This is a genomic window from Ammoniphilus soli (assembly GCF_040813775.1).
Genome location: NZ_JBEGDL010000001.1, coordinates 285,729 through 401,071, shown reverse-complemented (window position 1 = coordinate 401,071; position 115,343 = coordinate 285,729). Strand labels below are relative to the sequence as shown.

At 46.2% G+C, this 115,343-nt stretch carries 115 protein-coding genes and 1 pseudogene (2 of these 116 cut by a window edge); 17 read left to right on the top strand and 99 right to left on the bottom strand.

Translation table 11 applies throughout. The features are described from left to right. The 27 genes from fliP to sucC form a co-directional block, all read right to left on the bottom strand. Positions 1-492 carry the 5' portion of a flagellar type III secretion system pore protein FliP gene (gene fliP / locus ABLT31_RS02135; RefSeq protein WP_367748261.1) on the bottom strand. The gene continues 228 nt to the left of window position 1, outside the view, so only the first 492 of its 720 coding nucleotides appear in the window; it begins with the start codon at positions 490-492; the stop codon falls past the left edge of the window. Between the two features lie 25 nt (positions 493-517). Continuing rightward, positions 518-1,144, bottom strand: a complete 627-nt coding sequence (locus ABLT31_RS02130) for a flagellar biosynthetic protein FliO (protein WP_367748258.1) — start codon at positions 1,142-1,144, stop codon at positions 518-520. An 11-nt stretch (positions 1,145-1,155) separates the two neighbouring features. Further along, positions 1,156-1,518 carry a response regulator gene (locus ABLT31_RS02125; RefSeq protein WP_367748256.1) on the bottom strand — a complete coding sequence of 121 codons (363 nt, stop codon included), beginning with the start codon at positions 1,516-1,518 and terminating at the stop codon, positions 1,156-1,158. 24 nt (positions 1,519-1,542) lie between these two features. Next, entirely contained in the window at positions 1,543-2,853 is a 1,311-nt protein-coding gene (fliY, locus tag ABLT31_RS02120; RefSeq protein WP_367748253.1) for a flagellar motor switch phosphatase FliY, read from the bottom strand. Further along, complete coding sequence (gene fliM / locus ABLT31_RS02115) at positions 2,846-3,865, bottom strand: flagellar motor switch protein FliM (protein ID WP_367748250.1); 1,020 nt, start codon at positions 3,863-3,865, stop codon at positions 2,846-2,848. Before fliM ends, fliY begins: the two co-directional genes overlap by 8 nt. A gap of 11 nt (positions 3,866-3,876) precedes the next feature. After that, positions 3,877-4,320 (bottom strand): flagellar basal body-associated protein FliL, encoded by a 444-nt coding sequence (fliL, locus tag ABLT31_RS02110; protein ID WP_367748247.1) that lies wholly within the window; start codon positions 4,318-4,320, stop codon positions 3,877-3,879. Then, the gene (locus ABLT31_RS02105; protein WP_367748244.1) at positions 4,313-4,537 is read right to left on the bottom strand and encodes a flagellar FlbD family protein; all 225 of its coding nucleotides are present in this window, start codon (positions 4,535-4,537) and stop codon (positions 4,313-4,315) included. Before ABLT31_RS02105 ends, fliL begins: the two co-directional genes overlap by 8 nt. 73 nt (positions 4,538-4,610) lie before the next feature. After that, positions 4,611-5,429: a flagellar hook-basal body complex protein gene (locus tag ABLT31_RS02100; RefSeq protein ID WP_367748242.1), complete on the bottom strand. Its 819-nt coding sequence runs from the start codon at positions 5,427-5,429 to the stop codon at positions 4,611-4,613. 74 nt (positions 5,430-5,503) lie between these two features. After that, on the bottom strand, positions 5,504-5,890 hold the full coding sequence (locus ABLT31_RS02095; RefSeq protein ID WP_367748239.1) for a TIGR02530 family flagellar biosynthesis protein: 387 nt from the start codon (positions 5,888-5,890) through the stop codon (positions 5,504-5,506). An 18-nt stretch (positions 5,891-5,908) separates the two neighbouring features. Beyond that, a complete protein-coding gene (locus ABLT31_RS02090) occupies positions 5,909-7,081 on the bottom strand; it encodes a flagellar hook-length control protein FliK (protein ID WP_367749339.1) in 1,173 nt (390 codons plus the stop codon). A gap of 119 nt (positions 7,082-7,200) precedes the next feature. Next, positions 7,201-8,127, bottom strand: coding sequence for a MotE family protein (locus ABLT31_RS02085; RefSeq protein ID WP_367748237.1), 927 nt, complete (start codon positions 8,125-8,127; stop codon positions 7,201-7,203). After that, positions 8,111-8,578 carry a flagellar export protein FliJ gene (fliJ, locus tag ABLT31_RS02080; protein ID WP_367748234.1) on the bottom strand — a complete coding sequence of 156 codons (468 nt, stop codon included), beginning with the start codon at positions 8,576-8,578 and terminating at the stop codon, positions 8,111-8,113. The genes ABLT31_RS02085 and fliJ overlap by 17 nt, the downstream gene beginning before the upstream one ends. A gap of 6 nt (positions 8,579-8,584) precedes the next feature. Further along, positions 8,585-9,907 carry a flagellar protein export ATPase FliI gene (gene fliI / locus ABLT31_RS02075; protein WP_367748231.1) on the bottom strand — a complete coding sequence of 441 codons (1,323 nt, stop codon included), beginning with the start codon at positions 9,905-9,907 and terminating at the stop codon, positions 8,585-8,587. After that, positions 9,894-10,778 (bottom strand): FliH/SctL family protein, encoded by an 885-nt coding sequence (locus ABLT31_RS02070; RefSeq protein ID WP_367748228.1) that lies wholly within the window; start codon positions 10,776-10,778, stop codon positions 9,894-9,896. The genes fliI and ABLT31_RS02070 overlap by 14 nt, the downstream gene beginning before the upstream one ends. After that, positions 10,771-11,778, bottom strand: a complete 1,008-nt coding sequence (gene fliG / locus ABLT31_RS02065) for a flagellar motor switch protein FliG (protein WP_367748225.1) — start codon at positions 11,776-11,778, stop codon at positions 10,771-10,773. Before fliG ends, ABLT31_RS02070 begins: the two co-directional genes overlap by 8 nt. Positions 11,779-11,790: 12 nt before the next feature. Further along, positions 11,791-13,362, bottom strand: coding sequence for a flagellar basal-body MS-ring/collar protein FliF (fliF, locus tag ABLT31_RS02060; protein WP_367748222.1), 1,572 nt, complete (start codon positions 13,360-13,362; stop codon positions 11,791-11,793). Positions 13,363-13,438: 76 nt separating this feature from the next. Then, a complete protein-coding gene (gene fliE, locus ABLT31_RS02055; protein WP_367748219.1) occupies positions 13,439-13,735 on the bottom strand; it encodes a flagellar hook-basal body complex protein FliE in 297 nt (98 codons plus the stop codon). An 8-nt stretch (positions 13,736-13,743) separates the two neighbouring features. Beyond that, a complete protein-coding gene (gene flgC / locus ABLT31_RS02050; RefSeq protein WP_367748216.1) occupies positions 13,744-14,205 on the bottom strand; it encodes a flagellar basal body rod protein FlgC in 462 nt (153 codons plus the stop codon). Between the two features lie 2 nt (positions 14,206-14,207). After that, positions 14,208-14,609 (bottom strand): flagellar basal body rod protein FlgB, encoded by a 402-nt coding sequence (flgB, locus tag ABLT31_RS02045; protein ID WP_367748213.1) that lies wholly within the window; start codon positions 14,607-14,609, stop codon positions 14,208-14,210. Positions 14,610-14,825: 216 nt separating this feature from the next. Further along, positions 14,826-15,605 carry a GTP-sensing pleiotropic transcriptional regulator CodY gene (gene codY / locus ABLT31_RS02040; RefSeq protein ID WP_367748210.1) on the bottom strand — a complete coding sequence of 260 codons (780 nt, stop codon included), beginning with the start codon at positions 15,603-15,605 and terminating at the stop codon, positions 14,826-14,828. Positions 15,606-15,638: 33 nt separating this feature from the next. Further along, positions 15,639-17,039, bottom strand: coding sequence for an ATP-dependent protease ATPase subunit HslU (hslU, locus tag ABLT31_RS02035; protein ID WP_367748208.1), 1,401 nt, complete (start codon positions 17,037-17,039; stop codon positions 15,639-15,641). Between the two features lie 13 nt (positions 17,040-17,052). After that, a complete protein-coding gene (hslV, locus tag ABLT31_RS02030) occupies positions 17,053-17,595 on the bottom strand; it encodes an ATP-dependent protease subunit HslV (RefSeq protein WP_462976459.1) in 543 nt (180 codons plus the stop codon). 184 nt (positions 17,596-17,779) lie between these two features. Beyond that, positions 17,780-19,078, bottom strand: coding sequence for an FADH(2)-oxidizing methylenetetrahydrofolate--tRNA-(uracil(54)-C(5))-methyltransferase TrmFO (gene trmFO, locus ABLT31_RS02025; protein ID WP_367748202.1), 1,299 nt, complete (start codon positions 19,076-19,078; stop codon positions 17,780-17,782). A 32-nt stretch (positions 19,079-19,110) separates the two neighbouring features. Continuing rightward, positions 19,111-21,186, bottom strand: coding sequence for a type I DNA topoisomerase (topA, locus tag ABLT31_RS02020; protein WP_367748200.1), 2,076 nt, complete (start codon positions 21,184-21,186; stop codon positions 19,111-19,113). Positions 21,187-21,309: 123 nt separating this feature from the next. Beyond that, entirely contained in the window at positions 21,310-22,389 is a 1,080-nt protein-coding gene (dprA, locus tag ABLT31_RS02015; RefSeq protein ID WP_367748197.1) for a DNA-processing protein DprA, read from the bottom strand. Positions 22,390-22,469: 80 nt separating this feature from the next. Continuing rightward, on the bottom strand, positions 22,470-23,375 hold the full coding sequence (gene sucD / locus ABLT31_RS02010) for a succinate--CoA ligase subunit alpha (RefSeq protein WP_367748194.1): 906 nt from the start codon (positions 23,373-23,375) through the stop codon (positions 22,470-22,472). Positions 23,376-23,389: 14 nt separating this feature from the next. Beyond that, positions 23,390-24,550 (bottom strand): ADP-forming succinate--CoA ligase subunit beta, encoded by a 1,161-nt coding sequence (gene sucC, locus ABLT31_RS02005; protein WP_367748192.1) that lies wholly within the window; start codon positions 24,548-24,550, stop codon positions 23,390-23,392. Positions 24,551-24,888: 338 nt separating this feature from the next. Between sucC and ABLT31_RS02000 the strand changes: the two genes are divergently transcribed. Together ABLT31_RS02000 and sda are read left to right on the top strand one after the other, a co-directional pair. Further along, complete coding sequence (locus tag ABLT31_RS02000) at positions 24,889-26,409, top strand: YifB family Mg chelatase-like AAA ATPase (RefSeq protein ID WP_367748189.1); 1,521 nt, start codon at positions 24,889-24,891, stop codon at positions 26,407-26,409. 183 nt (positions 26,410-26,592) lie between these two features. After that, positions 26,593-26,730, top strand: coding sequence for a sporulation histidine kinase inhibitor Sda (gene sda / locus ABLT31_RS01995; RefSeq protein WP_367748187.1), 138 nt, complete (start codon positions 26,593-26,595; stop codon positions 26,728-26,730). Positions 26,731-26,897: 167 nt separating this feature from the next. On the opposite strand, the gene ABLT31_RS01990 is transcribed toward sda, so the two are convergent. The 27 genes from ABLT31_RS01990 to ABLT31_RS01860 form a co-directional block, all read right to left on the bottom strand. After that, positions 26,898-27,269 (bottom strand): YraN family protein, encoded by a 372-nt coding sequence (locus ABLT31_RS01990; RefSeq protein WP_367748184.1) that lies wholly within the window; start codon positions 27,267-27,269, stop codon positions 26,898-26,900. After that, positions 27,266-27,550 (bottom strand): EscU/YscU/HrcU family type III secretion system export apparatus switch protein, encoded by a 285-nt coding sequence (locus tag ABLT31_RS01985; RefSeq protein WP_367748181.1) that lies wholly within the window; start codon positions 27,548-27,550, stop codon positions 27,266-27,268. The genes ABLT31_RS01990 and ABLT31_RS01985 overlap by 4 nt, the downstream gene beginning before the upstream one ends. Next, on the bottom strand, positions 27,547-28,803 hold the full coding sequence (locus ABLT31_RS01980; protein WP_367748178.1) for a hypothetical protein: 1,257 nt from the start codon (positions 28,801-28,803) through the stop codon (positions 27,547-27,549). The genes ABLT31_RS01985 and ABLT31_RS01980 overlap by 4 nt, the downstream gene beginning before the upstream one ends. Next, the gene (locus ABLT31_RS01975) at positions 28,791-29,609 is read right to left on the bottom strand and encodes a ribonuclease HII (RefSeq protein WP_367748175.1); all 819 of its coding nucleotides are present in this window, start codon (positions 29,607-29,609) and stop codon (positions 28,791-28,793) included. The genes ABLT31_RS01980 and ABLT31_RS01975 overlap by 13 nt, the downstream gene beginning before the upstream one ends. Positions 29,610-29,795: 186 nt before the next feature. Then, positions 29,796-30,686, bottom strand: coding sequence for a ribosome biogenesis GTPase YlqF (gene ylqF, locus ABLT31_RS01970; protein WP_367748172.1), 891 nt, complete (start codon positions 30,684-30,686; stop codon positions 29,796-29,798). A 14-nt stretch (positions 30,687-30,700) separates the two neighbouring features. Continuing rightward, positions 30,701-31,294, bottom strand: coding sequence for a signal peptidase I (gene lepB / locus ABLT31_RS01965; RefSeq protein WP_367748169.1), 594 nt, complete (start codon positions 31,292-31,294; stop codon positions 30,701-30,703). Positions 31,295-31,407: 113 nt separating this feature from the next. Further along, positions 31,408-31,758, bottom strand: a complete 351-nt coding sequence (rplS, locus tag ABLT31_RS01960) for a 50S ribosomal protein L19 (RefSeq protein ID WP_367748166.1) — start codon at positions 31,756-31,758, stop codon at positions 31,408-31,410. Positions 31,759-31,905: 147 nt separating this feature from the next. Next, a complete protein-coding gene (gene trmD / locus ABLT31_RS01955) occupies positions 31,906-32,649 on the bottom strand; it encodes a tRNA (guanosine(37)-N1)-methyltransferase TrmD (protein ID WP_367748163.1) in 744 nt (247 codons plus the stop codon). Continuing rightward, complete coding sequence (gene rimM / locus ABLT31_RS01950; RefSeq protein ID WP_367748161.1) at positions 32,650-33,168, bottom strand: ribosome maturation factor RimM; 519 nt, start codon at positions 33,166-33,168, stop codon at positions 32,650-32,652. Then, a complete protein-coding gene (locus ABLT31_RS01945; RefSeq protein ID WP_367748159.1) occupies positions 33,165-33,581 on the bottom strand; it encodes a YlqD family protein in 417 nt (138 codons plus the stop codon). The genes rimM and ABLT31_RS01945 overlap by 4 nt, the downstream gene beginning before the upstream one ends. Positions 33,582-33,647: 66 nt before the next feature. Beyond that, a complete protein-coding gene (locus ABLT31_RS01940; RefSeq protein ID WP_367748156.1) occupies positions 33,648-33,875 on the bottom strand; it encodes a KH domain-containing protein in 228 nt (75 codons plus the stop codon). A 28-nt stretch (positions 33,876-33,903) separates the two neighbouring features. Beyond that, positions 33,904-34,176: a 30S ribosomal protein S16 gene (gene rpsP, locus ABLT31_RS01935; protein ID WP_129197063.1), complete on the bottom strand. Its 273-nt coding sequence runs from the start codon at positions 34,174-34,176 to the stop codon at positions 33,904-33,906. 75 nt (positions 34,177-34,251) lie between these two features. Continuing rightward, positions 34,252-35,610: a signal recognition particle protein gene (ffh, locus tag ABLT31_RS01930; protein WP_367748153.1), complete on the bottom strand. Its 1,359-nt coding sequence runs from the start codon at positions 35,608-35,610 to the stop codon at positions 34,252-34,254. A 1-nt stretch (position 35,611) separates the two neighbouring features. After that, positions 35,612-35,965: a YlxM family DNA-binding protein gene (gene ylxM, locus ABLT31_RS01925; RefSeq protein ID WP_367748150.1), complete on the bottom strand. Its 354-nt coding sequence runs from the start codon at positions 35,963-35,965 to the stop codon at positions 35,612-35,614. Between the two features lie 95 nt (positions 35,966-36,060). Next, on the bottom strand, positions 36,061-37,059 hold the full coding sequence (ftsY, locus tag ABLT31_RS01920; protein WP_367748148.1) for a signal recognition particle-docking protein FtsY: 999 nt from the start codon (positions 37,057-37,059) through the stop codon (positions 36,061-36,063). 34 nt (positions 37,060-37,093) lie between these two features. Then, positions 37,094-40,666 carry a chromosome segregation protein SMC gene (gene smc, locus ABLT31_RS01915; RefSeq protein WP_367748145.1) on the bottom strand — a complete coding sequence of 1,191 codons (3,573 nt, stop codon included), beginning with the start codon at positions 40,664-40,666 and terminating at the stop codon, positions 37,094-37,096. 107 nt (positions 40,667-40,773) lie between these two features. Next, complete coding sequence (locus ABLT31_RS01910) at positions 40,774-41,835, bottom strand: elongator complex protein 3 (RefSeq protein WP_367748142.1); 1,062 nt, start codon at positions 41,833-41,835, stop codon at positions 40,774-40,776. A gap of 18 nt (positions 41,836-41,853) precedes the next feature. After that, on the bottom strand, positions 41,854-42,543 hold the full coding sequence (gene rnc / locus ABLT31_RS01905; RefSeq protein ID WP_367748139.1) for a ribonuclease III: 690 nt from the start codon (positions 42,541-42,543) through the stop codon (positions 41,854-41,856). A 17-nt stretch (positions 42,544-42,560) separates the two neighbouring features. After that, positions 42,561-43,802: a beta-ketoacyl-ACP synthase II gene (gene fabF, locus ABLT31_RS01900; protein ID WP_367748136.1), complete on the bottom strand. Its 1,242-nt coding sequence runs from the start codon at positions 43,800-43,802 to the stop codon at positions 42,561-42,563. A gap of 86 nt (positions 43,803-43,888) precedes the next feature. Continuing rightward, positions 43,889-44,125: an acyl carrier protein gene (gene acpP / locus ABLT31_RS01895; RefSeq protein ID WP_129197046.1), complete on the bottom strand. Its 237-nt coding sequence runs from the start codon at positions 44,123-44,125 to the stop codon at positions 43,889-43,891. 71 nt (positions 44,126-44,196) lie between these two features. Then, positions 44,197-44,940: a 3-oxoacyl-[acyl-carrier-protein] reductase gene (gene fabG / locus ABLT31_RS01890; protein ID WP_367748131.1), complete on the bottom strand. Its 744-nt coding sequence runs from the start codon at positions 44,938-44,940 to the stop codon at positions 44,197-44,199. Between the two features lie 11 nt (positions 44,941-44,951). Continuing rightward, the gene (fabD, locus tag ABLT31_RS01885; RefSeq protein ID WP_367748128.1) at positions 44,952-45,890 is read right to left on the bottom strand and encodes an ACP S-malonyltransferase; all 939 of its coding nucleotides are present in this window, start codon (positions 45,888-45,890) and stop codon (positions 44,952-44,954) included. A gap of 9 nt (positions 45,891-45,899) precedes the next feature. Next, on the bottom strand, positions 45,900-46,907 hold the full coding sequence (locus ABLT31_RS01880) for a beta-ketoacyl-ACP synthase III (protein WP_367748125.1): 1,008 nt from the start codon (positions 46,905-46,907) through the stop codon (positions 45,900-45,902). Further along, positions 46,894-47,910 (bottom strand): phosphate acyltransferase PlsX, encoded by a 1,017-nt coding sequence (plsX, locus tag ABLT31_RS01875; RefSeq protein WP_367748122.1) that lies wholly within the window; start codon positions 47,908-47,910, stop codon positions 46,894-46,896. The genes ABLT31_RS01880 and plsX overlap by 14 nt, the downstream gene beginning before the upstream one ends. Positions 47,911-47,921: 11 nt before the next feature. Then, a complete protein-coding gene (gene fapR / locus ABLT31_RS01870; RefSeq protein WP_367748119.1) occupies positions 47,922-48,497 on the bottom strand; it encodes a transcription factor FapR in 576 nt (191 codons plus the stop codon). Between the two features lie 160 nt (positions 48,498-48,657). Continuing rightward, positions 48,658-48,831 carry a 50S ribosomal protein L32 gene (gene rpmF / locus ABLT31_RS01865; protein ID WP_129197036.1) on the bottom strand — a complete coding sequence of 58 codons (174 nt, stop codon included), beginning with the start codon at positions 48,829-48,831 and terminating at the stop codon, positions 48,658-48,660. 151 nt (positions 48,832-48,982) lie between these two features. Then, positions 48,983-49,480 (bottom strand): YceD family protein, encoded by a 498-nt coding sequence (locus ABLT31_RS01860; protein ID WP_367748116.1) that lies wholly within the window; start codon positions 49,478-49,480, stop codon positions 48,983-48,985. A gap of 115 nt (positions 49,481-49,595) precedes the next feature. On the opposite strand from ABLT31_RS01860, the gene ABLT31_RS01855 reads away from it, so the two are divergent. Then, on the top strand, positions 49,596-50,801 hold the full coding sequence (locus ABLT31_RS01855) for a nucleotidyltransferase (RefSeq protein WP_367748115.1): 1,206 nt from the start codon (positions 49,596-49,598) through the stop codon (positions 50,799-50,801). A gap of 1 nt (position 50,802) precedes the next feature. On the opposite strand, the gene ABLT31_RS01850 is transcribed toward ABLT31_RS01855, so the two are convergent. Then, positions 50,803-51,849: a SepM family pheromone-processing serine protease gene (locus tag ABLT31_RS01850; RefSeq protein ID WP_367748113.1), complete on the bottom strand. Its 1,047-nt coding sequence runs from the start codon at positions 51,847-51,849 to the stop codon at positions 50,803-50,805. Further along, a complete protein-coding gene (locus ABLT31_RS01845) occupies positions 51,846-52,628 on the bottom strand; it encodes a patatin-like phospholipase family protein (protein ID WP_367748110.1) in 783 nt (260 codons plus the stop codon). The genes ABLT31_RS01850 and ABLT31_RS01845 overlap by 4 nt, the downstream gene beginning before the upstream one ends. A gap of 177 nt (positions 52,629-52,805) precedes the next feature. On the opposite strand from ABLT31_RS01845, the gene ylbJ reads away from it, so the two are divergent. After that, on the top strand, positions 52,806-54,038 hold the full coding sequence (ylbJ, locus tag ABLT31_RS01840) for a sporulation integral membrane protein YlbJ (RefSeq protein ID WP_367748108.1): 1,233 nt from the start codon (positions 52,806-52,808) through the stop codon (positions 54,036-54,038). A gap of 95 nt (positions 54,039-54,133) precedes the next feature. Here the strand turns inward: ylbJ and coaD are convergent, their stop codons facing one another. Continuing rightward, entirely contained in the window at positions 54,134-54,634 is a 501-nt protein-coding gene (gene coaD, locus ABLT31_RS01835; RefSeq protein ID WP_367748105.1) for a pantetheine-phosphate adenylyltransferase, read from the bottom strand. Beyond that, complete coding sequence (gene rsmD / locus ABLT31_RS01830) at positions 54,631-55,215, bottom strand: 16S rRNA (guanine(966)-N(2))-methyltransferase RsmD (protein ID WP_367748102.1); 585 nt, start codon at positions 55,213-55,215, stop codon at positions 54,631-54,633. Before rsmD ends, coaD begins: the two co-directional genes overlap by 4 nt. Positions 55,216-55,606: 391 nt before the next feature. Between rsmD and ABLT31_RS01825 the strand changes: the two genes are divergently transcribed. From ABLT31_RS01825 to lpdA, 5 genes are all read left to right on the top strand, one after another. Next, positions 55,607-55,915: a DUF5658 family protein gene (locus ABLT31_RS01825; RefSeq protein WP_367748099.1), complete on the top strand. Its 309-nt coding sequence runs from the start codon at positions 55,607-55,609 to the stop codon at positions 55,913-55,915. Between the two features lie 132 nt (positions 55,916-56,047). After that, complete coding sequence (gene pdhA / locus ABLT31_RS01820; RefSeq protein ID WP_367748096.1) at positions 56,048-57,130, top strand: pyruvate dehydrogenase (acetyl-transferring) E1 component subunit alpha; 1,083 nt, start codon at positions 56,048-56,050, stop codon at positions 57,128-57,130. Further along, positions 57,131-58,111, top strand: coding sequence for an alpha-ketoacid dehydrogenase subunit beta (locus tag ABLT31_RS01815; RefSeq protein WP_367748093.1), 981 nt, complete (start codon positions 57,131-57,133; stop codon positions 58,109-58,111). It abuts the gene before it with no gap. An 18-nt stretch (positions 58,112-58,129) separates the two neighbouring features. Next, complete coding sequence (locus ABLT31_RS01810; protein WP_367749338.1) at positions 58,130-59,464, top strand: dihydrolipoamide acetyltransferase family protein; 1,335 nt, start codon at positions 58,130-58,132, stop codon at positions 59,462-59,464. Positions 59,465-59,469: 5 nt separating this feature from the next. Beyond that, positions 59,470-60,882, top strand: coding sequence for a dihydrolipoyl dehydrogenase (gene lpdA, locus ABLT31_RS01805; RefSeq protein ID WP_367748091.1), 1,413 nt, complete (start codon positions 59,470-59,472; stop codon positions 60,880-60,882). Positions 60,883-60,990: 108 nt separating this feature from the next. Here lpdA and recG read toward each other — a convergent pair whose 3' ends face one another. The 6 genes from recG to ABLT31_RS01775 form a co-directional block, all read right to left on the bottom strand. Beyond that, entirely contained in the window at positions 60,991-63,057 is a 2,067-nt protein-coding gene (gene recG / locus ABLT31_RS01800) for an ATP-dependent DNA helicase RecG (RefSeq protein ID WP_367748089.1), read from the bottom strand. Position 63,058: 1 nt separating this feature from the next. After that, positions 63,059-63,943, bottom strand: a complete 885-nt coding sequence (gene sdaAA, locus ABLT31_RS01795) for an L-serine ammonia-lyase, iron-sulfur-dependent, subunit alpha (RefSeq protein ID WP_367748086.1) — start codon at positions 63,941-63,943, stop codon at positions 63,059-63,061. Positions 63,944-63,964: 21 nt separating this feature from the next. Then, positions 63,965-64,633, bottom strand: coding sequence for an L-serine ammonia-lyase, iron-sulfur-dependent subunit beta (gene sdaAB / locus ABLT31_RS01790; protein WP_367748084.1), 669 nt, complete (start codon positions 64,631-64,633; stop codon positions 63,965-63,967). Positions 64,634-64,744: 111 nt separating this feature from the next. Continuing rightward, the gene (locus tag ABLT31_RS01785; RefSeq protein WP_367748081.1) at positions 64,745-65,602 is read right to left on the bottom strand and encodes a DegV family protein; all 858 of its coding nucleotides are present in this window, start codon (positions 65,600-65,602) and stop codon (positions 64,745-64,747) included. 15 nt (positions 65,603-65,617) lie between these two features. Then, the gene (locus tag ABLT31_RS01780; RefSeq protein WP_462976456.1) at positions 65,618-67,309 is read right to left on the bottom strand and encodes a DAK2 domain-containing protein; all 1,692 of its coding nucleotides are present in this window, start codon (positions 67,307-67,309) and stop codon (positions 65,618-65,620) included. A gap of 16 nt (positions 67,310-67,325) precedes the next feature. After that, on the bottom strand, positions 67,326-67,688 hold the full coding sequence (locus ABLT31_RS01775; protein WP_367748079.1) for an Asp23/Gls24 family envelope stress response protein: 363 nt from the start codon (positions 67,686-67,688) through the stop codon (positions 67,326-67,328). 174 nt (positions 67,689-67,862) lie between these two features. Between ABLT31_RS01775 and rpmB the strand changes: the two genes are divergently transcribed. Continuing rightward, positions 67,863-68,051: a 50S ribosomal protein L28 gene (rpmB, locus tag ABLT31_RS01770; RefSeq protein ID WP_129196985.1), complete on the top strand. Its 189-nt coding sequence runs from the start codon at positions 67,863-67,865 to the stop codon at positions 68,049-68,051. 71 nt (positions 68,052-68,122) lie between these two features. Here rpmB and spoVM read toward each other — a convergent pair whose 3' ends face one another. Continuing rightward, positions 68,123-68,203 carry a stage V sporulation protein SpoVM gene (gene spoVM, locus ABLT31_RS01765; RefSeq protein ID WP_367749336.1) on the bottom strand — a complete coding sequence of 27 codons (81 nt, stop codon included), beginning with the start codon at positions 68,201-68,203 and terminating at the stop codon, positions 68,123-68,125. Between the two features lie 271 nt (positions 68,204-68,474). On the opposite strand from spoVM, the gene ABLT31_RS01760 reads away from it, so the two are divergent. Then, entirely contained in the window at positions 68,475-68,897 is a 423-nt protein-coding gene (locus ABLT31_RS01760; protein WP_367748077.1) for a hypothetical protein, read from the top strand. Between the two features lie 344 nt (positions 68,898-69,241). Here the strand turns inward: ABLT31_RS01760 and rpe are convergent, their stop codons facing one another. The 15 genes and pseudogenes from rpe to ABLT31_RS01685 all read right to left on the bottom strand — a co-directional run bounded on the left by rpe (position 69,242) and on the right by ABLT31_RS01685 (position 86,150). Next, positions 69,242-69,898 carry a ribulose-phosphate 3-epimerase gene (gene rpe, locus ABLT31_RS01755; protein ID WP_367748075.1) on the bottom strand — a complete coding sequence of 219 codons (657 nt, stop codon included), beginning with the start codon at positions 69,896-69,898 and terminating at the stop codon, positions 69,242-69,244. A 3-nt stretch (positions 69,899-69,901) separates the two neighbouring features. Beyond that, positions 69,902-70,774 (bottom strand): ribosome small subunit-dependent GTPase A, encoded by an 873-nt coding sequence (gene rsgA / locus ABLT31_RS01750; RefSeq protein ID WP_367748072.1) that lies wholly within the window; start codon positions 70,772-70,774, stop codon positions 69,902-69,904. A gap of 17 nt (positions 70,775-70,791) precedes the next feature. Next, the gene (gene pknB / locus ABLT31_RS01745; RefSeq protein WP_367748070.1) at positions 70,792-72,726 is read right to left on the bottom strand and encodes a Stk1 family PASTA domain-containing Ser/Thr kinase; all 1,935 of its coding nucleotides are present in this window, start codon (positions 72,724-72,726) and stop codon (positions 70,792-70,794) included. Then, positions 72,723-73,490 (bottom strand): Stp1/IreP family PP2C-type Ser/Thr phosphatase, encoded by a 768-nt coding sequence (locus tag ABLT31_RS01740; RefSeq protein WP_367748068.1) that lies wholly within the window; start codon positions 73,488-73,490, stop codon positions 72,723-72,725. Before ABLT31_RS01740 ends, pknB begins: the two co-directional genes overlap by 4 nt. 84 nt (positions 73,491-73,574) lie before the next feature. Next, a pseudogene (gene rlmN, locus ABLT31_RS01735) lies at positions 73,575-74,654 on the bottom strand (dual-specificity RNA methyltransferase RlmN); the annotation flags it as partial. A gap of 47 nt (positions 74,655-74,701) precedes the next feature. Beyond that, a complete protein-coding gene (gene rsmB / locus ABLT31_RS01730) occupies positions 74,702-76,075 on the bottom strand; it encodes a 16S rRNA (cytosine(967)-C(5))-methyltransferase RsmB (RefSeq protein WP_367748065.1) in 1,374 nt (457 codons plus the stop codon). Positions 76,076-76,094: 19 nt separating this feature from the next. Then, positions 76,095-77,039, bottom strand: coding sequence for a methionyl-tRNA formyltransferase (fmt, locus tag ABLT31_RS01725; RefSeq protein WP_367748063.1), 945 nt, complete (start codon positions 77,037-77,039; stop codon positions 76,095-76,097). A gap of 76 nt (positions 77,040-77,115) precedes the next feature. Next, complete coding sequence (gene def / locus ABLT31_RS01720; RefSeq protein WP_367748061.1) at positions 77,116-77,592, bottom strand: peptide deformylase; 477 nt, start codon at positions 77,590-77,592, stop codon at positions 77,116-77,118. Between the two features lie 28 nt (positions 77,593-77,620). Then, positions 77,621-80,050 carry a primosomal protein N' gene (gene priA, locus ABLT31_RS01715; protein WP_367748059.1) on the bottom strand — a complete coding sequence of 810 codons (2,430 nt, stop codon included), beginning with the start codon at positions 80,048-80,050 and terminating at the stop codon, positions 77,621-77,623. After that, positions 80,035-81,258, bottom strand: coding sequence for a bifunctional phosphopantothenoylcysteine decarboxylase/phosphopantothenate--cysteine ligase CoaBC (gene coaBC / locus ABLT31_RS01710; protein WP_367748055.1), 1,224 nt, complete (start codon positions 81,256-81,258; stop codon positions 80,035-80,037). The genes priA and coaBC overlap by 16 nt, the downstream gene beginning before the upstream one ends. Before the next feature lie 71 nt (positions 81,259-81,329). Further along, positions 81,330-81,542: a DNA-directed RNA polymerase subunit omega gene (gene rpoZ, locus ABLT31_RS01705; protein WP_367748053.1), complete on the bottom strand. Its 213-nt coding sequence runs from the start codon at positions 81,540-81,542 to the stop codon at positions 81,330-81,332. A 3-nt stretch (positions 81,543-81,545) separates the two neighbouring features. Further along, positions 81,546-82,181, bottom strand: coding sequence for a guanylate kinase (gene gmk, locus ABLT31_RS01700; RefSeq protein WP_367748051.1), 636 nt, complete (start codon positions 82,179-82,181; stop codon positions 81,546-81,548). Next, positions 82,174-82,434 carry an extracellular matrix/biofilm regulator RemA gene (gene remA, locus ABLT31_RS01695; protein ID WP_129196950.1) on the bottom strand — a complete coding sequence of 87 codons (261 nt, stop codon included), beginning with the start codon at positions 82,432-82,434 and terminating at the stop codon, positions 82,174-82,176. Before remA ends, gmk begins: the two co-directional genes overlap by 8 nt. A 14-nt stretch (positions 82,435-82,448) precedes the next feature. Beyond that, positions 82,449-83,333, bottom strand: coding sequence for a YicC/YloC family endoribonuclease (locus ABLT31_RS01690; protein ID WP_367748049.1), 885 nt, complete (start codon positions 83,331-83,333; stop codon positions 82,449-82,451). A gap of 81 nt (positions 83,334-83,414) precedes the next feature. After that, a complete protein-coding gene (locus ABLT31_RS01685; protein ID WP_367748046.1) occupies positions 83,415-86,150 on the bottom strand; it encodes a calcium-translocating P-type ATPase, SERCA-type in 2,736 nt (911 codons plus the stop codon). Positions 86,151-86,328: 178 nt separating this feature from the next. Between ABLT31_RS01685 and ABLT31_RS01680 the strand changes: the two genes are divergently transcribed. From ABLT31_RS01680 to ABLT31_RS01660, 5 genes are all read left to right on the top strand, one after another. Next, on the top strand, positions 86,329-88,038 hold the full coding sequence (locus ABLT31_RS01680; RefSeq protein WP_367749335.1) for an Rqc2 family fibronectin-binding protein: 1,710 nt from the start codon (positions 86,329-86,331) through the stop codon (positions 88,036-88,038). Positions 88,039-88,053: 15 nt separating this feature from the next. Continuing rightward, on the top strand, positions 88,054-88,563 hold the full coding sequence (locus ABLT31_RS01675; RefSeq protein WP_367748043.1) for a hypothetical protein: 510 nt from the start codon (positions 88,054-88,056) through the stop codon (positions 88,561-88,563). Positions 88,564-88,699: 136 nt separating this feature from the next. Continuing rightward, the gene (locus tag ABLT31_RS01670) at positions 88,700-89,485 is read left to right on the top strand and encodes an ABC transporter ATP-binding protein (RefSeq protein ID WP_367748041.1); all 786 of its coding nucleotides are present in this window, start codon (positions 88,700-88,702) and stop codon (positions 89,483-89,485) included. Continuing rightward, a complete protein-coding gene (locus tag ABLT31_RS01665; protein ID WP_367748038.1) occupies positions 89,469-90,230 on the top strand; it encodes an ABC transporter permease in 762 nt (253 codons plus the stop codon). The genes ABLT31_RS01670 and ABLT31_RS01665 overlap by 17 nt, the downstream gene beginning before the upstream one ends. A gap of 34 nt (positions 90,231-90,264) precedes the next feature. After that, on the top strand, positions 90,265-91,299 hold the full coding sequence (locus ABLT31_RS01660) for an aliphatic sulfonate ABC transporter substrate-binding protein (protein ID WP_367748036.1): 1,035 nt from the start codon (positions 90,265-90,267) through the stop codon (positions 91,297-91,299). A gap of 32 nt (positions 91,300-91,331) precedes the next feature. On the opposite strand, the gene ABLT31_RS01655 is transcribed toward ABLT31_RS01660, so the two are convergent. The 10 genes from ABLT31_RS01655 to lspA form a co-directional block, all read right to left on the bottom strand. After that, positions 91,332-91,478, bottom strand: a complete 147-nt coding sequence (locus tag ABLT31_RS01655) for a hypothetical protein (RefSeq protein WP_367748033.1) — start codon at positions 91,476-91,478, stop codon at positions 91,332-91,334. 54 nt (positions 91,479-91,532) lie between these two features. Continuing rightward, complete coding sequence (gene pyrE / locus ABLT31_RS01650) at positions 91,533-92,189, bottom strand: orotate phosphoribosyltransferase (RefSeq protein WP_367748030.1); 657 nt, start codon at positions 92,187-92,189, stop codon at positions 91,533-91,535. Beyond that, positions 92,176-92,904, bottom strand: coding sequence for an orotidine-5'-phosphate decarboxylase (gene pyrF, locus ABLT31_RS01645; RefSeq protein WP_367748028.1), 729 nt, complete (start codon positions 92,902-92,904; stop codon positions 92,176-92,178). The genes pyrE and pyrF overlap by 14 nt, the downstream gene beginning before the upstream one ends. After that, a complete protein-coding gene (locus tag ABLT31_RS01640) occupies positions 92,901-93,821 on the bottom strand; it encodes a dihydroorotate dehydrogenase (RefSeq protein ID WP_367748026.1) in 921 nt (306 codons plus the stop codon). The genes pyrF and ABLT31_RS01640 overlap by 4 nt, the downstream gene beginning before the upstream one ends. Next, positions 93,818-94,612: a dihydroorotate dehydrogenase electron transfer subunit gene (locus ABLT31_RS01635; protein ID WP_367748024.1), complete on the bottom strand. Its 795-nt coding sequence runs from the start codon at positions 94,610-94,612 to the stop codon at positions 93,818-93,820. Before ABLT31_RS01635 ends, ABLT31_RS01640 begins: the two co-directional genes overlap by 4 nt. After that, positions 94,605-97,823, bottom strand: coding sequence for a carbamoyl-phosphate synthase large subunit (gene carB / locus ABLT31_RS01630; RefSeq protein ID WP_367748022.1), 3,219 nt, complete (start codon positions 97,821-97,823; stop codon positions 94,605-94,607). Before carB ends, ABLT31_RS01635 begins: the two co-directional genes overlap by 8 nt. After that, positions 97,807-98,907 (bottom strand): carbamoyl phosphate synthase small subunit, encoded by a 1,101-nt coding sequence (locus ABLT31_RS01625; protein ID WP_367748019.1) that lies wholly within the window; start codon positions 98,905-98,907, stop codon positions 97,807-97,809. Before ABLT31_RS01625 ends, carB begins: the two co-directional genes overlap by 17 nt. 33 nt (positions 98,908-98,940) lie before the next feature. Continuing rightward, the gene (locus tag ABLT31_RS01620; RefSeq protein WP_367748016.1) at positions 98,941-100,230 is read right to left on the bottom strand and encodes a dihydroorotase; all 1,290 of its coding nucleotides are present in this window, start codon (positions 100,228-100,230) and stop codon (positions 98,941-98,943) included. A gap of 280 nt (positions 100,231-100,510) precedes the next feature. Further along, positions 100,511-101,437, bottom strand: a complete 927-nt coding sequence (locus tag ABLT31_RS01615; protein ID WP_367748014.1) for an RluA family pseudouridine synthase — start codon at positions 101,435-101,437, stop codon at positions 100,511-100,513. A 2-nt stretch (positions 101,438-101,439) separates the two neighbouring features. Continuing rightward, entirely contained in the window at positions 101,440-101,895 is a 456-nt protein-coding gene (lspA, locus tag ABLT31_RS01610; RefSeq protein WP_367748012.1) for a signal peptidase II, read from the bottom strand. A gap of 205 nt (positions 101,896-102,100) precedes the next feature. On the opposite strand from lspA, the gene ABLT31_RS01605 reads away from it, so the two are divergent. Then, positions 102,101-102,283 carry a hypothetical protein gene (locus ABLT31_RS01605; protein WP_367748009.1) on the top strand — a complete coding sequence of 61 codons (183 nt, stop codon included), beginning with the start codon at positions 102,101-102,103 and terminating at the stop codon, positions 102,281-102,283. Between the two features lie 6 nt (positions 102,284-102,289). Here ABLT31_RS01605 and ABLT31_RS01600 read toward each other — a convergent pair whose 3' ends face one another. The 9 genes from ABLT31_RS01600 to ABLT31_RS01560 form a co-directional block, all read right to left on the bottom strand. Continuing rightward, positions 102,290-104,284, bottom strand: a complete 1,995-nt coding sequence (locus tag ABLT31_RS01600; RefSeq protein WP_367748007.1) for a glycoside hydrolase family 15 protein — start codon at positions 104,282-104,284, stop codon at positions 102,290-102,292. 12 nt (positions 104,285-104,296) lie between these two features. After that, positions 104,297-106,711 carry a sugar phosphate nucleotidyltransferase gene (locus ABLT31_RS01595; RefSeq protein ID WP_367748005.1) on the bottom strand — a complete coding sequence of 805 codons (2,415 nt, stop codon included), beginning with the start codon at positions 106,709-106,711 and terminating at the stop codon, positions 104,297-104,299. A 22-nt stretch (positions 106,712-106,733) separates the two neighbouring features. Beyond that, positions 106,734-109,562 carry a 1,4-alpha-glucan branching protein domain-containing protein gene (locus tag ABLT31_RS01590; protein WP_367748003.1) on the bottom strand — a complete coding sequence of 943 codons (2,829 nt, stop codon included), beginning with the start codon at positions 109,560-109,562 and terminating at the stop codon, positions 106,734-106,736. Positions 109,563-109,581: 19 nt separating this feature from the next. Next, positions 109,582-110,211: a DUF4912 domain-containing protein gene (locus ABLT31_RS01585; RefSeq protein WP_367748000.1), complete on the bottom strand. Its 630-nt coding sequence runs from the start codon at positions 110,209-110,211 to the stop codon at positions 109,582-109,584. Between the two features lie 174 nt (positions 110,212-110,385). Beyond that, the gene (gene ileS / locus ABLT31_RS01580; protein WP_367747998.1) at positions 110,386-113,157 is read right to left on the bottom strand and encodes an isoleucine--tRNA ligase; all 2,772 of its coding nucleotides are present in this window, start codon (positions 113,155-113,157) and stop codon (positions 110,386-110,388) included. A 230-nt stretch (positions 113,158-113,387) separates the two neighbouring features. Next, positions 113,388-113,879, bottom strand: coding sequence for a DivIVA domain-containing protein (locus ABLT31_RS01575; RefSeq protein ID WP_367747996.1), 492 nt, complete (start codon positions 113,877-113,879; stop codon positions 113,388-113,390). A 21-nt stretch (positions 113,880-113,900) separates the two neighbouring features. After that, positions 113,901-114,680, bottom strand: coding sequence for a YlmH family RNA-binding protein (locus tag ABLT31_RS01570; protein WP_367747993.1), 780 nt, complete (start codon positions 114,678-114,680; stop codon positions 113,901-113,903). A 33-nt stretch (positions 114,681-114,713) separates the two neighbouring features. After that, on the bottom strand, positions 114,714-114,983 hold the full coding sequence (locus tag ABLT31_RS01565; protein ID WP_462976455.1) for a YggT family protein: 270 nt from the start codon (positions 114,981-114,983) through the stop codon (positions 114,714-114,716). A 46-nt stretch (positions 114,984-115,029) separates the two neighbouring features. After that, positions 115,030-115,343, bottom strand: the 3' portion of a protein-coding gene (locus ABLT31_RS01560; protein ID WP_367747991.1) for a cell division protein SepF. It continues 133 nt past the right edge of the window; the window shows 314 of its 447 coding nt (coding positions 134-447); the start codon falls outside the window, past its right edge; it ends in the stop codon at positions 115,030-115,032.

Genomic DNA, 115,343 nt, shown 5'->3' with positions numbered 1-115,343 from the left:
CGTAAACGGAATATCCTGAATCGTACTAGGTTTTTCCAATTGCAGATACTCCAGAAAAAGCAGAAGATCCTTTTCACGCGTATACTTGCCCATAAATTCCTTCATAGGAACAGAGGCTTGTTCAAACGCTTGCTGCTGGCTGATCTCTCCCGCCAAGTAGGGTTGTAAAGCAGCGTCATTCACGTCCGAAAACGTGGGAGCCATGACAAAGAAAGTTAGAAATAAAGCTAAGCCAATTAAGACCTGATTGGGAGGCATCTGTTGTGTAGCTAAGGACGTCCTCACAAATGAGAGCACAATCACAATTCTCGTAAATGAGGTCATGAGCACTAGCAAGGCAGGCGCTATGGAAAGCAAGGTAATCAGGAAGATAATTTGCAGCGTAGTTGATACATCCCCTGGATTATCACTCGTACCAATATTAAAATCGAAGCCTGGAATAACCGAACCTTCAGCAAACACGGGATTCCCCAGGCCCAAAACTAATGTCATTAGAAAAGGGATCAGCATTATCAGTCTAGATATCATGTTCTTTACCTTCTTTAGGATCCGAAGGATACTCGAAGTTTTGCTCGGCAAAGGACCGATTGGCCTTCAGCTGGTTTAGCTGCTCTTCAAAAACGTATTCAAATGAAGTGTCTTCTGCTTTTCTTTTCTTCCACTTGTTTAGAGCATCCAATAGTCGAGGCGTTTCTCCCTGTTTAGCCAACCACTCAGCTACTTCCTCTTCATCCTCCATCATGTGCAGCAAGTGAACATCTTGTCCTACTCCCAAAAGATAGACTTTCCCTCCAACTTGGACTACTTGCACGGATCGATTATGTCCCAGGGCAATCCCCCCTAGCAAACGTAAAGGCAGCCCGCCCATAGACTGCCTTGATTGATTGGAAAGGAACCTTATGAGGAAGTAGATAAGCAAACCGATGATGATAAGAAAGAAAACAACTTTTAAAAGATAGGGCAGCACCTCAAAATCTGACCCTACTGCCCCAATTTGTCCTTTATTGATTTCTTCTCCTAATTTCGTTTCAACGGATGGCTGCTCGCTCACTGCTAATACCCCTTGGGGCAAAAAAGGCCCCAAGAAAACAAACAAGTTCGTCATAGCCAATATAGTGAAGCACAACCGTGATAAGAAAAACATGGCCTTACCCCTTACGCCAGGGTCTTCTTAATCGCCTCAATTACTCTGTCCGCTTGAAACGGTTTTACGACAAAGTCCTTGGCACCCGCTTGAATTGCATCTATAACCATAGCTTGTTGGCCCATTGCCGAACACATGATGACCTTGGCACTGGAATCCACCTTTTTGATTTCTTTTAAAGCCGTAATCCCATCCATCTCTGGCATGGTAATGTCCATCGTCACTAGATCTGGCTTTAGCTCTTTATACTTTTCTACGGCTTGTGCCCCATCGCTCGCTTCTCCTACGACGGTATATCCGTTTTTCGTCAGAATTTCCTTAATCATCATTCTCATAAAAGCTGCATCGTCTACAATTAATACACTATTTGCCATAATTATTAACCCCCATTTATAAGTTTATTGTAATTTTTGTACGCGATCCCACTGGCTGATGATGTCTGTGACCCGAACGCCGAAGTTCTCTTCGATGACTACTACCTCTCCTTTAGCGATCAGCTTGTTGTTGACAAAGATATCAACAGGTTCTCCAGCCAGTTTATCTAACTCAATGATAGATCCTGCAGACATTTCCAATATATCTTTGATTTGTTTTTTTGTCCTCCCCAGCTCCACGGTAACTTGCAGAGGGATGTCCAGGAGCAAATTCAAATTCCGGTCATCCACTGCCGGAACAGTACCTGGCACGTGAAATGGGCTAAACTGAGCGTTTTGAACGTTTGGCTGCTGTGGCTGTGTTCCCCCTCCCATTGGCGCGCCGGCATAGTTCGGCATGCCGTACATAGCTTGTGGCGGAGGTGGATACATCGCCTGATGATAAGGGTAGCCTGGTGGCTGATGATACATCGGCTGGGCAGCATAAGGTTGTGGTGGCGGAGGATAGCCTGATGGCTGCTGCTGTCGATGCGGGTCCCAGTATTCCGAATCAGGCCTCTCCCTTGCCGGTTCGGGGGGCGCCGCCTTCTCCGCTTCCTGCTTTACCTGAGGAGCTTGGGGAGCGGGTTCGTCGACATCAATGCCCCCTCCTCCTAGCAACAAACCAACCATTTCCTTAGCAAATGAAACAGGAAGCAGTTGCATAATGCTTGAGTCAATCAAATCCCCGATTTTGATTCGAAAGGAAATTTTTATAAAGACCTTCTCATCTGGCAACGTCCCTATTCCTTTGTTATTCGAAAAATCCAGTAAATCAATGCCTGGCGGGGAAATATCCACACGCTTGTTGAACAAGGTAGACATTGATGTAGCTGCTGAACCCATCATTTGATTCATCGCTTCCTGTACGGCACTGATATGCAATTCCGTTAATTCAATATCTCGATTGGTACCGTCGCCACCCATCATGAGATCGGCAATGACTTTTGCGTCGTCTGAGTGAATGACGAGAAGATTGAGCCCCCTAAAGCCTTCCGTATACTCTACATGCACTGCAACATGAGGATGCGGGAACTCCCGGGAAAGCTTATTCTGTTCGACTACACGAACTGCAGGGGTAGTAATGTCTGTTTTTTGACCGAGCAAGGTAGACAGGGCCGTGGCTGAGCTGCCGAAACAAATATTGCCAATTTCCCCTAACGCATCTTGCTCCATCGGTGTCAAATAGCTGTTAATATTCAAAGTTTCATTATCATTCAGCGATTGTTCGTCCAGATGGTTCTGCCGAAGCAGGGCATCGATTTCCTCTTGGGAAAGCATATCCCGATTATTCATATTCTTCCATCCCTTCGTCTAGCACCTTGTCAATCTGTATGGCAAGCTTTCCCCCTTGAGTACCTGGCCGCCCTTGAAATTTATATTTGGTACCGATACGAATATTCATGGAGTTATCTTTCTTTGTACTAAGCTGAATAATATCTCCATTGGAAAGGTTAATGAACTCGCCTACAGAAATGCTTGCTGTACCTAACTCTGCAATAATCGGGATTTGGGCCATCTTTACCCGCTCTTGTAGGGCGGTGATCTCCTTCGAGTCCCTCGTTTTCTTTTGTGACGATAACCAATAGTGAGCAGATAATTTCACCATTACAGGCTCCAGTACAACATGGGGCAAACATATATTGATTACTCCCGTGGTATCTGCAATCTTTGTGCTAAAGGAAATAACTGCTACCGTCTCATTAGGAGAAACGATTTGCATAAATTGAGGATTGGTTTCCGTCATGGTTAATACCGGGTCAATGGCCAAAGCATCTTTCCATGCATCCGCGTAAATTTTCAGGGATTTTCGAAACACTCTCTCCAAAACCATGGTCTCAATTTCCGTAAGCCCAGTAAACTTGTTCTGGCTGCTTCCCTGTCCTCCCAGCAAGCGATCCAACATCGCATAGCCTACATTCGGGTTAACCTCCAAAACCATGCGTCCGTCTAGGGGATCTGCCTCAAACACATTCAGAATGGTCATTTTAGGGATGGATCGAATAAACTCATCGTAAGGAAGCTGATCCACGGATGCCACTGTAAATCGGACAAGTGTCCTAAGCTGTGCAGAAAAATAAGTAGTCAGCAGCCTAGCATAGTTCTCATGAATACGGGTTAAAGTCCGGATTTGATCTTTGGAAAAACGCAGAGCCCTTTTAAAGTCATAGAGCCTAACTTTTTTTTCTGTAAAATCCTTCTTCATTTCGTCCGCATTCATTTCCCCAGTTGACAATGCGGCAAGCAGTGCATCAATTTCATTCTGGGATAATACTTCCGATGACAGATCGGTCACCCCCTTTACCAAAGAAAACTACCTTATTGAATAATCATTCGTGTGGTAAGCACCTCATCCACTTTTCCTTCTTGCAATAACTCATTTACGCTGACTTGGATTTGGTCTTCAACCTTCTTTATGCCCTCCGGCCCGCGGATATCTCCCTCCGTCATCCCAGAAAGGGTCTTTAATATGATATGATCCACTTGGTATAATCGCTTTTCCAGCTCTTCCCTGGATTTCTTGTTATCTGCTTGGAGCTTGAATTTTAACCTCACATATCCCCCGCCGTTTAAATTGGTTGTCATCTCTTCTGTTTCCACGCTTAATTCCAAGATTTCATCAATGCTTAGCGGTTCTAGCTCCTCAACCTCTGCATTAGGCGGATTTATGTATAGCTTATAAACCGCAACGGATGCCACCCCCAGGAGGGTAATTGCAATCATAATGATTAAGGCTATATTGAAGAGTTTATTTTTAAACATGCGGGCCTCCAGCTTCTCTTATCCCTATGGTTTTCAAAACATGGACTTCCCGGTAAAACTCCTTCATAGTTAAAATAACATCTAACGCTTTTTCTTTAACTATGAACTTCTTTCCATTCGTTAAGGTGATGATCGTATCTGGTGTTTCTTCTATTGTCTCTATCAAAAACGGATTAAGAAAATAAGTGCTGTTATTTAATCTTGTAAGCTGGATCATGTTCCGCAGCTCCTATTAATAGGATGAGAAGAAAGGGAGATACCATTTCTGTCCCCCTTTCACTCTTCTAATATTAACGTTTCAGGTTAATGATTTCTTCCATCATGGTATCCGATGTAGTGATAATTCTGGAATTAGCTTGAAACCCTCTTTGAGTTACAATCATATCCGTGAATTCTTCGGTAAGATCAACGTTCGACATTTCCAGCTGGCCGGAGATAATTTGGGTAGTCGTTCCCTCTATATCGTCCAAGGCCTGTATCTCTATTTCTTCAGGGTGGGCATTTAAGGTCACTTCATATAGTGATCCTCCCGCTTTATTCAATCCGGCTGGGTTATTTACCATTACAACACCTATGGTTGTAATTTCTTCAATTTCTCCATCTGCATTGGTACCGGAAATAACTCCATTCGTCCCAATAGAGAATGACTGATATTCATCAGGCGGGATATTGATCGGCTCACCATCCGAATTTATAACTAGAAAGCCTTGTGGTGTTACTAGGTTTCCTGTTGCGTCACGAGTGAAATCACCCGCTCTGGTCAGAAGGACAGCATCTTGATCCGGATCCGGCTTGACGGCAAAAAAACCATCCCCATTTATAATTAGATCCGTCGTTACGTTCGTAGCAATGGGACTTCCCGGCGTGTGAATGACATTAATGGCCGCAACCTGAGTACCCAAGCCTATTTGTCTTGGATTTCTTCCTCCTCGGGCTTCGGCTTCCCCTGATGTCGCCGCATTCACCGTCTGGCTCAGCATATCCTGGAATGTCACTCTACTTTTCTTAAATCCAACGGTGTTCACATTTGCTATATTATTTCCTATGACATCCATTTTCGTTTGGAAGCCTCGCATCCCTGAAACACCAGAATATAGTGAACGTATCATCTATTCTCCCCCTTATCGTCCTGACTGCATCTGTCGGTCAGCAGTCCTCAAAGCCCCCCGAAGGTCCAGCTTTGTTATATTAAAATGGTGCTGTCTATTTGAGTAAAAACATGATCCTTTAAGGATTGATCATCAATGGCGGTAATGACGGTTCTATTCTTGGTACTGACGATAAATGCCGTATCTCGCATAATTACTAGGGTTTCTTTCCCACCTTTTTGCGATGCTTTATCAACCGCTTGCTCCAGGCGTTGAAGTTGGTCTTGCGAAAGCTGAATTCCCCTTCCTTGCATTCGATTTAAGGCATGCTGGCTAAATTGCAAGGGTTGAGCTATTCCAGGTTGTGTCGTCTGTTGAAGAACTTGCGCAAACGTCTTCGTTGCAGGATTCGGTTGAGCGGGTGAAATTTTACTGCCCGCCGGCGGCATGATCGGAGGATAAAAAGGTCTATTCACCTTCATGTTATTCAGCCTACTCCTTTATACGGTATAATTAATCCCGATTTCATCCCTGCTTTGGATTGATAGTTTCATATTGCTTAACTGCTCTTCCATCTCTGTATACTCTTTGTTCTTTTTTCCTCGAGAGTAAAACGGCTTCTGCTCCTGGTTATGTCTCTGATGCTGTTGAAAAGGCAAATAATTGTTGGAAGAAGAGTCAACGACCTCTAAATTATGTACCGTAACCCCTTGAAGCTGTAGGTTGTGTCTTAAATGCTGTATCTGCTCTTCTACCGCTTGCTTGGCCACTTGATTTTCTACAATGAATTTTGCCGTCAACTGACCGTTTTGCGTCTGTATCATCACATCTAATTTCCCTAGAGAATCAGGTTGAAGCTGTAAAATCATTTCCTGTACCTGCTGTCCATTTCTCACGAAAACGTTTCTAGCAAATAAAGGTTCCAAATGTTTGGATAACCATTGAATTGGGACCTGGCGCTCCAGCAAATCCCCTTCACGAACTTCACTCCTTGCCGAATTGGGATTCATGGGGGGTTGTACTCCGATGGAATCATGTAGAGGTCTTAAAGACTCTAATGTGAGCTTGCTCTCACTTATATCGGTTAGTTGCTCTGATGCCACCCCTGCTCTATTCGTGCTATGCTTGCGAATTATGGAGTGGACCTCCTGATTTTTAACCAAGGGCTTGATCCTTTCGCCTGATTCCTCCAGTGAACTTGAAAAATCTCTTTCAATCATACCTAGTAAACTTGGAATTTTCATCAACTCTTCTTTCCCGTTCTCATTATCTGTGATAATCATGGAAGATTCTATCGAACTTAAGTTTTGCGTTAATCGATCCAACACATGTTGAAGCTTGTTTAGGCTTATATCTGATATCTCCCCTTTTTGGATTGATAATTTGATAGTTTGCAACCGTTTAGTCAAATCCTGTATTGGAACAACAGAAAGTTCAGTAGCCATCAACTGTTCAGGGCTCTTTGGGATTAAATCTGTAAGGTTAAAAAAACTTGCTAATAGATCATCAACTGCTTCTAGAACCTCTTGCTTCAGTGACATGTCATTAAGCTTCGTTTTCTCTTGCTGAAGCAATCCAGAAAACAAGTTGTTTTCCGGTATTTTACAGCTTAAATTCGGTCCCTGATCTTGCAGTTGCATCGGTTGGAGAAAGAGTTGTTCAGCCATAGACATTGTCTTCACTCATCTCACCTCCTTTCACACTTTCCGTAGCTTACTTAAAATATAGAGCAAGATCTACGAAAATACAACAATCTTCCCTAAATAGACAAAAAAAATGTCGAACCTTTTTCCTATTCGGATATCAGTTTTGAGGTTAGTTGCGCCGCTAAAGCAGGTTCCTTTTCATTCAACTTTTCAATGACCGTTCCTCTTTGCCGATTTGACATTTTAGCTAGTATGGCAATCACCTTTTCCTTCTCTTGCGCAGACGGGCTTTTTTGCATTTCAATTAAAAGATCGGCTACTGTCGCAGGATTCATGCCGGCAAAGGAGCTTACCATTTCCTCAATATCTCTTCTGGTTTTTTCCACTTCGGATAATGCCTTTGTCAAAGCCTGAATCCTTTGCTGCAAGGCTGCGATTTCATCTTTTTCTGATAACTGCAGATCCTTCAGAAGGATTGTTAGATCCGCAGCTTTTTGCGGATTCATTTTGGCTACGATTCCTGCACGCTCATCGGGTTTCATCGAGGCCAGCACAAGTACAGCTTCTTCCATAGATAAGCTCTCCATTATGGGTGCTGCCTTACTGGCTGACATTGTGGTATATAATTTAGCTAGCTCTTTCATTCTCAACTGTCTTTCTTCTTCGCTTACACGCTCTTGCTCCAGCTGTTTTTGAAGGCTTAAAATCTCTTCATTCAGCTTTTTCACTTGATCGTCATTGGACTCGTATTCTTTTTTCATGGTTTCTATTTCTGTTTGTTTTCTCTGGATTTCTTCATTTAGAACTGCAATCTCTTCATTTAAACGAGCAATTTGCTCTTCCAGACGAGGTTGTGGGGTTTCTTCGAACTCCCCTTCAATCGATGGTTCCGGCAGATATTTTTCTAGAACAGGAATCTTATTGCCAATCGTTAAAGCCTTATTCACAACATCATAGCCCAGCAGGCTTAGCAGCAGTCCCGTCAATATCAGGGTAAAGAGAAGAGGGAGAAAGATTATATAGAAAAACCATTCGAGCTTACCGTATTTCCGGTCTTCAACCGTTTCCTCCATATATTGTCCCCCCTCTTCGCACATAGCGCTGTAAAGCTAATTCATCCAATTCTTTTTGTTCTCTCTGTAAGGCTTCATGCTGAAATTCTTTATAAGAGTTGTTCTTCCAATTCTCCCAAACTCGCAGCTCTCTCATTTTCTCCGTTAACTGCAAGTGAGAGGCGCTTACCCTTTGCTCCGCTTTATCAACTTGCTTTTGTTTTTGTAAGTATAGTTTTTCCAAATGCTGTATATAGGAGCAGACTTCTAACAGCAGTTGTGCGGGTAATGCCTTCATCACCATTTCCGCTCGTTTCTTTTCCCATTGCTGTATACGCTGAACCAACTCGTCAAGCTCAATCTGCTCTTTATTGAGGGAAGCTAGGCTTTCTGAATACTTGGCTTTAGAATCCTCTTTCTCCCTATCTTTTAAATCCATCAGCTTTTGAAATCGAAAGGAAAAGCCTGCCACTTCTTATCACCAGCCATCCCCGAAATTATCCTTTAAAGCCTGAGCCGACTCCTGGAAATTAGAAGGCTCATGCGTACCCTGGGCCGTAAACCCCCGAATAAGCGAACTGTATTTTATCGCTTGATCGATGTCACGATTTGATCCCATCTTATACGCTCCAATATTTATTAAATCTTCATTGTCACGATAGATCGCCATCAACTTTTTCATTTGGTTAGCCGCCTGCTTATGGACAGGGTCGACTACATCATTCATGACCCGGCTTACGCTTGCCATAACATCAATAGCAGGGTAATGGCCGCTCTGCGCTATTTTCCTGCTAAGCACGATATGTCCATCCAATATCCCACGCACCGTGTCAGCAATTGGATCATTCATGTCATCCCCATCCACCAATACCGTATAGAATGCTGTAATGCTCCCTTGTTGAGAGGTACCGGCGCGCTCCAGAAGCTTAGGCAGCAAAGCAAACACAGATGGGGGATAGCCTCGAGTAGCCGGTGGCTCGCCGACTGCCAAACCGAGCTCCCGCTGAGCCATGGCATAGCGAGTAACCGAATCCATCATCAGCATGACATTTAGCCCCTGATCTCGAAAGAACTCTGCAATAGCCGTAGCTACCATGGCCCCTTTTATACGGATGAGGGCGGGTTGATCCGAAGTAGCCACAACGACCACCGAACGCTTCAACCCATCTTCTCCCAGGTCCTTTTCCATAAACTCTACGACTTCCCGACCTCGTTCTCCGATTAGGCCAATTACATTAACATCCGCCTGCGTATTCCTTGCGATCATCCCAAGTAAAGTACTTTTTCCTACTCCGCTTCCCGCAAAAATCCCAACCCTTTGTCCCTTCCCTACTGTTAGCAAGGAGTCGATTGCCCTTACTCCGACACTCAGCGGGTCTTTGATTCGCGGCCTCTGCAAAGGATTGGGAGGCTGATTGACAGCCGGATAATCCGCTAGTCCATACGGAAGTGAACTGCCATCCATTTTTTGTCCTAACCCATCCAAAACTTGTCCTAAAAGCTCTTGTCCTACTTGAATCATGAACGGCTTGCCTGTTGCCAATACATCACAGCCTGGGCCTATCAAGCCTAGATCTCCAAGCGGCATGAGCAGCACTTTATTATCCCGAAATCCAACTACCTCAGCCATGACGGGATGACCTTGCCCTTGCGGAAGGATGTGGCAGACTTCTCCCAATCGAACGTTTGGTCCTTGCGATTCAACCGTCAGACCGATCACTTGAGTCACTTTTCCGTTTAGCCGAATCGGGTCAAGGTCGGATAAACACTGCAAATAAGCTTGTAAATTAATTGGTGCCACCAGCCTTTCTCCCTTGGGCTAATGACATCAAGGCCTCTGAGATTTCTCCCAGCTGTGTATCTACTCTTGCATCCACTGATCCAAAAGCCGAGCGAATCAAGCAGCCTCCGCCTTCGATGGAATGGTCAGGAAGAATGAGGAGATCGGCTTGCCCGCTCAGCATATTTTTCAGCTGCGAATACTGTCCTTCAAGAAACATATAATTCTCAGGTCCGACACAGATCGTTATTTTGTCTACCTCTTGCACTTTTTTGAGAGCTTCTTGTACCATAGATAACATTTTTTCGGGATAAAGAGATAACTCTTCCATTATTACTTTTTTTGCAACAGCGAGGGCAATCTCCATAATGACAGGTTCGGATTCCTGAATCCATCTTTCTTTTGCCGTCTGTGCCTCTTCTAAAATTTTTCGCGTTTTATCGATGGCGGCCTGTTGTTCTTCCCAAGCCGACTCATATCCCTGGGCATGGCCTTGTTGAAACCCTTGGCGGTAACCATCGTCAACAGCCTCTCTTTGAAGCGCTTCGTCTTCTTGCCGTCGCTCGGTCCACCAATCTTCGATCTCTTCCTGGGCCTTTTGGTAAATGAGTTGAGTTTCCTCTAAGGCTTGCTGGATGATGGTCTCTGCTTCTTGTTTGGCCTGGACGAGGACTTCCTCCGCCTCCCGTTTAGCCTCTAGCAGCATCTCGCTTTTGCTATCAGGCTTGCCGCTGTCTTCAGCAGCCACACTTTCATTCGAACATAAAGTCTGTTCATGGGAAATCAAGACTTCCTCTGCTATCGTCATGTATTCACTTGCACGAATCACACTCGATCTGGAGCGTTGCGGAATCATCGGTACATACTGTTGAGCTTTAATGATATTAGACAACGATTTCGTCTCCTCCTCCACGAGAGATAATAATTTCTCCCGCTTCCTCTAATCGTCGGATAGTGGATACTATTCGTGTCTGGGCCTCCTCTACATCCCTAAGCCGTACAGGGCCCATGAATTCCATTTCCTCTTTAAAGGTTTGCACCATTCTCTTCGAGATGTTCCTAAAAATTGCATCTTTTACTTCCTCACTCGCTACCTTCAAGGCTAGCATCAGATCGGCATTTTCTACGTCGCGAATAATCCGTTGTATGGATTTATCATCAATGGTGACAATATCCTCAAATACGAACATGCGCTTCTTGATTTCCTCTGCCAGTTCCGGATCTTGAATCTCTAGAGTATCCAGGATAGTCCTCTCGGTACTCCGATCCACATTATTCAGAATGGCAACCGCTGCTTCGATCCCTCCAGCCTTTGAATAGTCCTGGGTTATCGTCTGGGAAAGCTTCTGCTCCAAAACCTGCTCCACTTCGCTGATCACTTCAGGAGAGGTACTATCCATCAAAGCAATCCTCTTGGCCACATCAGCCTGCCTTTCATGAGGCAATGCAGACAAAATAGCCGAGGCTTGGCCCGGTTCCAGGAAAGACAAAACAAGGGCAATCGTTTGGGAGTGCTCATTTTGAATGAAATTGAGTATCTGGGCAGGATCTGCTTTCCGGGCAAAATCGAACGGTCGAACGTGAAGATGAGAGGTCAGTCGGTTTATAATATCCATCGCCTTTTGCTGACCTAAGGCCCGCTCCAAAATATCTTTGGCATAGCCAATTCCACCCTGGGAGATATAGTCTTGGGCAATGGCGATCTGATGGAATTCGTCAACGACCTCTTCCTTCACTAAGTTATCTACTCTCCGCACGTTTGCAATTTCTAACGTCAAATCTTCGATTTCATCTTCTCTAAGATGCTTAAATACTTGCGCTGATATATCGGGTCCCATTGATATTAATAATATTGCAGCTTTTTGCCTGCCGCTTAATCCCTTATTCGCCATATCCTTTCACCTCTAGTCCTCTTGAAGCCATACCCGCAATAGATTAGCAAACTCCTCGGGCCTCTGTTTGGCCAGTTTTTCCAGCTGTTTGCGCGCGATCACTTCTTCAGTTTCCGTATATTCAATGTCAGGGATCTCTGCTTCCGCGAGGGGTTCATTTGACAGTAAAAGATTTTCTTCTTGCGCACGCTGTTTCTTTCTGCGCATAAGCCAGTAGACTCCTCCACCGATAAGCACTGCACCTGCAACCCCCGCCAGAATATAATAAAGCATCATGCTTTCGTTGTTCTGAAGCGGTACCTGTTTTCCTTGGAATGGTTGAGCAACGACTTTGATGCGATCGGAAATATATTGATCATCTACTTCTTTGCTGATCGCAGAACGGACAACGTTTTTCAGGATCTCTTCAATCGCTTCTTTCGTAGTTTCGGCATCCTGAGAATCAGCAGGCAGATCAACACCGACATTAATCGTTAAGTCTTCGACAAAATAGGGACTTCTTTCAATATCTCGAGAAATCCGATTCACTTCTCGATTGACCCGTTCCTCTATTTCCTCCATCTCACTTTTCCCTTGACCCTGCTCGTTTCCAGGATATTGAGGAACATCTGTTTCTCCTGTCCCCGGGACCCCACCGCTTTCGCTACTCGTTCCGCTGAAAGTCTTTTGTATCTTTTCTACTGAAATGGCGATACCTTCCTGATTTTCTTTATCAACCGCTTCGACAAGCTGCTGATCCTCTTTGACTTTATCGAAATTCAACCTAACTTTGGTATAAACATAAACCTTATCCATGCCGATAATAGTACCAAGCATGTTATGCAAATCTCTCTGAATATCGTCCTGTACCCTTCTCTCAATGGAACGTTGCTGCTCATAGGCTGTAAGCCCCATGTTTGACCCTTCTCCATTGACATACTCCATCATGTTGCTGTATTGATCCGTTATGACAATGTTTTCGATCGGCAGATTGGGCACAGTCTTAGAAACAAAGTGGTATAGGGTATTAATTTTATTTTGGTCCAGCTTGGTGCCAGGTTCCAGCTGGAGCAAGATCGAGGCGGTTGCCGTTTCGGCCTCGCTGCTTAGGAATAGCTGTTCTTTAGGGAGCGTAATCATCACCCTAACGTCTGATACCCCACTAAAGCCTTTAATGAGTTTAGCCAAATGATTTTGGAGCACATCTCTTTCTGCTACATCAAATTGTCGCTCCGTAATACCGAACCCCATATTCTCAAAGATATCCAGACTTATGTTGCTTCCCTTCGGCAATCCAGCTGCTGCTAGATCCACAGTAAGGGCAGGAGCATCTTTTCTCGGGACAAGGATGTTTCTTCCATCTTCCGAAAGCTGGAATTGGACTCCTTTGGATTCTAGTTCCGCCTTGACCTCTCCTATTTCTTCTATACTTAACGAGTTTTTGAATAAAGGGATAAATTCTGGCCTTGATGCGAAATAGACCCATAGCGAGAGAGAAACCACGAGAAACAAAAAAGTCGCAGCAGCGATGATTTTCTGCTTCGTTGTATAGGAATGATATAATTCCGATAACCTTCCTTTTAATGCTTGTAGCTGCTCATTCATATCTCCACCCCAGGGTCTTCCTCAGATCTAGTTTCTTAGAAGAAAAATGAATCCTCCTGTTGGAGGATCATACTATCTAAATGCTCATTCTCATGATTTCTTGATAAGCTTCCACTACCTTATTTCTCACTTGCAAAGTCAGATCAAGGGTTACACCAGCCTGTTCCTTAAGAATCAGTGCCTTGTGCAGTTCATTAACATTTCCAGCAGCAATCTGCTTCGATGCTTCAGAAGACGTGACTTGCTGTTTGTTCACATCTTCCAATGCCTGATTTAAAAAGGAAGAAAAGGTTTGAAGCGCTTCCCCCGGTGTCTTGTCCGCCGGCTTCACCGCTGATTGAATAAATTTCGAATGAATTGGAGTTATAGCCATTAAGCTCCCTACCTTCCGATTTCAAGTGTTTTAACCATCATCGATTTCGTCGCATTAAAAGCGGTTAAGTTCGCTTCATATGACTTCGTTGTAGTCATTAAGTCAACCATCTCTTTTAACGGATCGACATTAGGAAGCAACACGAAGCCTTCGGGATCTGCATCGGGATGCTTTGGCTGATATACTCGTTTAAATGGGGTTTGATCCTCAATAATCTTCATTACCTTAACTCCTCCAGCTACCGCAGGCTTGGCCGCTTTCCCCATTGCCGCTTGTAATGCAGCGTCAAAAGGGGTGGAATTCAACGGCGCGACTTGTACCATCTTTCTGCGAAATGGCTCCCACGTTCCGTTGACTTGCTTCCCCCTCGTCGTATTTGCATTTGCCAGATTAGAGGATATGATATCCATTCGCAAACGGTTCGCCGTCAGCGCTGAAGCACTGATGTTCATCCCTGAAAACATGCTCATAGTTACTTGCCTCCCGAAATGGCCTTCTTCAATCCAGAAAAGTGGCTGTTTGTTTGATCTATTAGCGCATTGTACCAAACTTGATTTTTTACCATATCTGTCATCTCTGCATCGACATCCACATTATTTAGATGGTTTTGCATAATTCCTGGTTTGACAAATATTTTAGGAGTAATCGTCGATTTAGCCGCTCCACCAAAGGGAATATGTCTGGGGTCTGTTCTGAATCCTTCAAAAGCAGGCTTCGCCTTCATTGCCTTTCTTAGTTCCTCTTCAAATGCAACTCCCTTACTTTTGTAGTTTGGAGTGTCTACATTAGCAATATTATCCGCAATCACTTTTTGCCGCATCGCTGCAGCATCTAAAGCACTACTTATCATGAAAAGCTTGCTTGAATTTAGCAAAGCACTTCCCCCTTCCTGTTTCGCTTCCCCTCACTCGCAGTATGTATTTATTCCACACAATCTCCTAAAATTCCTCCTTTTTCGCTAGCGAAAACCGATGTAAGACATAGTAATTTGTCGAATTGTTAGCAACCAAAAAGATATAAATAACGTGAAACAAAAGAAAAGCCCTATCTTCAAGATAGGGCTTTTTACGTAGGCAAACAATAAGTAAATTTATGAAGATTTTAGTTTAGCTAATTCAGGCAGAAGCTTATCATTAAGAACTTTTATGTAAGTCCCTTTCATGCCTAATGATCTCGATTCAATAACCCCTGCACTTTCTAGCTTACGCAGTGCGTTTACGATTACCGAACGAGTGATTCCTACACGATCGGCAATTTTACTAGCAACCAGCAAACCTTCCTTGCCATCCAACTCTTCAAATATATGTTCTACAGCCTCTAACTCACTATATGACAAGGAACCGACAGCCATTTGAACAACAGCCTTACTGCGGGCTTCCTGTTCAATTTCTTCTGCACGCTCACGCAGAATCTCCATTCCTACTACCGTTGCACCCACTTCAGCAAGGATCAGGTCATCGTCCGTAAATCGCTCTGTTACACGAGCAAGAACCAATGTTCCAAGTCGATCCCCGCCACCGATGACTGGCACTAGCGTCGTGACCGATTCATTAAACACTTCCTTCATCTCTACAGGAAATGCCGTATAAGGGCTTTCGATGTCTAGATTTGCTGTTGTCTCCTCCACCTTCAATAGGAGGTGACTGTAATCCCCCGGAAATCTTCTTTCCTGCAGCATTCCTGCAATTCGCTCATTATGGATTTCCTGAGCAATAGCGTACCCGAGAATTTTTCCTTTTCGGCTCAAGATGAAAGTATTTGCTTCAATAACTGTACTTAACACTTCAGCCATTTCCATAAAGTTAACCGGGTGTCCCGCTGTTTTCTGTAATAAGCGGTTAATTCTTCTAATCTTTGATAGTAAATCCATTACTTTTCCTCCTAAAGAATAACTTGAGTTTACTTACAGAATATATTGAGAGAGATCTTTGTTCTTCACTATCCCTTTTAATCGCTCCTCTACATACTCTGGAGTGATCACAACCCTCTCCATCGTTATGTCCGGGGCATTAAAAGATAAATCCTCTAGGAGTTTTTCTAAAATAGTGTGCAATCGTCTAGCTCCAATATTATCTGTATGATCATTCACTTCTTTGGCCATGTTTGCCAACTCTTTAATAGCTTCGTCAGAAAATTCGATTTTTATTCCTTCTGTTTCCAAAAGTGCAGAATATTGTTTAATAAGTGCATTTTTAGGCTCAGTTAAGATCCTTACAAAGTCTTCGACACCCAAACTGGTCAGTTCCACGCGAATCGGAAATCTTCCTTGCAATTCCGGAATTAGGTCTGAAGGTTTTGAGATATGAAAAGCACCTGCTGCAATAAAAAGAATATAATCTGTCTTGACGATACCATATTTTGTATTCACGGCCGATCCCTCAACAATGGGAAGAATATCCCGTTGCACTCCCTCCCGGGAAATGTCAGGAGATCCATTCGACCGCCCGCCGGCAATTTTATCGATCTCATCAATAAAAATGATGCCTTGCTGCTCGGCTCTCTGGATGGATTCTTGATGGACTTCATCCATATCAATTAATCTCTGCGCTTCTTCTTGAACCAAAATCTTTCTGGCTTCCCGGACCGTGAGCTTTCGCTTCTTCATCTTTTTGGGAAGCAAGCTGCCAAACATTTCCTGCATGTTCATTCCCATTTGGTCCATGCCCGCCCCATTGAACATATCGAGCATGGTAGGCATTGAGTCCTCAACCTCCAGCTCTACCATATGGTCTTCCAGTTCACCCATAGCCAGCTTGTGGGCCGTTTGCCTTCTCTTCTGGATGACATCTTGGTCTTCAGCTTGATTCGTTTGTTGATTCGCTTGCATCTGATTGGAAAAAAGCATTTCGAAAGGGTTCTTAAAGTTTTTATTTTCTTTTGCTGAAGGCACGAGAAGTTGAACAAGCCTTTCTTCGGCTTGCTTTTCTGCTCGGTCTTTGACCCCTTCCATCTTTTCAGCTTTGACGATTCGGATGGAGGTTTCTACCAAGTCTCGGACCATCGATTCCACATCTCTTCCTACATAACCGACTTCCGTAAACTTTGTCGCTTCCACCTTAATGAATGGGGCGCCAACCAATTTGGCTAAACGCCTAGCAATTTCCGTCTTTCCGACACCTGTTGGGCCGATCATCAAAATGTTCTTTGGAGCAATTTCCTCCCTCAGTTCTTCCGGCAGCAAGCTTCGGCGAAATCTGTTGCGCAGGGCAATAGCCACCGATTTCTTGGCCTCAGATTGGCCAACGATATATTTATCAAGCGACTCAACAATTTGTCTCGGTGTATAGTTATCAGCTTTCTTCATCCTACCCACCCCGCTATTCGAGTTCTTCCAATACAATATTATGATTGGTGAAGACACAGATCTCCGCTGCGACAGTAAGGGATGCATGGGCAATCTCCTTGGCTGTCATATTCCCTCCAGCGTACTGCGCTAAAGCGCGGCCTGCCGAAAGGGCGTAGTTCCCACCGGAACCTATAGCCAAAATACCATCGTCCGGTTCGATGATCTCCCCGTTCCCGGAGATCAGGAGCAAATTTTCTTTATTCATGACAATCATCATCGCTTCAAGCCTTCGCAGGATTTTATCCTGTCTCCATTCCTTGGCTAGTTCTACAGCTGCGCGCTGCAGATTTCCGTGGAATTCCTCCAACTTGCCTTCAAACTTCTCAAATAATGTTATTGCGTCGGCAACCGAACCAGCAAAGCCCGCGATGACTTGCCCTCGATATAGCCTTCTTACCTTTTTAGCCCTTTGTTTCATCACAACGCTGTTTCCAAAGGTAACTTGACCATCTCCAGCCATAGCCCCTTGGCCGTTATGAAGGATAGCGAATATGGTTGTAGCATGAAAAGTCATTTCCAACTTGATTGCCCCTTTCTCCTCATGCAGGGATGATTGGTGTTGGGTCCCGTGTCAAGATTGCTGCAGAATGTTGCAAGATAATAAACCGCAAGCTGAAGAATGGGAGCTGTTGGCACAGCTCCCTTCAAGCTTAATAAATATTATCATAGAATGCGCATTATTGGCAACTTAAATTGTCTTACAGGCTAGTAAAATTCTGAATTGTCTCCAATGCCCTCTCCGCCAGCTTTTCATATCTTTCCTTTTTGCTCCTGATTCTTTTATCTAGAGGAGGGAATAAACCGAAGTTCGCATTCATCGGCTGGAAATGATCAGGGTTAGCCGTCGTGATATAGTTTGCCATGCTTCCAATCGCCGTTTCGGGCGGCAAGGTGACGGGCACTTGTCCTTTGGCCACTCGAGCGGCGTTAATTCCGGCGACCAAACCTGCTGCTGCAGATTCCACATAACCTTCAACGCCTGTCATCTGACCAGCGAAGAAAAGCGTATCCCTTTCACGGTACTGATAGGTTGGGTTAAGCAGCTTAGGGCTGTTAATGAACGTATTGCGATGCATGACTCCATACCTTATAATTTCTGCATTTTCCAAGCCGGGAATCATTTGAAACACGCGCTTTTGTTCTCCCCACTTTAAGTGGGTCTGAAACCCTACCATGTTAAAAAGCGTACCCGCACTATTGTCTTGACGGAGCTGAATGACAGCAAACGGCTGCTTACCTGTCCGAGGATCAACGAGCCCGACGGGTTTCATCGGACCGAATAAAAGGGTCTGCTTTCCTCTTCTCGCGATTTCTTCCGCAGGCATACATCCTTCAAAGTAAATTTCCTTCTCAAACTCTTTCAAAGGAACAACCTCTGCTGTAGTCAAAGCCCCGTAAAATCGGTCAAATTCCTCTTCCGACATTGGACAGTTAAGATACGCCGCTTCGCCTTTATCATATCGAGAAGCAAGAAACACCTTCTCCATATCGATCGTTTCTTTATCTATAATAGGAGCTGCTGCATCATAAAAATAAAGATACTCCTCCCCCGTCAGCTTTCTCAATTGCTCTGACAGAGTCGGGGAAGTCAGGGGGCCCGTTGCAATGACGCAAATCCCTTCAGGTATTTCCCCCATCTCTTCATTTCGCACCGTAACATTCGGATGATTGCGGACCCACTGGGTTACGGCCTCTGCAAACTCATGGCGATCTACAGCAAGCGCTCCTCCTGCAGGGACAGAGCATGAATCAGCCGCTTTAATGATAACGGAATCAAGCCTCCGCATCTCTTCCTTTAGGATTCCTACAGCATTCGTTAACGTGTTTGCCCGAAGGGAATTGCTGCAAACCAATTCCGCAAATTTGTCCGTGTGATGCGCGGGAGTTTGCCTGACCGGTCTCATCTCGATGAGCTCGACCTGGACACCGCGGTTGGCAATCTGCCATGCCGCCTCACTGCCAGCCAAACCTGCTCCTACTACAGTTACTTTTTCCATATCCAATCTCCTACATCATATTTCTTTTTTCTTTACTGGTTTTCTTCCATATAATCACAAGCGATACATTGAACGCTCGCTTCTTTCTTTTTGCCCTTCTTTTCCACAAGCATGGAGGTGCATTTTGGACATTTTCGCTCAATAGGCTTATCCCAGGAAACGAAGTCACATTCGGGGTAATGGCTGCAACCGTAGAAAGTTCTTTTTTTCTTGCTCTTTCTTTCTACGATCATTCCTTCACACTTAGGGCATCCAACACCCGTTTCCTTTAATATTGCCTTGGTATTCCGGCATTCAGGAAAACCTGAACAGGCAAGGAATTTGCCAAAGCGGCCTAATTTATAAACCAGATGCTTTCCGCATTTTTCACAGATCTCGTCGGAAACCTCATCTTCGATTTCCACTTCCTGCATATACTTATCAGCTACTTCCAGCCGGTTTTCAAATCCCCGGTAAAAACCATCGAGCACTTTTACCCAGTCAGCCTTTCCTTCCTCAACATAATCCAGATCTTCTTCCATCTTTGCAGTAAAGGTTGGATCTAAAATCTCAGGGAAGAATTCTCCCATCAGCTCAATGACGATCTCACCCAATTCCGTAGGGATAAATCGTTTGTCTTCTAGAGCTACATATCCCCTTTTTTGGATGGTGTCAAGTGTAGGCGCGTAGGTGCTTGGACGCCCTATGCCCAATTCCTCTAGCATTCTCACTAAGCGAGCTTCGGAATAACGAGGCGGCGGTTGGGTAAAATGCTGCTTGGGATCCATTTGATCCAGTCCAAGCGTTTCCCCTTCGGTAAGAGGAGGAAGGATGTTGTCTTTTTCTTCTTTGCCATCATCGTTGCCTTCCACGTAGACCTTCATAAAACCAAGAAAATTCACCTTGGACCCGTTTGCTCGGAAGGTTGCCTCGCCTGCCTCAATTGTTACGGTCATGGTATCCATGACAGCAGAAGCCATTTGGCTGGCTAGAAATCGTTCCCAGATTAAACGATAAAGCCGGAGCTGATCCCTGCTTAAAAATTCCTTCAGAGAATCTGGGGTGCGAAGAACAGAGGTCGGGCGCACCGCTTCATGGGCATCCTGCGCATTTCCCTTCTGGGCATGGGTTCTCGCTTCTTCTAGGGCATATTCTTTTCCAAAAGATTCTGTTATATACGACTTGGCTTCTTCAATGGCCGTTTGGCTCACTCGGGTAGAATCAGTTCTCATATAAGTGATTAAACCGACTGTACCTTCTTTGCCAAGATCAATTCCTTCATATAATTGCTGGGCAATCATCATCGTCTTGGCTGCTCGGAAATTCAGCTTACGCGCAGCCTCCTGTTGCATGGAACTGGTAATGAATGGCGGTGCTGGGTTGCGCTTGCGCTCTTTTTTCTTAATGTCTTTGACGATGAAGGAGGCGCCGCCGATCCTTTGCAGCAAATCCTTGATATCCTGCTCGGATTTCAATTCGGTTTTGTTGCCTTGGTATCCGTAAAACTTGGATTCAAAGACTTCTCCTGTTGCACCCTTAAGAAAAGCCGTAACCGACCAATATTCCTCAGGCACAAAATGCTTAATTTCATTTTCCCTATCGATAATGAGCCTTACCGCAACTGACTGCACTCTCCCTGCACTTAAACCCTTTTTGACCTTTTTCCAAAGAAGAGGGCTTATATTGTAACCGACTAAACGATCTAAAATCCGTCTGGCCTGCTGGGCATTGACGAGATCCATGTTTATTTTTCTCGGCTGTTTAAAAGCTTCTTTCACGGCTTGCTTCGTAATTTCATTAAATACCACTCTGCATGGTTCACTCTGATCCATATTAAGGCTATGGGAAAGATGCCAAGCTATCGCTTCCCCTTCCCTGTCGGGGTCAGCTGCTAAATAGATCTTCTTGACTTTTTTCGCAGCATCGCGCAACTCTTTCAATACGTCCCCTTTACCTCGGATCGTAATATATTTAGGATTAAATCCTTCTTCGACATTCACTCCCATTTGGCTTTTTGGCAAATCGCGAACATGCCCCATGGAAGCTTTCACAATGTATTTTTTCCCGAGATATTTCCCGATGGTTTTAGCTTTTGCGGGAGACTCTACAATTACTAAGGCATCTGCCATCGATGTCCTCCCCCTTTCCCAACTGATCGCAAGCTTCTTGATATTAAAACATATATACAAACGATATTGAATGGTTAATCTTCCCTATTATTAAATATGCACTTACCTTTTGTCAAACTTCTTTTAAATCTTCCTGGTAAAGATACTGCCTTGCAGTTGGAAAACCTTACCTCCCAACTGCAAGGAAAGAAGCTCAGACAAGACCTCTTGTATAGGGAGATTGCTCCTTATGACAATCTCATCTACAGTCAGCTTCGTATTCTCTAGGATATCCAAAATTTGTATTTGTTTAACCGACATTTTCTCGTCCTGGATCGCTTGCTGAGTCGGAAACTCTTCCAGAATATCCGCAATCGATGTGACTAATTTGGCTCCTTCCTGAATTAAGCGGTTTGTCCCTTGACTAAGAGGAGAAAAGATGGAACCCGGAACAGCCAAAACGTCTTTTCCTTGTTCTAGCGCACAGCGAACCGTAATGGCTGAACCGCTTTTTACAGCAGCTTCTACGACGAGTACCCCCAGTGATAAACCACTGATCAAGCGATTGCGTGCAGGGAAATGAAGCGGGTGGGAGGGATAGCCAGGTGGATACTCCGATAATATGAGGCCTCGTTCCTGGATTTTTCTGTAGAGTTCTTCATTTTGACGAGGATAGATCACATTAATGCCGCTTCCTAATAGCGCCACCGTATGGCCGTTCACAGCCAGGGAACCTTTATGCGCTTCGGCATCCACCCCTTTAGCCAAACCTGACAGGACGGCAAATCCAGCTCTGTCGACCTCTTCAGCCAGACGGAAAGCCACCTGCCTTCCGTACGGAGTAGGCATTCTAGTCCCTACGACAGCAATTCCGGGTTTTGTTAACAGCTCTAATTTTCCTCGGGCATACAGGACAAATGGGGGGTCGTGGATTTCTCGAAGCAGGGGCGGGTAGGTTGAATCGAGGATCGTGATCGTATGGATTCTTGCTTCCAATAGCTTTTGTTTTATTTCTTGAACTTGTACGGCGGTTAATTGTTTCATCTTTTCTATGCGTTTGACTGATAAGTTAGGAATGTTAGGGAAGGGATAATGAATTGAAGTGGAATGAGAAGCGATTTCTTCAAGATGGGGGAGAATAGCAGCTAATGACTTTCGGCCGATACCTTCGATTTGGCTAATGGAAACAAGCCAATCTCTAGGTTCTAGCAAAGATGGTATCATATTTTTCATCCTTTCCTTGAATAAAAAGATAAAGCAGAAGAAGAGGAGCCTATTCTCCTATAGACTCCTCTTCCAGGGCATTACTTCACAGTCTTACAAGTTTCAAGCAATCCTTTTTCTTCAAGTACTTCGATAAGAGTTTGCCCCATGACTGCTGGAGTTTTCGCTACACGAATTCCGCAATCTTCCATGGTGCGAATTTTCTCTTCAGCTGTACCTTTACCGCCAGAAATAATGGCTCCAGCATGTCCCATACGCTTTCCTGGAGGTGCCGTTTGACCGCCGATAAAGCCGACTACAGGCTTTTTCATGTTAGCTTTTACCCATTCAGCAGCTTCTTCTTCAGCCGTACCGCCGATTTCACCGATCATGATAACCGCTTCTGTATCTGGATCTTCATTGAACAGCTTTAAAACATCGATAAAATCAGTTCCATTTACAGGGTCTCCACCGATACCAACAGCAGAAGATTGACCAATTCCGTTTGTAGTTAACTGGTGTACAGCTTCGTAAGTTAAGGTACCACTGCGGGATACGATTCCTACTTTACCAGGTGCATGAATGTATCCAGGCATAATCCCGATTTTACATTCACCAGGAGTAATGACCCCTGGGCAGTTTGGCCCGATTAAACGCGTTTTCTTGCCTTCCATATAGCGTTTAACCTTAACCATATCCAATACAGGGATACCTTCTGTGATACAAACAACTAAATCAAGCTCAGCATCTACAGCTTCCATAATCGCATCTGCTGCAAATGGAGGTGCTACGTAGATAACGGATGCATTTGCACCAGTAGCATTTACAGCCTCTTGAACTGTGTTATAAACAGGGAATCCTTCGATTTCTGTTCCACCTTTACCGGGAGTTACGCCTCCCACCATTTGTGTACCGTATTCCGCACAACCTTTGGCATGGAACAAACCAGTAGCACCGGTAATCCCTTGTGTAATAACCTTTGTGTTTTTATTTACAAGAATACTCATTCTCTCACACCCCTTTATTTCACCAAGGAAACGATTTTTTCTGCGCCGTCAGCCATTGATTCAGCAGCAACAATGTTTAGTCCGGACTCATTCAGGATCTGCTTACCCAAAGCCACGTTTGTTCCTTCAAGACGAACAACCAATGGACGATCAAGCTGAACCTGCTTCGCAGCCTCAACTACTCCGTTTGCAATAACATCACATTTCATGATACCGCCGAAGATATTAACGAAAATTCCCTTAACGTTCTCATCAGAAAGGATCAGCTTAAAAGCTTCTGTTACTCTCTCTGTTGTAGCGCCGCCCCCAACATCAAGGAAGTTTGCAGGCTCGCCGCCAGCAAATTTGATGATATCCATCGTAGCCATTGCTAAGCCGGCACCGTTAACCATACATCCGATATTTCCATCAAGAGCGATATAGTTAAGGTCATGCTTCGAAGCTTCGATTTCCTTTGGATCTTCCTCGTCCAAATCGCGAAGCTCTACAACATCCTTATGTCTAAATAGAGCATTGGAATCAAAGTTTAGCTTGGCATCTAGTGCCATTACATTGCCATCACCTGTAACAACAAGTGGATTAATTTCTGCGATCGAGCAGTCCTTATCAACAAATGCTTGGTATAGGCTCATCATGAACTTAACCGCTTTATTTACTAATTCATTAGGAATATTGATGCTATAAGCCAGTTTGCGGGCTTGGAACACCTGCAATCCAATCGCTGGATCAACGACTTCCTTGAAGATCTTTTCCGGAGTTTTTTCAGCTACTTCTTCAATCTCCGTACCGCCTTCTTCAGAAGCCATAATCGTAATGCGGCTAGTCGCACGGTCGATAACAACCCCAACATAATATTCTTTCTTGATGTCGCATCCTTCTTCGATAAGCAAGCGCTTGACTTCCTTACCTTCTGGACCTGTCTGGTGGGTAACTAGCACTTTGCCGATTAGTTCGTCAGCATATGTACGGACTTCATCCAGGCTCTTTGCAATTTTCACCCCACCGGCTTTCCCTCTTCCACCTGCATGGATTTGGGCCTTAACGACATAAACACTTGAATTTAACGTTTTTGCCGCTTCTACTGCTTCGTCGGCCGTAAACGCCACTTTTCCATTGGGAACAGCAACGCCGTACTGTCTTAGTATCTCTTTCCCTTGATACTCATGGATATTCATTCTCCATCCTCCTATCACGGTATCTGTCCTGTATGTAGAATAGTCGTCTTCTTCAGAAAACAGGGCATGAAAGACTCCCTAGCAACCTATTCTGCACAAACAAATATAACATATTCGACTAAATGTTCCAAGATCCTTCTTTCGTTTCTACATTTTTCCACAAGATTATTATACCAAAGTATTTACCTATGCAATCATGAATTTTAAAATATGTACTTAACCGGATTAAGGTCATTGATTTCGCTTGTTCTCTAAGAAATATTTAAACTTTGTTGTCGAGAGAGGAATTAGCAGAATTATGTCGAAATAAGCAAGTGTTGTTCAAATATTCTTTTTAGGTGGTGAATACTATCTTTTACAAAACCCATAGTGCGGGTGTCCTCGGGATTGATGGTTTCATGGTTGATGTAGAGACCGATATATCCCCCGGATTACCCCAATACTCGCTCGTCGGCTTACCTGATTCTGCAGTGAAAGAATCCAAAGAAAGAGTACGTGCAGCCATCCGCAACAGCGGATTTAATTTTCCCCTTGGACGAATTACGGTGAATCTCGCGCCTGCCCATGTCAAGAAAGTCGGTCCGGCATATGATCTTCCTGTTGCCGTGAGTATCCTTGCCGCTTCAGGCCAATGGAACCTTCCTAACCTCAGAAATTCCGTGCTGATCGGCGAACTTTCGCTAGACGGAAACATCAAGCCTGTTCAGGGCGTTTTGCCGATGGCCTTAGCTGCAAAGCTAGAAGGGTTTGAACAGCTGGCCGTCCCCAGAGAAAATGCATGGGAAGCTTCTTTGTCCGGCTTAAGCGTATACCCCCTGGATCATCTGCAAGATTTCCCCCTCAGTCTCACTAAGAAAGCGTTTGAACCCCATGAACATCCGTCTGCACATCCGATTTCCCCTGATTTTGCTGATGTTATAGGTCAAAGCTACGCAAAGAGAGCCCTAGAAATTGCAGCAGCTGGTTTTCATAACGTGCTTTTTATTGGACCACCTGGTACAGGAAAGACGATGTTAGCCTCTTGCTTGCCCTCTATCCTTCCACCACTCTCCTTTCGCGAATGGCTAGAGATTGTGAAGATTTACAGCGCTTCAGGAAAAGATCTGCTGCTCTCGAAACCCGAGCGTCCTTTCCGCGCCCCCCACCATTCCATTACAGCCGCCGGATTAATAGGCGGAGGAAACCAAATGAAGCCGGGAGAGTTAACCCTTGCCCACCACGGTGTTTTATTCTTGGATGAAATATGCGAATTCCCACGGCACGTCCTTGATCTATTGCGCCAACCTCTCGAAGAACAGAAGATTGAGCTGCACCGCCAGCGAATTTGTATCACGTTTCCTGCTCGATTTATGCTCATTGGAAGCAGAAACCCTTGTCCCTGCGGATACTTTGGCTATGCAAATGAGGTTCGTGAATGTAAGTGTGCTTCAATCCAAATCGAACGTTATCAAAAACGACTCTCAGGACCTTTATTAGACCGTTTTGATATTCAGGTTGAGGTTACTAGACTCCCCGCGGATTCATTTATTGATCCCATTAATCCAGGAGAAAGCTCGCTTCATATTCGCGAACGGGTACTTCAAGCCATAGAAATTCAGCAAGACCGCTTTCGCACCTCTGCCACTCGCAGTAACGCCGAAATGACTCCTAGCGAAATCAAAGCTTTTTGCAGCCTTTCCCGTTCCGCCCGCAATCTCTTAAAAGTAGTCTATGAGCAATTGCAGTTAAGTCATCGCGCCCATCATCGCCTCTTGAAAATTGCTAGAACAATTGCTGATCTGAAAGGAGTAGTGCAGATTTCAGAGAGTGAGATTGCCGAAGCGGTACAATTCCGGAATATAGAAAAAAAAAATTTTTAGCCCTCCACACCTGTGGATAATTTTAATCACAATATCCCCTTGATAACAATCCGTTTTCCGGACATTCTCCACAGTTCATCCCCATATTATTCACAGGAAGATGTGGATAACCGAACGATTGTTCTCTTTTACCTTCGGTGTTATAATATGGGAAAAGAAAAACTATTAATCCGAGGTGATTCTATGAAACTGCTAAGTGACGAAGCTCTCATTGATGCCTATCACAAATCCGTTAACCTCGATCTAGATAAAGAATTTATTGGCTTATTACTAGATGAAATACAACAACGGAAATTAGACTTAAATCTCTCCCAGCAATAGCTGGGTTTTTTCTTTGCTTGGATACATCTTCATAAAAAAAGAACCTCACCACATAAGCGGCGAGGTAAATGGAGGAGTCTTTCGCGTCGAGTACACTATACTATACGCATCATACGAAGCGGATGAAGTAAGGCAAATCCCCATTTTTGCGCCTATTTTAGCGCCTCTTATAATCCGAACGCATTGGTATAGTGCTCAAGCTTATTTGCTTTTCCGCTGGCAGGGTCGAGGGTAATGGAAATGACATCGAACCTCATCAGGCGATCTTCTAGCTTATTTCGAGTGAGGTAAAGCTGAGCAAACCGAATAAGCCTTTTTTGCTTCTGAAGTGTAACTTGTTCAAATCCTTTCCCATACCTTTCATTCGAGCGCGCCTTCACCTCAACAAAAATAATCACGCTGTCTAACTGTGCCACCACATCCATCTCGCACCGCAACATCCGAACGTTCCGATCTAGAATTTGATAACCACGGTCTTTTAAGAAAAGAACCGCCATATCCTCTCCATAACGCCCTTGTTGAACTGAATTAAATGTCATGATTCTCCCCTGGCCTTTCTCTCCATCCGATAAACACTTGCCAAAATTTCAGCAACAATCTGGAATAATTCCGGCGGAATCTGCTGATGGAGTTCGATTTTGGAGAGCAGTTCTATCAATGCTTTATCCTCTTGTATAGGAATTCCATGCTCCTGCGCTTTTTTTATTATGGAATCCGCAATCTCGCCTTTTCCCTTCGCTGACACTATTGGAGCTTCATACTCTCCTGTAGAATAGGTGATGGCTGCAGCTCTTTTGATAGGTTTTTGCTCATTCGTCATATACGAAAATCGACCCCTTTATAAGGCATAGCTAGTCCTTTGGGTAACATACGAGCGCCGGGTTCTTTATCCTTTGGTAAGGTGATCTTCACGGATGAAAGACGATAGCCTTGTGCTTGTAAAGAACGTTGAAGCTCCTGCTTAAAATCTAGCAAATGGGCTGTTAGCCTCTTTTCCTCCCCATGGAATTCCACACCCACCATCCGCTCAATAATCCTAACATCCAGCAACAAGTTGCCCAAATGAGGAAACTGCAAATAAAAAAGCAGTCGGCAGTTATCAGGATCCAATTCTCCATTTGGCTTCTTCTTTCCTTCAACCTGTGCGAAGGCATGCTCGAACGGCAAGAACGGAATATGCAAAATAAGCTGTTGGAATACGGATTCTGATGGAGCCAGAAAAAGCTGCTGACCCGTAACAAAAGAAAGAAGCTTCGCTGAGGACTCCAAAGGCAGCGCATCCTTTAATTGCAATAAAATTGATTTCAATGAATCGTTTTCTAGCGGTTGCTCCCTACCGATTTGGTTTTCCCAATGAACACCGATTTCATGAAACCACCTGGCCAGGTCAGGACCCGACCTTATAGGATCTGATCGGAACTGCAACAAGCTATCTAACTTCATTTGCAATTTTTCCAATAGGTTTTCCGTTTGCTCATTGGATGGTTCTGCTTTCCAATGTCTCACTTCATTTTTCAGCTCGTTCATTAAGTCGATGATATCGGATCCGAAAAGGAACGCGGATAAACCTTGAATAACATCTCTGGCTAAGGGTATCTCCCTTTTCAACGCGACTAACGTTGCCTCGACGATGTTCTGGTCTATTCCCAGTTCTCGCAGTAGTTCTTTGAGCTGGTAGATATGCTCTTTGGATAATGGGATTTGTTCGTTGACGATCCGCTCCAACAACATTTTGTGTTCCGGATTGTCTCCCAAACCAAGAGATCTTGCCAGGGACAATAAAGGATCGTCCTTTTGGGAACTTTTCCCCTCATCGGCGAGTAGTTTCAATACAACCTTTCCTTGATTTGCCTGAACCTGAAACCATGCTTTATCCCCTGGCCTTAACGATGCTTCCAGCCGGGACACGACCTTTATCTTTTCCAATTGCACAATAGCTTGGCTGCCCGGCAATAATTCGAGTACTTTTCCTTTCAGAATTTGTCCAGGCCTGATCTCCATTGATGCTCCCGCTAATGCAGAGGGATTCTGCAATATACGATGAATCAGAGCACCATTAATCATAATACCCATTCCTTTACCCCGCCAAAGGACTTCCGATGGAGAAGACAAGGACCAAACTGGGCGATGGCAGACAAATGTTCAGGTGTCCCATAGCCTGCATTACTGTCGAATCCGTACTGTGGATAAAGGGCCGCTGCCTCTTCCATCCAGCGATCCCTAGTCACCTTAGCTATAATAGAGGCCGCAGCAATCGAAGCACTTAAGCCATCGCCGCCGACTAAAGCTAATTGGGGAACCGGAAACTGTTTGACCTCCAATCCGTCAACTAAACAGATGTCAGGCTGATGAGAAAGACTTGCTACACAACTGCGCATGACTTTCATCGTGGCTTGGTAGATATTCATGTGATCGATTTCTTCTGGAGAGGCAAAAGCCACGGAATATGATACCGCTTGATCGACGATTACTTCATAGTAGCTTTCTCTTAAAGCAGGAGAGACTTTTTTCGAGTCATTTAACCCGATGAGCTTAAAATCTTCCGGTAGAATGACGGCGGCTGCCACTACAGGACCAGCAAGGGGGCCTCTCCCGACCTCATCCACGCCAGCTATAGAACGATAGCCTAGAGTCCTCAGACGTCTTTCTTGAGTCGTCATGTGGACCCAATGCTCTTCAAGAAGACGCTGGCGGTCAATCTTTTTTTGATGCTGAGTGAGGAGTTGCTTGACTCCTTGCCGGGTATCGGAAGCTAGTGTTTGCCATACGGATGGATCCAGTTCCTCACTTTCCAGTAGATTTTTGATTTCTTTTATCGTAAGTGTATGTATATGATTCATGATGTTTCGTTCCTTTCCGGCGGCTGTTAATGATTTCATGGGTAAGATAAGGGAATATTCTTCCGTTATAAAGATCTTCCCTTCGAACTTTCCTGATATAAAGGAAGTTTGTTCCCTTATCTTTCTCCCGACATAAGCATTGATCGTCTCGGTCGGAGATCCGTAAGCCCTACCAATGAATCCACAAAAAAAACGCACAGGTCATCGACCCATACGTTCATTGTATCATGTTTCAGCTAGTTCCGATCGCAGGAGATCAATGGAGAATTGGTCATCCGGTCGTTCTAAGGAAATTAGTCCCATTTTGCCGGAACGAAGCTCCCGAAGGATGAGCTGGGCTACTTTATCGTAATCCACTTGACCTCTTCCCATGATGCATCCGCGTTTTCTTCCAATCTCCTCCAGAAGCTCGATTCGATCTTCTGGAATGTCTTCCATTTTAAAGCGATCAGTTAATTGCTCAGGGTAATACATTCGCAGATATTCGGTGACAAAAAGGGCTACTTCTCCAACATCCAAGATTTCATCCTTAATCGCACCGCTTGCTGCCAATCTGTACCCGACTAGCGGGTCTTCGAATTTCGGCCACAAAATGCCTGGAGTATCCAGAAGATCTAGACCATCCGTCATCTTGACCCACTGCTGGGATTTGGTAACCGCAGGGCGATCTCCTGTTTGAGCGACTTTTTTCCCGGCCAGGCGATTGATCAAGGAAGACTTTCCTACGTTGGGAATACCCAGGATCATTACCCGCACCGCGCGGTCATTCATACCTTTGGCTCGACGCTTCTCCATGATCGGCTCTACAAGCTTCCTGCACTGATCAGGAATCTTATGGACCCCTTTTCCGGATAAAGCATCGATCCCCATGGCAGTGAGCTGTTTTGAGCGGAAATACTCAATCCATTGATCTGTTACCTTTTGATCAGCCAGATCAGTCTTATTTAAAAGCACTAACCTCGGTTTATCCTTTACGATCTCATCTATCATCGGGTTCCGACTGGAAAGCGGCAATCTTGCATCAAGCAGCTCGATTACCACATCAATCAGTTTCAGTTTTTCCGTAACCTGTCTGCGGGCCTTTGCCATATGCCCCGGAAACCACTGAATGGTCATAACTAGTCACCTGCTTATTTGTCTGTTTTATTCGGAAAGCGGAAATCAGTCAATGGCCAAAAAACGACGTCAGCCCTTCCTACGACCGTATCTAACGGTACCGTTCCGATAGCACGGCTGTCTTTACTATTTCTTCTATTATCCCCCATTACAAAGATTTCACCCTCTGGAACATCAATGGGTCCAAAATCTCCGGTTAGAGGGTAGCCTTCCGCAAGGGCTTGTTGTTTAAATTCATCCAGATAGGGTTCATCCACAGGCTGATCATTGATATACAATTGATCTGCCTTCATTTCGATTTTATCTCCGCCAACTGCAATGACCCTCTTGATATAATCTCTTTCCGCCGTAGCATGGAATACGATAATATCTCCACGGGATGGTTCCTGGATGAAATAAATTAACTTTGTAACAATAAGCCGCTCTCTATCGTGTAAGGTTGGCATCATTGAGGTTCCATCCACGACAAAAGGAGCAAATAAGAAGGAACGAATGACAAAGGCCAGAACGACAGCAATGGCCAAGGCCTTCAGCCATTCCCACACTTCATTTTTAGGCTTTTCTTGCTGGACCGCTTGTTCTTGTTGGTTGGTTTCTTGTTGATCCATTCCTTCTCCTCCCTATAGGCTGTATGTATTGATTATATGTAATCTTTTCAGGTACAATTAGCAATATTCCAAGAAGCTGAAAAAAGGAGCTTGTCCCCAAGCTCCTTTCAGCCTTATTTGCGAATGCGATCTTTGATACGAGCTGCCTTACCCACACGCTCACGCAAGTAGTAAAGCTTCGCACGACGAACTTTACCATAGCGAATCACTTCGATCTTTTCGATCTTGGGAGAATGCAATGGCAATGTACGTTCAACACCTACTCCGTAAGAGATCTTACGTGCAGTGAAAGTTTCACTTACTCCAGTTCCGCGGCGCTTGATAACAACACCTTCGAATAGCTGGATACGCTCGCGCTGTCCCTCGATAACCTTAAGGTGAATACGAACTGTGTCACCAGGTCGAAACGCAGGAATGTCAGACTTCAAGTGTTCTTGAGTAATTTCGCGAAGAATTTGCTTCATAGTAATTTCCTCCTTCCAACCAGCGTTCATATCGTGAGGAAAGAGCGAATGTCTTCTCAGCGACAGCGGACCACCGTAATACGGGCAAAAAGCCCAACAAAAAGCATTTTATCACATATTAACGAGGAGATCAACCCTTGCGTCTAACTATTTTTGTTCTTCCTTCCTTATCTCATCCAATAGCTTCGTCAGCTCAGGATTTTCCGCTAAAATACGATCTAGCATATCCGGCCTTCTCTGCAAGGTCCGCTTTAGCGATTCTTTTTTTCTCCACTCCTCAATTTTTGCATGATGGCCAGAAAGGAGAATTTCGGGTACCTTCCATCCCCTAAACTCTGCGGGGCGAGTATAATGGGGGTGTTCTAGCAACCCTGTACTGAAGGAATCCGTGTGCGCAGACACTTCATTGCCGAGTGCCCCTGGCAAAAGTCTGACGATGCTGTCTATAATCGTCATAGCCGGCAGTTCCCCGCCCGTTAGGATAAAGTCCCCAATCGAAATTTCATCTGTGATCAAGTATTGGCGAATCCGTTCGTCATAGCCCTCGTAATGACCGCATAAAAAAATGAGATGCTCTTCTTTTGCAAGCTCTTCCGCCTTTTTTTGGGTATACCTTTCTCCTTGGGGACACATCAGAATCACTCTGGGCTTTTTCTCTGTGTCTTCGGTTAAGGACTCTACCGCATGAAACAGGGGCTCAGGCCGCAGGACCATACCCGCACCGCCACCGTAAGGATAATCATCCACCTGGCCGTGTTTATTCACCGAGAACTCACGAAAATTGAGGGTACGAAATGAAACAAGACCTTTTTCGGCCGCTTTACCTACAATACTCGTTCCCAGGACCCCTGTAAACATCTCCGGAAATAAGGTTAAGATGTCGATTTGCACTTACATCAACCCTTCCATGATATGAGCCGTCACCTTTTGATTCGGTATATCTACCTCAAGAATACATTCTTCAATAAAAGGCAAAAGGACCTCTTTTCCTTCCTCTGTTTCAACTGCCCACACATCATTTGCTCCCGTGGTAATGATCTCTTTTACAACGCCTAGCTTATTTCCTTGATCCGTCCAGACTTCACAGCCTATGATATCATCATAGTAAAACTCATCTTCTTCTAAATCCATTCGCTGATCTTCCGGGACCTTTAGAGTACCACCCTTATATTTCTCAACATCATTGATGTTCCCATATTCCTTAAACTTTACGATATATGTATTCTTATGAAGCCTTGCTGTCTCTACCGTCACATTTAAAGGCTCTCCTACGCTGCCGTGAAACAATAATAGCTTGCTGCCCTTTCGATATCGCTCCTCAGGAAAATCCGTAACGGAGTGAATTTTGAGCTCTCCCTTAATCCCATGAGTATTTACGATTTTTCCAACATCATAATAGCGCGCCGTCATGATTTCACGCCTCCTTCTCGAATCTCGATGACAATTCCGTCACGTACAACAATTTCCGATTTGCCAATTAGTTTATCCCAATGGTCGCCGATGTTTACTTCAACTTCCCCCTCCAATTGGGAATGGACTATTTCGCTTTCGTCCGGCAAAAGCGAAAGCTGATGAAGCATCTCGGTATATTGCTTCACTTTATCTTTGCGCGCTTTTTCCTCTTTTTGAAGCCTGTCTTGCACAATCTTTTGGGCATCAGGGCCTTTTCTTAAAGCCTCTTGAATCCATTTCTTACTCTGAAAATGAAGCTGTTCTAATTCCACTTCGTATTTGCGGATAAACCCTTCGTATTCTTCCCGTAATTCGCTTCGGAGGTCAGGGGTCAAAACCATTTTCAGCAATACGGTACGCTTCAGCTTCATAAGCCGTCCTCCTTGAAAAGCTTAAAAAGCTGGGAATTCCATAACGGCATCCCAGCTTCCTGAACATTATACTATATCGATCGTAACACGCTTATTTTCCTTCACAGCTGCCGCATTGACAACCGAACGCAACGCCTTGGCGACACGCCCCTGTTTGCCAATGACTTTTCCCATGTCTTCTGCATGGACGGACAGCTCATAAACGGTAAGGCGATCTTTTTCGACTTCATTGATGCGTACTTCCTCAGGGTGATCTACTAGCGCTTTGGCAATAACCTCAATCAATGGCTTCATGCTAAGCTTTCCCTCCCTAAAGGATCAATTACTTTTGGTATTTTGCTTCGTGAACTTGCTTCAAGATACCAGCCTTGCTGAACAGGTTGCGAACAGTATCTGTAGGTTGAGCTCCTGTCAACATCCACTTTACTGCTTTTTCCTGATCAATGTTTACTACTGCAGGTTGAGCAACTGGATTATAGTATCCGATTTCTTCGATGAAACGGCCATCACGAGGAGAACGGGAATCAGCCACTACTACACGATAGAAAGGAGTTTTCTTTGCACCCATACGCTTTAAACGAATTTTTACTGCCATAATAATCTTGCCTCCTAAGTAAATTGTTATAGTTTGCTTGTTACATATTCTTCTATTCCAGGAATAAAGCCTGTACTAAGGCATAAAAGGGAATTTAAACATTCCTTTCCCTTTTTTCTTCTTGGCTTGATCGGCCATCTTACCAAACTGCTTCATCATCTTCCGCATATCTTCAAACTGCTTAATGAAGCGGTTGACTTCCTGAACCGTTGTCCCGCTTCCTTTAGCAATGCGCTTCTTGCGGCTAGCACTCTTTAAGATCTCTGGATTTTGCTTTTCTTCAGTCGTCATCGACTTGACAATCGCTTCGACTCGATTGATTGCCTTGTCATCAATCTTAAGATCCTTCATTCCCTTTACCTTGTTCATTCCGGGAATCATTCCAAGCAAATCTTCCAGAGGCCCCATTTTTCGAACCTGGGTCATCTGCTCAAGGAAATCTTCAAACGTAAATTCCGCTTTGCGCAGCTTTCGCTCCATTTCCTTGGCCTTATCCTGATCCACAGCCTCTTGTGCCTTCTCGATTAGGGATAGCACATCGCCCATCCCCAAAATTCTGGAAGCCATACGGTCAGGGTGGAATGGCTCCAGGGCATCCATCTTCTCGCCCATCCCCGCAAACTTGATCGGCTTTCCTGTTACAGCTTTAACCGATAAGGCGGCACCACCTCGGGTATCCCCGTCAAGTTTTGTTAATACAACTCCGGTAAGCTCCAGTTGACTGTTAAAGCTTTCTGCCACATTCACGGCATCCTGCCCCGTCATCGCATCAACGACAAGCAAAATCTCGTGGGGGTTCACAGAAGCCCTTATATCCTTCAACTCGTCCATCAGCTTTTCATCAATATGAAGTCTCCCGGCGGTATCAATGAGGACGTAATCATGATGATCGGTCTTTGCCTTTTCGATCGCCTGTTTTGCAATTTCGACAGGACTGACTTGATCACCCAAAGAAAAAACAGGAACCTTTAATTGTTCACCTAACACCTGTAGCTGCTTAATGGCAGCAGGGCGATAAATATCTCCTGCAACGAGAAGAGGCTTTCGGTTTTGCTTGAGAAGATGTTTAGCAAGCTTCCCCGTTGTTGTGGTTTTCCCTGCCCCTTGCAAACCAACCATCATTACAACAGTTGGCGGCTTATTGGCGTGGGCTATTTTGCTTTGCGTTCCGCCCATAAGCTCCGTCAGCTCATCATTGACGACTTTAATGACTTGCTGACCTGGACTCAAAGATTTAAGAACCTCTTGTCCAATAGCTCTTTCCTTCACCTTGGCCACAAAATCCTTGACCACTTTAAAATTGACATCAGCTTCCAACAAGGCAAGGCGGACTTCCCGCATCATCTCGTTGACATCGTCTTCTGTCACTTTCCCTCTGCCCCGCAACCGGTCAAAAGTTGCCTGCAGTCGATTGGCTAAACCTTCAAAGGCCATGTTATGCCTCCTCATTCCATTCCAACTCAGCCAGTTCCTTAACTAAAGCACGAATACTCTCCACATCCCAGCCCTGGGATTCAGCATCCACTAAGTCAAGAAGGCGGCTTATCCGCGAATGTCTTTCTTCATGCCGAGACAACAACTGAAGTTTGTTCTCATATTGTTCCAGAACGGCTTCCGTTCGCTTCACCTGGTCGTATACTGCTTGACGAGTCACTTCCATAATTTCAGCAATTTCACTCAAGGTAAGATCTTCCCTATAGTACATCTCGAGGAACTGCCTCGGCCGGTCCTTGAGCAAAGGTCCATAAAAATCGAATAATAAGTTTACCCGATTTGTTTTCTCGAGCATTGGATTCCCCTAAAATTGAAGTCAAGAAAATATCTTTACAGGAATCTATAATACCTATCCAACAGGCCAATGTCAAGAAAAAAACTTTACGCCAATTAAACCGTTTCCTCTGCTTCCGTTTCGTCCATAAAGCCTGTAAACAGGGCGTGGATAAACTGTTCCGGATCAAAGGGCTGCAAGTCGTCCATTTTTTCTCCCAAACCAACATATTTCACAGGCGTTTTCAGCTCATTGCTAATCGCAATCACGATTCCGCCTTTGGCCGTACCATCCAGCTTCGTCAAGACAATGCCTGAGACCTTGGTTGCTTCACCAAACGCCCTGGCTTGATTCATCGCATTTTGACCCGTAGTGGCATCTAGAACAAGCAGGGTTTCGTGAGGGGCATCCGGAATCTCGCGAGCAATGACTCGATAAACCTTGTTGAGTTCCTCCATCAAATTGACCTTGTTCTGCAGCCTTCCTGCCGTATCACAGAGGAGAATATCCGCCCCTCTTGAACGAGCAGCCTGTATTCCGTCATAAACCACTGCTGCTGGATCCGCACCGGCCTGGTGCTTCACCACGTCCACACCGACGCGCTGGCCCCATACTTCCAACTGTTCAATAGCGCCTGCGCGGAAGGTATCACCGGCTGCCAATAGCACCTTCTTGCCTTGCTGCTTAAACATATGCGCCATTTTGCCAATGGTTGTGGTTTTTCCTACGCCATTGACCCCTACAAACATGATGATGTTTAAGCGACCTTCCTGGATATTCAGCGAATAGTCCGCTGTATTTTCCTTGAACAGGCCCACCAGCTTCTCGGAAATTAAAGGTTTTAATTGGGCTGCATCTTCAATACGCTGCTTTTTTACTTCCTTGCGGAGCTCGTCCACCAGCTCCATTACGGTATTGACCCCAACATCGGCAGAAATTAGAATTTCTTCCAGCTCTTCAAAGAACTCTTCATCAATCTTCTTATAGCGGCGAACAAGATTTTCTACCTTGCCCACCACAGCCTCCCGCGTTTTCGTTAAGCCATCTTTAAACTTGACCGTAACTTCTTCTGTTTTTAGTGAAATCTTGTCTTTTAGCTTTTTAAAAAAGTTCACGCAGAACCCTCCATATTCATCAGTTATCCAATCTTTAAGCTGTTTCTGAAACAAACGAAGACTTATCCTCTAATTTGACAGAGACAAGCTTGGATACGCCAAACTCCTGCATGGTGACGCCATACAGCACGTCAGCTCCCTCCATGGTCCCTTTGCGATGCGTAACGCAAATAAACTGGGTTTGCCCGCTAAACTGGCGCAAATACTCAGCAAAGCGATAAACATTCGCATCATCCAAAGCAGCTTCCACTTCATCCAGTACACAGAAGGGAACGGGCTTGACTCGCAGGATAGCAAATAGCAAGGCTATCGCCGTTAAGGCCTTCTCTCCCCCCGATAGCAGGGCAAGATTCTGAAGCTTCTTGCCCGGAGGCTGGGCAACGATATCTATTCCGGTCGTCAGGACCTGACTGGGATCAGACAGCTGTAAGTCCGCTCGGCCACCGACAAACAAATGGGTAAAGACTTGCTGAAACTCAGCCCGAATTTGCTCGAAGGTCTCCAGGAATCTTCTTGACATCTCTTCTTCGATATCCCGAATAACCTTGTAAAGGGTTTCCTTGGCTTCCTCTAAGTCGCGGCTTTGGCCAGTTAGGAAATTGAGCCTTTCTGACTGCCTATCATATTCATCTATGGCGCCAATGTTTACCGCTCCCAGTCCCTGAATCTGTTTCTTTAATAGGTTAACCTGTTCCGCTGTCGCCTTCGGATCTTCTGGAAGAGCAAACCTTTCTTTGGCCAATTCATAGGTTAGCTCGTATTCCTCTTGCAGCTTTTGCAATACATTATCCAACTCTACGTCATAGCGACCTGCCTTCATTTCTTCCTTATGCAGACGATCTTCCAAATCCTTAATTTGCTTTCGGCTTCCTTTTGCCTCCGCTTCCAGCTTTTCAATTTGCTGCAGCGTCTCGGTCCGCTCTTGCTTAATGCGGATAATTTGCTTGCTGACGGCTTCTTTCTCGGCGCGGTATTTTTGGATCAACTGATCTAGCTGTTCCTCACTTTCCATGTTGCCTTCCATGAGATCAGCCAAGTTTTTGACATATCCTTCTCCGTTATTCCATTCGGAACGCTGGGTATCCAACTCTTCCTGCAATCTTTGAATAATGGCTTTTCCAGCTTCTTGCTGCTTGCGCAGTTCAGCAGATCTTACTTTTAATTCGGTAATTACCTGCGCATGTTCTTCCTTGCTATGCTGAAGATTGGAGCGGTGTGTCTCGATATCGCTAATTTGCTTCTTCAAGGCCACCTCTTCTGCCTCGTGCTCCTTTAATTGCTTGGCAAGTAAGTTTTGACGATCCTGATGGAACTGCTTTTCGTCTAGGATCGTTTTCAATTCATGCTCAAGCACTTTATTTCGTTCACTAAAGTTACGAGCCTCCATTTCGATTTGGTTAAGGAGGCCTTTGGCTTCTTGCTCCTGAATCCTCCTTTGCTCCCCTTGAATCCGAAGCTCTTCCTGCTGCTGTTGGATATCCTTTAGCTCATCGGCAAGCTTAGCCAGCGAAAACACGAGATCCTGCCGGGTACCTTTGGCAAGCTGCAGGGCTTGTTCCAGCTCCTCCAATTGCCGGGATCGACCTAGCAGGTTTGTGCTTTTCTGTTGAATCGTTCCTCCCGTCATCGCTCCCCCAGGATTGACAACATCCCCATCCAGGGTCACAAACCGATATCTGTATCCTGTTTTTCGGGCTGCCATATTCGCCTGTTCCAAGGTTTCTGTCACGATGACCGAACCCAGCAAATTTTCACTAATATGGCGGTATTTGGGATCACATTCTACCAGATCAGAAGCTACCCCCACAATCCCCTGGTTCTTTCGCAGCAAAGACTCATCTTGGCCGGAAATGCGTCGGGAACGTATCACATCAAGCGGTAAAAAAGTCGCCCGGCCGAGACGATTTTCCTTTAGCCAAAGAATGGCTTTTCTTCCTGCAGCTTCATTGTCTACAACCACATGCTGCAATGCCCCTCCTAGAGCTACCTCCAACGCAGTCTCATATTGGGATGGAACGGATAACAGCTCCGCGATGGCCCCCTGTATTCCCGTAAATCCTTTTTCTCTTGCCTTTAAAATTTCCTTTACCCCTTGCATAAATCCAGTAAACGCAGATTGCATTTCTTGCAGTACATCTCTTCTGGAGGACATGGATTCTATTTTCTGTTCGAGCTTTTGCAAGGCGCTTGCCTGCTCTTCTTTCTCAGCTTGCTTCTCTCGTTGCTTTAAAACAATCTCTTTGTAGGCAGTAATGGATTGGTCAATAGCCGATGTCGTCAGATCGAGCTTGCTCTGCGCATCTTTCATTTTTAGATCCACTTGGTTTTGCTGGCTTGCCAAATCCAGGAGTTGCTCTTGGAGCCGCTCTTTTTTCCTTAAGGTCTGCTCAATCGCCTGTTCACAGTGCCGGAGATCATTTTTCGTAGATGCCACTTGATTCAGCAACTCGATATAATCGCTTTTCAGCTGCTCCACATCGGTTTCCAAGCCCTTGGTTACCTCACTCAACAAGCCTTCTTGAGCCTTAAGCTGAAGCTGTACCGCTTTCCAGTCCGTTTCCAGCTGAACAAGAAGCTCTTTTTCGGTCTCCAGCTGCTTGGTAAGCTCTTCCATGCGAACCTGAAGCTGTGCTTGTTTTTCCACTGCTAATTTATGGTTTTCCCGGACGTTCTTCTTTCGTTCCCGAAGGACTTCTCTTTTTCCCTCGTTTTTTTCTACTTCCTCACTCACCTTCAACAAGTTGACCTGCCACTTTTCCAGCTGTTCGTCCTGCTCACTCATTTTCCAGCGCCAACTGGAAAGCTGGGCATCAATGGCACTTAGCTCCGAGGAGCTTACAGCATGCTGCTCCTTGAGATGAATAACTTGTTTCTTCGTTTCATTCCAAAGATCATTCAGATTTTCGATTTGATAGACATATAGGCCAATTTCCTGTTGTTTGAGTTGTTCTTGTAAGGAAAGATAATGTTTGGCTTTATCCGCTTGTTCTTTCAACGGCTCAATCTGATCGGATATTTCGGAAACGATGTCTGAAATTCGAACCAGATTGGCTTCCGTTTCATCCAGCTTTTTTTCAGCTTCCTTCTTGCGTGCCTTATACTTTACAATGCCGGCTGCTTCTTCAATAATTCCTCTTCGGTCTTCCGATTTTGTACTTAAGATTTCCTCAATTCTGCCTTGACCAATGATCGAATAGGCTTCTTTCCCTACTCCTGTATCCATAAATAATTCAATGATGTCTCGAAGTCGGCAGGATTGCTTGTTGATGTAATATTCACTATCTCCAGACCTATACACCCTGCGCGAGATCGTAACCTCGCTATAATCAATCTTTAGCGTATGGTCGGAGTTATCTAACGTTAGGGAAACTTCACAGTAATTCACAGGTTTGCGCGCATCACTCCCTGCGAAGATAATATCTTCCATTTTGCTTCCGCGAAGGGATTTTGCGCTTTGTTCCCCCAATACCCAGCGAATCGAATCGGATATGTTGCTTTTTCCGCTCCCGTTTGGTCCTACGACAGCCGTTACCCCTGGCACAAACTCCAGCTCCGTCCGGTTGGCAAAGGATTTAAAGCCTATAAGTTCTAGGCGCTTTAAATACATGTCCCTTCCCCCTAACCCAGTTTGCTCTCTCTCAGATGATCCTTCTCCTGGACTTGAATTATTTTATCATACTTTAACCCAAAGAAGACAAAGAACCCAGTTAATGCTTAACTGGATTCTAACGATGACAAGCGATATAGAATGGAGTATCCGTCTTTTCCGATGCATTGGATCTCATGCCGCATGGCTGTGGGATCAAGGACAAGCTGAGGAGCCAAGGTTTCATAGTGCTGCTGGAATTTCTTCCAGTTCATGCCACGCAGCCCGCGTACAGCTGTTTCATCGGCAGGGTGAATCACCAACCGCTCCACACCGTGAGGCCTTTCTTCTGCTATTTTCTTTAACAGCCTATGGAAAAGCTCAGCTTCAACCAACTGACGGAAAGAAGGGTGAAACGGACCTGCGATAATAGTCCCTTCCGAGCGCAGATCCTCTGAAGAGTGCAGGCCTATGCGGATAACAGGAATATTCGCCTTCATAAACAAAACCCACATGCTGGCCACCATATCTACGGCTTCTTCTACCGTGAGCGGCGTATACTGCTTTGTCCGATATTGCCGCTCCAATTCTGTTCCTGCAATGACCAGAGCAGGATAGATCCGAACAAAATCCGGCTGCAAGGATATGGCTTGTCTCGTGGTCTGCAAAGCAATTTCCTTCGTATCCCCCGGCAAGCCCGGCAGCAACTGCAAGCCAACTTGCACCTGAGGATATTTCCGTATAATTTGTACCGCTTTTTCTACCTGAGCCGCAGTGTGTCCCCGTTGAGAAAGCTCGAGTACCGTGTCATCGAGGGACTGTGTCCCTAATTCAATAGCCGTTACGCCAAAGGGCAAGATGAACTCCATAATATGGTCAGCTATATAGTCAGGTCGGGTAGAGAAGCGTATCCCCTGAACAAGGCCAGCATCAATATACTCTTTCGCAACACCTAACAGCATTTTTTGGTAGGATCGTGGCAAACCGGTAAAGCTGCCTCCAAAAAAAGCAATTTCAACATATACGCCTTCCGCGATGGTGGCTAAATGTTGTTCAATCGTTTGCCGGACTTGTTCTTCAGTAAGCCTCTCTTCCCGCTTTTGCCCTGTAATCCTGGACTGGTTGCAAAACGTACAGTCTTTAGGGCAACCTTGATGGGGAACAAATAGAGCAATTCGTCGATGAATCATCTGAACGTTTCCCTTTCCTCATCGCTTGATGCCAAGTTTTTCGATAGCCACAGCTGCTGCATGCTGTTCCGCTTCCTTTTTGGAGCGCCCTTTCCCTGCCCCCATCGATATGCCGTTCAGCAATACCTCAGAAACGAACTCTCGATTATGGGCGGGGCCTTTTTCTTCAATAATGCGGTAAGAGATCTCTCCCAAATTATCATGCTGGACATGCTCCTGAAGCTGGCTTTTATAATCGGTTACCTTCATAAACTCTCCCCGGTCCACGGAGGGAAACACAAACTGGTTAAGGAAGCTTGTCACAGTCGGCAATCCTTGGTCCAAGTAAAGCGCGCCGATAAAGGCTTCGAAACAATCCGCTAAAAGTGCTGGCCGTTGTCTTCCTCCCGTCATTTCCTCCCCTTTGCCCAACAGCACCAATTTTCCAAACTGCAAGGATTCGGCAAAACGAACGAGTGATGGTTCACAGACGATAGCCGCACGCAGCTTCGTCATCTCCCCTTCAGACATCTTAGGAAAGTGGGTGAATAAAAACTGCGAAACGGTCAGCTCAAGAACGGCATCCCCTAAAAACTCCAAACGTTCATTGTCCTGAAAAGGCTTCCCCCGATGTTCATTGACGTACGAGGAATGGGTAAACGCCTGTTTCATGAGCTTTTCATTATTAAATTGGATTCCGATTGTATTTTGTAATTGTTGAAAGTCCACGTTATTCCACCTAAATATTACTCTTCAAACTTTTTAATGATAATGGTTGCATTGTGTCCGCCGAAACCAAGGGAATTGGACAACGTCACATTGACCTTAGCCTTTCTTGCCACATTCGGTACATAATCTAAGTCACAATCCGGATCTGGAGTCTCATAATTAATCGTAGGAGGAATAATTTGCTCCTGAATGGCCTTCACGCACGCGATTGCTTCAATGGCTCCGGCTGCCCCAAGCAAATGTCCCGTCATCGATTTGGTTGAGCTTACGGCAACTTTGTAGGCGTGATCTCCAAGCGCCGCTTTAATGGCCATCGTTTCAAACTTGTCATTGTATTCCGTCGATGTGCCATGGGCATTAATATAATCAATATCTTCAGGATTAATACCTGCATCCCGAATAGCCATGTTCATGCACCGAGCCGCTCCTTCCCCTTCTGGAGCCGGCATGGTCAAGTGATGGGCGTCTCCGCTCATCCCATAACCCACAATCTCTGCCAAGATGTTTGCCCCGCGCTGTTTCGCGTGCTCGAGTGACTCCAGGACAAGAACACCCGATCCCTCGCCCATGACGAATCCGTCACGATCCAGGTCAAATGGGCGGCTAGCCTTTTGGGGTTCGTCATTTCTTGTCGACATCGCTTTAGCTGAACAGAACCCAGCCAAGCCAGTAGGACGAATGGTTGCTTCCGAACCGCCTGCAAACATGACATCGGCTTCTCCGCGCTGAATGATCTTAAAAGCATCCCCGATCGAATTGGTTCCTGTGGCACAAGCTGTAACAGCCGCGCTGTTTGGCCCTTTTGCCCCTAAAATGATGGAGACCAGGCCAGATCCCATATTCGCAATCATCATAGGAATAAAAAATGGACTGACTCGCTTCGGTCCCTTCTCTAAAAGGGTACGATGCTGGTCTTCGAAGGTACCCAGGCCTCCGATGCCTGAACCCACATAAACCCCAACACGATCACGGTTTACTTCTTCCATATTCAGTCCAGCATTTTCCATCGCTAACTTAGCTGCTGCAATGGCGAATTGAACAAAGCGATCTGTTCTCTTCACTTCTTTCTTATCCATAAATTCTTCCGGGTTAAAATCCTTCACTTCCGCCGCAATGCGTGTCGGATAGTCGGAAACATCAAAAGCTGTAATATGATCAACGCCGGACTTTCCGGCCAATAAATTCTCCCAAAATTCCTCAACCGATTTCCCGATTGGAGAGATGACACCCATACCGGTAATGACAACTCGATTTTTCATCCTATCACCTCAAAATACCATTCTTGGAATAATGAAACCTTGAAACTTAAAGGAAAGTCCCGTCATGATGAACGGGACTTTCGTGATTATTTGTGGGACTTTATGTATTCCACTACATCGCCCACAGTGGAGATTTTTTCTGCATCCTCATCAGAGATTTCCATGTCGAATTCGTCTTCCAATTCCATAACCAATTCAACAACATCTAGAGAGTCCGCTCCCAAATCTTCTTTAAAAGAAGCTGTTAACGTGATAGCTGATTCATCCACACCAAGGCGATCAATAATGATCTTTTTCACTCTTTCCAAGATATCGTCTGCCATTACCTTCACCTCCTCTCAGGTATTATACTTAAACTTCGTATGGAAAACTAGTCCAAGCCTCAAAAAATTCCTTAACCCATGTACATTCCGCCATCCACGTGGAAAGTTTGTCCAGTAATGTAAGACGATTGATCAGAGGCCAAGAAACGGACCATCTGAGCAATGTCTTCCGGCTTGCCCAATCGCCCAAGCGGGATCTGATTCATCAAGCCGGATTGAATCTCTTCGCTCAGCTTAGCTGTCATATCGGTTTCAATAAAGCCCGGGGCCACAGCATTTACTGTAATTCCCCTGCTTGCGAGCTCTCTGGCTACCGATTTGGTTAACCCGATAACTCCAGCTTTTGCGGCTACATAGTTAGCTTGTCCAGCATTCCCTAAGGCTGCTACAACAGAGGAAATGTTGATGATTCTACCCGAGCGCTGCTTCATCATGGGCCGTGTAACGGCTTTGATGCAGTTGTATACGCCCTTCAGATTCGTGGCAATCACATCATCCCATTCATCATCTTTCATTCTCATCAGCAAATTATCTCGAGTAATTCCTGCATTATTGACAAGAACATCGACTCGTCCAAATGCTTCAATCGTTTGCTGAATCAACTGGGCTACTTGCTCGCTGTCGGCCACATCAGCCTGAACGACTAGAGCTTTTCTTCCCAGCTTTTCGATTTCACTCGCTACTTCTCTTGCCGCTTGCTCACTTCCCGCATAGTTCACAACGACATCAGCCCCGGATTCAGCCAGCGCCAAAGCAATGGAACGCCCTATACCTCGTGATGCCCCTGTAACGACAGCTACCTTGTTTTGTACCATCCCTATCACCTCTATACCCATTCGCTTTTAAACTTATTCAATGAAGCTGCATCTTGAATAGAAAAAACCTTAGCTGATCGATCAATTTTCTTAATTAATCCCGCCAGTACGGTACCTGGGCCCACTTCAATAAACGTGTCTACCCCAAGGCTAACCATGTATTGGATCGAATCCTCCCATAATACAGGTGAAGAAACCTGTTCGACTAAGGAGGTAAATATATCGTTCGCATCAGTCAAGGCTTGTGCCGACACATTCGCCACCACAGGAATACTTGCATCCTCAACCTTTAATTCCTTTAGCCTTTGCTCGAGCTTTACGGAAGCAGGCTGTAATAGGCTAGAGTGAAACGGTCCGCTTACATTGAGAGGGATGGCACGCTTCGCGCCCTGGGATTTCGCTTCCTCTCCCGCCCTAGCAACCCCTTGGGCTGACCCGGATATGACAATTTGCCCCGGGCAATTGAGGTTAGCCAATTGAACGGGATCGCCGCTTGCCGTGATATCCTCACAAATGGCTCGGAGCTTGTCCCGATCCATGCCGAGGACAGCGGACATCGCTCCCTCACCTGCAGGTACAGCCTCCTCCATGAACTGCCCTCTTGAGCGTACCGCAAGAACCGCATCCTTGAAGCTCATGGCCCCTGCAGCCACAAGCGCAGAATACTCCCCTAAGCTATGCCCGGCGACAAAAGAAGGCGTTATTTCGACCGTTTCCTTTAACCATTCCAATACGGCAATACTCGCAGTAAGAATCGCAGGTTGTGTATTTACCGTCAGTTTCAATTGTTCTTCCGGACCTTCAAAACAAAGCTGGCTCAAGGAAAAACCTAAAGCGTCATCAGCTTGGGCGAAAATCCCTGCAGCCGCCTTGCTATTCTGTTGTGCTTCCTTCCCCATTCCCACGTACTGGGATCCCTGTCCCGGGAAAACCAACGCAATTTTACCCATATCGTCGCACTACTCCTTTTCTTTCATACTCCATCTTAGAACGGTTGCCCCCCAGGTCAATCCACCGCCAAAGCCAACCAGCACCAGGTGATCCCCTTGCTGGATACTTCCCTTGCGCACCGCTTCGTCTAGAGCAACCGGAATCGAGGCAGCGGACATATTCCCATATCGGTCCAGATTTACGACCACTTTATCCTTTGATACACCTAAACGCTTTACAGCAGCATCAATAATGCGCATATTCGCCTGATGAGGGACGAGGAAATCAATATCCTCTTTTGTTAGCCCGGCTTTCTCCAAAGCAGCTTCTGCAGAAGATCCCATCGCACGGACAGCAAACTTGAACACATCTCCGCCTGACATATATATGTAATGCAGCCGGCTCGCCACCGTTTCATTGGACGCCGGCATCCGTGAACCCCCTGCAGGAAGTTTAAGCAACTCCCCCCCTTTTCCGTCAGAACCAAGATCAAAGGAGAGAAACCCATGCCCTTCCTCTACCGTCCCAAGGACCGCAGCTCCAGCCCCATCTCCAAAGAGAACACAAGTGTTGCGATCGGTCCAGTCCACGATTTTGGATAAGCACTCGACACCGATGACCAAAGCATAGCGATAAAGTCCATTCTGGACAAATTGGCTGGCTGTCGCAATCCCATAAAGGAATCCGGTGCAGGCTGCCGCCAAATCAAAAGCTGCAGCCTTAGTAGCCCCTAATCGATCCTGTAAGATATTGGCCGTTGAGGGGAACGCTGTATCCGGCGTAACCGTTGCAACGATAATCAAATCCAATTGATCAGCTGTAATTCCAGACATCTCCAAAGCTTTTTGTGCAGCTTGATAGGCAAGATCTGAGGCTGCTTCATCTTCCCCGCTAATTCTTCTTTCCCGAATCCCTGTTCTAGTGACGATCCACTCATCCGAAGTATCTACCATTTTTTCAAGATCCTGATTGGTGAGGACCTTGTTAGGGACATAAGTTCCTGTACCTAAAATTCCTACGGATTTAAGCTTCTGCATCCCTTTCCCCTCTTTCCGGATTCACCTCATGGTTGATATGTCCAATGACATCTTTCTCCACAAATCGGACGGCTTGCACAATGGCATTCTTAACGGCGTGGGCATTGGAGGAACCGTGGGCTTTAATGCACTTGCCTTGCAGCCCCAGTAACGGGGCTCCTCCATATTCCGTATAATCCATCTTTTTCTTAATCCCCCGAAAGCTGGGTCTCAAAAGGCTTGCTCCCAGCTTTGAGATCAACGAACGAGAAAATTCATCCTTCATCACCTGGAATACAGCGTTGGCTATGCCTTCCATGGACTTCAATAATATATTCCCTGAAAAACCGTCACATACCACGACATCGCAAACACCGAAAGGAATGTCCCTCGCTTCAACATTGCCGATAAAATGAAAGGATTGCCCTTCAAACAAAGAAAAAGCTTCTTTCGTGAGTTCGTTTCCCTTCAATTCTTCTGTGCCCACATTAAGCAAGCCGATCCTTGGTCGTGAAATGCCCATGACATGTTGGGCGTAGATATTGCCCATAATCGCATATTGAAGCAAATGCTCTGGCTTCGCATCCATATTCGCCCCTACATCGAGGACAAGCACGCCCTTCCCTTCCAATGTGGGCAGAATAGGAGCTAAAGCAGGCCGTTCCACTCCCTCAATCCTTTTGGTTATAAAGATGCCTCCCGACATGAATGCGCCGGTATTCCCGGCAGAAATCACGGCATCAGCCTGCTTTTCCTTAACCAGATCTAAGGAAACAGCCATTGAGGAATCCTTCTTTCTGCGAATCGCTTTGGCAGGTTCCTTTTCGTCCGGTGTGATGATTTCAGATGCATGAATAAGTTCAATGTTAGGTGGAGGATGACTTCCTACAAGCGGCTTAATCCGAGTTTCATCTCCAACCAAAATGATATGTACATCCGGTAACGCTTGAGCTGCCTGAAGCGCCCCTTCCACAATTGCGTGGGGAGCATGATCGCCACCCATCGCATCAACCGCGATCTTCAACGCTTTCCCTCCTATGGTTTATGCAAATCCGTCGCCTTGAACACTCGGAATGTCCCGCTGAAAACCAGCTCCCCTTCTACCCTCGTTTCTACTCTGACTTTGATTTGCCCGGCAGCAGACCGCACGGTTGCCTTTGCTAAAAGTTTCTCACCCAGCCTGATTGGACGGATAAACCGAATCCTTGCTGCACCTGTCAGCACCACATCCGCATTGACTACCGCCACAGCAAGCGAGTTCGCCTGGGCGAAAATATAATGCCCTCTAGCAACCAAGGTACGGGAGAAAACATGCTCTTCCCGAATCTCTAGCAGGGAGATTGCACTATGATCCAACTGCAAATCAAGCAATTCTCCGATAACCTCATTCAACTGCAGAGACTTGACGGGGTCAAGCTTCTGTTCGGCCACATGTTTGATTCGTTCCCGCAATTCGGGAATCCCGAGTTCCATACGATCGAGCCGTACGGTTTGTATACTGACCGAAAACGACTGAGCTAATTCCTCGTCTGTAAGGAAGGGATTTATTTGCAATTCATTGGCTAATCTGTTCTGTCTTTCTTGTTTCTTTAAACGTGGTATGTTCCTCACCGCCATGATGAGATGTGTCTGTAAGGATTTTGTTACCTGGTACTAAGAGTATATAAAAAAAAACCAGCCCCTGCAACAGGCTGAAACTGTCGAAAATCATCGGACTTAAGCTTTCGCATCAAAAAGGCAAGGCACCATGGCGCCTTGCCTTATGAACTCACTAGTTGTTTACCACTTCTTCGCCCTTGTAAGATCCGCAGGCTTTGCAAACACGATGAGCTAATTTATATTCTCCGCAATTTGGGCATTTTACCATACCTGGTACTTCTAGCTTAAAGTGAGTACGGCGCATTCTCTTGCGAGTTTTGGAAGTTCTTCTTTGAGGTACTGCCATTTCTTCCACCCCCTTCGGATATTCTTGCACTCTTTTTATGAGTGTTAATGGATTGATTCAAGGTTCTTCTTCGTACTACCATGGGGTTTTACGAAAGAAATATATTATAACTGATGCTCCCCTATAGGATCAGCACCAGAAATAACCTTAACTAGCTTTTGTCTTTGTTAAAGAACAAGGCTAAATCGGCTAATCGGGGATCTATCCGTTCATTCACGCAAGCGCAAGGCTGCTCATTTCGGTTAATCCCACAGGTTGGGCAAAGGCCTCTGCATTCATCCGTACAGGTAAAAACTTGAGGCATCTCAAGCATAATCACCTGATCGAATAAGGGATCCAGTTCGATCTTGCCTCCCTGGTACGAATGAAGATCGCTTTCCTCGTCTACCTCTCCCTCAGTGAATCCTTCTTCAAAGTGGGTCTCGAAGGAATAGACCGCTGGAGCAAGACATTTAGCACATTTGGTCTTCAGATCGCCGGATAGGGTTCCTTCTACAAAAACAATTTCCCCTTCCTTGCGCGCCTTCCCGCTGAAGCGAAAATCCTCAAGTGCAACACCCGGCTGCCGGATGCTTCCAACATCAACAGGTCCTTCTAGATCTTGGAACCTTCCCGTTGCCTTTTCCAATTCTTTCACTTGAATTATCATCAAAAATCACTCCTAAGACAACAGAAACTATTATATATTTCCCAGCTTGCGTTTGTCAATAAGAAAGCTTGTCTCTATAATAAGAATCTAAGAAGAATGAAAGCGAGGAACGTTCATGAAAGTCGTCGGACTTATCGTAGAATATAATCCGCTTCATAACGGCCATTTGCATCACTATCGCGAATCCATTCGAGTTACGGGAGCAGATGCCGCCGTCGCCGTAATGAGCGGAAACTTTTTGCAGCGTGGAGAGCCCGCTATTGTAAACAAATGGGCCAGAGCGGAAATGGCATTATCCATCGGCATCGATCTAGTTCTCGAGCTTCCTGCGGCCTATTGCACACAGAATGCAGAAATGTTTGCCTTTGGAGCCATTTCTACATTAGATGCCTTAGGCGCTGTCCATCAAGTTTGTTTCGGCAGCGAAAGCGGCAATATCGATTGGATACAGCACCTTGCCGAGCACCTCGTCCATGAACCCGAAGCCTTTAAATCGATACTCAAAGCATCGCTGCAAGAAGGCCTTCCATATCCTCGGGCATACGCACGCGCTGCCTCTTCTCTTGTAGGAATAGATGAACAACTATTGGCTCAGCCCAACAATATACTCGGCTTAAATTATGTACTTGCCTTAAAACGTTTATCTAGCCCCATGCAACCTGCAACCATTACTAGACAAAAAGCCGGTTATCATCAAACGGAGATTACGGATGCGAGAATAGCAAGTGCAACCGCCCTGAGAAAATTAATCTTTGAAGAAAATCTAGAGGCCATTCAGCCATATGTCCCTAGAACTACTTTTGACATATTGCAAAGGGAGAAGACGGAGCATCGATTCCCCATGAGCTGGGATCCATTCTACCCTTTCCTTAAGCATAGTCTCACCGTTAAATCGGGTCAAGAGCTGTCCTTGATCCACGAGATCGAGGAAGGACTGGAACATCGCATCAAAAAAATCTCCCCGACAGCCTTAGGATTCAACGAGCTCATGGAAGGGATTAAAACCAAAAGATATACATGGAATCGATTGCAGAGGGCCCTTTTATATATTCTCTTAAACCTTCAGAAGAAACAAATGGCGGCACTGAACCCTGCACAGGGGGTTTCTTATGTCCGAGTACTTGGGTTTTCGGAGAAAGGGCGAAAATTGCTGCAAGCAGCGAAACATAGCATGAAAGTTCCTCTTATCAGCCGAATAGGCAAAAATCAGAGCTCCATGCTGGAACTTGATCTTCGTGCTGCTTCCGTCTACCGTTTAGGCTATCCTGAAAAGCAGACCGAAGAACTGTCCGAATTTGCCCGCCCCCCAATCCTTTGGTAGCTTAATCCTTGGATTTGGGAGGCAACTCTTTTAGATAGCTCAATGCATCATCGATCGTCTTGACAGGCACGATCTTCATGGTTGTGCTGATTTCCTTTGCCCGCTCGGCAGCTTGATCATAGTTCGATACCCCGTTCTCATCTTCCGTTGCCGGGGCAAAGAATATGTCCACTTTTTCTTTATGGGCGGCTACTACCTTGTGATGAACCCCGCCGATGCGGCCGATGGAACCATCATCATTTATTGTACCAGTTCCCGCGATGTCATATCCCTTCGTTAAATCATCCGGAGTTAACTGATTGATCATCTCCAGGGTAAACATCAAGCCGGCAGAGGGGCCTCCAATATCTTGCGATTTGATCGTTACTTCTTTCGGAATTTCAAATTGGCGCTTGGTAATGGGGGAAGCGATGCCGATTCCCGGCTTTTTCTCCCCCTTTTCATCTGTTCCCGGAAGGGTTTTTAAGGCAATGGCGGCCTCTTTGGTTATTCCCTCCCGAATGAAAGTGAGACTAACTTTATCATTTTCCTTCTTGCCCTTTAGAGAATTAATTAATTCCACAGCCGTTTCAATCTTTTTACCGTCTACTTCAGTGATAATATCACCGATCTCCAAAACCTCTTCAGCCGGGTAGCCAGGAACAAATTGCATGACAATCGCTCCCCCATTTTTCAAGTTCACGTTATACCCAGCTTTTTGAAAGGCAACAATTTTGGCTGTGTCTTGAGAGGCCTTCATAACCTCAATTTGCCTTTGGATGTATTGTTCGTTGCTTTCATGTGGACTATGAACGAGATAAGACTCCACCAAATCCGCATAAGGATCTAAAAGAGCATAAATATAGCCCGCCACATTCGTCTGGCCCGTCCTTACCGTGGTGAGGCGAAAGCTTCCTACCTCGTCTTCATAGGCATCCTCTACTACAACCATGTCATGCAAGGATATTGCTCCCCCAGGAGTAGTTATGTAGAAAGGGACTTTGATATTAATTGCAAATATAACTGCAATGATAATAGCTATAGTTCCCCAAATTTTCTTGTTTTTCATTTATGTCCTCCAGATTGCAGTACTTCTCTTATTTGATCCATGGCGTTTCTAGCTGCCCTTTCTCCTGCATTGATCAGTTCTTCTATTTCATTGAAAGAGGTGGCACTGTACCCTCCTACGTCTGGCGTAATCATCACATCGGCATTCATGATGCGGTACCGAAAAATCTCACGCTCCATCACTTGAATGGTCTGGGCAATAACATCAAAAATAGAGGTTAATTTCCCTTCGCTTGACATCATCCCTACATCCACTCCGATCACAATATCTGCTCCCATATCCCTTGCCACCGTAATGGGAACCCGATCGATGACTCCGCCATCCACAAGCATTTTTCCATTAACGATTTCGGGTACAAATATTCCCGGAATGGATACACTGGCTCGCACTGCCTGAGAAATAGGTCCATCGGTAAAGACTACCCGTTCCCCTTTTTGAAGATCCGTCGCAACAATGGACAAGGGTATTTGAAGGTGCTCTATATTTCTTCCATGGGTTAAAATGCGGACCATTTCTTTAATTTTGTCACCGGCAACAAAGCCCATCTTCGGAACCGTCAAATCAATCCAATATTTTCGTTTCAAATGGATAGCCAGCTTTCTCATCATCTCGGGATTAATCCCCGATGCATAAAAAGCGCCCACCAAGCTGCCCATACTGCTGCCCGCTATAAAGTCGATAGGCACCCCTTCCTCTTCCAGCACTTTAATTACCCCAATATGAGCCATTCCCCTGGCTCCCCCCGAACCTAAGGCCAAACCAACCTTCGGTCTATACATGACGACTCCTCCCCTGGATGCCCACATTTCACAAGGTTTCTCCTCGCCACTATTATATGAGAGCAAAAAGAAAATGATCAACGCTCTCCGATTCGCTGGCGGAAAGCTTGGTCTAAACCCAAGGGCAGATGCGTACAGTTTAATGATATGGAATCATGCACTGATGGAGGCCATGAAATGCGCTACAAACCCTACATTCTCACCTTATTCTTCGCTTCTGTTACCTTCATTCTCGTACTAGCTATAGTTCGATATCCGCAGATCGCCTTTGAATCTTCTCTGCGTGGCTTGCAGATCTGGTGGGAGGTTGTATTCCCGGCTACCTTGCCCTTTATGGTCTTGTCAGAACTCATGCTAGGCTTTGGAGTGGTTCACTTTATGGGAATTCTCCTAGAACCTCTCATGAGGCCCCTATTTAATGTACCAGGGACCGGCGGTTTCGTACTGGCCATGGGCTTTTCATCCGGCTATCCCGTTGGTCCCAAATTAGCTGCCCGCTTGAGAGAGCAAAACCTCGTTTCACGATCTGAAGGAGAAAGACTCCTTTGTTTTACCAGCACATCTGATCCGATCTTCATTTTTGGCGCAGTGGCAGTGGGCTTTTTCCATGATGCCGTTCTTGGAGTGTCTATAGCTATAGCCAATTTTGCCGGGGCAATTCTTATCGGCATCCTGCTGCGTTATCATGACCGTAAAGGCGAAATTACCCCGCCTATTCGAGAGCACACGGATTTTCTCTTGGTCCGGGCGCTGCAAGCCATGCATCGGGCCCGAATCAAAGACAATCGTCCCCTTGGAAAATTAATGGGAGATGCTGTACTGAATTCTTTTCAAACCTTAATTATTATGGGTGGATTCATCATTATCTTTTCTGTTGTCATCAAATTCGTCTCTTTAGGCTTATTGGCCGAACTCCTTACATTACCGGCAGCTTTACTGCTAGCCATCTTTCATTTCCCGAGTGATATGTCCCAATCGTTGATTATTGGTTTTTTTGAGGTCACACAAAGCATGCAATATTTAAGCAAGCTGGCTGTACAAGTCGATATGCAAATAAAAATATCCATTGCATCCGCCCTTATCGCATGGGGAGGCATTTCCGTCCATGCCCAGGTGGCCAGCATCATCAGTTCCACAGATTTGAGATATCAGCCTTATTTTTTCTGGAAGGCTATCCATGCCTTGTTAACGGGAATCATCTGCTATCTGATCTGGAAACCTCTCCAACCGTTTACAGCTCACTGGTTTAATTCCTTACCTGCATTCGCGAAAAATGCCCCGCAAGGAGGGATGGGTTACACCATGGAGGCCTTTCAGTACTTAAGCCAATACATTATAATTACGATCTTTGTGATGTCTATTCTATCTATTATCCCCTTTGTTATAAAGAAATTGAGTTCTCGACCATAGATCAATCAGCTTGGAGAGATTCTTGTAAATAAGCGGAAAATCTCCCGTTATAGGGTGATCCACAACACCTTAACGGGAGAAATTCCTCTTGCTTTTTACAGTCGCTTATCTATTTTTTGTTCCGCATACTTTTTTTTCAGTGCCGTTTCCACAATAGGAGGCACTAGCGTGCTGACATCTGCTTCATACTTTGCAACTTCTTTGACAATACTGGAGCTTAAAAAAGAATACTGATTGTTCGTCATCATGAAAAACGTTTCAATGTTATCTTCCAGCAAGCGATTGATGGATGCCATTTGCATCTCATACTCGAAATCTGAGACGGCACGCAATCCCTTAATAATGGCTTGCGCTTTCTTTGCTCTAAGATATTCAATCAGAAGCCCTTCGAAAAAGTCGACCTCTACATTCGGTATATGCTTTGTCACCTCGCGGAGCAATTCGACCCGCTCCTCAATCGTAAACATTGGCGTCTTACTGCGATTGACGAGAACAGCAACAACCACCTTATCAAATACTTTCGCGCCCCGCTGAATGATATCAAGGTGACCCTTCGTTACGGGATCGAAGCTTCCAGGACAAACGGCGATCCTCATATAATCCCACCCCCTTCTTCTCCTCCATCTTCCTTCACTTGATAAATGGTAATGCGCGTATTTCCATATTCCACTTCTTTAATCTTATGTACATTCCCAATCCTATCAGTAAGCTGCACCTCTGCATCCGTCTCCGCCACGATATAAGCCTCATCATTCAGCATGCCATGATCATGGAGGATCGCTATTTCCGTATTTATTTTCTGATAAGCATAGGGAGGATCCAGAAAAACGAGATCAAGCTTTATATTTCGTTTGGTCAAAGCCTTTAAGGCTCGACTTGCTTCATTTTTATAGACCTCAGCTTGTTCGGTTAGCTCTGTCCGTTCCAGGTTCTCCTTTATAACTGCAATGGCTTTTTTATCCAAGTCTACAAAAATGGCCTTATCCATCCCTCGACTCAGAGCTTCAATTCCTAGTCCGCCAGTTCCGGCATATAAGTCTAGAGCAACGCCCCCTTTATAATAGGGCCCTATCATGCTAAATATAGATTCTTTTACCTTATCTACGGTAGGGCGCGTCCCTTTGCCTGGAACAGCAGCTAACGGCCTGCCTTTTTTGGAGCCAGAGATTACTCGCATGTCTTCCCTCCTGGTACTCAGGATGCAATATCTATATTTCCATTATTTATCGTGGTTTACACGTTGATAAGTTTAACATAATCGGGAAAGCTGGTAAATGTTTGCAACCTCCCCGCTAAAAACAAGAAAGTTTAAAAGACATGTATAAGTTTTAAAGCAGGCGACCATAATATGGATAGTAACATGTTAAATGTTACTGACAACCGCGGAGAAGACTTACGTTTCCCCATAAGCTCTTCCTCCGGTTTCTCCTCTCCCATTGCGTGAATGTGACTTATAGTCTGCATTCGCGCTTTTTTTTCTTTTTCGTTCTATAAAAAGGTTTATTCGTTCTTAACGAAGAATTAAACTGAATACGGGATTTTAGATAATCGCAGACGGGGGTATATGAATGAAATCCTTTCGCTATTGCCAGCCACGCCTCATCATTCCTCTTCTTCTGTTTTTTTGTGCAGCTGACGCAGTCCTTACAGATCTGGGACTTACCTTTGCTTGGATTGGTGAACTGAATCCCATCATGAATTATATTTATTACGAACAAGGCGTTACTTTGTTTTATGCCATCAAACTCGGATTGCCCTGCAGTTTATTGCTTATCCGCAACATTTCCAGCCTGCTTCACCGATTTCTCGTCCTAACCACCGCCCTGTACTTTGGGGTATTCTGTCTGCATCTTGCTTGGATAACACAAATCTATTGATCCTCACATATGATTTTTTCTCCCGCCTCTGCATGATTGAAACAAAACGAGAAAACATAAACATGATTGCCTTTGTTCTAAGCGCAAAACATGCCACACTTTTGTTTCTATCTATATAAAGAGGTGACAACCATGAATACTGAACTCCTGATGAAAGACGAAACCACCCGTCCCCTTCAGGTTATAAGCCCAGACGGATCGCTCGTATCATCTGAGGGAATATCAGCGCTACCCGACCAAACCTTGAAAGAGCTTATGAGGAAAATGGTGTATACCAGGGTATGGGACCAACGGGCCATTAGCTTAAATCGCCAGGGACGGCTGGGTTTTTACGCTCCCGTGGCCGGCCAGGAAGCTTCTATGGTCGGAAGTCAGTCCGCTTTGGATAAAGAGGACTTTATTCTTCCCAGTTATCGGGATATCCCTCAAATTGTCTGGCATGGCCTCCCCCTTTACCAGGCTTTTCTTTATTCAAGAGGACACCAGCATGGAGGTCAGATTCCGGAAGGCGTAAACGTCCTCATGCCTCAGATCATCATTGGGGCACAAATCATCCAATGTGCTGGCATTGCCATGGGTTTTAAACTAAAAAAACAAAAGCATGTAGCCATTACATATATAGGTGACGGCGGGACGTCTCAAGGAGATTTCTATGAAGGCATTAATTATGCTGGCGCCTACCGCCTGCCAGCCATTTTTGTCGTTCAAAATAACCGGTATGCTATCTCAGTTCCCGTAGAAAAGCAAACGGCCGCCAAAACACTTGCACATAAAGCCGTTGCTGCAGGCATTACCGGCATCCAAGTTGATGGCATGGATGTACTTGCCGTATACCAGGCAGTCCAGGAAGCTAAGCAAAGGGCAATAAATGGAGAAGGACCAACGTTAATTGAAGCCTTAACCTATCGCTTTGGTCCTCACACCATGGCTGGGGATGACCCCACTCGTTACCGGACAAAAGAGGAATTGAACGAATGGGAGCAGCAGGACCCGCTCATTCGTTTCCGAAAGTTCCTTCAAAGCAAAAACTTATGGAGCGAGGATGAGGAAAATCAGGTTATAGAACAAACCAAGAAAGACATCGCCGATGCGATCAAAAAAACCGACGAGACGCCTAAAGTTAAAGTGACAGATATGATCGACAGCATGTTCGAGCATCTTCCCCCGCATCTGGAAGAACAGAAAGCCGAGTTTATGAAAAGGGAGGGTAAGTAAATGGCCCAAATGACCATGATCCAAGCCATTACCGATGCCATGAGAGTGGAACTTCAGCGTGACCCTTCAGTTCTTGTTTTCGGTGAGGATGTTGGGCAAAATGGAGGGGTCTTCCGTGCCACCGAAGGATTGCAGAAGGAATTTGGGGAAGAACGGGTTTTTGATACTCCCCTAGCGGAGTCAGGAATCGGCGGACTCGCTATCGGTCTTGGGGTGCAAGGCTTCCGGCCTGTAGCAGAGATCCAATTTTTCGGTTTTGTATTTGAAGTGTTCGACTCCATTGCCGCTCAGGCCTCCCGCATGAGATACCGTTCCGGGGGAAGATACCACAGCCCCATCGTATTCCGTTCGCCATTCGGAGGAGGAGTGAAAACCCCTGAGCTTCATGCGGATAGCCTAGAGGGATTGATGCTTCAAACGCCCGGTTTAAAAGTCGTAATCCCTTCTAATCCTTATGACGCGAAAGGATTATTAATTTCTGCCATTCGCGATAATGACCCCGTTGTGTTCCTGGAGCATATGAAGCTCTACCGTTCCTTCCGCGGAGAAGTTCCTGAAGGAGAATATACGATTCCGCTGGGCAAGGCAAATATTGTCCGAGAAGGCCAAGACATCACCGTGATTACCTACGGAGCCATGGTCCATACTTCGCTGAAGGCGGCGGAGGAATTGGAGAAGGCCAAAGGGATTAAAGCAGAAGTAATCGACTTAAGAACAATTAGTCCGCTTGATATGGACACCATCATAAAATCAATTCAAAAGACGAACCGCGCTATCGTCGTACAGGAAGCCCAAAAACAAGCCGGAGCAGGGGCAGAAATCATTGCCCAAATTAATGAAAGAGCCATCCTCCACTTGGAAGCTCCCGTTATTCGGGTGGCTTCACCGGATACTGTTTTCCCTTTCGCAACAGTCGAGGATGATTGGCTGCCTGATCCAAAGAGGGTCATCGAAGGCATGGATTATGTTTTGAACTTTTAAAGAAAAGTGGTGAGTAAGATGGGTGTGTTTACCTTTGCACTTCCAGATATTGGAGAAGGCATTCACGAGGGAGAAATTGTCAAGTGGCATGTCAAACCAGGTGATAACGTTCAAGAGGATCAGACCATATTAGAGGTCCAAAATGATAAAGCGGTAGTTGAAATTCCTTCCCCTGTAAACGGAACCGTAAAAGAGATTAAAGTGTCGGAAGGCACTGTATCTGTTGTAGGGGATCCCCTCGTCACTTTTGAAGTGGAAGGAGCCGGAAATGAAGGGACTGCACCAGCCCACGCAGCAGAGCCAACTTCAGAGCCAGCACAACAGCCTGCAGCCAAAGAAGCTGCTCCGGAAGCTAATGAGGCAGCTCCCGAAACCAAGGATGTGGCGGGAACCCCAACGTCACCAATTGATAAAACGTTAATTCTAGCTACGCCAAGCATAAGAAAACTCGCCCGCGAAAAAGGGGTAGACCTGTCTTTAGTAAAGGGAACAGGAACCAATGGACGAATTACACGGGAAGATATCCTGGGCTTTACGGGCCAAGCCCCTGCAGCACAAGCAGCGGAGACCAATGCTCCAGCGCCATCCGCAGCTGTAGCTGATCCACCTGTTGCCAAGCAGCCTGCTGCCCAAACTGCCGCGAGCCTTGCCGATGCGGTTGAAATCGTTCCGCTTAAAGGAATCCGTAAAGTCATCGCCGAGGCGATGGTTCGTTCGAAATCCACAGCTCCCCATGTGACGATCATGGACGAGGTGGACGTCAGCAAATTAGTAGCCTTCCGTCAACGGATTAAGCCTGTTGCCGAAAAGAAGGGGATCAAAGTCACTTACCTGCCTTTTATCGTAAAGGCGGTAGTCGGTGCTTTAAAAGCATTTCCAGCTCTTAATGCTTCGATTGACGATAACAAAGGTGAAATCATTTACAAAAAGTTTTATAACGTAGGTATCGCTACCGATACGGATAACGGCCTTATGGTACCTGTCATAGCCGAAACCGACCGGCGAAGCATTTGGGAGATTGCTACCCGCATCAATGAGCTGGCTGTCAAAGCTAGGGATGGAAAACTTACCCCTCAGGAAATGAAGAACGGGACATTTACGATTACCAATATCGGTTCAGCCGGCGGACAGTTTTTCACACCTGTGATCAACTACCCTGAGGTTGCCATTCTCGGCGTTGGCCGGATCTCTGACAAACCGATTGTCAAGGGCGGATTGGTTCAAGCCGCGCCCGTGATGGCCTTGTCCCTAAGCTTCGATCACCGCTTAATCGATGGGGTTACAGCCCAGCAGTTTGTAAATTATCTCAAACAAGTACTCGAAGACCCTGAGCTCTTGCTAATGGAGGTGTAAGCAAAGTGGTCGTAGGCGAATTTACAACAGAAATCGATGTGCTAGTCATTGGTGCCGGCCCAGGAGGCTATGTGGCTGCCATCCGCGCTGCCCAGCTTGGGAAAAATGTCGTCATTGTCGATAAGGATAATGTTGGCGGAGTATGTCTAAACCGCGGATGCATTCCGTCCAAAGCGTTAATTTCTGCAGCCCATCGATATGAGGAGTTGCACGAGCCCTCAGATATGGGAATTACGGCCGAGCAGGTCCAGATGGATTTTGGCAAAGTGCAGGCGTGGAAGGAAAGTGTGGTCAACAAACTAACAAAGGGCGTTGAAGGGCTTTTGAAAGGCAACAAGGTACAAATTGTTTCTGGAGAAGCTCTCTTTGTGGAGAAAGATCAAGTAAGGGTCCTAAGCGGTTATGAAAGCAACCGCTATAAATTTAACCACTGCATCATCGCTACGGGTTCCCGTCCGATCGAGCTCAAGGCATTTCCTTATGGGAACCGGATCCTGTCTTCTACGGAAGCTCTTAGCTTGAAAGAGGTTCCCTCTAGGCTGATCGTCATCGGCGGCGGATACATAGGCGTCGAATTAGGACAAACCTATGCCAAGCTGGGTTCCCAGGTTACCATTTTGGAAGGGGCCGATCAAATCCTGCCTGGCTTTGAAAAATCAATCACGCAGTTGGTCAACAAAGCATTAAAGAAGAAAAATGTAACCATTCACACCAAGGCTCTTGCTCAAAAAGCCGAACAGACCGATACAGAAGTGACCGTCACCTACCAAGTTGGAGAAGAAACGAAAACCGTTACTGCTGACTATCTTCTGGTAACGGTTGGCCGACGTCCAAACACCGATGAATTCGGACTGGAGAGCATCGGATTGCAAATGGATGAGCGAGGTTACATCCAGATCGATCACCAATGCAAAACAAGCATTCCTAATGTCTATGCCATCGGGGACATCGTTCCAGGTCCTGCCCTCGCTCACAAAGCTTCCTATGAAGGAAAAGTGGCCGCAGAAGTCATCGCTGGTCTGCCTAGCGCTATTGATTATAAAGTCATCCCTGCTATTGTATTCTCTGACCCAGAAATCGCCAGTGTAGGGTTGAGTGAATCCGAAGCCAAAGAAAAGGGACTGAATATCACCACCGGAAGATTTTCCTATGGTGCCAACGGCCGAGCCCTGAGTGCCAACAGGTCCGAAGGGGTAGTCAAAGTGGTGGCGGAGAAAGACTCCGGAATAATACTTGGAGCACATATAACAGGTTATGAAGCCTCTAACCTGATTTCCGAAGTCGCCTTAGCCATTGAGATGGGCGCTACTTTGGAAGACCTGACTTTAACCATCCACGCCCATCCAACCCTAGCGGAAATGGTCATGGAAGCGGCAGAAGCCGCTGCGGGACATGGTATTCATTCATTGAGTAAGTAGAGTTTTGGGAAGGCGTGACGTGAAAACTCACGCCTTTTTGAGTTTTTGAAGATAAGGGAAATATTTTCCTTGATCCAAAAAAGGTTCTCCCTGTCGATTCTAACATAGCTAGTCCAGTATTTCCCTTTCCAATATCCCTTGGTTCTCTAAGTAAACCTGCAAATCATAAAACTCCCGATTCTGCCAAAAGTCCGTCCGTTTTAACAAACTAACAGCTTCCTGGCGAGCCAACTCCAATTGTTCGAAGTCCTGGGAGATATCCGCAAGCCTAAAATCAGGCAGACCGCTTTGCTTTGTCCCAAAGAAGTCACCGGGACCTCGCAGCTGCAGGTCTCTGCGAGCGACTTCAAATCCATCATTGGTTTCCTTCATGATACGCATCCTCTCTCGCCCTACCTCTGTTTTTGGGTCAGCGATGAGTATGCAGTAGGATTGCTCGGAGCCTCTGCCTACCCTGCCGCGAAGCTGGTGAAGCTGGGCAAGTCCAAACCGCTCCGCATCATAGACGACCATTACAGTAGCATTCGGAACATTCACGCCGACTTCCACAACTGTAGTAGAGACCAAAACCTGAACCTGATTTTCACTGAATGCTTTCATGACCTCATCTTTTTCGCGAGCAGATAGTCTTCCATGCATCAGACCCACCCCAAATTCTCCACCGAAATAATGCGTCAACTGAGCATGGACATCAATGGCGTTCTGCACATCCAGTTTTTCGGATTCTTCAATAAGCGGACAGATCACATAAGCTTGTCTGCCTGCTTTGAGTTCCTTGCCCACGAATGCAAGGACTCTTTCAAACATTTCTTCTTTTACCCAATAGGTTTCGATGGGCTTTCTGCCAGCAGGCAGTTCATCGATCGTAGACACGTCCATATCTCCAAATACCGATATTGCCAGCGTGCGGGGAATGGGGGTTGCGGTCATGAAAAGCACATTCGGCTGAAGACCCTTTTCTCGCAAAATCCTTCGCTGTTCCACGCCGAATCGGTGCTGCTCATCCGTGATGACGAGCCCCAGCCGCGAAAAAAATACATCATCTTGGATTAGCGCATGCGTTCCGATGACCACATCAATGGTCCCCATCTGCAGCCCTCCGATCACTTCCCTCCGTGCTTTTGCAGCCAAGCTTCCAGACAGCAGTGCTACTTGAATGCCATATCCGGATAATAATTGAACCATGGACTGCATATGTTGCTCTGCCAAGATCTCGGTGGGTACCATCAGGGCTCCCTGATAACCAGCTTTTACTGCTGCAAATAAGGCAACTGCAGCTACAATCGTTTTTCCCGAACCTACATCTCCTTGCAGCAAGCGGTTCATTCCTTGATCCTGTCGAAGATCATCCAGGATTTCCTTCAATACTCTCTTTTGGGCATTGGTCAAGCGGAAGGGCAAGGAACGGACAAACTGCCGTACCTCTTCAAGAGGGACAGGTAAAGCTAGCCCTTTTTGATTTTTCTTTTGAATCAGCTGGTAAGCCTGCATTTTTAATTGATAGAAAAAAAGTTCTTCAAAGGCTAGCCTTTTCCTGGCCTTTCTCCCAGCGTCGGTAGACGAAGGAAAGTGTATGGAGCCAATAGCCTCAGCTCGATCCACAAACTCATATTTTTCGAGGATTTGCGCGGGGAGAACTTCTGTAATCTCCTGATGGAACTGCCGTAAAGCCTGGGTCATATACTTCCGCATTTGCTTTACCGTTACAGATGAAGAAACCGGATATACAGGTTGAATCTTTGGCTGCTCATCCCCTGTTTTGCTGGGGGATGGCGGGCCAACTTTGGTTTCCGCAACGGTCATTTGCAGACGATTTCTCTCCCATTTGCCACTAATTTGGACTTCCTTGCCTGGAGAGAGTTTCGGTTTCAAAAAATGCTGGTTGAACCAAATTGCCGTCACGACTAACCGATCCACAACAAGCCGAACTGTCATCCTCGATTTGTTTCTTCCGTAGAAACGCACGGATGGCTCACCATAAATCGTACCCTGAATCGTTACTTTTTCCCCGTCTTCTACCTCGGTCAGATCCTTAATGGTGTAGTCCTCGTAGCGAGAGGGAAAATAGAATAATAAGTCATGTACGGTTGCAATGCCTAATGCCTGCAAATCTTTGGCTTTCTCTTCCCCTATTCCTTTTACTTCAGTTATTGGTGACCACAATCGATTTCCCATCCTATTCTGTCGCCGAACCGAAGATTCGGCGTTCTAGTTCCCGGCCAGTAGGTGTAGCCGCCAAACCTCCAAGGGCTGTCTCCTTTAGCGTATTTGGCATTGTACAACCAATGCGGTACATCGCGTCAATCACTTCGTCTGTAGGGATGGCGCTTTTTATTCCGGCCAGGGCCATGTCTGCCGCCGTCATGGCTATCGCAGCGCCCATTGCATTGCGCTTTACACAAGGGACCTCGACTAGACCGGCAACAGGATCGCATACTAATCCGAGCATATTTTTCAGGGCAATCGCAACGGCCTGAGCCGATTGCTCGGCACTACCTCCCGCCATCTCGACAATGGCTGCTGCCGCCATGGCTGTGGCAGATCCGACCTCAGCTTGACACCCGCCAGCTGCCCCGGAAATAAAGGCATTATTTGCGATGACAAACCCAATTGCCCCAGATGTAAATAAATAGCGAATCATGTGCTCGCGTGTCGCCTGCAGCCTTTTGCTTACCGCAAACAAGGTTCCCGGTACGATTCCGCAGGCGCCAGCCGTTGGCGTAGCACAAATAGTCCCCATTTTTGCATTGACCTCATTGGTCGCTACGGATTTACTCACTGCATCAAGCAAAAGCTCTCCGGATAACGGCTGGTGATCGCGAAGGTAGTTTTGCAGCAGGACCGCATCTCCCCCGGTTAAGCCGCTCCGTGAGCGTTCAGTCTCGGCAATTCCACGGTTCACAGCTTCTTCCATGACATCGAGGTTTCTCTCCATCAACTGAAAAACCGTATCTCTCGTTTTGCCTGACAATTCTACTTCAGCCTCTATCATGATTTCGGATATTGGTTTATTTTCCCTTACCGAAAGTTCAACTAATTCTGCAATGGTACGAAAGGTCATTTTTTATATTTCCTCCCCTGCTTATTCCATGGGCTCCAGGGAAACTACCCTGGAAATATGCGCTAGCGCTTCAATTTCCCGGCAAACCTCTGGAGGAATCGGCTGATCCGTTTCAATCACCATAATCGACTCCAGCCCTTTTGCCTTTCGGGCCATCTCCATGTAACCGATATTGACTTGATGTTTGGCTAATACTTGGGAAACCGATGCTACGATACCATAACGATCATCGTGCCAGATTAATAGAGTCGGACTTTCTCCAGTCAGGCGAAGGGGATAGCCGTCCACACCTGTAATCTCCATTTTTCCTCCACCGATCGAAATGCCTTCCACCATCAGGGAGCCCTGATCATCCTTTAAGATGACCCGTGCCGTATTGGGGTGGTTGGGGACTTCCTCGGAAACGCTTATTTGAATGTTGACGTCCATTTGTTTGGCCCATTCAAGCGAATCGACGATTCTTTTATCAAAAGTATTAAAGCCTAAAACCCCCCCGACTAAGGCAATATCCGTGCCATGCCCCCTATAGGTTTTAGCGAAAGAGCCCAAAAATAAAATTTCCGCAGATTGAGGTTGTCTCTGAAACAGCCTTCGGGACAGTAAACCGATGCGGGCAGCCCCGGCTGTATGAGAACTGGACGGCCCAATCATAATGGGACCAATGATATCAAATACAGAGCGATACTTCACGCAACCTCCTCCTCTCCTAATTCATTTTAGTTATCTGGGGCAGCAAAGTTTCCTGGATTTCGGACAGAAAAACAGAAGAAGGAAGGATGACAGTCATTCCTTCCCTCTACTCTATATTTTATACATCGAGATCGCCAAAACATTCGGGCCTACATGTGCTCCAATGACTGGCCCTATCTCCGACATCGAAATATCCGCGATGTTAAATTCTTGGGTAAGCTGTTCCTTAAGCTGTTCCGCTTCATCAGGATTGGTCGCATAGAGTATAGAAGCAATCACCTGTTCATCACCAGCATATTGCTTGAGTTCACCAATCATGGTGCTCATCGCTTTCTTTTTCCCGCGCACCTTATCAAAAGGGTAAACCTCACCGTTTTCATTTAGCGACAAGATCGGTTTCACATTGAGGAGGGTGCCGATCAACGCTTGAGCTTTTCCAATCCTTCCGCCCTTTTGCAAATACGTCAAAGTGTCGAGGACAAAGAATTCACGCTGCCCCTTTATCATCCGATCAATCAGTGCCAAACATTCCTCTTTGCTTTTCCCTTCCTTAACAGCCCTAGCCGCCTGTACCACTATCGTTCCTAGTAAATAGGCCGCCTTTTTGGAATCAATCACGGTAATGTCCGATGGGGGTTCAACCATGGTCCTGGCTATATTGGCCGATTGAAAGGTTCCGCTTAGCGAACTCGATAGATGGATGGAGATGATTTGAACATCCGGACCATACTTCCTCCCAAGTTCAGCATATACCTGTTCAAAATCGGCAGGAGATGGCTGTGACGTGGTGGGGAATTGCTCGCTTTTTACCAGTTTTGCAAAAAAGTCCGCTGGGGTAATATTGACTCCATCCAAATAGGTCTCCCCATTAATATGTACCTTAAGCGGAACAATATGGATCCCCCATTCTTCCGCCAAAGGTGCAGGGATATCGGCTGTACTGTCCGTTACTATACAAATTTGAGCCATCAGACTGTCCCCTTTCTATTCAATCGAAAAAATAAAGGAATATAGCGGCTGGCCCCCTGCATGTATCTCTACTTCCAAATCCGGATAAGAGGATTGAAGGTGCTCAGTCAATTCATCAGCCTGTTCCCGGTTGATTTCTTCCCCGTACAGAATGGTGATGATTTCATCGGACTTCTCTATCATGGCAGAAAGCAACTGTTTGGCTGCCTCTAAGGGGGATAAACCCGTTGCTACAATTTCACCATTAGATAAGCCTAAGTAATCCCCTTCCTTGATTTCAAGCTGTTCTAATTTGGTATCCCGTACAGCAAAAGTGACTTGTCCTGTCTTCACCCGGCTTAAAGCGTCTGTCATTACTCTTGTATTGGTCAGGGCATCAGCTCCCATCTGGAAAGCTAACATGGCTGACATGCCTTGTGGAATAGAGCGACTTGGAATCACAAAGGAAGGGACATCCAATAGTTGAATGGCCTGTTCAGCTGCCATGATCACATTTTTGTTATTGGGAAGAAACAAGATGTGCTCGGCTTTAATCCGCCTTGCAGCGTTGACTAGATCTTCGGTGCTTGGGTTCATTGACTGCCCCCCTGACACGACCTCATCCACACCCAAGCTTTTGAGGATGTCAGAAATTCCTTCCCCCATCGCAACCGCCACCACTCCAAACGGCTGTTTAGGTTTTCTAGGGGTCCCTTTTTCCGTCACACCGCTCCATTCCATCTCTTCTGAGATAATATGCGAATGCTGTTCCCTCATGTTCTCTATCTTAATGCCAGTCAGTTCACCATAACGCTGCCCAAAGGAGAGAACATCCCCAGGCTGTTCACTATGAATGTGAACCTTGACCAAGTCATCATCTGAAACGACAAGCAAGGAATCACCGAAATGGCTTATCTTTTCCCTGAAATCTCCTTGCTTGAATTCATTCCGGCCATCCAGCTTGACAAGAAATTCCGTGCAGTAACCGTAGTGTATATCTTCCGTTTTCAGGTGTATTTGAGCACGTTCCTCGGAGAATTCATTAATGAGTGGACTCTCTATTCCGGTTAAGTTGGATTCATATGAGATATCCTCATCACCGATTACCGCATCCCCTTGCAAAGCCTGATAAAAACCTTGGTATATGTAAACTAATCCTTGACCGCCAGAGTCCACTACCCCCACTTCCTTCAGGACCGGAAGCAGATCCGGGGTACGAGCTAAGGATTCTTCTGCTGCATCCAGGGCTGCCTTAACAATTTCTACCGCATCATGACTTCGTTTAGATACACGCACCGCTCCCGCAGCAGCGTCCTTCGCTACAGTAAGAATCGTCCCTTCAACAGGCTTCATTACAGCATCATAAGCCATGGATACCCCTTGGGTAAAGGCATGAGCCAGCTTCTCGGCCGTTACCTTCTCCTCCTCCGCTATCGCCTTGGCAAAGCCGCGGAATAATTGGGATAAAATGACCCCTGAATTTCCCCTTGCCCCCATTAGTAAACCTTTGGATAAGCTTTGGGCTGCTCTCCCTGCATGCTCTCCGGACTGCCTTTTCAGTTCAGCTACTCCTGAATTCATCGTGAGATTCATATTCGTCCCCGTATCTCCATCCGGAACGGGAAACACATTGAGAGCATCTACTCTGGCTGCATGCCGAGAGAGATTGGAAGCACCTGTTAGTAACATATGGGTCAATTCTTTTGCAGTTAGTTCCTTTATTATCACTTACAGTACCTCCTGTTTACGGTGCGGACACCCTAACGCCCTGAACATAGACATTAACACCTGACACGTCTAGGCCAAGCGTTTGGTTTAAGGTATATTTCACTTTTGTTTGCACATTATGAGCCACTTCGGAGATTTTCACTCCATAGCTCACTATAATGTACAAATCGATTTCTACTCGTCCGTCTTGTTCCTTCACATCCACTCCACGGCTCAGGTTTTCCCTGCCTAACAGCTCTGTAAAGCCATCTTTCAAAGCTTTTCGGGAAGCCATGCCAACAAGTCCATAGCAGTCTACAGCCGCTCCTCCGGCAATTGTGGCAATTACATCGTTAGAAACGTCGATTCTTCCTAAAGAAGTATTGATTTCTACACTCATCATTTAAATCTCCTTTGCATGGGAGTCATTCTACTCATTTTACTACAATTATAGTGCATTTGAAAGGCTTTCAAAATACAAATGATCTAGTACATATTGCGTAACTAAAGGTTATATGTTATTATGTTTTAGTATTTCTTTAACTGATAGTGTTGTATCAGGGAGGTGGAAAAAATGGCACGCGTATGTTTCGTAACTGGAAAAAAAGCAAGCACTGGAAATAAAAGAAGCCACTCCAATCGCGCATCTAAGCGTTCTTGGGGCGTTAACGTTCAAAAAGTGCGTATCTTGGTTGATGGTAAGCCAAAGCGCGTTTATGTAAGTGCAAAGGCTCTTAAGTCCGGTAAAGTAACCCGAGTTTAATTCATAGATTTCACGTCTTGTCCGATTGGACAAACAAAAAAAGCACCTTTTGCCAGGTGCTTTTTTTCTGCTTATTTTTTCTTAAAAGCTCCCAAAACAGCCTTAACCATTCCACCAATAAACCTTGGAAGCTTGATGGTATAGAATTTCATGACTGCCCCTCCTTACCTCCTGAAAAATTCATTTACCGTCATCAGCCATTTTTATTGAGAATCTTTGACCCCCAGGGACTCCCAAACGGATTGATGAACAATTAACATTTAGTAAAGTATATTCAAAAACCACCCAGAAATGTTCCAAAATTCTTAGGCAAACAGTCCAGACCCTCTAGCACGTTGATAACATTAGGTTCTAAGCTATTATTTGCCTACATAATTTATCAATAAGAGCTTGCACCAAAACACATGAGAAGGAGGGTTCAACATGGGACAAGCGGGACTCTTTACCCCCCCACCCATTCATGCATCAAATATGGTCATTTTCCCCCAATATTTCCAGCGCAGCCGGCTAAAGCAATTTATCAAGAGCATCCAAGGACAGTATACGGCCAATCAGGATGGATTAGTTACCGTAGTCAACGAACACTTCGAGCTTCACTATCAAATCTATCACAGGCACATTGATCTGGCAGAGTTAAGCGTCAAACCTAAAGCCATGCCCGATGCTGCCCGTTCTCTCGAATTTTTAAAATATGAGTCCTATCTGCTCCAAAAGCCCATTTACGCCAGCCATATTGAGAAAGACTTGATCGGATTCTTCCAGACGCAAGGATTCCGCATCCTGGATGATGAAGAAAAGGGAGAAGTTTATGAAAGCTTTTGGCAAAAGGAAACGCAAAAGGTATAGAATTCTAAGAATCTCATCTAAGTTTATTCATCATGAGAGAGGATATAACGGCAGAAAGTCCTGTAATTCGAAAAACGAGGTTCATTTGGTGAATAGGGGATAACAGGATAAACGAGACAGTCGATTAATACTTCTTTTGGGATGAATAATGTAAAAGGCAGGTTTCAGATAACAGGAGAAAGTCCGGCTATTTCTCTAAAAAACTAAAAAAATCATGATTTTTGAGGTTTAGCCGGAAATACTCCGCTTATTTTTCACTTTTTCAGTCTAATCGCACGAATAGTCGGAAAATCTCCCGTTATCGCCTGTACCCGCCTTATTAGAGGGCAAAGTCGTTAGTTCCTCTATCCTCTTATCGCTTGAATGGCTGCTTTGCGATCTGGCTGGTTATAGATAGCATTCCCCGCTACCAGGACGTTAGCTCCCGCTTCGATCACCCAGCGCGCGGTTTCGGGCTGTATTCCCCCATCCACTTCAATCTCCACATGATGCAATCCCCGTTCATCAAGGATCTGACGTAGCTGACTAATCTTAGGAAGGACGCTCGAAATAAACTTTTGCCCGCCGAATCCAGGGTTAACGGTCATCAAAAGAACCATATCGAGGTCTTCAAGGATCGACTCAATCGTAACGATAGGAGTGGCTGGATTCAGCACCACCCCAGCTTTTACCCCGATTTCCTTAATGAGGTGGATCGTGCGGTGAAGATGCGTGCATGCTTCTTGGTGCACAGTGATGATATCGGCGCCCTGCTTGGCAAATTCGGGAATATAACGGTCCGGGGCCTCTATCATTAAATGTACGTCTAACGGCAGCTTCGTATGAGGCCGAATAGCCTGCACTACTAAAGGCCCTATCGTAATGTTCGGCACAAAATGGCCATCCATGACATCAACATGGATGTAATCTGCTCCCCCTGCTTCCACTTCCTTGATTTCTTCTCCCAGCTTCGCAAAATCAGCGGATAGGATGGACGGGGCTATTTTAATCGGTCGTGCCATATTTTAATACCTCCGCTTTTTATCTTTTATTTCTTGAATAAATTGCTTATAGCTTTCATACCTGGACGGGGATATGGCCCCTTCCTCCAGCGCTTCTCGTACAGCGCACTTCGGTTCGCTTAGATGAGTACATCCCCTAAACTTGCAATCGGGAATATACGTTTTCATCTCGACATAGTAGTGGCTTAACTCTTCCGGTTCAATATCGAAAAAATCCAGCTGGCTGAATCCCGGAGTGTCCGCCACGAATCCACCTTCAACAGCAATCAATTCGACGTGTCTTGTGGTGTGCTTTCCTCTTCTTAATCTTTCGCTGACTTCACCCGTCTGCAGATTAGAACCGGGAAACAACGCATTTAGCAAGGTCGATTTCCCGACGCCTGATTGTCCTGCCAAAACTGTGATATGACCTTGGAGCATTTGACGAAGCTTGGCAATACCCCGGTCGGAGTATTTGCTAGTAACCAATACATCGTATCCAATACGGCGATACAATTGCTCTATTTCATCCGTACCTTCTTGTTCTGCCAAGTCTGCCTTGGAAAGGCAAATGATCGATCGCAATCCGGCAGATTCGGTATGAACGAGAAATTTGTCTAGCAGCAAATGACTCATCTCAGGCTGAACCAAGGAAAATACAAGGACTGCCTGATCGACATTCGCAATAGGTGGGCGGATCAGCTCCGTCGACCGCTCCCGGATCGACTGAATATATCCTTCCTCATTGCTTTCCTGATCGTATTCCACCCAATCGCCAACCAAGGGAGTAATCCCCTTTTTCTTAAACAAGCCGCGGGCCCTGCACTGCCAAACGGAAGGGCCATCCAGAACATAATAATAGCCGCTTAATGCCTTGATTATCCTACCTTCAGGCATGCCTATCCTCCTGTGCATCAAGGAACATCCGAATATTGGATATTCCGTTTTTCCAGTAAACTTCCATCTTTGTGAATCGTGATGGTGGCATCCTGGGTTGGAGACAGGACGACCTCCACATCAAACGTGTCCGATTGGCGAATGGTTTCTCTGATTAATTCAATATCCTTCCCGCGGGCATCGGAAACCATGATGACAATATCCGCGGTTGGTTGGTCTCCCAACAAAACGAGTACAGGCTCTGAAATCACCTTCGCATCCGAAGGAAACCCGTTGCTGACACCCATTTCGATTTCGGCCCCAGGAGGGGCTTGGCTGCCAGGCTGAAAGGGATATTGCCTGAAGACTGTGCCTTTTTTCATATAACTGGGCTCGGGTTTTAGCTTGCCCTTCAGACCGTTTTTCTCAAGGAGGGCTTGTGCCTGCTCGACAGGCAAACCAATTAGTTCCGGCATCAGAACGGTTTGTTTTCCTGTGCTAATCGTGATGATGACGTTCGTCTGGGAAGGCGTCACCATTTCTCCCGCTGCGGGCTCCTGGTTCATGACAATTCCGCTGGCATACTCGTTGCTGGGTTTTCGCTCAACCTTCACATTCGCAAATTTCTCAAGCTGCAATTCAATATGCCTTTCTGGCAAGCCCACCAGTTCAGGCATGGCAATCTGCTGCTGCCCTTTGCTTACGAAAAGCGTGATCTCGGATTTTTGCTTCACTCTCATGCTGGGCGGAGGCGTTTGACGAATGACCATATCTTTAGGTACCTCATCATTGAACCGCTCCTGAATCACATGGTTCAATTCCTTTTCCTTGAGAACCTCCAGCGCTTCATCCAAGTACATTCCTTCCACCCTTGGCGTCACTACTTCAGGTACATAGAAAATGCCCAACAGGAAATTAAAGCCATACAATGCAATAATAAAAAAGGCAGACAAAAAACTTAACCAGGCAATAGACTTAAGCCACTTGCGGGGCTTCTTTTCTGTTTCACGGCGCTGACTGTTTTCCGGCTCCTCATGATCATCCATTCCCTCCATGCTATCCATTTGCTTCAGCATTTCTGGCGTTATGGCAGGGATCACCCTCGTCGCCTCATCTTCATCCTGTTCAATAACGATCGGCGGTTCATGTAGACGATCGGGATTTAAGCAAGTTCGCAAATCCCTTTGCATGTCTTTCGCTGATTGGTAACGATGCAAAGGGTCCTTCACCAAGGCACGCATAATCACGTTTTCTATGCTTTGGGGTATATCTGGATTTATCTCCCTGGGCGGCTTGATATTCTCTTGCAAATGCTTAAGCGCTACGCTGATGGGAGAATCTCCTGAAAAAGGAACCTGCCCGGTCAGCATCTCATACATTACAATCCCAAGGGAATATAAATCAGATTTCTCTCCGCTGATGCCTCCCCTAGCCTGCTCCGGAGAAAAATAGTGGACAGAACCAATGACAGAACCCGTATGCGTAATCGTTGCGGAAGTTACTGCCCGGGCAATGCCGAAGTCGGTTACTTTCACCCGTCCTCGCGAACCGATCAAGATATTGTGAGGCTTAATGTCCCGATGGATAATATGGTTATGATGGGCATGCTCCAGTGCATCGCAGATTTGAATGGCAATATGTATCGCTTGTTCTAAATCGAGCTTCCCTTTTTGGGTGATAAGCTCTTTGAGCGTTAAGCCCTCAATATACTCCATTACAATATACTGGATATCATCTTCTTCCCCAACATCATATACATTGACTACATTCGGGTGAGACAGACTTGCGGCCGCTTGAGCTTCACGGCGGAACCTGCCGATAAAATCATCATCATGACCAAATTGGGATCTGAGTATCTTGAGAGCCACTGTCCGGTTCAGAAGATTATCGTGAGCCTTGTAAACGACAGCCATTCCACCACCGCCGATTCGCTGTTCGACTTCGTATCGACCGCCAAGGCGCTTACCGATCATCCAGACACCTCGCTTCTCTCAGCACGAGGTTCATCGTATTCAGCAATAACGATAGCTGTAATATTATCTTCCCCACCCGCTCGCAAGGCTGCTTGCAGCAGTTCTCCAACCGCTTGGTCCAGTGTCCCTGCGGCGTTGACAATTCTCATAATGTCCCCAGGAACCACTTTATTGGACAATCCGTCCGAACATAAAATCAGGCGATCCCCCGGTTCCCACTCTAAAGCCTTCAGCTCGACTTCCACATCATAGTCCGTTCCCAGGGCACGGACCAGAATGTTTTTCTGAGGATGGTTTGCTGCCTCTTCTTTCGTGATTTGCCCGTTTTTCAATAGTTCGTTTACCAGAGAATGATCTTCTGTCAGCTGGGTAATTTGCTTGTCGGAGACGCGATAAATTCGGCTGTCCCCAATATGGCCTATCACAAGCCACTCCGGATTCACCAGACAAGCCGCAATTGTGGTCCCCATTCCGTGGCAATCGTCGTGGCTTTTGGAATAGCTGTAAATAGCGTCATTGGCTTTTAGGATAGCTTGGTCCAGACGGTCAATCGCCTCATCAGGACCCAAATCATCAGGCAGGTTTTGCAGCTCCATCTTTACAATGTCCACAGCCATTAAGCTGGCTACATCCCCCGCTTGATGACCACCCATGCCGTCCGCTACGATCGCCATTAGATTCCCGTTTTCCAGATTGACAACCGCTCCGTTATCCTCATTAAAGGCTCTAACACAGCCAATATGTGTTTTGTAGGCTGCTTGCATTCGGTCTCACCTCGTTAATTCCTTCACCGCTTGTATCTTTCCTCCGCCTGCTTCCGCTAAAGAATCCTTCCCTTCAGCTTCTTTTTGCGTTTTGGCATGCTGGGCTCTCAATTGTCCGCAAGCTGCCGCAATGTCGCTCCCGTGCTCCCTGCGAATCGTCGCATTGATCCCTCGCTTTTGAAGCGCACGCTGGAATTCAAAAATGTCATCCTTAGGAGTCCGGACATAATCCCTTTCAGGCACATAGTTCACTGGAATGAGATTGACATGGCAATTGATGCCGCTTATTAAGGAAGCGAGCTCCAGGGCGTGCTCTACCTGATCATTGACCCCTCCGAACAAACCGTACTCGAAAGTAATCCTTCGCCCGGTCTTATTCACATAGTACCGGCATGCTTCCATCAAATCAGGCAAGGGAAACCGCCGATTGACAGGCATTAACCGAGAGCGGATCTCGGTATTGGGTGCATGCAGGGAGATAGCCAGGTTAAATTGGTTCATATCGTCCGCCCATTCATAAATCTTCGGCACAATGCCGCTTGTAGAAACTGTAATGTGGCGCTGTCCAATATTTAGCCCCTTATCATGGTTGATCACATAAAGAAAATCAAGAAGGGCTTCGAAATTCTCAAAGGGCTCTCCTATCCCCATCACGACAACATGGCTCGCTCTCTGCTCCTCCTCATCTAGAGCCTTCTGAGCCATGAGCACCTGGGATACAATTTCCCCGGAGGTCAGATTGCGCTTAAGCCCTCCTAGCGTAGAAGCGCAAAAGGTGCAGCCGATTCGGCATCCAACCTGCGTTGTGACACAAATGCTGTTTCCATAGTTATGCCTCATGACGACAGTCTCAATGGCATGTCCATCGTGCAGGGAAAATAAAAATTTAATGGTTCCGTCTGCCGATTCCTGTCTCGTTATTTCGTTAAGCCCGGCCAAATGGAAAGAGGACTGGAGCTTATCTCGCAGGGATTTTGATAGATTGCTCATTTCTTCAAACTGATTCACTCTCTTGACATAGAGCCAATCAAAAATTTGGCCAGCCCGGAATCCTTTCTCTCCGTTGCTTTCCAGCCATTTCTGCAATGCTTCAAAGCGCAAATCATAAATTAATGGTTTCAATTGAAAATCACCATTTCTTTCGTTTTTATCTAGGTTTCCCACATTTGATCAATACTACCAATCATTTTAACATAGGAGTTCTGAAAACACTAAGTCTGTCGCGTGATGCGAGAAATAAAAAAACCATCGCTCCCAAATTGATGGGGAAGAATTTGAATATAGCCTCCCGATTTATGGAAATGCTGGCGCAGATTAGGAGGCATATCGGTAACCAAGCTGGCATCTAGTGTAAACGATGGATTGGCGTCAATAAACCGGTGGATCAATCTGCTGTTTTCTTCCGGATCTACCGTACAGGTGCTGTAAACTAAGCATCCGCCCGGTTTAAGCCAGCGCGCCGCCTGCTCCAAGATTTGATATTGAGTCTGGGCAATTTCTTCAATATCTTTCAGCTGTTTTTGCCACTTCAAATCTGGCTTTCGCCGAATCACACCAAACCCGGAACAAGGAGCATCAACAAGAATGCGGTCGAATAAGCCCTTATGCAAATCAGACGGCAATTTCCGGGCATCGGCCTGCTTCGGCTCGATGATCGTTACTCCCAAGCGATCGGCGTTAGCAGTAATCAATTTTAATTTATGCTCATGGATGTCTAGCGCCAGGATGGATCCTGAATTCTCCATGAGTTCAGCGATATGGGTAGTCTTCCCTCCCGGGGCGGCACAAGTGTCCAGCACGTGCATCCCCGGTTTTGCTGCAACCGCATGGGCAACCAGCATCGAGCTTTCATCCTGTATTGTGAACATCCCCCGTTGATAGGCTTGAGAAAAAGCAATGTTCCCTACCTGCTTTAGCAATAAGCCTTGAGGGGCTATATCGGAAGAAGCGATCTCCGCCCCTTCCAATTCTTCTTGAACAACCTGAAGGACTTTCTCCCTCGTCGCCATCAATGGGTTAATGCGAACACTGACAGGGGGCGGCTGATTATTCATCTTGCACATCCCGATCGTATCCGTCTCCCCAAAAAAGCTTAACCATCGCTTAACCAGCCATTCGGGATGAGAATATTCCAAGGCGATTTTCTTAAACTTTGGCCATTGTGCAGGGAAAACCCATTCTTCCTTTCTTCTCGAATAATTGCGAAGCACGCCATTGACGAGTCCAATCGTTCCCTTATGTCCTCGCCGTTTCGCTTCTTCTACCGCTTCATGAACGACAGCCCGTTCAGGAATCTTATCCAGATAGTGCAACTGATACAAGGAAAGACGAAGAAGATTTTGAACCCAAATCTCTAATTTAGAAATGGGCTTATTAATCAATTTAGATAGGATCCAATCTAGCGTATTCAAACGTGAAAGAGTGCCATAGACCAGCTCGGTGGCAAGTCCCGCCTCTCGTCGGTCTAGACCTTCCCGTTTTAAGGCTGCGTTGAGTTGCAAGTTGCTAAAAGCCTTGTGATCTTGCACATCAATTAAAACCTGAAGAGCTATGGAACGTGCAGATGCCTTCGTGGCTTGCGCCATACCACCCATGTCCCCTTTCCTAGGAGAATTTCATTTCCGGCTGCAGTTGCTGCCCGATTCCGCGAACGTATTCCGATGCGCTCATTTTTCTTTTTCCGGACGGCTGAACTTCTTTTAAGCGAAGAATCCCTTTTCCGCAGGCGACGTCGATCCCTTCTCCGTCCGACTTGATAATAGTACCGGGCGGGGCAGCAGACGTCTTGTCTTCTTCGATGATTTCCGCCCACCAGATTTTAAATACCTGCTCTTCCAGCAGCGCATAAGCCACCGGCCAAGGGTTCAAGCCGCGAATTTGGTTATAGATTGCCCTGGCTGGGTTATTCCAATCAATTTTTTCATCTTCTCGGCGAATATTCCAGGCGTATGTAACCAACTCTTCTTCTTGCTTGCGGGGGACAATCGATCCCTCTACGAGTCTGGGGATCGTATCCAGCAACAAATCTGACCCTGCAGCGGATAGCTTATCATGAAGCGTTCCCACCGTATCTTCCATTTCGATCGGCACTCTGACCTGGGTAAGGATGTCCCCTGCGTCTAGCTTTTCAACCATATACATAATGGTGACCCCTGATTCCGTTTCTCCATCCACAATCGCCTTATGAATGGGAGCCCCTCCCCTATACTTCGGGAGAAGGGAGGCATGTACGTTAATACAGCCCCATTGAGGCAAATCAATTATTTCCTTTGGAAGGATTTGGCCATATGCTGCAGTGACAATAAGGTCCGGTTTGAGCGAAAGCAAATGTTGCACGGCCTCTGGATCCCTTAGTTTTTCTGGCTGGAAAACAGGAAGGTTGCGCTTTAGCGCTGCTTCCTTAACGGGAGGGGGGGTCAACTCTTTCTTTCGCCCCTTCGGCCGGTCAGGCTGTGTGATCACTTCCATTACGTTATACCCTGAACGGATCAGGTTCTCCAAGCAAGGTACGGCAAAGTCCGGTGTACCCATAAAAATAATGTTCAACATGTCTCCGCTCCTTTTCTTATGCTCGGCCAAGATTAAAAAGGACAAAGAAGAAACTGGCTCATGCGCCAGTTTCTCTCTACCCTTGATCCGGTTGATTTGGATCTCTCTCATACATATTTTCGGCTAAATCAATAAACAAGACGCCGTTCAGATGATCAATTTCATGCTGGATGCAGCGGGCGAGCAGCTCATCCCCCTCTACCTCAATCTGATTTCCGTGGCGATCGAAGCCCTTCGCTTTGACACGCATGGCTCGACGAACATCTCCCATCACGCCAGGGATGCTTAAGCACCCTTCAGGTCCGAATTGTTCCCCTTCTCTTTCAATAATTTCCGGGTTCACCATTTCAATCAGCCCATCTCCGCAATCCATGACAATAACGCGCTTGAGAATCCCTACCTGCGGGGCAGCAAGTCCTACGCCATCCGCATCGTACATGGTTTGAGCCATATCATCCAACAACTTATGGAGGTTCGCATTAAAATTTTTCACTTCTACACATTTCTCTCGTAAAACGGCTTCAGGATGCTTAACGATCATTCGAATTCCCATAGTCCAAGGACCTCCTTGTTATCATCTATCACATGAGCATTTGCGGATCGACATCAACTGTCAATTGGATGTCATCCGGCTTATGCTTGCTTGCAAAGGATTCTGCCATCTTTTTAATAAATGGCAGCACTTCCGGTTCATCCCTATATTTTATCATGCATTGAAACCGATATCTATCTTTGATCCGGGGGATCGGCGAAGCCACAGGTCCTAGTAAATAGACGCTGGAAGGAAGAATGCGGCGGAGCTTCTGAACCCAATCATCGGCGCTTTTCACTGCTAAAGGTACGCTCGCAGAGGTAAAGGTAAATAAGATCAGACGGAAATAGGGGGGGTACCCTTTTTCATAGCGATGCTTTAACTCAATAGAAAAGAAGCTCTCAAATTTTTGAGTTTTCGCCAATTCAATACTATAGTGCTCCGGACTGTAGGTTTGTATCACAACCTCGCCAGGCAGCTCATGCCTCCCGGCTCTCCCTCCCACTTGGGTGAGGAGCTGGTAAGTTCGTTCAGCCGCCCGGAAGTCAGGCATGCCAAGAATGGTATCGGCAGCAATGACTCCGACTAGGGTTACCTTCGGAAAATCCAAGCCTTTAGCGATCATCTGCGTGCCGAGCAGCACATCCCCCTGTCCTTGCCGAAACATGGTCAGAAGCTTTTCATGAGCCCCTTTTTGCGAAGTCGTATCCACATCCATCCGGATCACCCGGATGCCTGGAAAATGCTTGCTTAATTCTTCCTCCACCTTTTGCGTCCCTGTACCAAAGTAGCGAATGTGCCCGCTTCCGCATGCCGGGCATTTCTCCGGCTCCCGTTCTGCATATCCGCAATAATGGCACCTAGCCGTTTGATTCGATCGATGGTACGTGAGGGAAATATCACAGTGGGGACATTGCAGGGAATGACCGCAGGAACGGCACATGACAAACGTGGAAAAGCCCCGGCGATTGAGGAAAAGAACCATTTGTTCGCCGCGATCCAACCGATCGGAAATCGCCGCTGAAAGCGCCCGACTGAACATCGTACGGTTTCCCTCTCTCAGCTCATCCCGCATGTCGATGATACTCACGGAGGGCAGCGGTCGAAATCCCACCCGATCAGGCATCGATAGCAAACCCATTTGACCATTGGATGCCATAAAAAAAGTTTCCATGGCTGGCGTAGCACTTCCGAACAACGCAATGGCCCGATGAGACTTCGCCCTTTGCATGGCGATATCGCGAGCATGGTACCTCGGATTTTCTTCCTGCTTGTATGAGCCCTCGTGCTCTTCATCCATAATAATAAGTCCCAAGTTAGAAAATGGGGCAAAAACAGCCGATCTTGCTCCGACTACGACTTTAACTTCCCTTTTTCTGATCCTACTCCATTCATCGTACCTCTCCCCCTGGGAAAGCCGGCTGTGGAGAACGGCAACCCTATCCCCAAATCTCCCTTTAAACCGATCCACCATTTGTGGCGTCAGGGAAATTTCCGGTACAAGAACAATGGCTTCTTTGCCCAAATCCAAACACCTTGCTATACTTTCCAAATACACCTCGGTTTTCCCGCTTCCCGTCACCCCATGAAGAAGATAAGCAGAATACTGATCAAGGGTCAAGGCATAATGAAGTTCCTCCATTACCTCTAGCTGCGTTTGAGTGAACCGAACAGGTTTTTGTTCCCCGAAGACCTTCCCTGCATAAGGATCCCTGCGCTCTTCGACCTCCTCCAATTCCAGCAGCCCTTTCTCAACTAAGGCTTTCACAGAAGAAGAAGACAGTTCCAATGTGGCAAGCAAAGTCTTTAAGGGAATGGGCCGAGATTGTCCGAGCATAAAGCGGAGGATATCCTTTTGTTTTTGGGCTTGCTTTGACAAGCTCCCGATCGAATCTCTAAGAGTATCATCACTCACAGCCTTTTTGACATAGAGGAGTGTCTTCTTGGTAATCCTATCCCGTACGACTTGTTCACAGTCCATCCAGCCTTCACGAATGGCAGTGGCGAGAAACTGGCCTTGATCCGGAAACTCCGTAAGGAACTGATCCCATTCAACTGTACCCCTTGCTGAAACATATTCCATCATTCGCTGTTCTTCCGAAAGCAGAAAGGAAGTCGTTCTTCCTTTTGGAGTGACGCTTAACTCCTTCTTATAGCTCGATCGCAAGGCTGCGGGAACCATCACCTGCAAAGCACTGTATAAGCGGCAAACGTAACGCTGGCTAACCCAATGGGCAAGACTTACGAGCTCCTCCGTCAGCGGAGGGACCACATCCAGGACATCCTGAATCTCCTTTAGCTGCGCCACTTCACTTTGTTCGGATAGGCCTACGACGTACCCTTGAAGCAACCGGCGACCAAAAGGAACGGAAACTCTGCTTCCCACGGCAATCCACGAAGACAAGGATTGAGGTACCTCGTAGTCAAACGCCCGATCCGTATCGACGTGAGGAACATCCACTATTACTTGGGCGTACATTTGGCTTTTGCCTCACTTCTGGATATCGCTTCGTCAAGTATGCGGTCTGCCACTTCGCGTTTCGAGAGCTGCGGGAGAGAATGAATGAGGCCGTTCTGGTCGTATAGGCTGACAATATTGGTATCCGTCCCGAAGCCTGCCCCTTCCATGGCCACATTATTCGCTACAATAAAATCCAAGTTCTTGGCAAGTACCTTTTTCATTGCATTTTCTTCTACATTCTCTGTTTCCGCAGCAAAACCGACCAGAACTTGGGTCGGTTTCTTGTGCTCCCCAAGATGGCGAAGAATGTCTTTGGTACGAACCAGCTCAATGGTTAGATTCCCGTCTTTTTTCTTCATCTTCTGTTCATGGACAACAGCCGGACGATAATCCGCAACAGCGGCCGCCTTGATAATCACATCAGCTTGATCCGCCCGAGCTGCAACGGCTTGGAACATATCCTCTGCGGACTCGATCGGAACCCAATCTACGCCTGCAGGCGGGTTTAGCGCGGTTGATCTTCCGCTGACAAGGATAACCTCAGCTCCCCGTTCCTTAGCCGCTTCCGCAATGGCATAACCCATTTTCCCCGTGGAACGGTTGGTAAAAAACCGCACAGGATCTACTGCTTCCCTTGTGGCCCCCGCGGTAATTAAAATCTTTTTTCCTGCAAGATCTTGCTTAGGTGTAAGTTCATGAATGATGGCGCTGACGATTTCCTCTGGTTCCGCCATCCGGCCCTTCCCAGTGTATCCGCAGGCTAGGAACCCCTCGCCGGGCTCAACATAACGGATCCCTCGCGACCTCAATATATTCATATTATGTTGCACAGCAGGGTGCTGATACATATGGACGTTCATGGCCGGACAAACCAGAATGGGAGCCTCGGTGGCCAGCAGCGTGGTACTAAGCATATCATCCCCTAGACCAAGTGCAGCTTTGGCGATGAAGTTCGCGGTAGCTGGAGCCACCACAATCAGGTCAGCCCGATCGGCTAAGTCAATATGAGCGATAACCGTCGGATCCTTTTCCTCAAACGTATCCACGACCACATGGTTCCGTGATAAGGCCTGAAAAGTAAGCGGCTGGATGAACTGAATCGCCGATGAACTCAAGATGACACGGACATTGGCTCCTTTTTGGACCAAAGCACTGCATAAAGCCGCTGCCTTATAGGCTGCGATCCCCCCTGTCACCCCTAGGACAATGGTTTTTCCCTGCAGCATGGTTTTCCCCTCCTCTAATCAACCGATACTCCTACAAATGGAAAATAACAACCTCTAAGGGTTGTTATTTCCTAGCGATCTACTGTCTTTGGCCTTTCGAACAAGAGCTGGTTTTCAATGATCTCTTCTAAGGCAATTCCTACAAACTTCTTGGAATTAGGCTTACCCACTTTAATATCCTTTTCATTCTCCCTTAATTGCCTTGCTCTCTTGGAAGCCAGGCTGACTAAGGTATATTTGCTTTCCACTTTATCCACCAGTTTATCGATCGATGGGTATATCATCGTTTAAACCTCCTTAAGCCATTTGCGATATTTGGCAATTTGCCGGTCCTTCTTTAAATGTTCGGCAAGAACAATCGATTGTATTCGATGACAGGCCAACTCAACCTGGTCGTTGACAACAACATAGTTGTACTTATCCATCAATTCAATTTCTTCCTTCGCTACGCTCATCCGGGAGTTTATGGTTTCTTCCGATTCCGTCCCTCGTCCGACAATGCGATTGCGCAATTCCTCAAGATCTGGCGGGGCTAAGAAAATGAAGATTCCTTGCGGGAACTTTTCTTTTACCTGCAGTGCCCCCTGAACCTCGATTTCCAGGATGACATCCTTGCCTTCATCAAGGGTCTGTTCAACAAAACCGCGAGGAGTTCCGTAGTAATTCCCGACATACTCGGCCCACTCTAACAGCTGATCGTTTTCAATCATATGCCTGAATTCCTGCTGCGTTTTAAAAAAGTAATTTACCCCTTCTTGCTCCCCTTGGCGCATTGCCCGAGTCGTTGCAGAAACAGAATACACCAGCTGAGGCATCGTTTTTCTAAGAGCGGCGCAGACTGTTCCTTTTCCCACTCCTGAGGGGCCGGATAAAACAATGAGCAGGCCCTTGTCGAATTCGATGTCTGATTGGTTCCTATTCATCAGGATCCTCCTCTTTTGTAGACAGACGCTGGGCAACGGTTTCTGGCTGAACCGCAGATAATATCACATGATCACTGTCCGTAATAATGACTGCTCGCGTCCTGCGTCCATATGTCGCATCGATAAGCATCCCTCGATCCCTAGCTTCCTGGATAATTCGTTTAATCGGGGCCGACTCAGGGCTTACTATTGAAATGATCCTATTGGCAGATACGATATTACCAAATCCTATATTTATAAGCTTAATGGCCATTCTGGCACCCCCCATTATTCTATATTCTGCACTTGTTCTTTAATCTTTTCCAATTCTGCCTTTAAATCTACTACCCTTTTGCTTATTTCCAAATCATTCGCTTTCGAGCCGATCGTATTCGTCTCTCGGTTCATCTCTTGAACAAGAAAATCCAATTTGCGGCCGACTGGCTCCTGCTCCTGCAATATAGCCATGAATTGCTGAGAATGGCTCGCTAATCTTGTTAATTCCTCATCTATATTAACCTTCTCGGCAAATATGGCAACCTCAGTCAGAATCCTGCCTTCATCGCCTTCCCAATGCCCAGAAAGCATTTCCTTCATCCGATAGGCTAGACGCTCCTGATATTGCTGTACAACAGCAGGTGTTCTCAGTCGAATTCCATCAATGATATGATCAATGGATTCGATTCGCTTGGCAATATCTTCATGAAGATTCTTTCCTTCCGATTTTCTCATATGTATTAACTGCTGACAAGCTAATTCCACGGAATCTAGAATATCTTTAGCATATTTTTGAATATCTTCTTGCGGTTCCTTCAGCTGCACAATTTCCGGCAGCGAGAGAAACTCTATGGGACTCACCGCTTCATCCTGAAAGGGAAAGCGCTCCCGAAGGGCCTGATAGGCATTATAATATTCTCCGGCGAGAGACCAATTCACAACGACCTTCTGGTCTTGACCGTCAGGTCGTTCCACTTTGATGAAGACATCTACTTTTCCGCGGCGAATATAGGCTCCAATCTTCCTTTTTACCTGTTCTTCTAGTGAGATCAATTCCCTAGGCATGCGTACGGCTAACTCTAGAAAACGATGATTTACGCTTTTCATCTCAACTGTGAGCTGAATTTCCCCGGTTTGCGAAGAAGCTTGTCCAAATCCTGTCATACTCTTAATCATTCATATCACCGACCTAAAACAATCATCTATATTCTTTATCATTTGGGTTGAAAGAAAGCAACGGCTATAAAGCCGTTGCTTTTAAGCTGTCCTTTTTCCTTTTACGGCATCCCATACCAGGCCCAGGATCCCTACGGCAACGGTCGGAATGGCGGCAAATATCAGCAGGGTGATCCATTCTTGCAGGTCGAGCGCAACGGTCTTAAAGATCGGCTGAAGCGGCTCAAGGTAAATAACCCCAACCAATAGCAACACCGATACAATGACGGCTAATACCAGCCATTTATTCTGCAAGGGGTTCCTATGAAACACCGTCCTTTCACTCCGACAATCGAAGACGTGAATAAGCTGGGCCATCACTAGGGTAGCAAATGCCATCGTCTGCGCCTTCGCTAAATCATCCGGATTCGCTTGCAGCGTAATCCAAAACGCGGCTAAGGTAGAAATCCCGATCAGAAAGCCCCTGCTGAGAATCTTCCATCCCAATCCTCTTGAAAAAATACTTTCCTTGCTGGAGCGCGGCGGACGCTTCATCGTATTGCCTTCGGGCTGATCAACACCCAATGCCATGGCGGGCAGACCATCCGTGACTAGGTTAACCCAAAGAATCTGTATGGGCACAAGAGGAAGAGGCATTCCGGCCATCATGGCAAAGAACATCACCAAGATCTCCCCTACATTGGACGCAAGTAAGTAGCGAATAAATTTACGTATGTTATCGTAAATCGTTCGACCTTCTTCAATGGCCGCTTCAATGGTGGCAAAGTTGTCATCCGCAAGAATCAGTGAGGACGCTTCCTTCGATACATCCGTCCCTGTGATCCCCATAGCAATCCCAATATTTGCGGCTTTAATTGCCGGTGCGTCGTTGACACCGTCTCCTGTCATCGCCACAACGTGTCCTTTTGCCTGCAACGCGCGGACGATCTTCAGCTTATGCTCGGGTGAAACCCGGGCATAAACGTAAATTTTCTCCACTATGCTATCGAACTCTTCATCGGACATATTATATAGATCCTGCCCATTTATTGTCAACCCGCCCTTTGGCAGGATCCCCAGCTGCCTGGCGATAGCTTCAGCCGTCGTTTGGTGATCACCCGTAATCATTACGGTCCGAATCCCCGCCACCCGACATTTGCGGATAGCTTCCTTCACTTCTTCACGCGGCGGATCAATCATCCCCGATAAGCCGACAAAAACCAGCTTAGATTCCGCTTGCCCTTCGTCGACGATCCGTTCCCCCGCTGCTACGTCCCGATAGGCGACACCCAGCACGCGCAGAGCCTGCTCGGCCATCTGTTGGTTGCTTTCGACAATCTCCTTTCTCAGCGATGGGGTTAATGCGGCTACTTTTCCATTCCATAATATATGGGTGCAACGCGATAAAAGAACGTCTGGCGCTCCTTTTACAGCGATCATTTGCTCCCCTTTGCGATCCTTTACTAGAACGGACATCATTTTCCGCTCCGAATCGAAAGGAAATTCTTTTTGCCGCTCCCATTGGGTTAAGCTGCTTGGCTGAAACCCTGCTTTAGCCGATGCCACTAACAGCGCTCCCTCGGTCGGGTCCCCGACAATGGCCCACTCCTTATTCTCCCTGCTTAAAATGGACTTCTTCCCTTCTTTCCCTTCCACTAACCTGGCATTATTGCATAGGGCATTTATCTCGAGCAAACGCTTGAAAGCCGCATGTCGTTCCGGGCGGATTTCTTTGCCCTCAAAAACAAACTCCCCGAAAGGCTCGTAACCCGTTCCTGTCACTTCTACCTGCTTTCCCTCTACCCAGATCCTGCGAACCGTCATTTTATTCTGAGTAAGGGTTCCCGTCTTATCCGAGCAAATCACGCTCGCACATCCCAGCGTTTCTACCGAGGGAAGCTTCCGTACAATGGCTTTTCGCTTGATCATGCGCTGAACGCCTAGCGCAAGGGCGATGGTAACAATGGCAGGCAACCCCTCAGGGATTGCGGCTACGGCTAAGCTTACCCCCGCTAAGAACATTTGGTAAGGATTATGATTATGCATAATACCTGCGATCACAACCATAGCCGTCAGAGCCAAGGCAATGACGATCAATACTTTCCCCAGCTGCTCCAGTCGCTGCTGGAGCGGAGTTTGCATTGTATCCGTCGTCTGGATCAAATGGGCGATTTTTCCCATCTCCGTATGCATTCCGGTCCCTGTGACAACCCCTTGGCCTGTCCCCCTTGTCACCAATGTTCCCATAAACGCCATATTCTTCTGGTCCCCGAGCGCTACATTCTGCTGGGCAATCACCCCATCTATTTTACTGACAGGCACCGATTCCCCTGTCAGGGCTGATTCTTCAATCTGCAAGCCTTGGCTTGTCAAAATCCGCAGGTCAGCTGGTATCCGGTCTCCTCCCTCAAAATAAACAAGATCTCCGGGGACAATCATTTTCGCCGGAATCTGCATCAGTTCCCCGTTTCGGACGACGTGGGCGGTAGGTGCCGTTAACTCTTTTAAGGCTCCTAGAGATTTTTCGGCACGATACTCTTGAATAAAACCGAGTATGCCATTAAGAATGACAATGGCGATGATTGTTATGGCATCAGTATATTCACCTAACAATCCAGAGATGAGTGTTGCCGCGAGCAGCACGAGCACCATAAAATCCTTGAATTGGTTGAGTAAAATCACAACAGGTGAAACCTTCTGATTTTCCTGCAATGTATTTTCTCCCACCTGCTCCAGCCGTCTCTCCGCTTCCTTGCTGGTTAACCCTTTCACCGGATCAGTTTGCATCCGATCGATACATTCCTGCACGGTAAGGTTGTACCATTGGTTCGTATCCAACTGCTATTCCACCTCTTTTCCTTATTAATACTGCCTAACCTGGATCTAGTACTAGCCCTGTGGGTTCTTCCCTAGCTAACATATTCAGACAAGCATAAAAAAATGATTTGATTTTACCTCACTGCTCTTTTGGTTTATACTTGTTTGGATAATGGGTTCGGAGGGGAGTGTGAACACCGTGGCATTTGACGGTTTAGTTACAAAAGCAGTAGTAGATGAGTGCAAGCAAACGATTGAATCAGGCCGCATTTCAAAGATTTATCAACCAAATGACACCGATATCATTCTCCAGGTTCGAGCCGGAGGCGAAAATAGAAGACTGCTGATCTCAGCCAGCCTAACCTACCCGCGGGTGCACCTGACTAATGAAACCTTTTCCAATCCAGTCGAGCCGCCTATGTTCTGTATGCTGCTGCGCAAGCACTGTGAAGGAGCGATCATTGATCGCATCTCCCAAGTAGGCATGGAACGAATCATCTATCTTGATATGAAAGTCAGGGATGAACTGGGCGATTGGAAAACAAGAAGAATTATCGTAGAGATAATGGGGAGACACAGCAATATTATTCTATTGGATGTAGAGCGAAACATTATCCTGGATGGCATCCATCATGTGACTCCTGCCATGAGCACGCATCGGGTGGTTCTCCCCGGCAGGCCTTATGTGGCCCCGCCTGAACAAGGAAAAAAGAATCCTTTGGATTGCGAAAAAAATCAATTCATTAGTTCATTTGACTATAATGCTGGAAAATTAGATAAGCAGATCGTTGATCACTTTACAGGCATTAGCCCTCTCGTCGCCAGAGAAATCGTCCACCGGGCAAAACTGGGTGACCGTGAAGAGCTTTGGAACGTTTTTCATGATATGATGCACCATATCCGTGAACAACAATATGACCCGCAAATGGTGAAAAAAGAGAACAAATCCTTTTTCTCCGTAGTAAACTTGTCCCATCTTGAGGGCGCAAAAAAAGAATTTGCTTCCATTCATGCCTGCCTTGAAGCATTCTTTGACCGCAAAGCGGAACAAGATGCCGTTAAACAAAAGGCGCATGACCTTATCCGTTTCGTATCCAATGAACGAGAGAAAAATGAAAAGAAAATCGTCAAGCTAGAAGAAACTCGCAAGGAAGCTCAAGGAGCAGAACAATTCAAGCTATGCGGAGAATTGATTACGGCGTATATGCATGAGCTGAAAAAAGGAGACACGGTGGCCAACGTAGCAAACTACTATGACGAAGATTCAGCTATGCTGGAAATTCCCCTTGATCCACTAAAAAGCCCAGCCGACAATGCTCAGGCCTACTATAAAAAATACAACAAGGCTCGCAATAGCCTGCATGTAATTGAAGAGCAAATTCATCTGGCCCAAAAGGAACTGGAGTATTTTGATGGACTCGTCCAACAGCTTTCTGATGCTTCCCTAGATGACATTGCTGAAATAAGAGAGGAATTGGTAGAGGAAGGCTATCTTCGATTCCGGGGCAAGAAAGCAAAGAAAAAAGCGGAGAAGCCCCAGGTGGAGAAATATCTCTCCACAGACAATATTGAAATTCTTGTAGGCAAAAACAACAAGCAGAACGAATATCTAACGAACCGGCTTGCTCATCCGATGGAAACCTGGCTTCATACCAAGGACATACCCGGCTCTCATGTTGTCATCCGGGCCAAGGAATTTCCAGAGCAAACCTTAAAAGAAGCAGCTTCTATTGCAGCCTTTTTTAGTAAAGCTCGCGGTTCGAATCAAATCCCTGTTGACTATACGCTGATTAAGCACGTACGAAAGCCTAGCGGTGCCAAGCCTGGTTTTGTGACTTATGATCACCAAAAAACCATCTATGTTTCCTCCGATGAGGAACTCGTTCGCGGCCTTCGGATAAAAAACTGAAAAAAGGAGAAATCCATGAAAAAATGGCTCATATCGCTCGGTATCCTTGTCATACTGGGCTTCGCAGGCTATAAAATCGGGATGAATTATGTTTCTGAAAAAATGATGGATCAAGTTAGCCAGGAGGTCTTAACTCCTGAGGAAGTAAAAAAATTGCTTGACGACCCGGCAATCCAGCAAGCCATTGAGCAGCAAGGAGGAACAGATGCGTTCGGGCAGTTAAAAGAAGCTGCCCCTGTTCCTGCTCCAGGTGAGGAAGCTACTCAGGCTGGAAAGGAACAGCCAGCTGTTTCCCAGCCTGCATCCTCAGCCGCTCTTACGTTTGCAACCAAAGAAGAGGCGATGAAGTTTCTCCTAACTAAATTCACAATGAGTGAATTGACAAACCTGGCATCTATGACCCAAGGGGGGTTAACTTCAGAAGAAAAAGAAGAATTGAAATCTACCCTTCTATCCAGATTGTCTCCTGAAGAATTCCAGGCGCTTAAAGTATTAGGCTTGATTGAACTGAGTAAAAATCAATAACTGTAAGGATTGGGCAAACCTTCAATGGTAAGCCCTCTCTTTTTGTTTTACAAAAAAGAATTGACAGATCTTCTTACCCATTTTATACTAGCTATCATAATTCCTACTTGTTTGATATGAATTGGAGGATTATCCCATGTTTTTGACCATAGATCGACTTGCAAAGGCATTCCCACAGAAAAACAAGGAATCCTACACGGTATTTAGTGACCTTCAATTCCAAGTAAAAGAAGGGGAATTTTTATCCATTCTTGGCCCCTCAGGCTGTGGTAAATCAACCCTCTTGCATATTATCGGCGGATTGGATCAACCCACGGAGGGAAGTGTGCAGATGAATGGCAAACCCATTCAAGAGCCAGGCCCCGATCGTGGATTTGTATTTCAAGAGGCAGCCTTGATGCCTTGGCTAAGCGTTATGGAGAATGTGATGTTCGGCTTGGCCCATCTGCCTAAAGACGAAGCAAAACAAGTGGCTTTAGAGCATTTAAAGCTGGTCCATTTAAGTCGTTTTGCTGATTCATTTCCGCATGAACTATCCGGGGGGATGCGTCAGCGCGTTTCCATCGCACGCGCCCTAGCCATGAATCCTAAGGTGTTACTGATGGATGAGCCGTTTGGGGCACTTGACGAGCAAACCCGAATGATGATGCATAAAGAATTGCAGGAAATCTGGATGAAAACCCAAAAAACAATTTTATTTATTACCCATAACATCCGTGAGGCCATTTTATTGTCAGACCGGATTTTACTTATGGGAACGCGGCCAGGTCGCATCATGAAGGAGTTTAATGTGGATATTGAACGACCAAGGCCCTCTTCTCATCCGGACTTTATTACCTTAGAGCAGGAAATCATGTCCTACCTTGAAGGTGAGATCTCTAAAGTTATGCAGGAGGAACGCGATCATGAATATAGCACTTAAGAGATTCCTCTTCTTTGCTGGTCTTTTTATTGTATGGGAGGCCGTATACCGCATGCAATGGTGGCCGCCAACCATGTTCCCTGGCCCCTTAGGGGTAGCCGAAGCCCTTTACACGGGACTGGCGGAAGGAACGCTTGTCTTTGCTACACTAAATAGCATGAAGCGCCTGCTCATCGGTTTTATCCTAGCGATTTTGATCGGTACGCTTGTTGGGGTTTTGTTGGCCAAATACAAATGGGCCGATGATACCATCGGATCACTAGTTATTGCCTTGCAAAGTATTCCCAGCATCGTCTGGCTGCCGCTCGCCATGGTTTGGTTCCAATTCTCAGAAAAGGCTATTATCTTTGTCGTTGTACTTGGCGGGATGTGGTCCATGATTATGAATATGAGAATGGGGTTTAAGAATGTTCAGCCCATTTTGATAAAAGCTGCGCGAACGATGGGCTCTTCCGGCGTCGATCTGTTTCGCCGAGTGATGATACCCGCTTCGATCCCCTATGCTATCACGGGAATGAGGCTAGCCTGGGCCTTTGCTTGGAGAGCTTTGATGGCGGGAGAATTAATTGGTCCTGGACCTGGATTGGGTTATATGCTGATGTTTAGCCGAGAATTAGGAAATATGGATCTGGTCGTCGCCCTTATGGTGATTATAGCGGTAATCGGTGCCTTAATGGACTATGTCGTATTCCAGCCATTAGAGAGAAAAGTGTTGACTCGCTGGGGTCTTGAAAAAGAAGCGTAAAAATAAAAAGAAGAATTTGAGGGGAATGGGTAAAATGAGAAAATGGAAATTAGGACTGTTATCGAGCGTTTTGCTTGGCAGTATGGTATTGGCCGGTTGCGGTAATTCTTCTGAAGAAACAGCGGCAACAGGAAATGAAGGGGCTTCAGCGGAAAAGCAAGAGATACGCATTGGCCACTTTCCAAATCTTGACCATGCGCCTGCCATCGTTGGCTTAAAGAAGGAAATCTTCGCAAAAAATCTAGAAGGCGTAAAGGTTGAGACTCAAGTGTTTCCTGATGGGAATGCCTTTATGGACTCCCTAAACAGCGGGAATCTAGATATCGGTTATGTAGGTCCCGGACCGGCGATTAACCGCTTTATGCAGGGCAACGACGTCGTCATTCTCGCTTCTGCCGCTAACGGGGCCACCCTGGTTGTTTCTCGAGCAGATTCAGGCATTACAAAGGTTGAGGATCTGGATGGAAGATCTTTCTGCACACCAGGAATTGGTTGCACCCATGACGTACAGCTTGAAAAAATGATGTCTGATATCGGTCTTACATCAAATCGAATTGGCGGAACCGTAGTCCATCAGAAGCAAAATCCTGCGAATGTGCAAGCATTGTTCGAATCCAAACAAATGGATGCAGCCGCTTTGCCGGAGCCTTGGGGAACTTACCTGGTTGAAACAACAGGAGCTAACGTGATCGCCGAGTGGGATCAGGTTGCCTGGGGAACGACTCTTCCGAGCGTTGTTTTAGTCAGCAGCAAGAAATTCGTACAGGAAAATCCTGAACTGACGAAGAAGCTTCTTAAGGCGCACGTTGAATCTGTTGATTTCGTAAACAACAACAAGGAAGAATCTATTCAATTAATTAATGAAACTCTTTATGAATTGACTCAGAAAAAGCTGCCTGAAAACGTACTTGCTAAATCGTGGGACCGAATGACGTTTACGTCAGACGTTCATACTGATGCCTTGCAGGAATGGGCCAACGCTTCTTATGCTCTGAAATTCATCAAGGAAGAGCCAAAGCTTGAAGGACTGGTTGATACGGCTGTTCTAGAAACTGTAGCAACAAAATAAATCACAAAAAAAGTAGGAGAGGCTTCCCTCTCCTACTTTTTTTCTTGCGGAACTTCCACTTCAATATTGGCGGTTTGTTCCACAAGATTAATGGCTTCTTCTACGGTTTGCTGGTCCACTCCGCTGTATTGAGCCATTTCCTTAAAAGAGCCTTCCGTTTTCACTTTTTTCTGTTCCATTTCATCATCTCCTAGGGAAAGATCTATCTATACTTTACCCAGGTAGATAGATTCCTAATTCACGCCTTGACTATTCCATTTTTCCGTATACGCTTCAGGGTTGATTCTCCACTGCACTAATTCGCCCACTTGTTCCTCTTGCAGGATCCCTTGCTCTTTCGCTTGCTCTAGCAAGGCTGTGTAGTTGCTGATTGTTTCAAAAGCATAGCCCGCTTCTATGAAAGCTTTCTCTGCCTTTTCAAACTGGTAAGAGAAGATCGCGAGGACCGAGAGAACCTGGCCGCCCGCTTCTTTTACGGCGTCCGCAGCCTTAATGGAGCTGCCGCCTGTTGAGATCAGATCTTCAATTACGACCACTTTCTGACCCTCGCGCAATACGCCTTCGATTTGATTATTGCGGCCATGCCCTTTCGCTTTATCTCTAACATAGATCATCGGCAATCCGAGCAGTTCCGCTACCCATGCAGCATGGGGGATTCCCGCTGTTGCTGTACCCGCAACGACTTCGGCCTGCGGGTATTTCTCCCGAATGACATCAGCAAACGCTTGAGCGACCATTCGGCGCACCTCCGGGTAAGACATTGTCATCCGATTGTCACAGTAAATCGGCGACCTGAGGCCTGAAGTCCACGTAAACGGATTTTCTGGACGCAAATGTACTGCACCGATCTCTAGCAATTGTTTTGCGATCTGCTTTTCACGCTGTTCCATTCATATCCCTCACCATTTCTAAGATTTGCGACATCGCCTGGGCGGGATCAACGGCTCCCGTGATAGGCCGGCCAATCACAATATAATCCGAACCTAATGAAAAGGCCATCTCAGGTGTCGTGATCCGCTTCTGATCCCCAATATCCGCCCCTGCCGGACGAATGCCGGGGGTAACCGTGATAAAGCCAGACCCGCAGTTTTCCTTTACCAAACGAACTTCAAGCGGTGAGGCCACCACCCCATCAAGCCCGGCTTCCTTCGTTAAAAGAGCATAATTCTTCACGCAATCCTCTATTGAACCGGGAATTCCAATTTGCTGATTCATGGTCTCTAGAGTGGTACTTGTCAATTGGGTTACGGCAATCAAGAGAGGCCTAGAACCGGATCCCACTCCTTTTTCTAGTCCTTCTCGAGCAGCCATCATCATTTCCTTGCCCCCGGATGCATGTACATTGACCATATCTACCCCAAGTGCGGCTAAGCTTTGCATCGCCCCTTTTGCGGTATTCGGAATGTCGTGCACTTTCAAGTCGACAAACACTTGGAAGCCCATCTCTTTCAACGCGGCCACAATGCCCGGACCTGCGCCATAATAAAGCTGCATTCCCACTTTTACATAGCTTGCAGTTCCCTGCAGTTTTTTGGCGCAAGCCAGAGCTTCATCCATCGATGAATAATCCAGCGCGACTATGATTCGATTCTTTGCGTCCATCATTTCCACCCCGCTCCAATCAATTCGGTAATGGAGTGTACACCCATTTTATCCAGCCAGGCCTCAAGCTCATCAATAATTGTGGGGCAGGCGTACGGATCGACAAAGTTGGCTGTACCGACAGCTACAGCTGATGCACCGGCAAGGAAATACTCGATCACATCCTCTGCAGACTGAATCCCCCCCATTCCGATAATAGGGATCTTCACTTGCTGGCTTACTTGCCAGATCATGCGTATCGCTACAGGTTTGACAGCCGGTCCGGATAATCCCCCCACTTGGTTCGCTAGGATCGGCTTTCTCGTACGCAGATCAATGCGCATGCCAAGCAAAGTATTGATCATGCTCAAACCATCGGCTCCTGCTTCCTCTACCGCTTTGGCAATGGAAACGACATCCGTTACATTTGGCGAAAGCTTTACAAAGACAGGTACCTGGCTTACCTTCTTAATCTCCCTTGTAAGCTCTCCTGCAATGACAGGGTCTGTTCCGAACGTAATGCCTCCGCACTTCACATTCGGGCAAGAGATGTTTAATTCCAAAGCCGATACATTGGAGACCTTGGAAATTTTTTCAGCGACTTCAACATAATCCTCGGTTGTTGTGCCAGCAATATTCACGACAATGGGAAGATCCTTGAATTGCTCCAGCCAAGCAAGCTCTTCTGAAATGACTTGTTCTACCCCTGGATTTTGCAATCCGATTGCATTCAGCATGCCGCCAGGCGTTTCGGCTACCCGGGGAGTAGGATTCCCTTGCCTTTCCTCAACGGTCGTCGCCTTGACCGCAATAGCACCCAGCTTACTTAAATCGTAGAACCTCGCATACTCGCGGCCAAATCCAAAACATCCGGAGGCCGGCATGACGGGGTTTTTCATCGTTATTCCTGCTAGGTTCACTTCAAGACGGGAAGCGGTCATGACAGCACCACCTTCCTTAACTCAAACACCGGTCCATCTGAGCAAATTTTATGATAAGATTTCTTCGAGCCTTCCGCAGCCGGACACACGCATGCCAGACAAGCTCCCACTCCGCAACCCATCCGTTGCTCTAACGAGAGATAGCCTTCCTTTTCCGTTCCAGCGTAACGATCCTGCAAAGCTTTTAGCATGGGAAACGGACCGCAGGAATAGAGAACATCCCATGATTGATCCCCTAAACCAAATTCATCTGTCAGCAGGTTGGTTACGAGTCCCTGATGCCCCTGGCTTCCATCGATCGTAGTCACATAGACTTCCCCTAGCTGGCCAAGCTCTTTCTCCAGAAAAACCTGATTCGCTGTTCCAAAGCCAATCACGCTTGTTACCTTCACACCCATCTCAACCAATCGCTTACCGAGATACAACAAAGGAGGAACCCCCACACCTCCACCGATCAGCAGCGCATGTTCCCCTTGCTTTCGATGTTCGATGGGGAAACCATTGCCTAAAGGGCCTAATACATCCACTTCGGCACCTGGTACCGATTCGCTTAAAATCTTTGTCCCGGAACCTTCTGCCCGGTAAATCATATCCAAGGTAGCCGTTTCTAAGTTGACATCACAAATACTAATGGGCCGGCGCAACAAAGGGTCAATCCCTGGACCACACTTCACATGCAGAAATTGACCGGGAAAATCCATTTGCTTCACCAGATCGCCTTGAAGGCGGATCCGGAAGACCCGGTCCGCCACTGGCTCGTTGCTGATCACTTTAAGAAATCCCTTATCCATGAAGTACAGCCTCCCGTTTCGGCTGTATAAAGGATGGCATGGGCTCCGTTCCAAAGGTAATGGTTTCAATGACGCGAAGAAGGGCTCGAGCTGTATCCAGGGAGGTTAAGCATACCACCCCGTTTTCCACCGCTTCGCGGCGAATGCGGAAACCATCGCGCTCAGGCGTCTTTCCTTTAGTCAAGGTATTGATTACGATACTAGCCTCTCCATTGCGGATACGGTCCAGAAGATTAGGCGTCCCTTCCGTTACTTTGTTGACCGTAGTTACGGAGAATCCTGCTTCTTCCAGCATAGCCGCTGTTCCGCTTGTTGCCATGAGCTTAAAGCCTAAATCATAGAAGCCGCGAATGAGCTCCATTGCCTCATCCTTATCTTTATCCGCTACGGTAACCAAGACGCTTCCGTGAACAGGAATCTTCATCCCCGATGCTACTAGGCCTTTATAAATCGCCTTGGATAGGTTCTTATCACGTCCCATGACCTCTCCAGTAGACTTCATTTCAGGTCCGAGCGTAATGTCGACGCGGCGCAGCTTAGCAAAGCTAAAGACAGGAACCTTGACGGAGATATGCTCCGCTTCCGGATGATAGCCTGGAGTAAAGCCTTCGTCTTGAATGGTGTGACCCAGAATTAGCTTGGTTGCCAAATTAGCCATCGGGATTCCCGTTACCTTGCTCAGGAACGGTACCGTTCTAGAGGCACGCGGATTTACCTCGATCACATACACTTGATTGTCATGAATGACGAATTGGATATTGACTAATCCCTTCACCCTCAAACCAAGAGCAATCTTGGTTGTAATCTTGATGATTTCTTCCTTGATCTCTGGGCTGATGCTTTGCGGCGGATAAACAGCAATAGAGTCTCCTGAGTGAACCCCTGCACGCTCAATGTGCTCCATGATGCCAGGAATCAGTACATCCTTACCGTCGCAAATCGCATCAACTTCCACTTCACGTCCCAGCATATAGCGGTCGATGAGCACCGGATGCTGCGGGTTGATTTTTACGGCTTGTTCCATATAGCTCATGAGTTCGTTCTCGTTATAAACAATTTCCATCGCACGTCCACCCAAGACATAGGAAGGACGAACGAGCACAGGGTAACCTAGGCTGTTTGCCGTTTCCACTGCAGCCTCGACATTAGTGACCGTTTTACCCAGCGGTTGAGCGATGGATAAATCTCTGAGCAGTTTCTCGAACTTTTCCCGGTCCTCTGCCGTATCGATGCTTTCCAAGTCAGAGCCAAGAATGCGAATCCCATTTTGCACGAGAGCATCCGCTAGGTTAATGGCCGTTTGTCCCCCAAACTGGACAATCACGCCTTCAGGCTTTTCCGCATCAATGATATTCAGAACATCTTCAATAAATAATGGCTCGAAGTATAAACGGTCGGATGTGTTAAAGTCAGTCGAAACCGTTTCTGGGTTGTTATTGACGATAACCGCCTCATAGCCCGCTTCTTTAATTGCCCAGACTGCGTGCACGGTGGCATAGTCAAACTCAATCCCTTGGCCAATCCGGATCGGTCCCGAACCGAGTACGATTACTCGCTTCTTTCCGGTTTCTTCCCGCTCATCTTCCTCTTCATAGGTTGAGTAATAATATGGTGTTTCTGCCTCGAATTCCGCTGCACACGTGTCTACCATTTTATAAACCGGCACAAGCCCTTGTTCCTTGCGTTGCTTGCGCAGCTCCGCTTCCGTTAAACCGGTCAGCTCAGCGATTTTGCGATCGACAAAGCCAAGACGCTTCGCTTCTCGAAGCAGGTTAGAGTCTAGCTTTTCTTCCTTCAGGCGGGATTCAAAAGCCACAATGCGCTCAAATTTGACTAAGAAGAAATGGTCAATTTTTGTTAGCTCATGGATCTGATCTCTTGTCATTCCCCGACGGAAAGCTTCCATCACCAAAAAGATCCGCTCATCATCCGCTACCGCTAATCTTTTCTCCAGCTCTTCTTGAGAAATGGCCGGTGCATCCTTCAATTCCAAGTGGTAAGTGCCCACCTCCAGGGAACGTACCGCCTTCAAAATCGACTCCTCAAAGGTCCGTCCGATCGCCATGACCTCACCGGTTGCTTTCATTTGGGTACCTAATTTACGATTGGCTGAAATAAACTTATCGAATGGCCATCTAGGGATTTTTGTCACCACATAGTCAAGCGATGGTTCAAAGCAAGCAGAAGTGCGTTTCGTTACTGGATTTTCCAATTCATCCAGGGTATAGCCGAGCGCAATTTTCGCTGCCATCTTGGCAATCGGGTAGCCTGTAGCCTTAGAAGCCAAAGCACTGGAACGGCTTACGCGCGGGTTTACCTCAATAATGTAGTAGTTAAAGCTGTACGGATCCAGAGCTAGCTGGACATTACAGCCTCCCTTAATGTTCAAGGCATTGATGATTTTGAGCGAAGCAGACCGGAGCATTTGATACTCGCGGTCAGAGAGAGTTTGGCTAGGTGCAACGACAATACTATCTCCGGTATGAATACCTACTGGATCCACGTTCTCCATGTTACAAACGACGATGGAATTCCCTTTTCCATCCCGCATGACTTCATATTCGATTTCTTTATATCCAGCAATGCTTTTTTCTACCAGACATTGCGTAATCGGGCTATATTTCAACCCGCTTGCTACCGTTTCGCGCAGGCTCTCTTCATCATGAACAATACCTCCGCCTGTTCCTCCTAAGGTATAGGCTGGGCGAACGATAATGGGGTAACCAATGCGGTTAGCGAAGGCCACGGCTTCCTCTACTGTCGTGATGATGTCACTTTCAGGAACCGGTTCATTGATTTCATACATGAGGCCGCGGAATAAATCGCGATCTTCCGCCTTCGTGATGGCTTCAAGGTCTGTACCCAGAAGAGTAACTCCTTCTTCTTCCAAGATGCCAGCCTCTGCCAATTCCTTCGCAAGGTTGAGGCCGGTTTGCCCTCCAAGTGTCGCTAACAAGCCATCCGGCTTTTCCTGGCGTATGACTCGTGAAACGAATTCCACCGTAAGCGGCTCGATGTAGACTTTATCTGCCATATTGGTATCCGTCATGATGGTTGCTGGATTGCTATTGATCAGAACGACCTCTAGACCTTCTTCCTTTAACGCTTCGCAAGCTTGCGTACCTGCATAATCAAATTCTGCAGCTTGTCCGATCACAATGGGGCCGGAACCGATAACGAGTACTTTTTTTATATTAGCGAGTAATGGCATATGGATTTACCTCCTTCTTGTGCTGCTCTACCATATTTAGAAAACGATCAAACAAATAACCCGAGTCATATGGACCTGGTGCGGCCTCAGGATGGTACTGGACGGAATATGCAGGCAAGCTCTTATGCTCTAGCCCCTCAATGGTATTGTCATTAATGGCGATATGGGAAACATTCAAGTCTGTGCCTTTCAGTGACTCCTTAGTTACGGCAAATCCATGGTTTTGGGATGTGATAAAAGTTCGATCCGTTGCCAATTCTTTAACCGGCTGGTTCCCTCCGCGATGCCCAAACTTCATTTTCTCCGTATCCGCTCCACAGGCTAGGGCAAACAATTGATGTCCTAAGCAAATACCGAACAGCGGGTACTTTCCGAGAATCTCGCGGATCATCGTTACGGCTTCCCCTACGTCTTTAGGATCTCCAGGTCCGTTAGACAGGAGTATGCCATCGGGGCGAAGTCGGTTAATCTCCTTGGCTGTCGTATTCCAAGGAACGACGATCACATCGCAGTTTCTCTTGGTAAGCTCACGCAAAATGCCGCTCTTGGATCCAAAATCGACCACAACGATTCTCGGTCCAGTGCCCGGTACAGTGAATACACTTTTTGTGGAGACCCTGGATACCTGATCGTTCATATTTCCGGATTGCTGAAGCTTACTCAAGAATTCCTCAACGCTTGCTCCGGAAGTCGTAATGACTCCTCTCATCGTTCCGAATTCACGAATTTTGCGCGTAAGTCTCCGCGTATCAATGTCACTAATTCCTGGAATGTCATATTCCTTCAGCAGGGAATCGAGGGTTTGCTGGCTCCTGAAGTTACTTGGATCTTCCGCATGCTCCCTTACCACAAAACCGTGAATGAAAGGCCGAACGGACTCAAAGTCATCTCGGTTAATGCCGTAGTTACCGATTAAAGGATACGTCATGGTTACGATCTGACCGCAATATGATGGATCGGAAAGAACTTCTTGATAACCGGTGATCCCTGTATTAAATACGACTTCTCCGTAAGATTCTCTTGATGCTCCGAATGTTTTTCCGGTAAATACAGTTCCGTCTTCTAATATTAATCTAGCTAACATTCGCTCCACCCTCTCTTTATGCTGATTTATAATTTATACGGTTTTTAAAACCTCTTCACGCTTCCATACGACTGATCCGGCAACCATCGTCATGACCGGCCAGCCTTTTAGCTTCCAGCCTGTAAACGGGGTGTTTTTCCCCTTGCTGGCGAACTCCTGTGGATTCACTTCCCGCTCTGTCTCCAAATCAATAATCGTTAGGTCTGCCTCTGCCCCTTCTTCCAGCCTGCCCCAAGGCAGACCAAACAGTTCAGCCGGCTTTCTTGTCATCTTTTCTATTATGGTTTCAAGTGTAAATTCTCCAGTTAGTACAAGATGAGTATAAAGCAGCGGAAACGCCGTCTCCAGACCGACGATACCGAATGGGGCCAAAGCGATTCCGCGCTTTTTTTCTTCCTCCGTATGGGGGGCGTGGTCCGTAACGATGATATCAATGGTTCCATCCCTTAATCCCTCAATTAGCGCTTCTCGGTCTGTCTTCGAGCGCAAAGGGGGGTTCATTTTATAGTTTGAATCCAAGCCAGGAATATCCTCATCAGTTAGTAATAAGTGATGGGGACAAACTTCCGAGGTCACCCTTAGCCCTTTCTGTTTGGCATAGCGGACATGTCGCACGGATTGTTCGGCACTGATATGGCAGACATGATAGTGAACTCCCGTGGCCTCGGCAAGGATAATGTCTCTGGCCACTTGAATGGCTTCTGCTTCATTCGGAATTCCTTTGAGCGCGTACTTGGCAGAAAAAACTCCTTCATGAACGGAACCGCCTTTTGCCAGAGAGTCGTCTTCGCAATGGGCTATGAGGGGCAATCCTGCTTCAGCAGCTCTCCTCATTCCTTCTTTCATCACCCGGCTGCTTTGTACGCCTACCCCATCGTCGGATACGCCGATGATTCCTGCTCCTTTCATCGCTGCCATATCCGTCAGCTCTTCGCCTAATTCCCGAAGCGTGATGCTGCCAATCGGAAGAACACGGACAACCCCTTCCTTCGCTGCCTTATCTTTTATATATTTCACAACCTCCACCCGATCGGTTACAGGCCTCGTGTTCGGCATGCAGGCTACGGCTGTAAATCCGCCTCTAGCCGCAGCCGCCGTTCCCGTTGCAATGGTTTCTTTAGCTTCAAAACCGGGCTCCCGCAGATGGACATGCATATCTATAAACCCAGGAGATATGAATTTCCCTTTCACATCCATTTCTTTATAGCCCTCATCTTCAATCTGTTCGGCAACCTTGGCGATCACTTGATCTATAATTAAAATATCCCGTTGCACCAACTGCCCATTCTGCATTACCTTTCCATTCTTGAGTAAGATCCCCATTCCATGTCCCCCTCTATGATTCTCTTAGTATGTCACGAAGTGTGTAGAATATGGAAAGATTAAATCGGAATATGCAAAAAAGGCTTCCTGTCACTGACAGGAAGCCTACGTATAGCATGAAATAGAGGGTTAGATGCGCATAGCAACCCAATATTATGCAGGCAAAAACCGCCTGCAAATGCAATCCGACAACCTTGTCAGCCTCACAGGACTGATTTTAAAGGTTCTTGCTATAAAATTTAAGAAAAGTATGCCATGAACTTGTACTTTTTGTCAACGTTTAGCCCAATAGGCGAAATTGTTCCATTAATTTGACCATATCCTCCGGAACTGGAGCCGTAAATTCTAAATATTCCTCTGTCCTCGGATGCTGGAATCCCAGCACTGCGGCGTGAAGAGCTTGTCCTTCTATTGGGTAATCCTCGCCTTTTGGCCCATATTTAGGATCGCCGACAAGAGGGTAGCCAATATACTTCATATGTACCCTGATTTGGTGGGTTCGGCCGGTTTCCAGCTTCAATTCGACTAGCGTATGATTAGCAAATCTCTCCAGCACGACAAAATGTGTAACTGCATGTTTCGCGTTTTCGAAAACGACAGCCATTTGCTGCCTATTTTTGGGGTCTCGCCCAATCGGTGCATCAATCGTGCCTTTCTCATGAGGAATGACTCCATGAACCAAGGCTATATATTTGCGGTTTACCGTATGCTCCTTTAGCTGGTGGGCCAAAGAAAGGTGCGCTTTATCATTCTTTGCAGCCATAATTAACCCTGAAGTATCTTTATCAATCCGATGAACGATCCCCGGCCTAAGGATGCCATTGATACCCGATAAATCTTTGCAATGATAAAGCAGTCCATTCACCAACGTTCCTGAGTAATGACCTGCAGCAGGATGGACCACCAATCCCCTTGGTTTATTGACCACGATAACATCGGGGTCCTCATAGGCCACATCGAGATCCATCGGTTCGGCTTGGACATCCAATTCAGCTACAGGAGGCACTTTGAGCGAAACCTCATCATCCAAAGTCAGGCGGTAGTTTCCTTTAACCGGTTGTCCGTTGACTTGCGCCAACCCCTCCTTAATCCACTTCTGAATTTGGGATCGGGTCCAATCCTCACTGGCTTCTGCCAGGAACTTATCAATTCGCTCGCCTTCTTCCCCGGGCTCAATTACCCAGTCATACAGCTCGAACGCCGACATGCTTAACCCCTTCTCTCTCTCTTCATTTCTAAAATCGTATCCCATATCATCAGTCCCACACCAATGACTATAGCTGAGTCTGCAACATTAAAAATAGGAAAATTAATTAACGTGAAATCTAAAAAGTCTACCACTTCTCCAAACAATAAGCGGTCTAGAAAATTCCCTACAGCCCCACCTAAAATCAAGGCCAGCGCATAAGACACCATAGGCTTATCTTTCCCTAACATGCGCAAATAATAGATGATTCCTCCCATGACAACCAGCGTAATCACAATGAAAAACCACCGCTGGTCCTGGAGGATCCCGAAGGCAGCTCCACGGTTTCGATGGGAAGTAAAGTGAAAGACCCCTTCAAGAAGAGGGATAGATTGCCCAAGCTCCATATTCTTCACGACAATCCACTTAGTGAGCTGATCAAGACCGAAGACAATTAATGCAAGAATATAATAAAACACAACCATAACCTCCATAACTCCCAGGATGCTTCCGCATTTAGGCACAATACTCAAATTTTAGCATAGGCAATGGCAAGGGACAAGGCAAGAAGCCAATCGAACCTTAACATGGCCCCATCTATATTTTCCTTGACCCAATACATTGCAACCAGTGATGAATATAAATGCTGAGACGTGTATTCAAAAATTGCAAAAGGGTGACATCATGAAAAAACGTATTGGGCAAATCAATTTTCCGGGAACACTGGGAAAGGTGCAGTATATCTGGTTAGATAATGCTCCTGGACAATTCAGCAGGAAAAGTTTAGATATACTAAAAAATTTAGATGCGAATTATTACTACATTATTGATTTCCATTGGCCATTAAAAAGGCTCAATAAAAAATAGCGGGATTTACTCCCGCTGTGTTCCAACATCGCTCTGGCGAGCTTTAATCTCCTCATACTTCTCCAAATACTTTAAAACCGTTAGCACAAACGTCGAGTGGGACCAAGTTAATGGGGCAACAGATAGCGGCTTGCCGGTATACGGATCAAGCTGCTCCGGCAGCACTCCGCTTTCCAGCGAATTGGCCACCACCCATTTGAGGGTTTGCAAAGGCGGTTCTAAGTCCTTAAGCGTGCGAGCCTGAGCTATTCGCCACTCTGCCATCCATAAGGTACAGATGATCCATGGATTACCGGGGATATTAACAATATCCTGAGACTTCTGGAAGTAATAGTCATTTTGGTAACGGCAGATCCCTCCTACCTTAGAATGAACCGTTAACCCTTTTACTACTGCTTCCATTGTTCGTTTCACCCGCTCATCCGCTGGGTCAAATACCTGAAACGCAAACAGCGCAAATAAGCTGCTTTCCAATGTTAAATCCTTCGTTATCGACCCATTGTCATCTACATATATGCCCCGGATAAATCGGCCAATCTCCTGATCATAAAGATAGTTTTCAATGCCTTCACGAATCCGCTCCGCGGTTTCTTTATACCGGTTACACCGTCGGTCATCGCCAAACAGGGAAGCAAACTTCGCCGCCGCCATTAATCCCCCATAGACGCTGCAGGCGGTAAAGGTAAAAATTCCTCTTCGTTCCTCCCATAAATCGTAACTAGCCTTAGGCAGACTTACTCTTTCATCGATATATCGGGTCAAGAATTTAGCGGCCGGGCGGATCAGGTCGGCATACAAGGATTGGGAAAATTCAATCTGCTTGTGCTGACTATAGTGCTCCCAGAGAGCAAACAAAACCAACGCCGTTTCGTCTTCCTGAATGGGCAATTGGAATTTTCCATTATTGACATAAGGGTGCCAGCTTGAGCCGACAGAGCCGTCGGGGTTGTATTTGTGCTGAAGATAGCCTTCTTCTGTCAGGGCTCGGGAACAAAATTCGAAGAAAGGGCTTACCATTCCTTCATACCCGGCCTTGGTCATTGCATACGCAACCAGCGCCCCATCACGCGGCCACATGTAGCTGTAATGGTCCCTATTATATTGAAGAATGTCCGAATCATTTGCAGCGACAATAGCACCATACTGGTCCGTTTGCGTGCGGACAATCAGCAGACTTTTTTTGTAAAGCTGTACAACATCTTCAGGAAGGTTGCCAAACGAACGGTTCGTTTTATTTACCCAGCGCTGCCAATAAACCTTTACTCTTTCCAATAGCGAATTCGGATGACTATCCAGTACATACTGATTCAGCTTTTTTGTCTCGCTTAATGTTTTCCCAATAGAAATCCAATACCAAAGAGGAGATTCTTGCTTGCCCGGAACCTGGAGCCGAAAGCTAACCGTGCTATCAACGGAGCCCTGAGCAATGGGATTCCCTGACAGGACGCCATCCTCTGCATCCCGCCAGGTTCCCTCCGCATGATTAAAACGCTTGACCCCCGTGCTGTACTCGTAAATGCCCTCCTCCTGCGTTTTTCCATTGATCATAATATAAACATTTCGCTTATAGTGATAAATCGTCTTTAAAAGCGGATCATAGAGCGCCGTGTCCCCGACTTCCGTTTCATTAATACTATAGTCATGATTGAAAAACAAGCGGACTTCGCGCGCATAATCCTTTAAGTTCATTACTTTGACATGCTTCAGATAAATGGTTTCCCGCTGGTGGATCGCGTCCTCGATCGTCAGGCGCACTCCCATTCGCTTGTTTTCCGCAACCACATGGGTAACCAGCGTCTCAGGCAAGTAGGCCAAACGGATATCCCAGCCCTCTTCTTGACACCAGCTGAATTGTCCTTCAGCCCATACGCCGATTCGCGAAAAATAACCCCCAATTTGATTTAATTGCCCGACATAGGGGTAGAACAAGTCACGCATATTTAAGGAAGCATCAAAATTAATCAGCATCTTCCCATTTCCGATAACCAGTGGCCGAGGCATCTGCATCACATCCTATATGGTTTGGTATTTTTGGATCCGCTCGGCATAGGTCTTAGCCAGTGTAGATGCAATCTCTTTTGAAGCCCCTTGCGTAATGACACGGAAATGAGGCTGATCCATGTCTGGCATGATCAGTACCCAACCGTCCGAATCGTATACCTTTATCCCATCAAGCAATTCCACCTGTTTGCCTTTTGTTTCCTCCATCATCATGCGCATTACCTTCCCCTTGTTCTTCCAATCGCAAAAAACGGCCTGGCGAGCCATGTGGAAGGAAGGCAAATCTTGCATTAGCTCAGAGAGAAGGATTCTCCTCTCAGCCAAATAGCCGATTACTTTTACCATGCTGTATAGTCCATCAAATAATGGCTGGAAGCGAATGCTTCGCACCGCCTGCATCATTTCGCGAATGTTTTCTTTGGTTCGCAATACCTCGGTATTGAGCTGTAAAGCCAGCCGCTCCATCTCAAGCGGTGCACTGACGGGTATACCAAGCTGTACTTTTTCCTGTTCCTCTTGATGACTATGAATGAGCAAGTGCAGAGCAATCATTCGATCATCGCTGATCCCTTTACCCTCGTCTGTGACAAAGGTGTAATGTCTGGCGTCACGATCCATGCGGACCCCTAGATCCGCTTTATTCTTCCTGACCGTTTCAACCAGCTCCCCTAAATGGGATCGGTCGTCGGAATTCATCTGGATCACCCGGCAGCCCATACCGGTTAATAAAGCCATAGCTGAGTGCCCCAACACCGTCGAGTCATAATCCAACACCACCAGAAACTTGCTCGACGCAACCTGATCGAGTTGAATCTCTCTTTTCAAAGCTTGAAGATAGTCGTCCGCAAGGACGGGATGGTGACGATTCATCCCTACTTTATCTGCGGTTGACCTGGCGAAATCTTCCTGCCAATAGGCATTTTCAATCTTTCTCTCTGTATTCTTGCAGATGGGCAGACCTTGTTGGTCCAGCACTTCAATGACGGTCTCGCCATCCTGCTCTGCTCGAATATGAATCGCCCAATCGGCTGAGTAAGCCTTCACGCCGTATCTTGCTGCCGCTGAAATGGTAGTACCAAAATCCAGCGTGTGGATGCCAGCTGCATTCAGCCCCGCGATCATCGACATTTTAAGCAATCCGGAAAAAGGATAAGGGCAAGAGCTTAAGCTGACCGTTGACCCTGGTTTGAAAGCCGTGGCCATAGCCGCTGCCAATCGCGCAGCAAAATCAGGGGTTATATCAACGTTGGAAATTCCTCGAATCCCTTGGGAGCTGAAAAGAGCTTTAGATAACTTCACTCCCCAGATCAAGGAGGAATGAACCGTGGAATTGCTGTCGACTTCCTTATTTGGCCAAATCTTTACTCCCGCCTTAATGTGAGCCTTAGAACCGATCCGGCAATCATCTCCCATGACCACCCCTTCTGCCAACTGCGATCCCTCGCCAATAAAAGCCCGATGGCATATGGTAGATCCGATGATCTCGGCTTTGCTGCCGATGAAATTGTGATCCCATAAAATGCACTTGCTTAACAAGGCTCCTTCTTTTATCACATTATTGCGTCCTGAAACCGTGTAGCCTTCAATGACGGAACCACCTTGGATGTAAGTCCCCCTTCCGAAAAAAGCGGGCGCCTGGATCAAAGCTGGCTGGACAATGCGCACATCCTCCTCAACATAAATGCCAGGGGCATACTCCTGTGCCTTGATTTCCGCTTGAACCTTGCCATCCAATAAGTCGAATTGCGCTTGGCGGTAAATTTCCAGATTTCCTATGTCCGACCAATACCCATCCGCTACATAACCCATCAGTTTTTTTCCTTGAGATAGTAGCAACGGAAATAGTTCTTTGCTAAAATCAAACTCCACATCTTTTTCAAACAGCTGCAGGACTTCAGGTTCCAAAATATAAATGCCTGTATTTACCGTGTCGCTAAAAACTTCACTCCATGTCGGTTTTTCCAAGAAGCGGGTTACATTCCCAATTTCATCAGTCATTACTACTCCATATTCTAATGGACTGTCAACCCGAGTGAGAACAAGCGTTGCGGATGCTTGATGGGTGGCGTGAAAATCAAGCGCACTTTGCAAATCAAAGTCAGTCAGGGCATCGCCACTGATGACAAGAAAGCGGTCATTTAAAAAATCCTCGCAATTTTTTACACTTCCTGCTGTCCCTAAAGGGCGGCTTTCCTCAAAATAAACCATGTTAACGCCAAAATCGGTTCCATCGCCAAAATAGCTTTTGATGGATTCTGGGAGGTATTGCAATGTCACAGCAATTTCAGTTATTCCATAGCGCTTGAGCAACTCAATGATATACTCCATGCACGGACGCCCGAGCAAAGGGACCATTGGCTTTGGCATATTTGAAGTTAAAGGACGGAGGCGGGTTCCTTTTCCGCCTGCCATAATGACCGCTTTCATGCTTTTATCCCTCCTTGTTCTCTTAGGAGATTATCAGATCTCTACGCAGGGAGTCATAAACCTTTCTAGTCACCGAGGCAATATCTGCCCAATGATAAGTCCGGATTAGCGTCTCCCTTGCCGATTCGGCCATTGCCTTCATCTGCTGTTCATGGGTAAGAGCATAGAGCAATTGGTCTTTCAGCGAAGCTGCAATCCCCGGGTATATCTTTAACCCATTCTCCCCGTGCTCAACAATTTCAGATAAACCACCCGTATCTGAAACGAGGACAGGGGTTCCTGCAGCCATCGCTTCAAGGGCTACGATGCCAAAAGGCTCGTAAATGCTTGGAAAAACAGCAAGGTTGGCATGATGCAGGAGGCCATTTCTTTGCTCATCATCAATAAAGCCTGTAAATAAAAATTTATGGTCTACTCCTCGCTCAGCGGCCATCCGCTTTAATTCATCCATCATGGGGCCTCTCCCCGAAATGACGAATTTCGCTTCCGGGCATGCTGCAAGAATCTCAGGTGCGACTTCAATAAGATACTGGGCGCCTTTTTCGCGAACCAGACGTCCTACAAAGAAAATAATTTTCTCGTTCGGAAGAGCGTAATCATCCCTTCGGAAGTAGGTTTCTGCCCCCAGCTCCAGTTTCCTTACGTCAACGCCATTGGGAATAGCTAACACTTTTTCTCGCGGGAGCTCAAATAATCTTATCACTTCGTTTTCCATATATTTGCTGCACACGATCACTTTTTCTGCCTCATAGGTCAACTGCCACTCTTGGTGATGAATCTTATGTTGAAGATCGGAATAAATGCCTTGATTCCGTCCAAATTCCGTCGCATGTATGGTTGCAACCAATGGCAGCTGGAATTTTTTCTTTAGCTCCCTCGCAGCTGGCGAAACCAGCCAATCGTGAGCATGGATGCAATCAAACCGGACTCCTATGCCTAGACATTTCTCAACATAACGGACCATCTCAACATTAAATTGGAGAACCCAATCTATGAAATCGACTCTATCACTTTCTTTCAGACAAGAGAGTCGGTGAACATAGACCCCTTCCGCATACTCAAAATTGGGATATCCGTCCACATGACTGGTCAAGACATGAATTTCTTCCCCCTGTTGGGCAAGGGATCGGGAAAGATCATAAACGGCGCGAGACAGCCCCCCTACAATTTTAGGAGGATACTCCCAGGACAGCATGAGAATTCTTCTTCCTGAGCTTGTAACTCCCGTTTCCAAGCCGGATGCTATTGCTAACATATGCTCTTGGGCAGGCAAATAGACGCGATAGTTGATTTGTTCGAAGATGGGCCATTCGGCTTCCAGTTCTTCAAGCCACTCCTCGTCCACTCGCTGTCCTTGCAACTCCTCATAAAGCAAGTGGAAGGCTGCTAAATGATCTTGCAGCCTCTGCTTGGCATACTCGACCATAGATTGATTGTCGATGATAAAGGGCCAATCGCTGCTCTGTGCTAAAAGCAATTGCCTTGCGGCTTGATTGAGTGCTCTTTCCTCTAAGTCAGATGGGCTGGGGAAGCGCTCTGCAAGCTCTATCATTCTTTTTTCAGCCTTATGGAGATGCCGGTAGATCCAAGCATTTTTTGGGTTAATCCAGACCTCTCCATATCCGTTTCGCCCCCAGCTCGACTCGGGAAGATGAGCACTGTCGCTGTATGGATGACTCTCAAGGTACTCTGAAGGAGTAATCATTCGCACATGATTTTGGTCATAGTATAGTTTCCTGCACAAATGCTTGATAAACTGTGGACCTTCATACCACCAATGTCCAAAAAGCTCCGCATCATAAGGAGCGACGATGATTGGCTTTCTATCCATTTGTCCTCTTAAATGGATAGCTTGATGCTCCCTGTTAAACATGAAATTTCCCGCATGCATAGCGGCCTTTTCCTCTGCCCATCCCGGTACATAGGGTTCTTTGTGATTTTCCTTTCCCGTTATGCGATAATATTTAATCCCCGTATTGACACGGATTCCTTTTGGATGGATATATGGTTTAATGTATGACATCGGCAAATCAAATCCGATATCCCGGTAGTATTCCCGGTAGTCATAATCCCCCGGATAGCCCTCAAACGAGCTCCAAACCTGGGAGGAAGACTCAGGGTCCCGAGCGAAGGCATGAACGCCATATCCCGTCATGATGGGAGCATAAACCCCTCGGTTGGCTTTTGGAGCAGCATGCTCCACAGCATGACTGTCGCAAAAGAAATATTGGACTCCCAGTTGTTGAAGAATACGATCAAGTCCTGGCGTATAACCGCATTCCGGGAGCCACACTCCTTTGGGGCGATAACCCAAATGCTGCTGGAACACAGCAAGACCCGTCTCCCATTGGCTAAATACAGATTCCTCTGTTTCCATAGATGGCATGAAACCATGAGTGGCCGACGTGGTAATAAGCTCTAGGACTCCTTTATCCGCTAGTTTCTTAAACTGCGGGATGAGCAGGTAATGATGCCTCTCCATGTACTCTTTAATGCCAGCAAAAGTTTTCAGATACATCACAGATAAAGAATTAATCTGTTCATCTCTTCTCGTTCTCGCTACTTCTCTCATAGATAACTCTATTAATTTTTCAAGATGTTTCTCGTAACGGGAGAGCAAAAGAGAATCTGAAAGCATCGTTAATAGAGTAGGGGAGAGGGATAGCGTCACCCGATAGTCCACCCCTTCCTGAACCAGATCCTCAAATGTCTGAAGCAACGGGACATAAGTTTCTGTTATGGCTTCAAATAGCCATCTTTCCTCTAAACAATCTTCTTCAATATGCCTGACGTAAGGCAAATGGGCATGAAGCACGAGCGCTAAATACCCTATCTCTTTTCCATTCAACAAGGTCTTCATCCCCTTGCGCTTAATAGATTGTGTAAGTAGAGAAATTCTCAAACCACTTAGGCTTTGTTCTTTCTTTAGGGACAGAAGGGACTACCTCCACGAATGGACTATACTCCGCAGCCTGTCGATTATTGGGAGTCGCCTTTGGCTTAGAGCGCATAAGGGGAATATAATTCAACTCGCGCAAAACTCCTAATTCCGCAATATAGGTGCGATTCGGCACCATGCCATGGAAAAACCAGTTATCAGTTCCCGCCTGGAAACTGATTTCCTTATATCCGTGATCATTCGTTCCGTCAAACAGGATGTCTGTCACATCGTATATTCGGATGACTTTTGTCAAATGCTCAAAAGGCATGCCTAAACAGTCGCTCACCATCGCCATCAGCGGCCAGGTTAATTCCCAATATGTAAAAAGAACAGTAGGTCCCTGAACCATCAGAACGATTTCCTGATCCCCATAGTAGAGTGGCAGTATGGGCCTTTTCCTTAAATGGGCGGTCACCTGCTGCTCTTCTTGTACAGGATGAGCCACGTCATTTTTCTTGTATAAGCGGTACTTCACTTGTCCGACTGTCATCCCTAAATGGTCTGCAATTTGTTCAATAGTGAATTTCTTCTTTCGAAGCTCCTGGATATCAACGTCCATCGTCTCAAGCACCTCCTTCTTTTTCCAAGTTCATTCGACTCCTATTTATTATAGAGAAGGAAAATGGAAATGTCTGTCAAAATATGCACCCTGTTCTCCTCTACTTTTGTCGATAAAAACAAAAAAGGGTGACAAAAGACAGCCATAAAGCTATCTCTTGTCACCCTTCGGGTTCTATTCCGTTACATGGGAGTAATGATCTTTTACTACACTTGCACAGCGAGGGCAAATTGTAGCGTGTTCCTCGTCCTGTCCCACATGAGGAGTTACGATCCAGCAACGTTCACATTTTTCCCCTGCAGCTTGCTTAATCACTACAGATAGGTTCTCGAATTTCACAGCCTCTTCCGGAGCCGCATGATCATGGACATTCACCTCTGAAACAATAAACAGTTCATTTAAGCGATCAAATTTCGCCAGAAGATCCGCAGTTTCTTGGGAAGGGTACAAATTCACGGATGCCCCAAGAGAATGTCCAATCACCTTTTCTTTACGTGCTTCTTCAAGAGCTTTTAGCACATCATCCCGCACTTCCAGGAATTGGTCCCACTTGGCTTCAAGCTCAGCGTTAATGGTTTCTGCTTGCGGCTTCGGCATATCTGTCAATTGCACACTTGCAGTTTCAACGCCAGGAATGTATTTCCAAACCTCATCAGCCGTATGCGGAAGTATAGGAGCAATTAGCTTGACTAAGGAAACTAATATATCATACATGAGCGTTTGAGCTGCCCGTCTTTCTTCCGACTTCGGACCTTCTGTATAAAGGCGGTCTTTGGAAACATCAAGATAAAACTGGCTTAGATCAATGGTGCAGAAATTATGCACAGCATGGTAAACCGAATGGAACTGATATTGATCATAAGACTTGAGTGCCTGTTCGATGACGCGCTGCATCTTCATCCACACGTATTGATCCAGTTCAGGGAATTTCTTGAATTGCACTCGATCGGCGACAGGGTCAAATCCCTCCAGGTTCCCTAATAAGAAACGGAATGTATTGCGGATTTTTCTATAGGCTTCTGCAATCTGCGTCATGATCTTATCTGAGATTCTGACATCCGCTGTATAGTCTACAGATGCCACCCATAAACGAAGGATATCCGCCCCGAGCTTATCCATCACTTCTGCCGGAATGACTACATTGCCCAAGGATTTAGACATTTTTCGCCCTTCGCCATCCAGAACGAAACCATGGCTTAATACTCCTTTATATGGTGCTTGCCCATGTACAGCAACAGAAGTGGATAACGAAGAGTTAAACCAACCGCGATATTGGTCAGAACCCTCTAAGTAAAGGTCTGCTGGCCAAGATAATTCCGCTCTTTCATTCAATACCGCCTCATGGCTTGAACCTGAGTCAAACCAAACATCCATGATATCTGTTTCTTTACGGAACTCCATGGAGGAACAACTCGGACATTTCAAGCCCGCTGGTACAAGCTCAGAAATATCTCTGGTAAACCACGCTTGAGATCCCTCTTGGCGGAATAGGTTGGCAATATGATCAATCGTTTCGTCATTAATAATCTCGGTATTGCATTCCCGGCAATAGAACATCGGGATCGGAACTCCCCAAACTCTTTGGCGGGAGATACACCAATCATTGCGGTCTGCTACCATGTTGTGCAAGCGCTGCTCTCCCCATGCGGGAATCCACTTTACTTCTTCGATCGCTTTTAACAGCTGTTCCCGGAATCCGTCAATGGAAGCAAACCATTGTTCAGTCGCCCGATAAATGACGGGCTGCTTGCTTCTCCAATCATGCGGATACTGGTGAGTGATAAAATTCATATGAAGCAGAGCCCCTGCTTCTTTGAGCTTCTCCGTAATCACCTTATTCGCATCATCATAGAATAAGCCCTCAAACCCCGGAGCTTCTTTCGTAAAATTTCCTTTGTCGTCAACAGGACAAAGAACAGGCAAACCATATTTTTGGCCTAGGTAAAAGTCTTCTTCCCCATGGCCCGGCGCTGTGTGCACACAGCCTGTACCGGCATCGAGCGTAACATGTTCTCCAAGCAGGAGCGGAGACGTGCGATCATAGAAAGGATGCTGACATACAACACCTTCCAGTTCTTCTCCTTTAAAGGTTTGCACAACCTTGAACTCTTCCCATCCCACTAGCTGGGATACGGATTCAACTAATCCAGATGCCAGAACAAGCTTTTCCCCGCCTGTCTCAACGACGGAATATTCAAGCTCAGGGTTAATGGCAATGGCCAAATTCGCAGGAATCGTCCATGGAGTAGTCGTCCAAATGACAACTTTCATGTTTTGGTCAAGCTTTCCTTTTCCATCAACAACTGGAAACTTAACATAAATGGAGGCAGATCGCTTATCCTTATATTCGATCTCAGCTTCAGCCAGAGCTGTCTCGGACGATGGCGACCAGTATACAGCCTTTAATCCCTTGTATATGTATCCCTTTTTTGCCATTTCTCCAAAAACGCGAATCTGTCTCGCTTCATACTCCGGCTTCAGGGTGATATATGGATTTTCCCAATCCCCTCTGACACCCAGCCGCTTAAATTGCCCGCGTTGTCTGTCAACATAGGAATAGGCATATTCTGCACAGCGCTCTCTAAATTCTGCGGCTCCTACTTTATGGCGATCAATTTTCTCATTTTTTATAATGGCATGCTCGATAGGCAAACCATGGGTATCCCAACCAGGAACATAAGGGGAATCAAACCCATTCATTGATTTATAGCGGACAATCATATCCTTTATGACTTTATTCAAAGCATGTCCAATATGGATATCCCCGTTCGCATACGGAGGACCATCATGAAGAATAAACTTAGGTCTGCCGGATGTCCGTTCCTGCACTTTTTTATAAATGTTTATTTCATCCCACCAGCCCTGCATTTCGGGCTCACGTGTAGGCAAATTCCCGCGCATAGGGAAGTCTGTCTTGGGCAAATTCAGTGTTTTACTATAATCCATACCGGCTTCACTCCTACAAATGGTTAATATCTACTATTATAGTTGAAAAAATAAACAATTAGACTAGGCTGTTCGAGAAAAAGAGCTAGGTTTCTTTTTAACTTTTGCGAACTTAAACTTTCCCATCCAGGCAAAAAGCCTTCTCCTATCTAATGGAGAAGGCTCCTGCTCAGCTACAGGAGAAAAAGATTTAGACAAGTATAACCCTAATCCTACTCTAGTTCAAGTCCTTACTCTTTTTCCGCGATCAACTCTTCTTCCAATTTTTCGAAGTTATCCCAGTCTCCGCTATCAAGCATTTCTAACTGGGCTTCTAGAAGACTGCGGAATCGAATGCGGTAAACCGCAGCCTTCTTTTTCAGTTCTTCAATCTCTATCACTACTTTTCGGGACTTTGCTAACGCTTCATTAATAATTCGGTCCGCATTTTTCTCCGCTTCTTTTATGATAAGCTGAGATTCCTTACGAGCATTGTTCTTTACTTCTTCAGCCGTTTCTTGGGCAACTAAAATGGACTTGCTTAACGTTTCTTCAATATTGGTAAAATGAGCCAACCTTTCCGTAATGGCCCCTACCTTTTCTTCAAGTTCCCGTTTTTCCTTAATCAGTATCTCCATATCCTTAATAATCTGATCTAGAAATTCGTTCACTTCATCTTCATCATAACCGCGAAAAGCCTTACTGAATTCCTTATTATGAATATCTAATGGAGTTAAAGCCACTTCCTACACCTCCGCAAAATTTCAATTCGACAATAGACCTATCTCTAAGCGAATATTCCCTTTTCGGGTTATTCCCTCTTCCTTACTGACCTTGAACCGTCCATAACCTCGCAGCGATACCATATCTCCCGCTCTCACTTGAAAAGATGGGCTATCTACAACCATCCAGTTCACCTTCAGATGGCCAGCCCGGATGGGAGTGAGGACCTTTGAGCGGGAGAGGCGAAACACATCTCCCACCACCACATCCGCACGGGTGGAAGAAACGGTCAGATGGAGCTCCTTCCACTCTTCTGCATTCAGGTGTATTTCGCTGAATGGAATCGATTCAGAGTGAACGGATACCCGGTGGACCTGGTTTAAGTGAGCACGAACATAATCAGCAATTTCTGTTGCAACAATAAGCTGGGCCGAATCGGCATGAACTAGAATATCGCCGTACTTGTCCCTTTTTAAGCCAATTCCCGTTAAGGCACCCAAAAAATCCTTATGCTTCAATTGCCCAAAACCAGGGGATGGACTTGTCACTCGGAAAGCAGCCAGCGAAAAATCCGCTTCTTCTGGTACCCAATATTCTTGATGGATGAGGACTCGGCATCTTTCGGCATTTTCATATCCCCCAAACAGCGTCAGGTTCACCTGGGGAAACTTAGCAGCCAAGTTGCGTAAGATATGCACCTGCCTAGGATCCAAAAAGTCCGTACGCTTATGGTTATGTTGGCGATCGACTTGTTCCAGCCAATCGATGGCTTTCTCAATAAACGGTTTTTCTTCCGGCCTAAAGTGTTCAAACAGACTCATGTATATATTCCTTACTTAGTTTAATTTATTAGTTTAACTTAATAGTAGATAGAGTAAATAGATTAATCCTTCTTCAGCGAAATATAAGGTAAATAAAGCTACGATCGGGGAAATATCAAGCATTCCTAAAGGTGGGATAATCTGTTTGAATGGACGCAAATACGGCTCGACCACCCTTCTCAGAAAATCCCCTAAAGCTGAATCTCTCAATTGCGGAATCCATGACATAAGGATATAACCGAAAATCATGAAGGTGTAAATTTGCAATGCCATGCGTATGACCGTTTCAATCGCTGCTACCAACGGCTTCACCCCTATTAATATACTTTCTATAAGTATATTGCTCTACTTATCTGGGATATGTATCATCATTCATTAATAACTCGGAAATGGTTCCATGCACATCTACATTATCTGGTGCACACATGAAGATGTTGAGGCCTACCTTCTGGATATCTCCATTCAATGCATAAACCGTACCGCTTAAAAAATCGATGATTCGTTTCCCTTGCTCTGGATTAACCCTTTGCAAATTAATGATGACTGGCCTTCTTGAGCGCAAATGATCGGCTATCTCCTGGACTTCTTCGTAGGATCTAGGCTCCACGAGGACCATTTTAACTTGCTCCTTGGCATGTTGAAGACTTACGACATTATTTCGAC

Bases quoted from the DNA above. Each gene is read 5' to 3' on its own strand.
- rpsP (WP_129197063.1), bottom strand. From the start codon at position 34,176: ATGGCAGTAAAAATTCGTTTAAAGCGTATGGGTGCAAAGAAAACTCCT.
- smc (WP_367748145.1), bottom strand. From the start codon at position 40,666: ATGTATTTAAAGCGCCTAGAACTTATAGGCTTTAAATCCTTTGCCAAC.
- ABLT31_RS01740 (WP_367748068.1), bottom strand. From the start codon at position 73,490: ATGCAAGCAGCCTACAAAACACATATTGGCTGTGTTAGAGCCTTTAAT.
- rplS (WP_367748166.1), bottom strand. From the start codon at position 31,758: ATGAAGCAAATTCTTCGCGAAATTACTCAAGAACACTTGAAGTCTGAC.
- carB (WP_367748022.1), bottom strand. From the start codon at position 97,823: ATGCCATTACTCGCTAATATAAAAAAAGTACTCGTTATCGGTTCCGGC.
- rsmD (WP_367748102.1), bottom strand. From the start codon at position 55,215: ATGCGAGTAATCTCTGGCTCCAAAAAAGGCAGGCCGTTAGCTGCTGTT.
- acpP (WP_129197046.1), bottom strand. From the start codon at position 44,125: ATGGCAGACGATATCTTGGAAAGAGTGAAAAAGATCATTATTGATCGC.
- ABLT31_RS01860 (WP_367748116.1), bottom strand. From the start codon at position 49,480: ATGATAATTCAAGTGAAAGAATTGGAAAAGGCAACGGGAAGGTTCCAA.
- hslU (WP_367748208.1), bottom strand. From the start codon at position 17,039: ATGAAGAAAGCTGATAACTATACACCGAGACAAATTGTTGAGTCGCTT.
- ABLT31_RS01570 (WP_367747993.1), bottom strand. From the start codon at position 114,680: ATGAGTCTGTTTGAACACTTTAGGCCGGAAGAAAAACCGTTTATTGAG.
- ABLT31_RS01615 (WP_367748014.1), bottom strand. From the start codon at position 101,437: ATGTCGGCGTTCGAGCTGTATGACTGGGTAATTGAGCCCGGGGAAGAA.
- ABLT31_RS01945 (WP_367748159.1), bottom strand. From the start codon at position 33,581: ATGAAGCTGAAGCGTACCGTATTGCTGAAAATGGTTTTGACCCCTGAC.
- ABLT31_RS02085 (WP_367748237.1), bottom strand. From the start codon at position 8,127: ATGGAGGAAACGGTTGAAGACCGGAAATACGGTAAGCTCGAATGGTTT.
- rpmB (WP_129196985.1), top strand. From the start codon at position 67,863: ATGGCACGCGTATGTTTCGTAACTGGAAAAAAAGCAAGCACTGGAAAT.
- ABLT31_RS02125 (WP_367748256.1), bottom strand. From the start codon at position 1,518: ATGGCAAATAGTGTATTAATTGTAGACGATGCAGCTTTTATGAGAATG.
- rsmB (WP_367748065.1), bottom strand. From the start codon at position 76,075: ATGGCGCAAGCCACGAAGGCATCTGCACGTTCCATAGCTCTTCAGGTT.
- rimM (WP_367748161.1), bottom strand. From the start codon at position 33,168: ATGACGGCGCGCTATTATGATGTTGGAAAAATCGTAAATACTCATGGG.
- ABLT31_RS01690 (WP_367748049.1), bottom strand. From the start codon at position 83,333: ATGATTAAGAGTATGACAGGATTTGGACAAGCTTCTTCGCAAACCGGG.
- fliY (WP_367748253.1), bottom strand. From the start codon at position 2,853: ATGAATAATCGGGATATGCTTTCCCAAGAGGAAATCGATGCCCTGCTT.
- fliG (WP_367748225.1), bottom strand. From the start codon at position 11,778: ATGGCGAATAAGGGATTAAGCGGCAGGCAAAAAGCTGCAATATTATTA.
- rpmF (WP_129197036.1), bottom strand. From the start codon at position 48,831: ATGGCAGTACCTCAAAGAAGAACTTCCAAAACTCGCAAGAGAATGCGC.
- ABLT31_RS01815 (WP_367748093.1), top strand. From the start codon at position 57,131: ATGGCCCAAATGACCATGATCCAAGCCATTACCGATGCCATGAGAGTG.
- fabG (WP_367748131.1), bottom strand. From the start codon at position 44,940: ATGGTACAAAACAAGGTAGCTGTCGTTACAGGGGCATCACGAGGTATA.
- ylqF (WP_367748172.1), bottom strand. From the start codon at position 30,686: ATGACCATTCAGTGGTTTCCGGGGCATATGGCAAAGGCCCGCAGACAG.
- sda (WP_367748187.1), top strand. From the start codon at position 26,593: ATGAAACTGCTAAGTGACGAAGCTCTCATTGATGCCTATCACAAATCC.
- ABLT31_RS01665 (WP_367748038.1), top strand. From the start codon at position 89,469: ATGAATATAGCACTTAAGAGATTCCTCTTCTTTGCTGGTCTTTTTATT.
- ABLT31_RS01810 (WP_367749338.1), top strand. From the start codon at position 58,130: ATGGGTGTGTTTACCTTTGCACTTCCAGATATTGGAGAAGGCATTCAC.
- ABLT31_RS01940 (WP_367748156.1), bottom strand. From the start codon at position 33,875: ATGAAGCCATTGATTGAGGTTATTGCCAAAGCGCTAGTAGATCACCCT.
- priA (WP_367748059.1), bottom strand. From the start codon at position 80,050: ATGTACGCCCAAGTAATAGTGGATGTTCCTCACGTCGATACGGATCGG.
- ABLT31_RS01775 (WP_367748079.1), bottom strand. From the start codon at position 67,688: ATGAGTGTAGAAATCAATACTTCTTTAGGAAGAATCGACGTTTCTAAC.
- ylbJ (WP_367748108.1), top strand. From the start codon at position 52,806: ATGCGCTACAAACCCTACATTCTCACCTTATTCTTCGCTTCTGTTACC.
- fliE (WP_367748219.1), bottom strand. From the start codon at position 13,735: ATGGCTATAACTCCAATTCATTCGAAATTTATTCAATCAGCGGTGAAG.
- ABLT31_RS01585 (WP_367748000.1), bottom strand. From the start codon at position 110,211: ATGGACGTTGATATCCAGGAGCTTCGAAAGAAGAAATTCACTATTGAA.
- ABLT31_RS01850 (WP_367748113.1), bottom strand. From the start codon at position 51,849: ATGAAAAACAAGAAAATTTGGGGAACTATAGCTATTATCATTGCAGTT.
- ABLT31_RS01975 (WP_367748175.1), bottom strand. From the start codon at position 29,609: ATGAAATCATTAACAGCCGCCGGAAAGGAACGAAACATCATGAATCAT.
- ileS (WP_367747998.1), bottom strand. From the start codon at position 113,157: ATGGATTATAGTAAAACACTGAATTTGCCCAAGACAGACTTCCCTATG.
- ABLT31_RS01600 (WP_367748007.1), bottom strand. From the start codon at position 104,284: ATGCCTCGGCCACTGGTTATCGGAAATGGGAAGATGCTGATTAATTTT.
- sdaAA (WP_367748086.1), bottom strand. From the start codon at position 63,943: ATGACCTTTCGTACCATTGCAGAATTAGTTGAACTTTCGGTAAGGGAA.
- pyrE (WP_367748030.1), bottom strand. From the start codon at position 92,189: ATGGAACAGCGTGAAAAGCAGATCGCAAAACAATTGCTAGAGATCGGT.
- ABLT31_RS02105 (WP_367748244.1), bottom strand. From the start codon at position 4,537: ATGATCCAGCTTACAAGATTAAATAACAGCACTTATTTTCTTAATCCG.
- trmFO (WP_367748202.1), bottom strand. From the start codon at position 19,078: ATGGAAAAAGTAACTGTAGTAGGAGCAGGTTTGGCTGGCAGTGAGGCG.
- fliL (WP_367748247.1), bottom strand. From the start codon at position 4,320: ATGTTTAAAAATAAACTCTTCAATATAGCCTTAATCATTATGATTGCA.
- fabF (WP_367748136.1), bottom strand. From the start codon at position 43,802: ATGAAAAATCGAGTTGTCATTACCGGTATGGGTGTCATCTCTCCAATC.
- ABLT31_RS01605 (WP_367748009.1), top strand. From the start codon at position 102,101: ATGAAAAAACGTATTGGGCAAATCAATTTTCCGGGAACACTGGGAAAG.
- ABLT31_RS01785 (WP_367748081.1), bottom strand. From the start codon at position 65,602: ATGGCTCAAATTTGTATAGTAACGGACAGTACAGCCGATATCCCTGCA.
- gmk (WP_367748051.1), bottom strand. From the start codon at position 82,181: ATGAATAGGAACCAATCAGACATCGAATTCGACAAGGGCCTGCTCATT.
- rpoZ (WP_367748053.1), bottom strand. From the start codon at position 81,542: ATGATATACCCATCGATCGATAAACTGGTGGATAAAGTGGAAAGCAAA.
- dprA (WP_367748197.1), bottom strand. From the start codon at position 22,389: ATGATACCATCTTTGCTAGAACCTAGAGATTGGCTTGTTTCCATTAGC.
- hslV (WP_462976459.1), bottom strand. From the start codon at position 17,595: ATGACTTTTCATGCTACAACCATATTCGCTATCCTTCATAACGGCCAA.
- fabD (WP_367748128.1), bottom strand. From the start codon at position 45,890: ATGGGTAAAATTGCGTTGGTTTTCCCGGGACAGGGATCCCAGTACGTG.
- fmt (WP_367748063.1), bottom strand. From the start codon at position 77,039: ATGTTGAACATTATTTTTATGGGTACACCGGACTTTGCCGTACCTTGC.
- ABLT31_RS01855 (WP_367748115.1), top strand. From the start codon at position 49,596: ATGAAAGTCGTCGGACTTATCGTAGAATATAATCCGCTTCATAACGGC.
- coaBC (WP_367748055.1), bottom strand. From the start codon at position 81,258: ATGCTGCAGGGAAAAACCATTGTCCTAGGGGTGACAGGGGGGATCGCA.
- ABLT31_RS01910 (WP_367748142.1), bottom strand. From the start codon at position 41,835: ATGATTCATCGACGAATTGCTCTATTTGTTCCCCATCAAGGTTGCCCT.
- ABLT31_RS01825 (WP_367748099.1), top strand. From the start codon at position 55,607: ATGAAATCCTTTCGCTATTGCCAGCCACGCCTCATCATTCCTCTTCTT.
- ffh (WP_367748153.1), bottom strand. From the start codon at position 35,610: ATGGCCTTTGAAGGTTTAGCCAATCGACTGCAGGCAACTTTTGACCGG.
- ABLT31_RS02130 (WP_367748258.1), bottom strand. From the start codon at position 1,144: ATGTTTTTCTTATCACGGTTGTGCTTCACTATATTGGCTATGACGAAC.
- ABLT31_RS01635 (WP_367748024.1), bottom strand. From the start codon at position 94,612: ATGGATAAGGGATTTCTTAAAGTGATCAGCAACGAGCCAGTGGCGGAC.
- ABLT31_RS01625 (WP_367748019.1), bottom strand. From the start codon at position 98,907: ATGTTAGCTAGATTAATATTAGAAGACGGAACTGTATTTACCGGAAAA.
- spoVM (WP_367749336.1), bottom strand. From the start codon at position 68,203: ATGAAATTCTATACCATCAAGCTTCCAAGGTTTATTGGTGGAATGGTT.
- ABLT31_RS01760 (WP_367748077.1), top strand. From the start codon at position 68,475: ATGGGACAAGCGGGACTCTTTACCCCCCCACCCATTCATGCATCAAAT.
- fliF (WP_367748222.1), bottom strand. From the start codon at position 13,362: ATGAATGAGCAGCTACAAGCATTAAAAGGAAGGTTATCGGAATTATAT.
- ABLT31_RS01640 (WP_367748026.1), bottom strand. From the start codon at position 93,821: ATGACCGCTTCCCGTCTTGAAGTGAACCTAGCAGGAATAACGATGAAA.
- pdhA (WP_367748096.1), top strand. From the start codon at position 56,048: ATGAATACTGAACTCCTGATGAAAGACGAAACCACCCGTCCCCTTCAG.
- lepB (WP_367748169.1), bottom strand. From the start codon at position 31,294: ATGGATCAACAAGAAACCAACCAACAAGAACAAGCGGTCCAGCAAGAA.
- rsgA (WP_367748072.1), bottom strand. From the start codon at position 70,774: ATGCCTGAAGGTAGGATAATCAAGGCATTAAGCGGCTATTATTATGTT.
- pyrF (WP_367748028.1), bottom strand. From the start codon at position 92,904: ATGATGGACGCAAAGAATCGAATCATAGTCGCGCTGGATTATTCATCG.
- ABLT31_RS01980 (WP_367748178.1), bottom strand. From the start codon at position 28,803: ATGGGTATTATGATTAATGGTGCTCTGATTCATCGTATATTGCAGAAT.
- ABLT31_RS02090 (WP_367749339.1), bottom strand. From the start codon at position 7,081: ATGTCTATGGCTGAACAACTCTTTCTCCAACCGATGCAACTGCAAGAT.
- ABLT31_RS02095 (WP_367748239.1), bottom strand. From the start codon at position 5,890: ATGAAGGTGAATAGACCTTTTTATCCTCCGATCATGCCGCCGGCGGGC.
- flgC (WP_367748216.1), bottom strand. From the start codon at position 14,205: ATGAGCATGTTTTCAGGGATGAACATCAGTGCTTCAGCGCTGACGGCG.
- remA (WP_129196950.1), bottom strand. From the start codon at position 82,434: ATGGCCATTAAGCTTATAAATATAGGATTTGGTAATATCGTATCTGCC.
- pknB (WP_367748070.1), bottom strand. From the start codon at position 72,726: ATGATCGGTAAGCGCCTTGGCGGTCGATACGAAGTCGAACAGCGAATC.
- ABLT31_RS01620 (WP_367748016.1), bottom strand. From the start codon at position 100,230: ATGGGGATCTTACTCAAGAATGGAAAGGTAATGCAGAATGGGCAGTTG.
- recG (WP_367748089.1), bottom strand. From the start codon at position 63,057: ATGGGAAATCGATTGTGGTCACCAATAACTGAAGTAAAAGGAATAGGG.
- rpe (WP_367748075.1), bottom strand. From the start codon at position 69,898: ATGGCACGACCGATTAAAATAGCCCCGTCCATCCTATCCGCTGATTTT.
- ABLT31_RS01845 (WP_367748110.1), bottom strand. From the start codon at position 52,628: ATGTATAGACCGAAGGTTGGTTTGGCCTTAGGTTCGGGGGGAGCCAGG.
- ABLT31_RS01985 (WP_367748181.1), bottom strand. From the start codon at position 27,550: ATGACGAATGAGCAAAAACCTATCAAAAGAGCTGCAGCCATCACCTAT.
- topA (WP_367748200.1), bottom strand. From the start codon at position 21,186: ATGGCAGATGCCTTAGTAATTGTAGAGTCTCCCGCAAAAGCTAAAACC.
- sucD (WP_367748194.1), bottom strand. From the start codon at position 23,375: ATGAGTATTCTTGTAAATAAAAACACAAAGGTTATTACACAAGGGATT.
- def (WP_367748061.1), bottom strand. From the start codon at position 77,592: ATGGGAATTCGAATGATCGTTAAGCATCCTGAAGCCGTTTTACGAGAG.
- ABLT31_RS01655 (WP_367748033.1), bottom strand. From the start codon at position 91,478: ATGGAACAGAAAAAAGTGAAAACGGAAGGCTCTTTTAAGGAAATGGCT.
- ABLT31_RS01595 (WP_367748005.1), bottom strand. From the start codon at position 106,711: ATGAAAGCGGTCATTATGGCAGGCGGAAAAGGAACCCGCCTCCGTCCT.
- ylxM (WP_367748150.1), bottom strand. From the start codon at position 35,965: ATGCTCGAGAAAACAAATCGGGTAAACTTATTATTCGATTTTTATGGA.
- ABLT31_RS01670 (WP_367748041.1), top strand. From the start codon at position 88,700: ATGTTTTTGACCATAGATCGACTTGCAAAGGCATTCCCACAGAAAAAC.
- ABLT31_RS01675 (WP_367748043.1), top strand. From the start codon at position 88,054: ATGAAAAAATGGCTCATATCGCTCGGTATCCTTGTCATACTGGGCTTC.
- ABLT31_RS01660 (WP_367748036.1), top strand. From the start codon at position 90,265: ATGAGAAAATGGAAATTAGGACTGTTATCGAGCGTTTTGCTTGGCAGT.
- sucC (WP_367748192.1), bottom strand. From the start codon at position 24,550: ATGAATATCCATGAGTATCAAGGGAAAGAGATACTAAGACAGTACGGC.
- ABLT31_RS01880 (WP_367748125.1), bottom strand. From the start codon at position 46,907: ATGCAGAAGCTTAAATCCGTAGGAATTTTAGGTACAGGAACTTATGTC.
- coaD (WP_367748105.1), bottom strand. From the start codon at position 54,634: ATGAGGATCGCCGTTTGTCCTGGAAGCTTCGATCCCGTAACGAAGGGT.
- ABLT31_RS01990 (WP_367748184.1), bottom strand. From the start codon at position 27,269: ATGACATTTAATTCAGTTCAACAAGGGCGTTATGGAGAGGATATGGCG.
- codY (WP_367748210.1), bottom strand. From the start codon at position 15,605: ATGGATTTACTATCAAAGATTAGAAGAATTAACCGCTTATTACAGAAA.
- ABLT31_RS02100 (WP_367748242.1), bottom strand. From the start codon at position 5,429: ATGATACGTTCACTATATTCTGGTGTTTCAGGGATGCGAGGCTTCCAA.